This is a genomic window from Rhizobacter sp. Root404 (genome assembly GCF_001425865.1).
GTDB lineage: Bacteria > Pseudomonadota > Gammaproteobacteria > Burkholderiales > Burkholderiaceae_C > LMDS01.
Window position 1 is genome coordinate 895,584 of sequence record NZ_LMDS01000005.1, and the last position, 111,401, is coordinate 1,006,984.

A 111,401-nucleotide genomic window follows, 5' to 3' on the forward strand; every position below is an offset into this window, starting at 1 on the left:
GCCGGCAGATCGAACCAGAGCGTCAGGTCAGGTTGCAGGCCGCCCTGCACCCAGGTTTCGAGTTGCGCCAGCACCGCCAGCGGCGCCCCGCCCCCGCCACCCTGGTACGCGAAGGTCGCATCGGTGAAGCGGTCGCAAAGCACGGTTCGGCCGGCCGCGAGCGCTGGAGTGATGACGCTGCGAAGATGGTCGCGACGCGCCGCGAAGGCGAGCAGCGTCTCGGTCAGCACGTCCGCCGTCTCGTGCAGGAAGATCTCGCGCACCCGTTCCGCCAACGGCGTGCCGCCCGGCTCGCGGGTGCACACGACTGTGGCCTGACGCTCGCGCAGCCGCCGCGCGAGCGCGTCGAGGTGGGTCGACTTGCCGGCGCCGTCGATGCCCTCGAAGGTGATGAAGCGGCCGGTCTTCACTTCTTGCGCTGGTATTGGTTCACCGCGCGATTGTGATCGGCCAGCGTCTCGCTGAACTCGCTGCTGCCGTCGCCCCGGGCGACGAAATACAGCGCCTTGGTCGGGTCCGGCCGCACCGCGGCGAGCAGCGATGCATGGCCCGGCATCGCGATCGGCGTGGGCGGCAGTCCGGCGCGAAGGTAGGTGTTGTACGGCGTGTCGGCCAGCAGGTCGCGCTTGCGCAGGTTGCCGTCGAAGCCCGCGCCGAGCCCGTAGATCACGGTCGGGTCGGTCTGCAGCGGCATGCCGATGCGCAGCCGGTTGACGAACACGCCGGCGACCTTGCCGCGGTCGGCGCCGACGCCGGTCTCCTTCTCGACGATCGAGGCCAGCACCAGCGCGTCGTCGGGGCTGCGCAGCGGGGTGTCCGGGGCGCGCTCCTGCCAGGCGGCGTCGAGGCGCTTCTGCATCGCGCGGTAGGCGCGGCGCAGCACCGCGACGTCGCTGCTGCCCTTGCTGTAGGCATAGGTGTCGGGCTGGAAGCGGCCCTCGGCGGGCACTCCGGACGCCGCGCCGACGGCGGACATGATCTGCTCTTCGCTCATGCCCGCGGTGGTCGGCTTCAGCGCTTCCGCCTTCGCGAGTTCGGCGCGGAACTGCCGGAACGTCCAGCCTTCGATCAAGCGAACGACGGCCAGCGTCTCGTCGCCGCGCACCATCTTGTTCAGCAGCGCGACCGGGGTCGTGCCGGGACCGATCTCGTAGCTGCCGGCGCGGATCTTGCGCGCCTGCCCCGACCAGCGGAACCATTCGTACAGCAGCACCGGCGAAGCCTGAACGCCGGCCTGCACCCAGGCCTGGGCGATCTCGCGCGGTGGCGTGCCGAGCTCGATCGACAGCTCGACCGAATCGCTGTTCAGGGCCAGCGGCCGGTTCAGCCACCAGAACGCGAACCCGCCCACGCCGACCGCGGCGAGCAGCATCAGGATCACCAGCGCGCGCAGCCACTTCATCGAGTGAGGGAGCCGCCCGAAGCGCCGCGGCGCCGTACCCCTGATGAGACAAGAATCATGGGCGCTGATGATAATCGGGCATGACCATGCAACCGATTCCGGACGGACTTGTCGTCCTCACGCACTGGGGCTTGATGCGCGCCCGCGGCGCCGATGCCGTGAAGTTCCTCCAGGGCCAGCTCACCAACGATATCGCCACGCTTGGCGCGGACCGCGCACGCCTGGCCGGCTTCTGTTCCGCCAAGGGCCGACTGCAGGCCAGCTTCGTGGTCTGGCAGTTCGCGCCCGACGATCTGCTGCTGGCGTGCCACGCGAGCGTGCTGCCCGCAACGCTCAAGCGCCTGTCGATGTTCGTGCTGCGCGCGCAGTGCAAGCTCAGCGACGCCGGCAGCGAGTGGCGGCTGCTCGGCGCCGTGGGCGCCACCGCCCGGCATTGGACGGCCGACCTGCCCGTCTGGGGCCAGCGCGCCGCGGCGGGCGGCAGCACGGTGCGCCTGCCCGACGTGGACGGCCTGCCGCGCGCGCTGCTCGCGCAACCGCTGGCCGAGTCGCTTCCGTCGGCACCCGACTTCGCGCTGGACGCCTGGCGGCTGCTCGAAGTGCGCAGCGCGATCCCGGTCATCGAGGCCGCCACGGTCGACCAGTTCGTGCCGCAGATGCTGAACTACGAGGTCGTCGGCGGTGTCGATTTCCAGAAGGGCTGCTACCCGGGACAGGAAGTGGTCGCGCGCAGCCAGTACCGCGGGACGATCAAGCGCCGCATGTTCCTGTTCGCGGTCGACGAGGCCGGGCATGCCGGTCAGGAGGTCTTCCACAGCGCCGACCCGGCGCAGCCGGCGGGCATGGTCGTCAACGCCGCCCTTCAGGCGGGCGCCCCGGGCAGCAGCGTGGTGCTCGTCGAGGTCAAGCTGGCCGCGCTCGAGGGTGGCAGCTTGCACCTGGGCCACGCGGGCGGTCCGACGCTGCGTCAGCTCGAACTGCCCTACCCCTTGCCCGGCGAGGCCGCGCTGCTGGCCTGAGCGGCTGGCGATCGCTCGGTCGACAATCGTTAACAATTCAACGAGAGCGTCCCGGTCGGCTGGCGGCGTGCCCGCGATGCGCGAACTGTTCATCTACTATCACCTTCAATCGATCCACGCAGCGGCTGCCGAAGCGCTCGTGATCGGGTTTCAGGCGCAGTTGCGCCAACAGTATCCGCCACTGATTCCGCGCCTGCTGCGTCGCTCCGACATCGGTGTCGATGGCCGGCAGACCTGGATGGAAACGTATTCGACCGACCCCATGCGTGAGCCCCGCGGCGTGACCGCCGAACTCGAAGCCGCGATCGCCGCACAAGCCGCCGTGCTGGTGCCACTGCTCGACGGGCCACGCCACACCGAGGTGTTCTCCGCATGTGTCTCGTAGCCCTTGCGATCGACCAGAGCCGTCGCTTTCCCCTTGTCGTCGCCGCCAACCGCGACGAGTTCTTCAAGCGCGAGACGGCACGCCTGGGCTGGTGGTCGGCCCAACCCGGCGAACCGCCGATCCTGGGCGGCCGTGACCTCGACTCCGGTGGCACCTGGATGGGGTTGACGGCGCAGGGCCGCCTCGCGCTGCTGACCAACGTGCGCAGTCCCCGCGCGGCCGAGTACGGCGCCCCCTCGCGCGGCCGCGTCGTCACCGACTGGCTGGCAGGCGGCGAGGAAACCGGGGATTTCTGGATGCGCACCGCGCTGTCCGGCTACAACGGCTTCAACCTGATCGCGGCCGATTTCCTGCGTGGCGAGTGCTTCTGGGGCTCGAACACCGGCGCGCATCCGCGCCGCCTGGACCGGGGCATCTACGGCCTGTCCAACGGCGGGCTCGATGCACCGTGGCCGAAGGTGACCGCGTTGAAGGCGCAGATGCAGGCGTCGATGAGCGCCTCGATGACGGCCGACGAGCTTGCAGCCCGCCTGTTCGAGAGCCTGGCCGACCGCACCATCGCCGCCGACGACGCGCTGCCGCAGACCGGCGTCCCGCTCGAACTGGAACGTCAGCTGTCGCCGGCCTTCATCCGTACGGCGGACAACGCCTACGGCACCCGCAGCTCGACGCTGATCATCACCGAGAAGATCGGCCGCGCGCCGGTCACGCATGTCTACGAACGCAGCTTCGCGCCGAGCGGCGAGGCCGAGTTGATGCGGCGCGCGGTGTTGAAGAACTGGCCGCCGCGCTACCTGGCCGACGACGTCAATGCGCCGGTTGAGCCCGGCCTCGTCTCGGAGCACGGCGGGCACGAAGTCGAGGATGGCGATGCGCGACTGCCGCGCACGCGCGTGCGCAGCCTGCTGAAGCCGCCGCCGGATCGCCGGCGCCGCCGCAGCGCGGTCGTGATCGCCTGACGCTCAGACGAGCGGGCGCGCCATCTCGATGTGCGCGATGCCCGCTTCCTCGAACACCGCGCCGATCGGCGTGAACCCGGCACGCGCGTAGAACCCCTGCGCGCTCACCTGCGCGTGCAGCCGCACCTCGCGGTCGCCGCGTTTGCGCGCCGTCTGCATCAGCGCGTCGAGCACCGCGCGCCCCACCCCGCTGCCCCGCACCGACTGCACCGCCGCCATCCGTCCGACGCGCGCCACGCCGGGCGCTTCCTGGAGCAGCCGGCCGGTCGCCAGCGGCAGGCCGAAGCGGTTCAGCGCGACCGCGTGCGGACAGCTGGCATCGGCCGCGTCCCATTCCATCTCGACCGGGATGCGCTGCTCCTCGATGAACACGGCGGTGCGGATCGCGCGGGCATGCAGCCCGAGTGCGTCCCAGCCACCGACGCGCACGTCGACCATCGGCTCGCCCGCTTCGAACGCGTCGAGGATCGAGCGCAGCGCGTCGGGCACCGGCCTGGATTTCTGCGTCTGCGGATCGGCGAAGACGTAGACCAGTTCGCCGGTGACGAGCAGCTGGTCCTGCCGGAACACCGCACCGCTGAACCCGATCGACGAGGTGCCGATGCGGGCGCAGCGCATGCCGACATCGAGCACGTCGTCGTAGCGCGCCGACGCGAGGTACTCGACCGTCGCCTTGCGCACGTACAGGTCGCCGCCGAGCCGCTCCATCGTCTGCGCGTACGGCATCGCCAGCGCGCGCCAATACCCCGCGACCGCGGTGTCGAAATACATCAGGTAGTGACCGTTGAAGACGATCTGCTGCGAATCGATCTCGGCCCAGCGCACGCGCAGGCGCTCGAAGTGTCGGAAGTCGCGTCGGTTCATGAGGGGTCTTTCAGGATCAGGGTTCGAGAGCCGATCGCAGCGCCGCGCCGATCAGCGCCTGCGCCGTCCCGGCCTCGGGCAGCACGCGGCCGAGCTTGATGAAATCGTGCGTCACGCCGCGCGCCAGCTCCAGTTCGACCGCGACACCGGCCGCACGCAGGCGATCGGCATAGGCCAGGCCCTCGTCGACGAGCGGATCGCATTCGGCCAGCACCACGCAGGCCGGCGCGACGCCGTCGAGCGACTCGGCCTCGATCGGCGCGAACCGCCAGTCATGGCGCTGCGCGCGGTCGATGTACTGGTCGAAGAACCACGCGATGCTCTCGGCCTCGAGCAGGTAGCCGTGCGCGAAGCGCGCGTGCGAGGGTGTGTCGGCCAGGGCGGTCGTCCCCGGCGTGATCAGCAGTTGCAGGCGCAGCGGCAGACCGATGTCGCGGGCGTGGATCGCGCTGGCCGCGGCCAGCGTGCCGCCGGCGCTGTCGCCGCCGACGGCCAGGCGAGCACCGTCCAGACCCAGAGCGGCGCCGTGGGCGGCGAGCCAACGCATGGCGGCCCACGCGTCGTCGACGGCGGTCGGAAATCGATGGGCCGGTGCGAGCCGGTAATCGAGCGCGACGACCGCGGCGCCGCTGCGCAACGCGAGCTGCCGGCACAGGCTGTCGTGCGTCTCGAGGCTGCCGATCGTGAAGCCGCCCCCGTGCAGATAGAGCAGCACCGGCAACCCGGCGGCGCTCGAATCGGCATACAGGCGCGCCGGCAGCGGCGTGCCGTCGGCGGCCGGCAGCGCGAGCTCCTCGACCCGTGCGAGCGGCGCGCGCGGGGGCTCGAGGATCTCTGCCGCAGCGTCGTACGAACGGCGCGCCTCGTCCGGACTCATCGTGTGGAACGGCGGACGTTGGGCGCGGCGGATGTTCTCCAGCAATGCCGCCATGCGGCGCGTCAGCGTCGGTTCGGGCATCGGCAGCGGGTCAGAAGATCGAATCGCGGTCCACGCCCTGGCGCAGCATGCGCCGACGCAGCTTCAGCAATGCCTCTTGCTGGATCTGGCGGATGCGCTCGCGCGTCAGGCCGAGCCGGGCCGCGAGCACCTCGAGCGTCTCGGGTTCCCGATCGCCCAGGCCATAGCGACCGGCGACGACCTCGCGTTCGCGCTCGTTGAGTTCGTCGAGGCCGTGGTTCAGGAGCAGTTCGACCTCGTTGCTCAGCGTCAGGCTCATCGGGTCGGTCGCGCCATCGTCGGCGACGCCGTCGAGTACCGAGTCCCCGCTGCCATCGGTGCTGCCGCGGTCCATCGGCGCGTCGAGCGAGGTCGGCTGTTCGGCAAACTTCAGCAGCGCGTCGACTTCCCGCACCGGGCGATTGAGCGCGAGGGCGACGTCGTCGACCCGCACCGGCCGATCGCTGTGGCCGGCGCTCGCGGACTGTGCCTCGAGCGCGCGACGCATCTTCAGCACCTGGTTCAGGTCGCGCACCACATGCACCGGCAGCCGCACCAGACGGGCCTGGTGCATGATCGCGCGCTCGATGCTCTGGCGCACCCACCACGAGGCGTAGGTCGAGAACCGGAAACCGCGCTCGGGCTCGAACTTGCCGATCGAGTGCATCAGTCCGAGGTTGCCCTCCTCGATCAGATCGGTCATCGGCAGGCCGCGGCCGAGGTAGTTCTTCGCGATGCTGACGACCAGGCGCAGGTTGTGCTCGATCATCGCCTGGCGTGCCGCGAAGTCGCCCTGGCGCGCGCGCGTCGCGGTGTCGAACTCCTGCTGCGGCGTGAGCAGCGGCGCACGCCGGATCTCGCGCAGGTAGGTCTGCAGCGTGTTGCCGCTCTCGGCTTCGCCGGCCGCGATCTCGACCGGCTCGGCCACCAGGGCGACGGATTCGTCGACCGGCGCGTCCGGTTCGGGATCGGCTGGCGCATCGATCGTGGCGATCGGCAGCGCGGAGGCGCCGTTCAGGTGCGGTGTGGTCGGCGCAGGGTGGAATGCGCCGTCGATCTCCACGGCGGCGTCGAGCATGGGGCCAGCGAGCGGGGTGCGCTTCCTGGCCATTGCGTCATTCCTCGCTCACCAACCGGTCAGCGCGGCGGCAGCAGGCGCGCCGGATCGACCGGCTTGCCCTGGCGACGGATTTCGAAGTGCAGCTTGACGCCATCGGCGTCGGTCGAGCCCATCTCCGCGATCTTCTGGCCGCGGCGCACGCTCTGGTCTTCCTTCACCAGCAGCGTCTGGTTGTGCGCGTAGGCGGTCAGGTAGGTGTTGTTGTGCTTCAGGATCACGAGGTTGCCGTAGCCCCGCAGGCCCGAGCCGGCATACACCACGCGACCGTCGGCCGCGGCGAGCACCGGGTCGCCGGCCTTGCCCGCGAACACCAGTCCCTTGACCTTGCCTTCATCGAACGGCGCGATCACCGGGCCGGCCGCCGGCCAGGCCCAATTGACGTCGTCGTCACCCTCGCGGGCGACCGGCGGCGGCGCCGGCGCCGGTGTCGCAGCCGGAGCCGGCGTGGACGCCGCGCCGCTCGCCGCCGATGCGGCCGGCTTCGGTTCGAGCGGCTTCGTCTCGACCTTGGCGGTCGTGATGGGCTTGCTCGACGCCGCATTCGGATCGACGCCCGGCGGCACCACGCGCAGCACCTGGCCGACTTCGATGATGTTCGGGTTCTCGATCGCGTTCCACTTGACCAGGTCCTTCCAGTTCTGCCCGTTCTCTAGGCCGATCCGGATCAGGGTGTCGCCCGTCTTCACCGTGTAGTAGCCGGGCTTGCCGCTGTTCTCGGCGCCCGGGAGCGGCTTGGCCGCTTCGACGACCGCAGGCACCGGCGCCACCGCGACCGTGGGTGACTTCTGCGCCGCCACGCGGTCTTCGACCGGCGCGCGGTTCGGCGTGTTGGAGCAACCCGCCAGCAGCGCGCCGGCGAGCGCCAGCACGCTCATCCACCCCGTGTTCATCACCAACTCGTTCTTGTTCATCGTCATCCTGAAACCATGCCCGATTTTAGAGGGACGAAGTGCACCGCCTCATAGGCGTTTTGTTCGAAACCCCGCTCGGTTCGGTCGACCACCATCAGCACCTGCCGGTCGGAGCCGGCCTGGCGGACCGGCGACACCAGGCGCCCGCCGATCGCGAGCTGCTCGAGCCAGGCCGGCGGCAAGGCGTCACCGCCGGCGGCCGCGATGATGCTGTCGTACGGCGCGTTCGGCGGGTGCCCCCGCATGCCGTCACCATACACCAGCCGCAGGTTCGCGGGCCGCCACGGCGCGAGCAGATCGCGGGCCTTGTCGTGCAGCGGGCGCAGGCGCTCGATCGAGACCACCTGCCTGGCGAGTTGCGCGAGCACCGCGGCCTGGTAGCCGCAGCCTGTGCCGACCTCGAGCACGCGGCCCAGCGAGCCGGATGCGCGCGCATTGGCGCCGCCCATCATCAACTCGATCATGCGGGCGACGACCGACGGTTTGGAGATGGTCTGGCCATGCCCGATCGGCAGGCTGGTGTCCTCGTAGGCCTGCGTGACCAGCGCGGCATCGACGAACAGATGCCGCGGCACGGTGGCCATCGCTTCGAGCACCGCCTCGTGCGAGACGCCGGCGCCGCGCAGCCGCTGCGCCATGCGACGCCGTACGTCGGCCGAGTCGAGCCCGAGGCCGGAAGGCGCGACGCGTCGCGACGCATCGGCATGCGCGTGCTCGACCAGCCGCTGCGGCCGCAGCACCGCGCGCGCGGCCGCCGCGGTCGGCTGCAGCTTCGGTGCCGTGACCAACGCGGGCGCCGCGACCGGCACGAGCGGCGTGCGTGCGACCTTGATGCGCGAGCCGAGCTCGTTCAGGCGCAACGGGAATTTCGAGCTGCGCTTGTCCCCGCTGCTGCTCATGCGGGCGCCCGACCCAGCCACTGCGTCCAGTCCGGCAAGGCGGCGTGCTCGGTCAGGTCGACCTGCAGCGGCGTGATCGAGACCTGGCCGTTGGCGGTGGCGTGGAAGTCGGTACCGGGGCCGGCCTCGCGCGCGTCGCCGGCCGGACCGATCCAGTACATGATGTCGCCGCGCGGGCTGGTCTGTGCGATCAGCGGCTCGCTCGCGTGGCGACGCCCGAGGCGCGTGACGATCCGGGGCAGCGTGTCGGCATCCGGCCGATTCGGGATGTTGACGTTCAGCAGGAACGGCGAGCGCGCCGGCGGCTGCTGCAGCACCCGCTCGATCACGCTGCGCGCCACGCGCGCGGCGGCTTCCAGGTCGCCCCAGCCCTTCTGCACCTGAGAGAACGCGATCGCCGGGATGCCGAACAGGAAGCCTTCCATCGCGGCAGCGACAGTGCCCGAATACAGCGTGTCGTCGCCCATGTTGGCGCCGTTGTTGATGCCGGAGACGACCAGGTCCGGGCGGTTCGGCAGCACGCCGGTCAGCGCCAGATGGACGCAATCGGACGGCGTGCCGTTGATGTAGAGAAAGCCGTTGGTCGCGGTGTGCACGCTGAGCGGACGGCCCAGCGTGAGCGAGTTCGAGGTGCCGCTGGCATTCTGCTCGGGGGCCACGATGTCGAGGTCGCCCAGGCCTTCGCAGGCCTTGACGAGAGCCGCGAGGCCGGGAGCGAGATAACCGTCGTCGTTGGCGATGAGGATGCGCATGGCGACGATTGTATGGACACGTCACGTCGGCGACGCGGTGCGTGGGGCCTGCTGCGTATGATGCCGCGCAACATCAGAACTCCGAGGAGACACCCATGCATGCCTGGCTGTGCGAGAACCCCATCGGCGTCGACGCCCTGGTCTGGAAGGAACTGCCGACGCCCGAGCCGCAGGCCGGCGAAGTGCGCGTCGCGATCAAGGCCGCGAGCCTGAACTTTCCGGACATCCTGATCGTCCAGAACAAGTACCAGATGAAGCCGCCCTTGCCGTTCGTGCCGGGCTCCGAGTACGCCGGCGTGGTCGAGGCCGTCGGCGAAGGCGTCAAGCACCTCAAGGTCGGCGACCACGTCGCCGCGTTCGGTGGCACCGGCGGGTTCGGCACGCACGCGATCGTCAAGGCCGCGCTGGCGATGCCGCTGCCCCCCGATTTCGCATTCGACGACGCTTCCGCGTTCGTGCTGACCTACGCGACCACGCACCACGCGCTGCTCGACCGCGCGGCGTTGCAGGCCGGTGAGACGGTGCTGATCCTCGGCGCGGCGGGCGGCGTCGGCACCGCGGCGATCCAGATCGCCAAGGCGGTCGGCGCGCGCGTGATCGCGGCCGCGTCCAGCGACGCGAAGTGCGAGCTGTGCAAGACGCTCGGCGCCGACGCGACGATCAACTACAGCAGCGGCAACATCCGCGACCAGATCAAGGCACTCACCGACGGCAAAGGCCCCGACGTGGTGTACGACCCGGTCGGCGGGGACCTGGCCGAGCCGGTCTTCCGCTCGATCGCCTGGCGCGGCCGCTATCTCGTCGTCGGCTTCGCCCAGGGCGGCATCCCGGCGCTGCCGTGGAACCTGGCGCTGCTGAAGGGCGCTTCGATCGTCGGCGTGTTCTGGGGCGAATTCGCGCGCCGCGAACCGCAGGCCAACGCCAAGGCGCTGGCGGAGCTTGCCCAGTGGTATGCGCAGGGCAAGGTCAAGCCGGTCATCGACCAGCGCCTGCCGATGAACCGGCTGCTCGATGCCTTCGCGATCATGGCCAGCCGCCAGGTGCGCGGCAAGCTGGTCATGACCAACCCGTGATCCGTCGCATTCAAGGAACGGCGCGTCGGGTGGTTGCGCTACCATCGACCTCGATCACTTGTGAGGGATGGAGATGCCAGTCAAGGTACTGATCGTCGAGGACAACCCGGTCGCACGCAGTTTCCTGACCCGCGTCGTGCGCGAGAGCTTCAGCGACGCGCTGGTGATCACCGAGGCCGGCGACCTGGAGACGGCACGCCGCCAGATCGGCCCGGTGCGGGCCGACGTGGCCGCCGTCGACCCGTTCAAGCTGATCCTGGTCGACCTCGAACTGCCCGACGGCAACGGCATGGAGCTGCTCGCCGAGCTCGGCAGCTACCCCGCCACCAAGATCGTCACGACGCTCTACTCGGACGACGACCACCTGTTTCCGGCCCTGCAATGCGGTGCCGACGGCTACCTGCTGAAGGAGGACCGGTTCGAGGTCCTGGTCGAGGAGCTGCAGAAGATCGTGCGCGGCCAGCCGCCGCTGTCGCCGGCGATCGCGCGCCGCCTGCTGACGCACTTCCGCCACGGCCCGGCCGGTGGGCCGGCGCCGACCTCGGGCCCGATCCCGCTGGTTTCCGGCTTCCAGAGCAGCCGCCCGGTGCCGATGGGCCGCGGGGCCCCGCTCGACCACGAACGCCTGACGCCGCGCGAGAGCGAGGTGCTGACCTACCTGAGCAAGGGCTTCACGATCAAGGAAATCGCGAACCTGATGGGCATCAAGTGGTTCACGGTGAACGACCACATCAAGTCGATCTACAAGAAATTGAACGTGTCGAGCCGCGCCGAAGCGGCTGTACTGGCCAGCAAGCAAGGGCTGGTCTGAGTCCGATGCCGTGGCGCATGAAGGCACCGACCGGTCGCGCATCCCCGGGCTGAACAACACCTGGCCGGGGCTGACCTCGCCCACCTGGACGGGCCTGCCCAGCCCCGCTGCCGACTCGGCGCTCGATGCCAGCCTGAGCGATCGCCCTTCCGACAAGGTGCTCTCGCCGGCCCACTGGACCGGCTGGCGGCTGTGGCTGCTGATCCTGGCAGGTGGCGCCTGCATCGTCGGCGCCGCGCTGCTGACGCGCATGCTCGCCGCCGCGCCTCACGTCGACGCCAGTTGGCGCGTCGATGGATCGGGCCGGATCGCGCTGGCCTCGAGCAACGACCCGGCGCTTCGCGTCCACGTCGGTCAGGCGCTGAAGGGCGCGATCGCTGGCCCGACCACCCTCGCCCTGCCCGACGCGCTGGTGCTGCAGCGCGCGGCGCGCTGGGTCATCGACGACTCGCAGCGCGAGCGCCAGCAGCAGTTGCAGGCGGAGATGTCGACCCTGCTCGCGCAGCCCCAGCTGAAGCTGTTCTTCACCGACGGCGCCAAGGCGGAGGTGACGCCGCGGCCGCGCGGCTGGTCGCGGCTGCCGCTGCTGTCCGGCGCGCTGACGCTGTTCGCGGTCGGCCTGTTCATGACCGGCATGGCGGTGCTGCTGTCCAGCGTGTCGGCCCGCAACGCGGTGTACGCGGTGATGACCACCTGCCAGGCCGGCAACCTGCTGTTCATCGCGATGGAGGCCGCTTTCGACTTCGGCCTGCCCGCGCCGTTCGCCGCGTGGGACATGCCGGCGCGCACCGCGTTCGACCTGTGCACCGCGGCGGCGATGATCAATGCAGCCTGCCTGCATCCGCGCCGGCTGCCTGGCTCCGGCTGGATCGCGCTCGCGGGCTGGGCGCTCGCCCTCGCGCTGGCGTTCGGCGTCGGCTCCGGTGCGATCGGACACGCCTGGTGGTGGACGCAAGGCGCGGTCGTCGTGCTCGGGCTCGGCGCCATCGGCTTGCTGAGCTGGTCGTACCAGATCGAACCGCACCCTTTCGCGATCGTGCTGCGCCGGTTCGGCGTGGTGACGGTCGCGACCTGGGCGCTGCTGACGATCGCGCTGGCCGCGGCCGACAAGCAACCGGGGGTGACCCACAACATCGCCGATGTCGGCTCGCTCGTCTGGTATGTGTTCCTCGGCTCGCTGTTGCTGCTGGTGCCCTTCCTCGCGAAGTCGCAGAACTTCATGCGGGAGTTCTCGCTGCTCGCGGCGATCAGCACCGTCGCGACCTCGCTCGACCTGCTGTTCATCTCGGTGTTCGGGCTCGGGCAGTTCGCGTCGCTGACGCTCTCGCTGTTCATCTCGCTGGCGGTCTACACCGGCGTGCGCCACTGGATCCTGGCGCAGCTGATGGGCAACAGCATGCAGACCACCGAGCGCATGTTCGAGCAGCTCTACCGGATCGCCCGTGAGGTGGAGGTGCAACCCGAGCGCACGCCCGCCCTGCTCTCGCAACTGATCTCCGACCTGTTCGAGCCGCTCGAGGTGAACGCCGTCGAACGCCGCACCGACAAGACCCGCGTCGCCCGCGACGGCTCGAGCATGTTGGTGCCGGTGCCGCTGCTCGGCGGCGACACCACGCCGCGCGGCTCGGTGCTGATCCGCTTCGCGCAGCGCGGGCGCCGGCTGTTCACGTCCGAGGACGCGCGCCTGACCGATCGCGTCGTCGAGCAGCTGCGGCGCGCGGTGCACTTCGACAAGGCGGTCGAGCAAGGCCGCAGCGAGGAGCGGCTGCGGCTGGCGCAGGACCTGCACGACGACATCGGCGCGCGCCTGCTCACGCTGATGTACAAGGCCCAGTCGCCGGAGATGGAAGAGTACGTCCGCCACACGCTGCAGGACCTGAAGACGCTGACGCGCGGCCTCGCCGCCTCGAACCACCGGCTCTCGCACGCGGCCGCCGAATGGAAGTCCGACCTGACCCACCGCCTGACAGCGGCGCACATCGGGTTGAAATGGACCTTCGTGTTCGACGACGACATCCTGCTGACCGTGGTGCACTGGTCGGCGCTGACGCGCATCCTGCGCGAGCTGGTCAGCAACGCGATCACGCATGCCCAGGCGGAGCAGCTGGAGATCGATTTCCGCCTCGAGAACGACCGCATCGAACTGACGATCAGCGACAACGGCGTCGGCCGCAATCCGCGCGCCTGGTCGCACGGCCTGGGCCTGGGTGGCGTGCGCAAGCGGGTCAAGCAGCTGGGCGGCACGGTCGAGTGGCGCGAGGTGACGCCGCACGGCATCAGCTGCCGCGTCGTGATTCGCGATCTCTCGGCGCGCTGGTAGCCGCGCGCTCCGCTATAATCGTTGGCTCTACGGTGGCTGTAGCTCAGTTGGTAGAGTCCAGGATTGTGATTCCTGTTGTCGTGGGTTCGAGCCCCATCAGCCACCCCAGTTCTCGATGAAAAAAGCCGGGCCCAGCGCCCGGCTTTTTCATGCGTGCGCCGCTGGCGCTATTCGCTATTTCGCGGAAGCGGCCGCGGCCGGTGCTGACGCGGCGTCGCCGCTGCCGGCCGGCAGCGCGCTCGGCCGGATCTCGACCTTGAGGCGGCTCTTCAGCGCGGTGTAGTACGCCTGCGCCTCGGCCTCGCCCCAGGCCTGCGCATACTGCGCCTGGGCACGGGTCGCATCGGCGGTGGCCGGATCGCGACCGAGCACCTTGACGATCTTCGCGACCGCGTAACCCTGATCGCCCAGGTCGACACCGACAAATGCGGGCAGCGTCGCGACAGGCGCCTTCAGCACCGCATCCACCAGCGTGCCCGGCAGTTCACGCGTCTGCGCCCGCGAAACGATCACCGCGGCGTCCGGCAACGCGGTGGCGGGCGCGGCGCGCAATTCCGCGAGTCGCGCCTCGCCGAGCTTGCGCGCACGGGCCGCGGCCTGCACGACGATGAGGCGCTCGCGCAAGCCGGCCTTCACCTCTTCCAGCGGCAACTGGTGCGCCGCTTCGTACTTAACGACGCGGCCCGACGCGAGCGTGCTCGCCGCGACCTCGATGGCCTCGGTGTTGCGCTTGTTGCGCACCGCATCCGTGCCGAACAAGGCGTCGAGGAACTTGGGATTCGCCAGCACGCCGGTGGCGCCGGGCGCAGGCGTGCGCTTCACGTTCTGTGCGGTCCGCAGTTCGAGCTTGAGCTTGTCGATCACCGGCTTCAGGCTGTCGGGCTGCTCGTACACCGTGTTGGTGAACTCGACCGCGGCCTCGGAGAAGCGCTTCTGCGCGAGCTGCGTGCGGACCTCGTTCTCCAGCTCGGCCTTCACCGCATCGAACGGCTTCTTGTCGCCGCCGCGCACTGCCGTCAGCTTGACGACGTGGTAGCCGAACTCGCTCTCGACGAGATCGCCGATCTCGTCGGGCTTGAGCTTGAATGCGGCATCCTCGAGCGGCTTGGCGGCCAGGCCGTCGCGGGCGAAGAAGTCGAGATCCCCGCCCTTCTCGGCGGAACCCGGATCGTCCGAATTCTTGCGTGCCAGGTCCGCGAACGATGCCGGGTTCTTCCTGACCTCTGCGAGCAGCCCTTCGGCCTTCGCCTTGGCCTTCGCGCGATCGGCAGCCGACGCGCCGGCATCGACCTTCACGAGGATGTGGCTGGCGCGACGCTCTTCGGGCGTCGTGAAGCGGCGTTCGTTGGCTGCGTAGTACTCGCGCAGTTCCTTGTCGGAGACGGTGACGCCCTTCTTCAGCGAATCCAGATCGAGGACGACGTACTCGATCGATTCGGTCTCCGGCGCCATGAACTGCGCCGCGTTCGCGGGATCCTTGTAGTACTTCTCGATGTCGGCATCGGTCGGCGTGACCGAGGCGATCGAATCCTTGGTCGCGAAGCGTTGGACCTGCACCTCGCGCTGCTGGAACATCGCATCGAGCGCCGCGGCGGTCACGGCCAGCGGCGCGGACACGGTCCCGGTGATGCCCGCGGCGACCTGGCGCTGCGAGAAATCCTGGCGCAAGCGCTGCGCGAACATTTCCGACGACATCCCTTGCGCCGACAGCGCGTCCTTGTTGACGCTGCCATCGGGATTGCGCAGGAATGCGAACTGCGGATCGGTGGCGAACAGCCGTTGCAGGCGGTCGTCGGTGGTGGCCAGGTGCAGCTTGTCGGCCGCGGCGAGCATCACGCGGTCGCGCACCACCGCGTCGAGCGACTGGCGCTTCATGTCCGGCGTGTCGAACACCTTCGGGTCGACGTTGGGCATCTGGCGGCGCACACGCTCGATCTGCTCGCGCTGCGCGAGCTCCCATTCGTTGCGCGTGATCTTGCGGCCGTCCACCTTCGCGACCGTCGAGTTGTCGTCGCCCATGAAGCTGCCGTAGCCCTGATACACGCCGCCGCCGACGAACGCGAGGATCACGAACCCCAGGATCACCTGCAGCAGCCAGGTGTGCTTGCGGAAGAAGTCAAACATCGAATGCCTCTGTCAACGGCGACCCGATCGCAAGGGATCGGGCGCATGGAGTGCGACGCAATGCGCGTCGGTGCAAACCTGCGACCCAGATGCAACAAAGGCGAACCGAGGTTCGCCTTTGACTGGGTGGCGGCTGCAATTCTAGCCGAGCCTCCGGTGCTGCTTGACCGGCTTGCCTGGCCGAATCGGGTGGCCGTTCGGGTGGTGGGTGCTGAGGGGTTCGAACCCCCGACCTACGCCTTGTAAGGGCGCCGCTCTACCAACTGAGCTAAGCACCCGCGAGCCTGTTGCGCGGACCGGGAGTCGATCAGTTGACCGCGTCCTTGAGCGCCTTGCCGGGCCGGAACTTCGGCACCTTGGCGGCCTTGATCTTGATCGTCGCGCCGGTCCGCGGGTTGCGGCCGCTGCGTGCCGCACGCTTGCCCACACTGAAGGTGCCGAAGCCGACGAGCGAGACAGTGTTGTTCTTTTTCAGCGTGGTCTTCACACCGCCGATCACCGCTTCCAGGGCGCGCGATGCGGCCGCCTTGGAGATGTCGGCCTGCTTGGCGATGTGCTCGATCAACTCGGATTTGTTCACGGGCCATTCCCCCTCTAAAGGTATTTCACGAAGAATTCGGGTGGGTGTTCGGAGCGTGTGCGCTGACGCGGCAGCTCCGGACGATTACAGCCGCGCCCTCACTCAGTGTCAAGCGCGGAAGCGGATTCTATTCGTAATCCACGCCCGGTTTATCGAGGAGATGCGCGTGCTTTCTCGCTTGACATGGCGACGTGCGCGCCGCGGCATTGCGCGGCATCAAGCGGTGCGCGTGGGCGTTCGCACGACGAGCGCCACACCGCTTGCGGTCAGCACCATGCCGAGCGCCATGCTCCACGTGAACGCTTCGCCGAACAGCAGCCAGGCCAGCGCCGCGGTGCATGGCGGCACGAGATACATCAGGCTGGTGACGGACGTGGCCGCGCCGCGCTGGATCAGCAGATAGAGCAACGAACTGCCGCCGAGCGTCAACGCCAGGACCGACCACGCCATCGCCCCGATCATCTGCGGATGCCACACGACGGGCTCCGTCTCGAACAGCGCCAGCGGCGCGCTGACGGCGAGGGCCGCGAGCAACTGGATCGCGCTGGCACTGCGCACGTCGCACGGTGCGACGAAGCGCTTCTGGTAGAGCGTTCCGATCGTGATGCTGAACAGCGCGAAGATGGCCAGCGCCAGGTTCCAGTGCGTCACCTCGCCGCCGCCGAGCTTGTGCCACACGACCAGCGTCAGCCCGCCCAGGCCGAGCGCCAGGCCGAGCCACTGCTGCGGCAGCACGCGTCCGTGCGAATCGCCGTTGCCGCGGCTGGACCAGGACATCCACAGCGCGGTCAGCACCGGCTGCAACCCGACCAGCAACGCGACCGTCCCCGCGCCGATGCCGGCTTTCACTGCCGCCCAGACACCGCCGAGGTAGCCCGCGTGCAGCAGCATCCCGACGACCGCGAGATGGCCCCACTGCGCGCGCTCTCGCGGCCACGGCACCTCGGCCCACCAGACCCACCCGAGGAAGCACAGCAGCGACAGGCCATAGCGCATCGACAGGAACGTCAGCGGCGGCGAATGCGGCATGCCGAAGCGCGCGACGACGAAACCGGTGCTCCAGATCAGCACGAACACCCACGGCATGGCGCGGACGAGCGCACCGCGCGGGTCGGCCGCGGCCGTCACGGCTAGCGGGCCTTGGCGCGGATTTCCGGGAGCGCCTTCTGCAGGTAGTACACCATCGACCAGATCGTCAGCACCGCGGACGCGTAGATCAACCAGGTGCCCCAGACCTGCGTGTCGATCACGCCGAAAAGCCGGCCGTGGAACAACAGGAACGGGATCGCGACCATCTGCACGACGGTCTTGACCTTGCCGAGCATGTGCACCGCGACGCTGCGCGACGCGCCGATCTGCGCCATCCACTCGCGCAGCGCAGAAATGGCGATCTCGCGACCAATGATGATCAGTGCGATCAGACTTTGCACGCGATCGAGTTCGACCAGCACCAGCAACGCGGCGCAGACGAGAAATTTGTCGGCCACCGGATCGAGGAACGCGCCGAACGACGAGGTCATGTTGAGCCGCCGGGCGAGGTAGCCGTCGGCCCAGTCGGTCAGCGCGACGATCACGAACAGCACCGTCGCGACGAGGTTGCGGTCGGGCTCGGCCAGCGGCAGCTGGAACACGCCGACGATCAGCGGGATCGCGACGATCCGCGCCCAGGTCAGCAGGGTCGGCAGGTTGAAGAACATCTCGCCATTGTCGCCCCAGTTCGAGCGCTCACTGGTCGAGCGTGCGCGGCTTGAACTTGCGCTCGTGATTGAAGAGGAAGGTCTCGGTGAAGCGCCACGGCTTCGGCAGGCGCGAGACGTCGCCGAACGGGGCCGCACGGTACACCGCCGCTTCGGCGAGCTTGGACGTGTCCTTGGCTTCCTGCGGGTGCCGCAGGAAGACGATCCGGCGAACGCTGCCGTCGCCGTTCAGCTCGATCTCGAGCACCGGGATGCCGAGCAGGGGCTCGGGCGGGACACCCATGTAGGTGCCGTTCGGATTCGCCGCGACCAGGCGGTGCGCGGCCTGCAGCCGGACCTCGGTCCAGTTGCGCACCGGGCCGGGCGGCGGCAGTTTCACCGGCACGTCGGAGGCGGTGGCCGCTTTCGCTGCGGCAGCGACCGGCTGCGCCGGCGTTGCAGTCGGCGTCGGCTCGGCAGTGCGCGCGGCGGGCGACGGCGGCGGCGGCGCCGAGCACCCCGCCATCAGGCCCAGACTCGCCAGGCCCACCCGCAAGCGCGTCTCGAGGGCGCGGCGGCGATCAGTGAAGGACACGATAGATTTCCTCTGCCAGTTCTCTCGAGATGCCGTCGACGCTCTGCAGGTCTTCGACACTCGCATTGCCCACGCCGCGTACACCGCCGAAGCGCTGCAGCAGCTTCGCACGCTTTTTCGGCCCGATGCCGGCGATGTCCTCGAGCTTGCTGCCGCCGGTGCGCACGCTGGCGCGCCGCGCGCGCATGCCGGTGATCGCGAAGCGGTGCGCCTCGTCGCGGATCTGCGCGACCAGCATCAGCGCGGCCGAGTCGCGCCCCAGGTAGACCTTCGGGCGGCCGTCGGCGAACACGAGTTCCTCGAGGCCCACCTTGCGGCCCTCGCCTTTCTCGACGCCGACGATGCGCCCGAGGTCGATGCCCAGTTCCTCGAACACCTCGCGCGCCATGCTGACCTGCCCGCGTCCGCCATCCACCAGCACCAGGTCCGGCAGGCGCGCCTCGCCGCGGCTCGCGGCCTCGGCCAGCTTCGCGTAGCGGCGCGTCAGGACCTGTCGCATCGCGGCGTAGTCGTCGCCACCGGTGATGCCTTCGATGTTGTAGCGGCGGTACTGCGCGCTTTGCATCTTGTGGCCTTCGAAGACCACGCACGAGGCCTGGGTCGACTCGCCGGCGGTATGGCTGATGTCGAAGCACTCGATCCGGAACGCGTCCATGTTCTCGACCGCGAGATCGAGCGCCTCGACCAGCGCCCGCGTGCGCGCCTGCTGCGAGCCCTCTTCCGCCAGCAACTGCGCGAGCTTGAGCTGCGCGCCCTTGATGCACATGTCCAGCCACGCCCGGCGCGGCTCGCGCGGCTGGTGCTGGGCCGTGACCTTGATGCCGCTCTGCAGCGACAGCGCCTCGATCAGCGTCTTGTCGACCGCGTGGCTCAGCACCAGCAGCGGCGGCACGCCGCCATCGAGGTAGTGCTGGGCGATGAACGCCTCCAGCACCTGCACCTCGGGCGAGACCGATGCCGGCACGGCGGCCTCGTCGTCCTCCGGCCCGAAATCCATCACCTCGTCGACGTGCTTGGGGAAATACGGCCGATCGCCCAGGTGGCGGCCGCCGCGCACCATCGCCAGGTTGACGCAGGCGCGGCCGCCCTCAACCTTGACGGCCAGGATGTCGGCATCCTTGGTGGTCACACCGGTGTTGTCCTCCACCGATTGCTGGTGCAGCACGCGCGACAACGCACCGATCTGGTTGCGGATCTCCGCCGCCTGCTCGAACTTCAGCGCCTGCGCGTACGCCATCATCTGCGCCTGCAGGTCGTCCATCAATTCCTGCTGCTCGCCGACCAGGAAGCGCTCGGCGTGGTTCACGTCATGCGCGTAGTCGTCGGCCGAGACCAGGTTCACGCACGGCCCGGAGCAGCGCTTGATCTGGTAGAGCAGGCACGGCCGGGTGCGGTTGGCGAACACGGTGTCCTCGCAGGTGCGCAGGCGGAACACCTTCTGGATCATCTGGATCGATTCCTTCACCGCCCACGCGCTCGGGAACGGACCGAAATAGCGGTGCTTCTGGTCGACCGAGCCGCGGTAGTAGGCGACCCGCGGGAACAGACCCGAGACGATCTTCAGGTACGGGTAGCTCTTGTCGTCGCGGAACAGGATGTTGTAGCGCGGCGCGAGCGTCTTGATCAGGTTGTTCTCGAGCAGCAGCGCCTCGGCTTCCGAGCGCACCACCGTCGTCTGCAGCCGCGCGATCTTCGTGATCATGTGGCCGATGCGCGTGCCGCCGTGGTTCTTCTGGAAGTAGCTGGAAACGCGCTTCTTCAGGTCGCGCGCCTTGCCCACGTACAGCACCGCGTCCTGCGCGTCGAAGTAGCGGTAGACGCCGGGCAGGTTCGGCAGCGCGGCCACCTCGGCCAGCAGCTGCGCGCGGGCCGCGTCGTGCGGCACCTGCGCTGAAGTGGAAACGTCGTCGGTCATCGAGCGCGATTGTGCCGCCGCTCCGGATAATGACCCGATGCAATGGGATCTGTTCTGCCGCGTCGTCGACAACTTCGGCGACATCGGCGTCTGCTGGCGCCTCGCCGCCGACCTGGCCGGGCGCGGCGAGCAGGTGCGACTGTGGGTCGACGATCCGACGGCGCTGCAGTGGATGGCACCCGCTGGCGCGCGGGGCGTCGCGGTGCGCGACTGGGCTGCGAGCGAAGCGATCAACGCGCCGGGGGACGTCGTGATCGAGGCCTTCGGCTGCGAACTGCCCGAATCCTTCGTGCGCCGCATGGCCGGCCGCGGTCGACCGCCGACTTGGATCAACCTGGAGTACCTCAGCGCCGAGCCGTATGTCGAACGAACCCATCGCCTGGCATCCCCGCAGACCCAGGGCGCAGGCGCCGGGTTGCGCAAGTGGTTCTTCTATCCCGGCTTCACGCCGCGCACCGGCGGGTTGATCCGCGAACCCGAACTCGCGACGCGGCAGGCGGCGTTCGATGCGACCGCCTGGCTGGCGGCGCAGGGCGTCGCGCGACAAGCCGACGAACGCATCGTCAGCCTGTTCTGCTACGAGCCGCCGGCCATCGATGCGCTGTTCGACCAGCTGGCGCGCCAGCCGACGCTGCTGCTGGCGACCGCCGGACCAGCGTCTCGCCTCGCGCAGGAGCGCCTCGGCGGCGCGCTGCGGCGCGGTGCGCTGCGGGCCCATCTGCTGCCGCGGCTGACCCAGCGCGACTATGACCACCTGCTGTGGGCCAGCGACCTGAATTTCGTGCGTGGCGAGGACTCGTTCGTGCGCGCGCAATGGGCGGCCCGCCCGTTCGTGTGGCACATCTATCCGCAGCACGACGATGCGCACGTGGCCAAGCTCGAGGCGTTCCTCGATCGCTTCGGCGCGAATACCGACCTGCGCGCGCTCTGGCGGGCCTGGAATGGCGCGGCCGCCACACTGCCGCCGTTCCCGGACGCGACCGACTGGCTCCGAAACTGCCGACAGTGGCGCGATTCCCTGCTCGCCCAGGCGGACCTGACCTCCCAGCTGCTCGGTTTCGTCGCCGAAACACGCTAAAATCGAGGGCTTTTCGCGCACCAGAGTCTTTCGGCTCCGCGTGTGCGAGTTCAGGCGCAGCGTCGCGCCACCCCCACCGCATACGGAAACAGCTATGAAGACCGCAATGGAATTTCGCGCCGGCAACGTCATCATGCAGGGCAAGGACCCGATGGTCGTGCTGCGCACCGAGTACAGCCGCGGCGGCCGCAATTCGGCCACCGTGCGCATGAAGCTGAAGAGCCTGCTGTCGAACTCGGGCACCGAAGTCGTCTTCAAGGCCGACGACAAGCTCGACCAGGTCGTGCTCGACAAGAAGGAGTGCACCTACTCGTACTTCGCCGATCCGATGTACGCGTTCATGGACGCCGAGTACAACCAGTTCGAGGTCGAGTCCGAGAACATGGGTGACGCGATCCAGTACCTCGAAGACGGCATGCCGGTCGAAGTGGTGTTCTACGACGGCAAGGCGATCTCTGTCGAGCTGCCGACCAGCCTGGTCCGCGAGATCACCGACACCGAGCCGGCCGTCAAGGGCGACACCTCGGGCAAGGTGCTGAAGACCGCGAAGATCGCCACCGGCTTCGAGATCTCGGTGCCGCTGTTCGTGCAGACCGGCGACAAGGTCGAGATCGACACCCGCACCCACGAGTACCGCAAGCGCGTCTGACGCGTTGACGGAGGGCCGCATGGCCTTCGATTTCAGCGCCGTCGCCGCCCCGTTCCGGATGCAACCGGGCCTGCGGCGCATCGCACCCGGCACGGCGCCGCTGACCCCGAACCGTCCCGGTTCGGCGGCCCTGATCGAAAAGACGGCGGTGCTGCGCGACCGGCCGCTGACCGCCCTGCTCACGGCGCCCGGCTTCGACGCCGGCCCCGCGCTCCACGCGCTGCTCGACCGGGCGCTGCGCGATCACCCCGATGCCTTCGACTGGGATGGCGACCTGGCGTTCGACGCCGGGCTGCTCGGCTGGTCCGTGCGCGGCACAGAGGTGCAGGGCGACGGTGATCCGGCGATCGGCGCGGTGCTGCGCGCGCTGCCGGCCGCGTGGCGCCTGCCGGGCCTGCTCAGCCTCGCGCTCGCGGAAGACCTTGCCGTCATCGATGGGCGGACGGCGCACATCCCCTGGCTCGCCGTGTGCCTGCCGTCGCGCTGGGCGCCGGCGGACAAGGTCGGGCGCCACTTCGCCGAGGTCCACGCGCCCGTCGCGGACAACCAGCTCCTGATCACCGCCGCCGACCACCTCGCGCGGCTCGTCACCGGCAGCGAGCGCTGGGAACGCTTCGTCTGGAGCGTCGCCAGCGACGCGCGCCTGTCGCAGCATCCGGACCATGCGCCGCCGGTGCGTTGGCGGGTCGATGCGGACGCCGACACGCTTGCGGCGACCGCGACGTTGCGCACCGAGCACCAGACCTTCCTCCCCGTCCCGGGGGCGCAGCAGGCGGTGTTCACGATCCTGGTCGAGTGCCGGCCACTGGCGACGGCGATCGACGCCGCGCCGCGGGCACAGGCGCTGCACGCGGCGCTCGCGAGCATGAGCCCGGCGGTGCTGGACTACCGCGGGCTGGCGCCGGCGCGCGACCGCCTGCTCGCCTGGCTGGCCGCGCGCAGCACGTGACGACGATGCATCGCTGGCAGGGTCGCGAACGGTTCGTCATCCTCGCCACCGCGTTCGGCGCCGGGGACGCGTTCCTCGATGCCTGGCAAGCCTGGCGCGACGACCCGCAGCGCTGCGAGCGTCTCGTCTACATCGCCATCGAGCCCGAACCGCCGACGCGCGACGCACTGGGCGCCGCCCAGGACGCCGCGTCGCCGCTTGTCGAGGCATTGCGCGCTGCCTGGCCACCGCTGACGCCGAACCTGCATCGGCTGTCGTTCGATCACGGCGCGGTCGAGCTGCTGCTCGCCATCGGCGGGTTGCGCGCCTGGCTGCCTGAGTTGGTGGCCACCGTCGATGCGTTCGACCTGGCCACGCTCCCGTCGGATTCCGATGCGCGCCTGGCCAAGGCGTTCGCCCGGCTCGCCGCACCGGACGCGATGCTCGTCGCGATCGGCCACCCGCCGGCGTGGGGCGCGGCGTTGTCCGCCGCGGGCTTCAACGTCGACATCGAGCAGCAGGCCGGACGCGGGGCGATCCACGCGCGCTTCGCCCCGGCGTTCAGGCCGCGGCGCGCCCCCGCGCGCATGCCCGCGCAACGTGCCGAGGGCGAGCGCCACGCCGTGATCGTCGGCGCCGGCCTGGCCGGTTGTGCGGCCGCCTGGGCCCTCGCCGCGCAGGGCTGGCGCAGCACGCTGCTCGACCGACACGACGCGCCCGCCACCGAGGCCTCGGGCAACCCGGCCGGCCTGTTCCACGGCATCGTCAACGCGCAGGACGGCCTGCACGCGCGCTTCAATCGCGCCGCCGCGCTGGCCGCTCGCGGCGCGGTGCAGGCGGCGGTCGACGCCGGCGTGCCCGGCAGCGCGCGCGGCCTGCTCCGCCTGGAAACCACCCTGACCGTGATGCAGATGCGCGCGGTGCTGCACCGGCTCGCCCTGCCCTGCGCCTACGTGGAGGCGCTGGGCGCGGACGAGGCCGGCGCCCGGGCCGGCCTCGCGCTCGACCATCCGGCGTGGTTCTATCCGGGCGGCGGCTGGGTCCAGCCCGCCGGGCTGGCGCGCCACTTCGTTGCCCGCGCCGGCGACCGCGCGGCGTGGCGCGCGCACGCCGAGGTGCAGCGGCTCGAACGCATCGGTTCAGGTTGGCGCCTGCTCGACGCGAGCGACAACACGCTGGCCGAGGCGGCCACCGTGGTGCTCGCGAACGCCGCCGACGCGTTGCGCCTGATCGGCGCGGCCGACTGGCCGATCGACAGCGTGCGTGGCCAGATCAGTGTGGCCGATGCGTCCCGCTTGGCGACGCCGCGGGTGCCGATCGCCGGCCGCGGCTACCTGCTGCCGGCGATCGGCGGCGAAGCGATGTTCGGCGCGACCGCACAACCCGGCGACGCCGATCCGGCGGTGCGCGAGGCCGACCACGTCGCCAACCTCGCGCAACTCGCGCGCCTGACCGGCCAGCCGGTCGAGCTCACGCCGGCCGACCTGCGCGGTCGCACCGGGTGGCGCTGCAGCGCCCGGGACAAGCTGCCGCTGATCGGCGCCGTCCCCGAACTCGCGCCGCAGGGCGCGCGGCTCGAACAGCCGCGCCAGGTGCCGCGTCAACCCGGCCTGTTCCTGTTCGCCGCGCTCGGCTCGCGCGGCGTGACCTGGAGCGCGCTCGGCGCGCAGGTGCTGGCGTCGTGGGTCACCGGTGCGCCGGCGCCGGTGGAAGCCAGCCTGCTCGATGCGCTCGACCCGGCCCGTTTCGTCAGCCGCCGGGCGCGGCGCGGGCCGAATCGCCCGCCATCCAGCCGCGAATGACGCCGTAGACGCGCGGGTGGTTCAACAGGGCCATGTGGCCGAGACCCGCGAGTTCCACGCGCTGCACGTCGCCGCCGAGTTCGTCGGCCGACGCACTGCCGGCACGGACCAGCCCATCACCGAGCCAGCGGCCGACCAGCGTGCCGAGCCCGGTTTCGCCCGGGTCGGCGAGCGTGCCGAACACCAGCCGCAGTGCGGGTGCCGGCGCCGTCTGGCCTTGCAATCCCCGTCGCAGGTCCTTGATGCCGCGGCTGCGGGCATTCGCGACCCGCGCGAGCGGCCGGGTCACGTCGGACACGTCGAGCGCGGCCGCGGCGGCATGGCCCAGACCGGCCAGCGGCGCGCCCTGGTGCGGTGAGCCAAGGCAGACGATCGTGCTGACGCGCGTCGCCCAGTCGAGCCCGCCGTCGGTCGCGAGCGCATGCGCGCGCCGCGCGACCAGGCCGCCCATGCTGTGGCCGACCAGCACCCACTCACGCACCTGCGGCGCCGCGGCGGCCGCGCGTTGCATCAGCTCGGCCAGGTGTTGCGCGTTCTGATCGACCGCGAGGCCGGTGTTGTAGCGCAGCCAGAGTGCGCCGATGCCCAGTTCGCTTTCGAGGAGTTCGCCGTAGGTGACGCCCTCACCGGGCGGGTGGCGCGCGGCCCACGGCGAATCGGCCCACGCGTCCTGACGCAGGCGCCAGCTGTGCTCGTCGCAGGCCAGGCCGTGCAGGAAGATGCAGGCCCGTGACGGCAAACCCGAAAGCCGCTCCCGCGTCACCGGCCCGTCGCGCTCGCGCAGGCTCATCTGCACGGCCAGCGCGCTGCCCGCGGCTGCCAGCGTGTCGCCGACCGCGCCGTTGAGCGCGCTGCGAAAGAACTGTTCCTTGGGACCGGGCGTGCGCGCCGGATCGTCCACGCGCCGCTCGATGCCACCGGCCAGCGCGAAGGCGGCGCTGCCGCCATGCCGCACCGCGGCGTAGACGCCCTGCGTGATCGCGTCGTGGACGCCCTGCACGATGCGGGTCGGCATCGACAGGCCAGGAACGCGCAGGAGACTGTCGAAGGTCTTGCCGGCGATCGCCTGGTGCATCTCCTGCACCCGCGACGCGGTCGCCTGGAAACCGGCGTTGAGGGTGGGCGCGTACGCGGCCACCGGCGATGCGGCAGGTGGCGCTGGCGCCGCGGCGTCCGCTGCGGGTCGGCGGCGCCGCGTCACGTCATGGGGCCGGCGCCTGCCCGTCGACAGGTTGCGCCTCGGCGCTGGTGTCTTCGTCCGCGGGCGCGTCGTCGCTGCCCGGTTCGCCCGCCTTGCGACCGGCCTTCTCCTTCAGCTTCTCTTCTTTCTTCTTCTTCTTCGCCAACTCGCGCTGGCGCTTCTCGAACGAATAATTTGGTTTGGCCATGGGCCGTCCTTTGTGTCAGTGCCGGGTCCGGCGCCCGCGCGGGTGCCGAGGCCCGAGGTTACGCGCTTTTCGGTCGCACTCGGCCGCCGGCGCGCACCCGCGGCTCAGAAAGTCAGCGTCCGCACGCCCTGTGCAGTGCCCAGCAGACACAGATCGGCCTTGTTGCGCGCGAAGATGCCGACGCTGACAACACCCGGCCACTGATTGATCTCGCGCTCCATCGCCGCGGGATCCGTGATCGCGAGGCCGCGGACGTCGATGATCTGGCCGCCGTTGTCGGTCACCACGCCGGCACGCAGCGCCGGCTCGCCGCCGAGCGCGCGCACGCGGCGCGCGATCTGCGCCGCCGCCATCGGGATCACTTCGATCGGCAGCGGGAAGCGACCCAGCGTCGTCACCAGCTTGGATTCGTCGGCGATGCAGACGAATCGCGCCGCGATGTCGGCCACGATCTTCTCGCGCGTCAGCGCGGCACCGCCGCCCTTGATCATGTGGCCGGCGTGGTCGATCTCGTCGGCGCCGTCGATGTAGACGGCGAGCGACTCGACCTGGTTGGCATCGAGCACCTCGATGCCGAGCGCCCGCATCCGCTCGGTGCTGGCATGCGAGCTCGACACCGCGGCCTTGATCGGCACCGGCATTTTCGCGAGCGCGTCGATGAAGCAGTTCACCGTCGAGCCGGTGCCGACGCCGATGATGCTGCCGGGTTCCACGTAGGCCGTCGCGGCCTGGCCGACGAGGGCCTTGAGTTCGTCCTGGGTCATGGGCTGCGATTATCCGACCATCGCCTCGGGCCTCACCCAGAGGTCGAACTGCTCGGCCGTCACGAACCCCGAGGCCAGCGCCGCCTCCTTCAGGCTGAGGCCCTGCGCGTGCGCGGTCTTCGCGATCTTGGCGGCCTTGTCGTAGCCGATGTGCGGGTTCAGCGCCGTCACCAGCATCAGCGAGCGGCCGACCAGCTCGCCGATGCGGGCGCGGTCGGCCTCGATGCCGCGCGCGCAGTGCTCCTCGAAGCTGAGCGCACCATCGGCCAACAGCCGCATGCTCTGCAGCAGGTTATGGATGATCAGCGGCTTGAACACGTTGAGCTCGAAGTTCCCCGACGCGCCGCCGATGTTGACCGCCACGTCGTTGCCCATGACCTGCGCGGCCAGCATCGTCAGCGCCTCGCACTGGGTCGGGTTGACCTTGCCCGGCATGATCGAGCTGCCGGGCTCGTTCTCGGGGATGGTGATCTCGCCAAGGCCCGAGCGCGGGCCGGACGCGAGCCAGCGCACGTCGTTGGCGATCTTGGTCAGCGATGCGGCCACGGTCTTCAACGCGCCGTGCGCGAACACCATCGCATCGTGCGCGGCCAGCGCCTCGAACTTGTTCGGCGCCGATTCGAACGAATAGCCGGTCGTGCGCGCCAGTTCCGCCGCGACGCGAACGCCGAATTCCGGATGCGCGTTCAGCCCGGTCCCGACCGCCGTGCCGCCGAGCGCCAGTTCGCGCAGGTGTGGGCGGGTCGTGCGCAGATGCCGGATGCCATGGTCGATCTGCGCGACCCAGCCGGAGATCTCCTGCCCCAGTGTCAGCGGCGTCGCGTCCTGCAGGTGGGTGCGGCCGATCTTGACGACGTCGGCGAACCCGTGCGCCTTGGCGGCCAGCGTCGCGCGCAGCGTGTCGAGCGCGGGCAGCAGCCGGGCTTCCAGCGCGGTCAGCGCCGCGACGCTCATCGCCGTCGGGAACACGTCGTTCGACGACTGGCCGCGGTTGACGTCGTCGTTCGGGTGCACCAGCCGCGCCTCGCCGACCGGACCGCCGAGCAGCTGCGAGGCGCGGTTCGCCAGCACCTCGTTCATGTTCATGTTGGTCTGGGTGCCCGAGCCGGTCTGCCAGACCGAGAGCGGGAACTGCGCGTCGTGCCGACCCGCGAGCACTTCGTCGGCGGCCGCGACGATCGCGTCCGCCTTCGCGGCATCGAGCGCGCCGAGTTCGCGGTTGACGAGCGCGGCACTGCGCTTGACGAGCGCCAGCGCGCGGATCAGTTCGGGCGCCATGCGCTCGGACGAGATCGCGAAGTGATGCAGCGAGCGCTGCGTCTGTGCGCCCCACAGGGCGGTGTCGGCGACGGCGATCTCGCCGAAGGTGTCGCGCTCGAAGCGGTGCGGTTCCACGGGGTGGTGCGAGCTCATAAAGGTTCCCTGAAAAGCGGGTAGGACGTGTCCGACGACGCAGTATGACGCGACTTCCACTGCGACAATCTGCAACCATGTCGCTGCTTCCCTATGCCCTCGCCCGCCCTTTTCTGTTCGGTCTCGATCCCGAACGCGCCCATGATCTGACGCTCGATTCGATCGCGCGGATGCAGAACACCCCGCTGCAATGCGTGTGGTCGCAAAACCGCGTCGACGACCCGGTGGTGCTGGCCGGTCTGAAGTTCCCGAACCGCATCGGACTGGCGGCCGGCCTCGACAAGAACGGCCGCTGCATCGACGGCCTGGGTGCGATGGGCTTCGGCTTCATCGAGGTCGGCACCGTGACGCCCAAGGCCCAGCCCGGCAATCCGAAGCCGCGCATGTTCCGCCTGCCCGAGGCGAACGCGCTGATCAACCGGCTCGGCTTCAACAACGAGGGACTGGACGCCTTCATCGCCAACGTGAAGCGCGCGCGCTTCCGCGCCAACGGCGGCATCCTGGGCCTGAACATCGGCAAGAACGCGGCCACGCCGATCGACGACGCGGCGTCCGACTACCTGCTGTGCCTGGACGGCGTCTACCCGCACGCCGACTACGTGACGCTCAACATCTCGAGCCCGAACACCAAGAACCTGCGCGCGCTGCAGGGCGACGACGCGCTCGATTCGTTGCTCGGCGCGGTGCAGCAGCGCCGCGAGCAACTCGCGGCGAAGCACGGCCGCCGCGTGCCGGTGTTCCTGAAGATCGCGCCCGACCTGGACGAGGCGCAAGTCGACGCGATCGCCGCGACCTTGAAGCGCCACGCGATCGACGGCGTGATCGCAACCAACACCACGATTGCGCGCGACGCCGTCAAGCACCTGGCGCATGGCGACGAGGCCGGCGGCCTGTCGGGCGCGCCGGTGTTCGCGGCGTCGAACCGCGTGATCGCCCAGCTGCGTGCGGCACTCGGCAGCGCCTACCCGATCATCGGCGTCGGCGGCGTGATGAGCGCCGCCGATGCGCGAGCCAAGGTCGCGGCCGGCGCCAACCTGGTCCAGCTCTACACCGGCTTCATCTACCAAGGCCCGGCGCTGGTCGCCGCCGCCGCACGCGCGTTGGCGCAGAAAGTCCCCGCATGACCCGCTGGCTCCCCCGCTGGATGCTCGTCGCCTCGATCCTGCTGCTGGGCGGCTGCACCGCACTGCCGCGCGTCGTGCCGGACATGGCGCGCGGCAGCGGCGAGCCGCAGCTGCAGGGCGGGCGCGGCCCGCTGTCGGCGGCTCGCAGCAAGCAGATCCTCGAAGGCCTGCGCGCCGGCGGCAAGGAGACCGATGTCCTCGACCGCCATCTCGCGCTGGAAGCCGCCATCAGCGACAGCCCGTTGGTCGCCGGCAACCGCGTCGCGCTGCTGCTGGACGGGCCGGCCACGTATCAGGCGATGTTCGCGGCGATCGAGGGCGCGCGCGACCACATCAACATGGAGACCTACATCCTCGAGGCCGACGAGGTCGGCCAGCGCTTCGCCGCCGCACTGATCGCCAAGCAGCGCCAGGGCGTCACGGTCAACCTGATCCGCGACAGCGTCGGCACGCTGAGCACCCCGAAGGAGTTCTTCAAGACACTGACGGACGCCGGCATCAACGTGGTCGAGTTCAACCCGGTCAACCCGCTTACCGCCAAGGCCGGCTGGGAGGTGAACCAGCGCGACCACCGCAAGCTGCTCGTCGTCGACGGCCAGACCGCGTTCCTGGGCGGCATCAACATCAGCAGCGTCTATTCCGGCGGCTCGTTCAGCCAGGGCTCGAAGAACGACCGCCCCGGCAACAAGCAGCCCTGGCGCGACACCGACCTGCAGATCGACGGCCCGGTCGTCGCCGAGCTGCAGAAGATGTTCATCGCGACCTGGGAGAAGCAGAAGGGCAAGCCGCTAGCGCCGCGCAACTACTTCCCGAAGCTCACGCGGCAGGGCAGCGAGGTCGTGCACGCACTCGGCGGCTCGCCGGACGAGCCCTACAGCGTGATCTACGCGACGCTGATCTCGGCGATCGATTCGGCCGAGACCGAGATCCTGCTGACCAACGCGTACTTCGTGCCCGACCCGCAGCTGATCGCGTCGCTCAAGGGCGCGGTGGCGCGCGGCGTCGACGTGAAGATCGTGCTGCCCGGTGCGACCGACTCCGCGCTGGTGTTCCACGCCGGCCGCTCCTACTACGACGAACTGCTGGCCGGCGGCATCAAGATCTACGAGCGCCAGAACGCGCTGCTGCATGCGAAGACGGCGCTGATCGACGGCGTCTGGTCCACGGTCGGCTCGACCAACCTGGACTGGCGCAGCTTCCTGCACAACCAGGAGGTCAACGCGGTCGTGCTCGGCAAGGAGTTCGGCCAGCGCATGCGCGCGGCGTTCGACGACGACCTGGCCCAGTCGAAGCAGATCACGCTCGAGCAGTGGCAACGGCGCTCGCCGCTCGAGCGCGCCAAGGAGACGTTCGGGAGGATCTGGCAGTACTGGCTCTGACGAGACACCAAGGAGACAACGCGATGAACACCTCATGGAAGCACGCCGCCGGGCTGGCGCTCGCCCTCGCGCTGGCGCTGATCGCACCGGTCCACGCCCAGGACGCGGCGGGCCTGAAGGCTCGGCACGACAGCCTGAAAGAGAAGCTCGCGAACAACCCGTTCCAGCGGCCGCTGGTGCTGGAATCGGCCCAGTCGTCGGGCGATCTGAAGGGCGACGTCTACGCGGTGGTCGATCAGCCGTTCACGCTCGTCGGCCCGGCGCTGCAAGGCATGGAGCATTGGTGCGATCTGCTGATCCTGCACCTGAACGTGAAGGGCTGCACCTTCACCGGCAAGCCGCCGGCCGAGGTGCTGAGCCTGGTCGTCGGCCGCAAGTTCGACCAGCCGCTCGACGACGGCTACAAGGTCGCCTTCAACTACACGATGCCGGCCGCGAGCGCGGACTACCTGCGGGTCCAGATGAGCGCCGACGACGGGCCGATGGGCACGAAGAACTACCGGCTCGCGCTGGAGGCGATCCCGCTCGACGACAAGCGCAGCTTCGTGCACATGTCGTACGCCTACGGCTACGGCACCGCGGCGCGGCTGGCGATGCAGGCCTACCTGGCCACGGCCGGGCGCGACAAGGTCGGCTTCAGCGTCACCGGCAAGGGCGAGGACGGCAAGCCGACCTACATCGACGGCGTGCGCGGCGTGGTCGAGCGCAACACGATGCGCTATTACCTCGCGATCGAGGCCTACCTCGGGTCGATGGCCAGCCCGGCCGGTGACCGCCAGGAGAAGCGGCTGCGCGACTGGTTCGACGCGACCGAACGCCACGCGCGGCAACTCCACGAGGTGGAACGCGACGAGTACCTGAAGATGAAGCGCAACGAAGTGCAGCGGCAGCGGGCTGCGACGCCGCGCTGAATCAGAAGCTGTCGAGCGCCGGCAGATCCGGGTCGACGCGCAGGCAGGCCGACAGGTAGATCGCCAGACCGAGGTCGCCGGTCCACAACGACGGCACGCGGCAGCCGTACTGCGCGGCGAGCGCGTCGGACTGCCGGATCGCGTGCATCGCGAAGGCGCGCGCACGATCCAGCCAGACGCTCTCGCGCGTCACCGCGTGCAGCTTCAGGAACGCATAGCCGTTGCCGTCGGTGCCGTGGCACAGGCCCGGCCGCTTGACCAGCGGGCCGGCCTGCCAGACCAGCTCGCCGGCCTCGACCAGCATCGCGCGCAGCGGCGCCGACTGCGTCCCGGCCAGGCGGCAGATGATGCCAGGGCCGCCGTGGCAGTCCTGCACCATCGGGCGCGGCGGGTAGCCGAAGAACGCGCGGTCGAACATCGGCTCCCAGTGCACGAGGCCGGGCTCGCGCACGGCCGCCACGTCGAGCGTGTCGGCGGCCCGCGCCTCGAACGCGGCCACGACCGATGGATCGAGCCAGCGCGCGCCGCGGATCACCGGAAACAGGTTGCCGGCGAATCCGTGGCCGGCACCGAGGTAGTGACTGGTCTTGCCGTAGAGCTGCTGGATCCAGATCCAGACCTCGCGATCGGGGTGCGCGCTGTGGCGTACCGGACTCATCTGCGACCACAGGATGTCGATGCCGCGGCGGAACAGCGCGTGCCAACGCGCCTCGCCGGTCGCCTCGAGCATGTGCAGCGCCGCGACCAGCGTGCCGGGCGAGCCCCACAACGCTTCGAGCGCCTTGTTCTCGAGGTTGCTCTCGACCAGCGCGAACAGCTCATCCGCGACCGCGGGCGAGCGGTCCTGCGACCACTGCAGCAGCAGCACCGCCGAGTGGCCGAGGAAGTACGACGGCCATTCGGATTCGTTGGCATCGATCCAGCGCCGGCTGTGCTCGTGCAGACCCGTGACGATCGGTGCGAGGTCGAGCTCGACCCGCGCGACGCCGTGATCGCGCAGGCGCCGCAGCGCCCAGACCACGCCCGCTGCGCCGTTGTAGAGCATCGGCTGCGGCACTGCCGCGTCGCCCTCTTCGCGCTCGCGCGGGTGCGAGGGCCAGAGCGTGGCCGGATCGAAGCGCTCGCAGATGTCGTCGGCGATCGCCTGGATCGCCGCGCGCACCGGCGCCTCCTGCCACGGCGTCGCCATCAGGGTTTCGTGGCGCGCCGGGTCGTGCAGCATCGCGGTGGCCGGCGTCGGCGGTCAGAGCACCGGCACGCCCGTCTTCGATTGCAGCTCTTCGCGGGTCACGCCGTCGGCCAGTTCGACCAGCTGGAGCCCGGCGGGCGTGACGTCGAGCACCGCCAGGTCGGTGATGATGCGATTCACCACGCCCACGCCGGTCAGCGGCAGCGTGCACTCGGGCAGGATCTTCAGGTCGATCGTGCCGTCCTTCTTCTTCGCGACGTGCTCCATCAGCACCAGTACGCGCGCGACGCCGGCGACCAGGTCCATCGCGCCGCCCATGCCCTTGACCATCTTGCCCGGGATCATCCAGTTGGCCAGATCACCCTTGGCGCTGACCTGCATCGCGCCGAGGATCGACAGGTTGATCTTGCCGCCTCGGATCATCGCGAAGCTGTCGTGCGAGCCGAAGATCGACGAACCCGGCAGCGTCGTCACGGTCTGCTTGCCGGCGTTGATCAGGTCGGCGTCGACCTGGTCCTCGGTCGGGAACGGGCCGATGCCGAGCATGCCGTTCTCGCTCTGCAGCCAGACCTCGATCTCGGGCGAGACGAAGTTCGCGACCAGCGTCGGCAAGCCGATGCCGAGGTTCACGTAGAAGCCGTCTTGAAGCTCTTTGGCGGCGCGAGCAGCCATTTGGTCGTGTGTCCAGGCCATGTTCAGGCTCCCGCTTTCTCGGTGATGGTGCGCTTCTCGATGCGCTTCTCGGGGTTCGCGTTCAGCACGATGCGGTGAACGTAGATGCCGGGGAGGTGCACGGCATCGGGATCGAACGACCCCGTCTCGACGATCTCCTCGACCTCGACGATCGTCGTCTTGCCGGCCATCGCGCAGGCCGGGTTGAAGTTGCGCGCGGTGCGGCGGAAGATCAGGTTGCCGCTCTTGTCGGCCTTCCACGCCTTGACCAGCGCCACCTCGGGCACCAGCGCCCGCTCCATCACGTAGACGTGGCCGTCGAACTCGCGCGTCTCCTTGCCTTCGGCCACCAGCGTGCCCACGCCGGTCTTCGTGAAGAACGCCGGGATGCCGGCGCCGCCGGCGCGCAGCTTCTCGGCCAGCGTGCCCTGCGGCGTGAACTCGAGCTCGAGTTCGCCGGCCAGGTACTGGCGCTCGAACTCCTTGTTCTCGCCGACGTAGCTCGAGATCATCCGCTTGATCTGGCGCGTCTCGAGCAGCAGCCCGAGGCCGAAGCCGTCGACGCCGGCATTGTTCGAGATCACGGTCAGGCCCTTGACGCCCGAGTCGCGCAACGCCTCGATCAACGCCTCGGGAATGCCGCACAGGCCGAAGCCGCCGACGGCCATCAGCTGGCCGTCCTTCACGACACCCTGGAGCGCGGCGGCGGCGCTGGGGAAGATCTTGTTCATTCGGATGACTCCTGGAGAAACGCGTGCGAGATGCAGCGCGGGAGCGTACTACGTATGGCATTACGTAGTCGTTACGTAGAATTGCCTAAGCATACTTCCGCAGCCTGCCATGACCGACACGACCGCCGCGCCCGCATTCGACACCGCTTTCCTCGACGACGCCTTGGCGAACGTGTTCGCCGACTGGGTCAAGCTGCTCGAGCTGCGCGTGATCGCCGCGAGTCCGGGTGAAGTCGTGCTCGGCCTGCCGGTCACGCCGCGCCACGTGCACGCCGGCGGCGTGATGTGCGGGCAGACGCTGATGGCGGCCGCCGACACCGCGATGGTGCTCGCGGTGATGACCCGACTCGGCGCGTTCCGTCCGATGACGACGGTGCAGCTGCAGACCACGTTCCTGCGCCCGGTGCCCGGCAACGCCGGCGAGGCGCGTGTGACGGCGACCGTGTTGCGCCTGGGCAGGACGATGGCCTTCGGCGACATCCGCATCACGACCGGCGACGGTGTCCTCGCCGCCCACGCGACCACGAGCTACGCCCTGCTCTGACCGTGACGGCACTCGACTACCGCACCGCCTTCGACCTGGCGCCGATCGGCCTGGTGCTGTCGCGCAACCGCCTGATGGTCGACTGCAACCGCGAGCTGGTGGAGATGTTCGGCACCACCCGCGAGGCGCTCGTCGGCCAGAGCTTCGAGCTGCTGTACCCGTCGCAGGCCGAGTTCGAGAACACCGGCGCGCGCATCGTCGCCAGCCTGAACGCCCGCGGCGGCTACGCCGACGAGCGCGTGATGAAGCGCCTGGGCGGCGCGCAGCGCGATGCCCTGTTCTGGTGTCACGTCTCCGGCCGCGCGCTCGACCCAGCCCAACCGCACGCGGCCGGCATCTGGTCGTTCGAGGACTTGTCGGCCAAGCGCCGCGTCGGCGTCGAGCTGACGCCGCGCGAGCGCGAGATCGCCGCGCTGCTGATCGACGGGTTGACCAGCAAGCAGATCGGCAAGCGGCTCGGCATCAGCCCGCGCACCGTCGACGTCTACCGCGCGCGGCTGATGAAGAAGCACCTCGCCAGCACCACGGCGGAGCTGGTGCACAAGCTGCTGCGCGCCTGAACGGGACGATCAGGCGATCAGCGCCCGCACCGATTCCGGCAGCGGCACCGACTTCTCGGCCGCGTAGTTGACCCACACCGTCTTCGCGCCGCCGGAGGCGCAGATCACGCCCGGCGCATCGGTGCGTTCCAGCGTCAGGTAGGTGTCGAAGCTGGTGCGGCCCGGGTTCGCGACATAGTGCTTCGCGAGCAGGTCACCGGGGTATTTGAGCTGGCGGATGAAGTTGCAGAACGCATTGACGATGACCGGGCCGTTGCCCTGCGCATCGGTCGCGCCGCCGACCTTGAACAGCCACTCCAGCCGCACCGACTCCATGTAGCGGAAGTAGATCGTGTTGTTGATGTGGCCCATCGCGTCCATGTCGCCCCAGCGCATCGGGATGATCATCTCGTGGGTCAGCTTCTTCTCGTCGGGCAGGTCGAATCGCATCGCTCTCGGATCCTTCAGGTGCGGGTCACGCCAAGTTCGGCATACAGGCGCTCGACCAGACCGCGCAGTTCGGTCAGCTCGGCCTGCATCGCGCCCTGCTGCGCCTTCAGCGCCACCAGTTCGCTGGCGGCGACGAAATCGGCCGAGTCGGCGGCGACCGGCATCGACGAGATGTCGACCGCGCCGCTGAGCAGATGCGCCCAGCGCGGCTCGCGTGCGCCCGGGGCGCGCGGCAGCTTGACGACCAGCGCGCCGCCCTTCTCGTTCGCCCGCGCCGCGAGCTCGTCGAGAAAACCTTCGACCGACGACAGGTCGGCGAACTTGTGCAACCGCTCGGAGGCCGTGCGCAGCTCCGACACCGTCTGCGGCCCGCGCAGCACCAGCGTGGCCAGCAGCGCGATCGATTGCGACGGCAGCGCGAGCGCCCGCCCCGCGTTGTGCTCGTAGCGCGTCACGCGCGAGCCGCTGGCCTCGAACACGAGGTTCAACGCCTTCAATGCCAGCACCGCGTCCTGCACTTCGGCTTCCAGCGCGTTCAGCACCGGCTCGCGGGCGGTCTTCTGGTTGCAGCCCAGCGTCAGCGAGTTGAGCGACAGCGGGTAGCTGTCGGGCACCGTGTGGGCCTTCTCGATCAGCACGCCCAGCACGCGTGCTTCCAGCAGCGACAGGGGCCGAAGCTGCATGCCTAGACGCCGAAGCCGTCGTCGGCCTGGATCACCGCGCCGTTGACGAAGTGGCTCTCGTTCGCGACCAGCATCATCAGCACCGCGTCCAGATCGGACGGCTGGCCGACGCGCTTGCGCGGCAGCATCTCGATCAGCTTGCGTCCCTGCTCGGTGCTCCACTGGTGGTGGTTGATCTCGGTGTCGATGTAGCCCGGGCAGATCGCGTTGACGTTGATGCCGTAGCGGCCCCATTCCAGCGCCATCGCGCGCGTCATGTGCACGACCGCCGCCTTGCTCATCGCGTAGACGCCGATCCGGCTCAGCGGCTTGATGCCGGCCATCGACGCGATGTTGACGATGCGCCCGCCGGTGAAGGTGCCGGGGGCCGCGCCCTTGGAGCGCGCGATCATCCGCTTGCCGACCTCCTGCGCGACGAAGAACGCGCCGCGGGTGTTGGTGTTGAAGACGTAGTCGTAGTCGTCCTCGGTGACCTCGGTCAGCAGCTGGGTCGTGCCGACGCCGGAGTTGTTGACCAGGATGTCGATCGTGCCCATCTCGGTCTCGGCATGCGCGACCGCCGACTTGATGCTGTCGCGGTCGGTCACGTCCAGCGTCACGACGTGCGCATCGCCGCCGTCGCCTTCGATCTCGGCGCGCAGCGTCTTCAGGCGCTCGATGCGGCGCCCGGCGAGCACCACGCCGGCGCCGGCCTTCGCGAGCGTCTTGGCGAACTGCTCGCCCAGGCCGCTGGACGCGCCCGTCACCAGCGCGACGCGGCCCGACAGATCGATGTTGTAGCTCATGTGCTCGTCTCTCCCACGGATGCGTGAATGCGCAGGCACGATAGCACGCAGCCGGTGTTGGGGAGCCTCCTCCAACCCGCGCGGCAAGGGGCTGTTCGGGGCGCCTGCGCGCCTAGAATCCACCGCCAATGACAACCCGAAGGAAGCCGCATGACGCCCGCTGAAATCCTTGCCGCACATGGCCCGCGCGAAGCGATGGAATACGACGTGGTCGTCGTCGGCGGCGGCCCCGGCGGCCTCGCCACGGCGATCCGCCTGAAGCAGCTCGCCGCCGAGCAGGGCAAGGAGATCTCGGTCGTCGTGCTCGAGAAGGGCTCCGAGCCCGGCGCCCACATCCTGAGCGGCGCCGTGATGGACCCGAAGGCGCTGACCGAGCTGCTGCCGAACTGGAAGGAACTGGGCGCGCCGCTGAACCAGCCCGTCACCGCCGACCAGGTGCTGTTCCTGAGCGAGACCGGCGCGTTCGACACGCCGAGCTTCCTGATCCCCGACTGCTTCCACAACGAAGGCAACTACGTCATCAGCCTGGGCAACGTGGTGCGCTGGCTCGCGCGGCAGGCCGAGGGGCTGGGTGTCGAGATCTTCCCGGGCTTCGCCGCGACGGAAGTGCTCTACAACGACAACGGCAGCGTCAAGGGCATCGCCACCGGCAACATGGGCGTCGACAAGAACGGCGAGCTCACCGGCGAGTTCCAGCTCGGCATGGAGCTGCATGCCAAGTACACGGTGTTCGCCGAGGGCGCGCGCGGCCAGCTCGGCCGCCAGCTGATCGCCAACTTCAAGCTCGACGCCGGCAAGGACCCGCAGTCCTACGCGATCGGCGTCAAGGAGCTGTGGGAGATCGACCCGGCCAAGCACCAGCCCGGCCTCGTGGTGCACACCGCCGGTTGGCCGATGGACCCGATGACCTACGGCGGCGGCTTCCTGTACCACCTCGAGGGCAACCTGGTGACGCTCGGGCTGGTCGTCGGCCTGGACTACCAGAACCCGTGGCTGAGCCCGTTCGAGGAGATGCAGCGCTGGAAGACGCACCCGCGCATCAAGGCGTTTCTGGAGGGCGGCAAGCGCATCGGCTACGGCGCGCGCGCCATCACCGCCGGCGGGCTGCTGAGCCTGCCGAAGCTGGTGTTCCCGGGCGGCGCGCTGATCGGCTGCGAGGCCGGCACGCTGAACGCCGCGCGCATCAAAGGCAGCCACGCCGCGATCAAGACCGGCATGCTGGCGGCCGATGCGGCGTTCGCCGCCGTCACCGCCGGTCGCCAGCACGACGAGCTGAGCGCCTACCCGCAGTCGTTCGAGACCAGCTGGCTGAAGGCCGAGCTCGACCAGTCGCGCAACTTCAAGCAGTGGTTCAAGAAAGGCGTGTACGTCGGCTCGTTCATGACCGGCATCGAGCAGTGGCTGCTGCCGATGATGGGCGTGAAGTCGCCGCCGTGGACGATCCACCGCACCGAGGCCGACCACACCCGCCTGAAGCCGGCCGCCGACTGCCCGCAGATCACCTACCCCAAGCCCGACGGCAAGCTGACCTTCGACCGGCTGTCGAGCGTGTTCATCAGCAACACCAACCACAACGAGCACCAGCCGGCGCACCTGACGCTGAAGGACGCGAGCATCCCGGTCACGGTGAACCTGGCCAAGTACGCCGGCCCCGAGAGCCGCTACTGCCCGGCCGGCGTCTACGAGTTCGTCAAGAACGCCGACAACACGGACCGCCTGCAGATCAACGCGCAGAACTGCGTGCACTGCAAGACCTGCGACATCAAGGACCCGACGCAGAACATCGTCTGGGTCGCGCCCGAAGGCGGCGGCGGCCCGAACTACGCCGGCATGTAGGCCGCGCGCATGAACGACGCGGCACGCCGCTTCCGCGAGGCGTTCACGCTGCGGGGCGGCAGCGTGGCGGTGGTGCGCGCGATCCGCCCGGACGACCGCGACCGGCTGCAGGCGGCGTTCCACGCGCTCGAACCCGAGTCGGTCTACCTGCGCTACTTCTCGTTCAAGCACGAGTTGAGCGAGGCCGACCTGGACCGCCTGTGCGACCCCGACTTCCACGAGCGGGTGGTGCTGGTCGTGACGCTGCCGACGGAAGCCGGCGAGATCATCGTCGGCAGCGGCGGCTACGTGACCTTGCCGGCGGCGACCGGTGCCCGCGCCGCGGAAGTGGCGTTCGCGGTCGAGGAAGACGTCCAGGGCCAGGGCATCAGCGGCAAGTTGCTGGACGTGCTCACCGCACTGGCGCGAGACGACGGTATCGAGCGCTTCGACGCCGAGGTGCTGGCCCGCAATCTGCCGATGCTGCGGGTCTTTGCCCGCAGCGGCCTGCCGATGACCGTGTCGCCCGAGGAGGACGGCGTAGTGCACGTGCAGCTGGCGCTGGCACCGATCGCGCCGTCGGCACCGTAACGTTTGATTGCACGGCCGCCCTTCGTCGCGGGCATGGCGCGCCGATAGAGCCGGTAGGCCCGTGGGGCGTCCTGGAGACAGATGATGATTCCGATTCGATCGGCCGTGCGCGTTGCCACGCTGCTGGGTGTGCTGATTGCCTCCGCCCTGCCCGCCTGGTCGCAATCGGCCCCGGAGCCGAACGAGATCGTGCTCGGCATCAGCGAGGGCACGTCCGGCGGCACCGACCACGCGCGCGTGATCGCCAAGTACGGCGATCTGGCGCAGGCGATCGGCGCGGCGGCCAAGCAGCAGGTGCGCGTCGTCTTCGTCCGCGAGTTCGCCCAGCTCGAGGAAGGCATGCGCAGCGGCCGGCTGAACTACGTGATGGCGCGGCCGAGCGACTTCCCGGCGCGCGGCATCCAGGACTATGGCTACCGCTATGTCGCCACCGCCAAGCCCGACGGCCAGTGCATGCTGTTCACCCGCAAGGGGTCGCCGATCAAGACGCTCGACCAGGCCAAGGGCCAGCGCTGGGTGCTGCCGGAGCAGGTCTCCTACATGGCGCGTTTCTGCACCGCCGAGCTGCGTGACCGCGGCATCACGGCCACGAGCGAGAAGGTGCAGTTCGTGCGCGAGCAGGCCGCGGTGAAGTTCTTCCTGGACAACGGCTTCGGCGATGTCGGTGCGGTGGCCTCGTACTCGGGCGCCCGCAAGGACTTCGAGAAGGACGGCGCGACGCTGATCCACAAGAGCATCGCGCAGCCCTATTTCCCGCTGATCGCCAACGCCAAGGTCACACCGGCGCAGATCGTCGCGATCCAGAAGGCGCTCGGGCAGCTGAAGGACACCGAGGCCGGCCAGGCGACGCTGCAGCGCATCGGCATCAAGGAGTTCGACACCGGCACCGAGCCGCAGCTGCGCGCGCTGCTGGGCTGGCTGGCGAAGAAGTAGCCGGCGCGGCCGGCGCTCAGTGCCAGTCGGGCGCGCGCTTGTCGATGAAGGCCTGCACGCCCTCGAGCGCGCTGACATCCATCATGTTGCAGGCCATGGTCTGCGCGGCGTCTTCGTAAGCGGCTTCGATGCCGGTCTCGAGCTGGCGGTAGAACAGCTGCTTGCCCATCGCGATCGCGACCCGCGGCTTGGCGACGATGCTGGCGACCAGCGACTCGATCTCGGCGTCCAGCCGGTCCGGCGCCGCGACGCGGTTCACCAGGCCCTTGTCGAGCGCCTGCGCGGCGCTGATGAACTCACCGGTGACCAGCATCTCGAACGCGGCCTTGCGGGCCAGATTGCGCGACAGCGCGACGCTGGGCGTGGAACAGAACAGGCCGACATTGATGCCGCTGACCGCGAAGCGCGCGTCGCTCGCCGCCACCGCCAGGTCGCACATCGCGACCAGCTGGCAGCCCGCTGCCGTCGCGATGCCCTGCACCCGCGCGATCACCGGCACCGGCAGCTTCTGCACGCTCAGCATCATCGCGCCGCACTGGGCGAACAGGCGCTGGTAGTAGTCCAGCGACGGCGCGGCGCGCATCTCCTTGAGGTCGTGGCCGGCGCAAAACGCCTTGCCTGAGGCGGCGAGCACGACGACGCGCGCGCCGGCGTCCTCGGCGACGCCGTCGAGTTCCTGCTGCAACGCCGTCAGCAGTGCCTCGGACAGCGCGTTGAAGGCCTGCGGCCGGTTCAGCGTCAGCGTGACGACGCCGCGCGCGTCGCGCGTGCGCAGCACCAGCGGATCGGTGGGGGTCATGACGTGCCTTTCGTGCGTTCGCGCAGCGCGAACTTCTGGATCTTGCCAGTGGAGGTCTTCGGAATCTCCTCGAAGCGCACCTCGCGCGGCAGCTTGTAGCCGGCCAGCAGGCCCTTGCAATGGGCGATCAGGTCGCCGGCCGTCACGGCAGGCGCATCGGGCCGCAGCTCGACGAACGCGACCGGCGTCTCGCCCCACTTGTCGTCGGCCTTCGCGACCACTGCACAGGCGAGCACCGCCGGGTGCCGGTACAGCGCGTCCTCGACCTCGAGCGACGAGATGTTCTCGCCGCCGGAGATGATGATGTCCTTGCTGCGGTCCTTGATCTTGACGTAGCGGTCCGGCTCCATCACCGCCAGGTCGCCGGTGTGGAACCAGCCGCCCTCGAACGCCTTCTGCGTCGCCGCCGGGTTCTTCAGGTAGCCCTTCATCACGATGTTGCCGCGGAACATGATCTCGCCCATCGTGGTCGCGTCGGGCGGCGTCTCGACCAGGGTCTCGGGGTCCATCACCGTCATGCCCTCCTGCAAGCCGTAGCGCACGCCTTGCCGACCGTTCAGGCGGGCCTGCTCCGACAGGCCTTCGCCGCCCCAGCCCGCGCGCTTGACGGCCACCGAGGCCGGCCCGTAGACCTCGGTCAGCCCGTAGGTGTGGGTGATGTCGATGCCGAGCTTGGCCATGCCCTCGATCATCGCGGCCGACGGCGCTGCGCCGGCCACCATGCCGCGCACCTTCTGGCCGATGCCGGCGCGCAGTTCGGCCGGCGCCGAGATCAACAGGTTGTGCACGATCGGCGCGGCGCAGTAGTGGTCGACGCCGTGGTCGCGCATCGCCGCGAGGATGTTCGCCGCGTCGACCTTGCGAAGGCAGACGTGCGTGCCGCCGAGCAGCGCGATCGTCCACGGGAAGCACCAGCCATTGCAGTGGAACATCGGCAGCGTCCACAGATACGTCGGGAAATGCGGCATCGTCCAGGTCGCGGCATTGCAGACCGAATTCAGGTACGCGCCGCGGTGGTGGGTGACGACACCCTTCGGATCGCCGGTCGTGCCCGAGGTGTACGAAACCGCGATGGCGTCCCATTCGTCGCGCGGGCCGTCGAGGCGTTCCAGCGGCGGATGCGCGTCGAGCAGCGCTTCGTAGTCGTGTGCGCCGAGGCGCTCGCCGGCGCCGGTGAACTCGCTGTCGCTCACGTCGATCACGATCGGCGTGCGGCCGTGCTCTTCCCGCAGCACGCGCAGCGCGGCGCCGATCAGCGGGGCGAACTCGCGGTCGGTGATCAGCACCTTGGCTTCGCAGTGGTTCATCTGCCAGGCGAGCAGGCGTGCATCGAGCCGCGTGTTCAGCGTGTTGAGCACGGCGTTGAGAGCCGGAACTGCGTAGTGCACCTCCACCATCTCGGGCGTGTTCGGCAACATGACGCTGACCGTGTCGAGCCGACCGACGCCCAGGGCGCGCAGCGCCGCCGCGAGGCGCGCCGAGCGGTCGCGCAACTCGCGCCAGTTGTATCGGCGAGCGCCGTGGATCACCGCCGGCAGGTCGCCGAAGACCTCGGCACTGCGCTCGACGAAGCTGATCGGCGACAGCGCGACGAAGTTCGCGGCGTTCTTGGGCAAGCCCAGCTCGTACATGTGTTCGCTCATCGTTCGTCTCCGCTGGCCGCAAGGGCCTGATCAATGTCCCACAGGATGTCGTCGATGTGTTCGATGCCGACCGACATCCGCACCATGTCCGGCAGCACGCCCGCGGCGAGTTGCTGCGCATCGTCGAGCTGGCGATGCGTCGTCGAGGCCGGGTGGATGATCAGCGTGCGGGTGTCGCCGATGTTCGCCAGGTGGCTCATGAACTGCGCCGCCTCGATGAACTTCACGCCGGCGGGCAAGCCGCCCTTGACGCCGAAAGCCAGCAGCCCCGACGCGCCCGGCGCGCCGTCGACCGTCCGCATCTGCTTCGTGACCAGCGCATGCTGCGGGTGGTCGGCCAGGCCCGGATAGTTGACCCAGCTGACGCGCGGATGCGCGCGCAGGAAGTCGGCGACGCGACGCGCGTTCGCGCAATGCCGCTCCATCCGAACGTGCAGCGTCTCGACGCCTTGCAGGATCTGCCACGCGCTCATCGGCGACAGCGCGGCGCCATACACCCGCAGCGTCTCCATGCGCGCGCGCATCGTGAAGCCGAAGTCGCCAAAGGTCTCGTAGAACTTGACGCCGTGGTAGCCGGGCGACGGCTCGGTCATGCCCGGAAACTTGCCGTTGTCCCATGGAAATTTGCCACTCTCGACGATCACGCCCCCCAGCGTCGTGCCGTGGCCGGCCAGGTACTTGGTGGCCGAGTGCACGACGATGTCGGCGCCGAAGCGGATCGGGTTGCACAGGAATGGCGACGGCACCGTGTTGTCGACGATCAGCGGCACGCCGTGCGCGTGCGCGACCTCGGCGACCGCGGCGATGTCGAGCACCGTCAGGCTCGGGTTCCCCAGGCTCTCGGCAAATACGGCCCGGGTGTTGGGTCGCATCGCGGCGGCGAACGCATCGACCGAGCCGACATCGACGAAGGTGGTGTCGATCCCGAGCTTGCGCAGGTTCACCGCCAGCATGCTGACCGAGCCGCCGTACAGCGCGCCGGCCGCGACGACGTGGTCGCCCTGCTGCAGCAGCGTCATCAGCGCCATCGCTTCCGACGCCATGCCGCTGGCCGACGCCAGCGCCGCGCGGCCGCCTTCGAGCGCCGCGACCCGCTCCTCGAGCGCAGCGACGGTCGGGTTCGACAGCCGCGAGTAGACGTTGCCGAAGGTCTGCAGGTTGAACAGGCTGGCCGCGTGGTCGGCGCTGTCGAACACGAAGCTGGTGGTCTGGTAGATCGGCAACGCGCGCGCGCCGGTGGCGGCGTCCGGGATCTGCCCGGCGTGGATCGCGAGCGTCTCGGGCTGGAAGGAGTGATCGGCCATCCGCCCAATCTACCAGCAGCGGCTTGGCCTCAACTGACGGCGCAGCGGGCGGCGGCAAGGAACGCGGGGTCGGGGTCGTGCTTCGCGTGCTCCATGCAGGCGTGCACGAGCTTGATCACGTGGTCGTCGTCGGAGTCGATCGCCGCGGCGTTCACCTCCGCCCATCCCCACGCGCCAGCGGTGTCGGCGCCGCGGCGTTGCACCTGCGCCGCCATCAGCGCGGCCGCCACCGCTGGCCAGAGCGCCGGATCGGCCGGCGCCGCGAACGCGCTCAGCACGCGCACCGCGCGCGCCGCGGTGACGATGTGCAGCACGGTGAAGTTGCGCGACTGCGCGTAGAGCCGGGCGGCATGGCGCGCGAGCGTGCCGACCGCGTCGGCGGGCGGTATGAGTCGCGCAGCATCGGCGCGGAAGATGGGTGTCGCGCTCGCTTTCGCGATGCGCCCCGAGATCAGCGGCGCGTCTATCGCGGCGGCCACGCCGGCGTCGACGAACCGGTCGAACCAGGCGTCGAAATCGAGCGGCGGCTGCGGCGGCGGTACGGCCTCGACCGCCTGCCAGCGCGCCGCCCAATAGGCCAGCGCGGTGGCCAGTTCCCCGGCGTGCCCGGCCTCGACCGCGTGGGCGGCGCGGATCGGTCCGTGGAAAGCTGCCGCGGCGATGCCGGTCCACAGCGGCGGCAGCGCTTCCGCCAGGACCGCGGTGGCGCCCTCCTCCGCCAGCGCCGCGGCGAAATGCGCGCGCAGCACGCCGAAGGCTTCCCAGTCCCCGCGCGACGTCGTCCAGTCGGCCAGGCGCCGCGCCGTGGGCACGGGGTCGCGCCGCGCGCCGAAGCGTGCGCCGTAGCGCTCGAAGAACGACGCGAGGCGTGCGTCGGTGGCGCCGAGCCGCTGCAGCGCATGCAGGGCCATCGGCAGGTGGCTCGTCAGCCCGTCACCGTATTCGGCGGGCAGATCGGCGGCACGGTCGAGCAGCGTGTGGAGTGCGTTCATGAAGAGTCCCTGATCAACACGATGCGGATCCTAAAATCTCAAGTCCACTTGAAGTCAAGAGGCGGCCATGAACCCGAGCACCGACGGCCCGATGACGATCGGAGAACTCGCGCAGCGCAGCGGCGTGGCGACCAGCGCGCTGCGCCACTACGAATCGCTCGGGCTCATCCAGAGCCCGCGCAGCGACGGCAATCACCGCCGGTACGCGCGCAGCACGCTGCGCCGGGTCGCCTTCGTGCGGGCCGCGCAGGCGGTCGGGCTGACGCTGGATGCCATTGGCGCGGCACTGGCCACGCTGCCTGACGGGCGCACCCCGACTGCCGCCGACTGGAACCGGCTCGCCCGTGGGTGGGCGCCGCTCATCGACGCCCGCATCGACGCCCTGACCCGCCTGCGCGACAAGCTCACCGGCTGCATCGGCTGCGGATGCCTCTCGCTGCAGCGTTGCGCGCTCTACAACCCAGGCGACGTGGCCGGCGGTCGCGGACCGGGCCCGCGCTGGTTGATGGGCGACTCCCCGCCCGAGCCAGCCGTCAAACCGGCCGCTTTGCGGAAATGACGCGGGTGTTGACGCCGGCCCAGTGGAGCCCGCCGAACAGGCGCGCGTGCTCGATCTTGACGCAGCGGTCCATCACGGTGTCCAGGCCCGCGGCGCGGGCGAGTTCGGCGGCCTCGCGGTTGACGACGCCGATCTGCTGCCACAGGCAGCGGGCACCGATCGCGACGGCCTGCTGGGCGATCGGCAACACGTCCTCGGTGCGGCGGAACACGTCGACCATGTCGACGCGCTCGCCGATCGCGTCGAGGCTGGGGTAGCAGCGCACGCCGAGCACCTCGGCATAGCGCGGATTGACCGGGATGATCCGGTACCCGTGCTGCTGCATGTACTTGGCCGCGAAATAGCTGGGACGATGCCATTCACCGGACAGCCCGACGACGGCGATCGTGCGGCACTCCCGCAGGATGCGGCGCAAGGTGGAGATGTCGTCGGACATGCGCGGTTCGTCCTTCAGTGCGCGGAGGCGATCGAATCCTCGGCCTGCGCCGCGTCTTGGGCCGCGGGCGACACGGCACCCTGCGCCGCGACGGCCGCGACGCCCCAGTCCGGATGCGCGCCCGCGCGCAGCACCCGCGCGCGCAACGCCGCCAGCGCCTGCGCATCGCCCAGCAGACGCAGGCGGTCGGCGTTGCTCAGCGCTCCCGGGCCGTCCGCGGCGGCGCGCTCGACCAGGCGGGCCTGCGCCACGGCCTTGGCGCCCTGCGCGGCGGGCCGCGCCGGAATCGAGCGCAGCACGGCGGTGTGGACAGCGGCATCGGTCACCGCCTCGGTGAAGACCGGCAGCACTTCGAACGCCGCGGCATAGCGGTCGGCCTCGGCGAGCACCGCCGGTTGCGACAGCTCTTCGGGGATCAGGAAGATGCCGCGCCGGCGCAGCCAGCGCCCCGGCGCGGCACGGCTGGTCCAGGCCGACAGTGGGATTGCCAGCAGCAGCCCCGCCAGCACCGGCGACAACCACCACTGGAACACGGTGCTGCTGATGACGATCACGACGATCCAGGCCACCGCGAGCAGCGTGTGCACGACGTGGCGGCGGAACGCCTCGCCCCAGCCGGTCGCGGCGTCGTGGCGCGGCGGGGACTTCCACGCCAGCTTGATGCCGGCGAGCGCCGCCAGCACGAACTGGGTGTGGAACAGCATGCGCACCGGCGCGAGCAGCACCGAGTGCAGGAACTCCAGCAACGCGCTCAGCAGCAGCTTGCCGGCGCCGCCGTAGCGCCGCCCCTCGCCGCGCGACAGGATCGCGATCAGCGAGATCACCTTCGGCGCCAGCAGCAGCACCGCGGTCAGGCCGAACAGCGTCAGCATCAGCTTGAAGTTCGCGGTCGGCCAGCTCGGGAAGAGCTGGTACGGCTCGGTGAAATAGGTCGGCACGACGTGCGAGTGGGTCGCGAACAGCACCGTCGAGAGCAGCAGGAAGGCGAGCCAGAACGGCGACGACAGGTAGGCCAGCACGCCGGTCACAAACACCGTGCGGTGCACCGGGTGCAGGCCGGGCTCGAACGTCAGGCGCGAGTTCTGCAGGTTGCCCTGGGCCCAGCGCCGGTCGCGGCCGAGTTCGGCCAGCAGGTTCGGCGGCACCTGCTCGTAGCTGCCTTCGAGGTCGTGCGCGATCCAGACCTTCCAGCCGGCACGGCGCATCAACGCCGCCTCGACGAAATCGTGCGACATCACGCCGCCGGACAGCGAGGTCTTGCCCGGCAGCGGCGGCAGCGCGCACTGCGCCATGAACGGCTCGATGCGCAGGATCGCGTTGTGGCCCCAGTAGTGCGATTCGCCGAGCTGCCAGTAGTGCAGCCCGGTCGTGAACAGCGGGCCGTAGACGCGCGAGCAGAACTGCAGGATGCGTGCGTGCGTGGTCTCGTGGCCGGCAGCGCGCGGCGCCGTCTGGATGATGCCGGTGTCGGGGTGCGCCTCCATCATGCGCACCAGCGAGACCAGGCACTCGCCGCTCATCACGCTGTCGGCGTCGAGCACGATCATGTACTTGTAGTCGGCGCCGAAGCGGCGGCAGAAGTCCGCCACGTTGCCGGCCTTGCGATGGGTGCGGTGCTGACGCCAGCGGTAGTGGACCCGGGCGGCGTCACCGGCGGCGGCGAGCGCCTCGGTCAGGTGCGTCCAGGCGACCTGCTCGGCGACGCGCGCGTCCGGATCGTTGGTGTCGCTGAGCACGTAGAAATCGAAGCGCTCGGCCGAGCCGGTAGCGGCCAGCGACTCGTACGTCGCGCGCAGGCCGGCGAAGACGGTAGCCACGTCCTCGTTGCAGATCGGCATGATCACGGCGGTGCGCGCGTCGGGTGCGATCGGCATCGCGGCTCCCGCGCCGTGCAGCACGTTGGTGACCGAATGGCGGTCGTGCCCGCGCAGCATCACCCACGCGCCGAGCACGGCGGTCCAGAAGCCGGCCGAGACCCAACCGAACAGGATCGCGAACAGCACGAGCAGCCCGCGCTCGGCCCAGTCGCGACCATGCTCCGGCATGATGTCGACCATGTAGTCCGTGCCGATCACGGCGCCCAGGATCACCAGCAGCATCAGCCCGACGCGCCGCAGCATGAAGTGGCGGTCGTTCGGTGCGCCTTCCCAGCTCCGCGGCGCGCGCCCCTTCAACAGCCGGCGCACCGGCCGCCACAGCGGATGGCCAGCCCAGGACTGGGTTGCCATCGAGCGCCGATGGACCGGCGGCAGCGGCACCGGCAGACCGTTCGCCGACGGGTGCAGGTCGTCGCTCACGGCTTCTCCGATTCCGGCGGCACGATGTAGCTCCAGGTCTCGGTCAACACCTTGCCGGACTCGCGGATCTGCGCGCGCATCTCGATCGGCTTGGCCGCGTCCTCGCGCTTGACCCGCACCGTCAGGCGCCACATGCCGGTCACCGGATTCAGGAACAGGTTCTTCTCGCGCAACTGCGCGTTGCCGCCCAGTTCCACGAACGGCTCGGGCTTGGCCTCCGGCTTCAGCTCGCGCAGCGGCGGACCGTCGAAGTCGACGACGAAGTTCAGGTCCCCGTCGGGCTGCTTGACGTAGCCGCGTCCGCGCCGCGTCTGCACGACCCAGGCGCGCCCGGTCGGCAGCCGACCATCGAGCTGCCAGCGCATCGTGTAGGCCAGGTCGAAGGGCTTCTTCGGATCGGGCGCCTTGTCGGGCACCCAGTACGCGACGATGTTGTCGTTGGTCTCGTCGGGCGTCGGGATCTGCACCAGTTCCACCCGACCAGGCCCCCACTTGCCGCCGGGCTCGACCCAGGCGCTCGGCCGACGCTCGTACAGCGCCTCGGGGTCTTCATAGCTCGCGGTCGAACGGTCGCGCTGCATCAGGCCGAAGCCTTGCAGCTGCGTCGACGCGAACGAGGTCACCAGCAGGCGTTTCGGGTTGACCAGCGGCCGCCACACCCACTCGCCATTGCCGACCGAGACGGACAACCCATCGGAGTCGTGCACCTCGGGCCGGTAGTCGTCCCGATGCCCGGGCTGGTTGTCGCCGAAGAAATACATGCTGTTCAGCGGCGCGATCCCGAGCTTGGCCACCGCCTCGCGGAAGTAGAGCTTGGCGCTGACCTGGATGACGGTCTCGGTGCCCGGCGTGACGACGAACTTGTACGCGCCGGTCAGGTGCTTGGAATCGAGCAGCGCGTAGATCGTCAGCGCGGTGTCGGCTCGGCCGGGGCGGTCGATCCAGAACTCCGTGAAGCGCGCGAAGTCCTCGCCCGATGGCACCGCGGTGTTGATCGCGAGCCCCCGGGCCGACAACCCGTAGACCTGACCCTTGCCGACCGAACGGAAGTAGCTGGCGCCGAGGAACACCAGCACCTCGTCCTTGTAGTTGCGGGTGTTGACCGGGTAATGGACGCGAAACCCGGAGAAGCCGACGTTGCGCAGTTTCTTCGGGTCGATCTTGTTGCGGCCGTAGTCGAACAGCTCGGTGTCGAACTCCACGCGGCGCGGGCCGCGCGGCTCGACGACATTGATGCGCACCGCGTCCGGAAAATTCTTGCCCGGATGGAAATACATCAGCTCGAACGGCAGCTTCTCGGCGCGCCAGGTCGCGCGCTCGGGCTTGAAACGGATGTCGCGCAACGCGTCGTAATCGATCGCGGCGAGTTCGGCCGGCAGCTTGGTGGCCGGCGCGCGATAGCTGTCGGCGGCGAGCGTGCGCGCGCGCGCCTCGACGTCCTTGATGCCGAAGGCCTGGGCGACGCCGGGAACGGCGAACGCGAAGCACAGCATCAGCCGCGCAAGCCAGGCGGTCGGGTGGTCGACAGGGAGGTTCAGAGTGGGGCCCTCGGAGTAACGCGTGAAAGGCGCGTGGTGCAGACCGGGGCGACTCCCGGCCTGCATCGATCGCGCGTGCAAGGCACGAACTCTAAGGGTATTTACCGGCGCAATCGGGCCGGATGGCTTTGCTTACACCGGGACGCGGCGTCATCCGACGCCGCGTCCGGCCACACGGGGCGTGCGTTCGTTCAGCCGTGCTTGGCGTCGAAGAATTGCTCGTCTTCGGTCGAGCCCTTCAGCGCCGCCGTGGACGACAGCGCCTCGATCGTCGTGGTCACCGCGTCGAAGTAGCCGGTACCGACCTCGCGCTGGTGCTTGACGGCGGTGAAGCCCTTCTCCGCGGCCGCGAACTCGGCTTCCTGCAACTCGACGAACGCGCTCATGTTGTTGCGCGCGTAGCCGTGGGCCAGGTTGAACATCGAGTAGTTCAGGCTGTGGAAGCCGGCCAGCGTGATGAACTGGAACTTGTAGCCCATCGCGCCCAGTTCGCGCTGGAACTTGGCGATCGTCGCGTCGTCGAGGTTCTTCTTCCAGTTGAACGACGGCGAGCAGTTGTACGCCAGCAGCTTGCCCGGGAACTTGGCGTGGATCGCGTCGGCGAACTTCTTCGCGTAGGCCAGGTCGGGCTTGCCGGTCTCGCACCAGACCATGTCGGCGACTTCGGCGTAGGCCAGGCCGCGCGAGATCGCCTGCTCCAGGCCCGGCTTGCTGCGGTAGAAGCCTTCGACGGTGCGCTCGCCGGTCATGAACGGCTTGTCGTTGTCGTCCACGTCGCTGGTGACGAGGTCGGCAGCTTCGGCGTCGGTGCGGGCGATCACGAGCGTCGGCACGCCCATCACGTCCGCCGCCAGGCGCGCGGCCTGCAGCTTGGCGACGGCTTCACGCGTCGGGACCAGCACCTTGCCGCCCATGTGGCCGCACTTCTTGACCGAGGCCAGCTGGTCTTCGAAGTGGACGCCGGAAGCGCCCGCGTCGATCATCGACTTCATCAACTCGAAGGCGTTCAGCACGCCGCCGAAACCAGCTTCCGCGTCGGCCACGATCGGGGCGAAGAAATCGATGTCGTTCTTGCCTTCCGACCACTGGATCTGGTCGGCGCGGGTGAAGGTGTTGTTGATGCGTTTGACGACCATCGGCACCGAATTGGCCGGGTACAGCGACTGGTCCGGGTACATCTCGCCGGCGAGGTTGGCGTCACCCGCGACCTGCCAGCCGGACAGGTAGATCGCCTTCAGGCCGGCCTTGACCTGCTGCATCGCCTGGTTGCCGGTCAGCGCACCGAGCGTGTTGACGAACGGCTCGGTGTTGACGAGGTTCCAGAGCTTCTCGGCGCCGCGGCGGGCCAGCGTGTGCTCGGGCTGGATCGAGCCGCGCAGGCGCACGACGTCGGCCGCGGAATAGCCGCGCTTGATGCCTTTCCAGCGTGGGTTCTCGGCCCAATCCTTTTCGAGGGCGGCAATCTGTTGTTCGCGGGTGAGGTTCGTCATGGGGAGCTCCAGTCGATGAGGAAAGAAAAAGTGATTCGCTGGAGTCAAGGATATCGGGCATCGCGCCGATCGACCAGACTTGTATCTTATATAAGACTGTTTTCTTCTTTGAGCAAAATCAATGGCTTACTGCTGGTATTTCGTAATGCGGTGTCATTTTCTCAGTCGTGAAAGTCGATGCGGCAGTGCACCATCGCTAGATGTCACAATGTGAAATCAGTTCGCGCGATCGTGAAACCCGCGCGTCAGTCGGAGACGCCGAGCCAGCGGCGATAGAGCCGATCCGCCATGCGTTGCTGCGCGGGCAGCGCGGCGCGGGCCTGGGCGCGCATCGCGGCACCGCTCTGCACCGTGCCCGGATGCTCTTGCGTCTGACGCACGTACGCCGGATCGACGGACGCCGACCAGGCGGCCAGCTTGAACTCGTCGAGCTCGACGTGGAACTGGATTGCCAGGTGACGCCCGATGGCGAAGGCCTGGTTCGGGCATGCGTCGTTGCCGGCCAGGGGTTCGGCGCCAGGCGGCATTTCGAAACTCTCGCTGTGCCAGTGGTACACCGTGCGGACGCCTGGGCCGCCGAGCCAGGCGTGCGCCACGTCCGATTCCGCGACAGTGATCGACTGCCAGCCGATCTCCGGCTGTGGCGAGGTGCGCACCCGCGCGCCCAGCGCGCGCGCCATCAGCTGCCCGCCCAGGCAGTGGCCGATCACCGGGATGTCCGCAGCCATCGCCTGCAGGATCAGGCGTTCGGCCTGGCGCAGGTGCGGCAGGTCGTCATTCGCGCTCATTTCGCCGCCGAGCAGCGCGAGGCCGGCATAGCCGTCGATCGACTCCGGGTAGTGGTCCCCCCGCTCGGCGTTCAAGACGATCGCTCGAATCTGTCGCTCTGCGAGCCACGTTCCAAGGTATCCCGGGCCATCCCCGGAAAGGTTTTGAAGGATCAGGATCGGGCCGGTCATGGCGCCCCCTTTGAAAATCGGGCCAGGCCCCCAGACTGCAGTGCGCCGCGATTCTGCGGCACCGGCCGGATCGCCGCCGGCCGCGCGCCCGGCCGGGTTGTCCGTGTCACGCAGCGCCCGAACGGGCCGAGCGGTAGACTGTGCCGCCTGAGGCCGGTTGCCGCCATTCTTCGGAGAACGAACATGCACAAAGACGATCCCGCGACCCTTGCTGCGACGCCTGCCGCGCCGACTGCCGCCGCGCCCCAATCAATGGACGCGTTCTGGATGCCCTTCACCGCCAACCGCCAGTTCAAGGCCGCGCCGCGCCTGCTGGCCAAGGCCAAGGGCATGCATTACTGGACGCCGGAGGGCCGCCAGATCCTCGACGGGATCGCAGGCCTGTGGTGCGTGAACGCAGGCCATGCGCGACCGAAGATCGTCGAGGCGATCGCCGCGCAGGCGGCCGAGATGGACTTCGCGCCGCCATTCAACATGGCGCACCCGAAGGCTTTCGAACTGGCCGAGCGACTCGTGCAGCTGACACCGGCCGGGCTGAACAAGGTGTTCTTCGCCAACTCGGGCTCCGAGGCCGTCGAGACCGCGCTGAAGATGGCGATCGGCTACCACCGCGCCCGCGGCGACGGCGCGCGCACCCGGCTGATCGGCCGCGAGCGCGGTTACCACGGCGTCAATTTCGGCGGCATCACGGTCGGCGGGATCGTCGGCAACCGCAAGAGCTTCGGTCCGTTGCTGCCCGGTGCCGATCACCTGCGCCACACCCACGACCTGAGCAAGAACGCGTACGCGCGCGGCGTGCCCGAGCACGGCGCCGAGCTGGCGGACGACCTGGAGCGCCTGGTCGCCTTGCACGACGCCTCGACGATCGCCGCGGTGATCGTCGAGCCGGTCGCCGGCTCCACCGGCGTGCTGCTGCCGCCCAAGGGCTACCTGAAGCGCCTGCGCGAAATCTGCGACAAGCACGGCATCCTGCTGATCTTCGACGAGGTCATTACCGGTTTCGGTCGCCTCGGTTCGCCGTTCGCGGCCCATCACTTCGACGTGACGCCGGACCTGATGACGGTCGCCAAGGGCATCACCAACGGCTGCGTGCCGATGGGTGCGGTGTTCGCCAAGCAGGCGATCCACGACGCGTTCATGACCGGGCCGGAGCACCTGATCGAGTTCCCGCACGGTTACACCTACTCGTCGCATCCGCTGGCGTGCGCCGCCGCGCTCGGCACGCTCGACACCTACGCGGAAGACGGCCTGCTGACCCGCGCCGCCACGATGGCGCCGGTGTTCGAGAACGCGCTGCACTCTTTGCGCGGCGTGCCGCACGTGATCGACGTGCGCAACATCGGTCTGGTCGGCGGCATCGAACTGCAGCCGATCGCCGGGCAGCCCGGCAAGCGCGCGTTCGACGCCTTCCTCGAATGCTGGGAGCGTGGGGTGCTGATCCGCACGACCGGCGACACGATCGCGCTGTCGCCGCCGCTGATCGTCGAGAACTCGCACATCGACCAGATGGTCAGCACCATCGCCGACGTGCTGAAGCAGCAGGGCTGACCGCTCACGGGCGCGCGGTATGCTGTGAAGCATGCCCGCAGCGCCCTCCTCCCGATCGAAACCCGTGGTGCTCGTGCCGGCATGCAACCGCATGCTGGGCGACCACCCGTTCCATGTCGCCGGCAAGAAATACGTCGATGCGGTGCGCCTCGCGGGCTGCCAGCCGCTGATCGTGCCGAGCGCGGCGCCCGATGAACTCGATGCGCTGCTCGACCTGGCCGACGGCGTGCTGCTGACCGGATCCCAGTCGAACGTCCACCCGAGCCATTTCGCCGAGGACGTGCGCGACCCGTCGCTCCCGCTGGACGCCGACCGCGACGCCTGGACCCTGCCGCTGATCCCGCGCACGCTGGAACGCGGCATTCCGCTGTTCGCGATCTGCCGCGGCTTCCAGGAGGCCAACGTCGCGCTCGGCGGCTCGCTGCACCAGGCCGTGCAGGACGTGCCCGACCGGCACGATCACCGCGCGCCCAAGGACGCCCCGGCCGAGGTGCAGTACGGTCTCGCGCACGACGTGCTGGTGCAGCCCGGCGGCGTGCTCGCGCGCGTGCTCGAGGAGCCGCGCATCCGCGTCAACTCCGTCCACGGCCAGGGGGTGAATCGTCTGGCGAACGGCCTGCGTGTCGAGGCGCTCGCCCCGGATGGCCTGGTCGAGGCCTTCTCGGTCGCCACAGCGCCCGGCTTCAACCTGAGCGTGCAGTGGCACCCCGAATGGCAGGCGGCGCGCAACCCGGTGTCGGTCCGCCTGTTCAAGGCATTCGGCGCCGCGTGCGCGGCCTACCGCGACCGGCACCGCCCCCCCGCACCCGATCGATAGGTGCGCGTCTTGCGTGGCCCGGATGGCGCCACGCCCGATGTCCTCTCCGATCCCCGGCGCCACGTCAACGAGACGGCCGCGCCCATGCAACAGGTGCCCCATGGTGGACAAACGAAACTTCTCCTTCGCCGATCTCGAGAACTGGTTCAACGAACGCCGCGTCACCGAGATCGAGTGCCTCGTGCCCGACCTGACGGGCGTGGCGCGCGGCAAGATCCTGCCGCGCGAAAAATTCACCGAGGACCGCGGCATGCGGCTGCCCGAGGCGATCGTCGGCATCGGCGTGACCGGCAACTTTCCGACCGACGGGCCGTACTACGACGTGATCCACCCGACCGATCGCGACATGCACCTGCGGCCCGATCCGAGCACCGTGCGCATCGTGCCCTGGGCCGTCGACCCGACCGCGCAGGTGATCCACGACTGCTTCGACCGCGACGGCAACATGATTCCGTACGCGCCGCGCTCGGTCCTGCGGCGCATCTGCGACCTGTACGCCGCCGAGGGCTGGAACCCGGTGGTCGCGCCCGAACTCGAGTTCTACCTGATCGAGCGCAACTCCGACCCGAACACGCCGCTGCGCCCGCCCAAGGGCCGCAGCGGCCGCGCCGAAACCTCGCGCCAGGCGTACTCGATCGACGCCGTCAACGAATTCGACCCGCTGTTCGAGGACATCTACGACTACTGCGGGAAGATGGAGCTGAACGTCGACACGCTGATCCACGAGGTCGGCGCGGGGCAGATGGAGATCAACTTCTTCCACGACCACCCGCTGGGCCTGGCCGACGAGGTGTTCTTCTTCAAGCGCACGATCCGCGAGGCCGCGCTGCGCCACGAGATGTACGCCACCTTCATGGCCAAGCCGATGGCCGGCGAGCCGGGCAGCGCGATGCACGTGCACCAGAGCATCCTGAACGCGGTCACCGGCAAGAACATCTTCAGCAATGAGGACGGCTCGCCCTCGAAGGAGTTCTACTGGTACATCGGCGGGCTGCAGAAGTACACGCCGGCGGCGATGGCGCTGTTCGCGCCGTACGTCAATTCGTACCGCCGCCTCGCGCGCTCGACCGCCGCGCCGATTAACATCCAGTGGGGCAGCGACAACCGCACCGTCGGCATCCGCTCGCCGGTGGCGACCGCGGCGGCGCGCCGCATCGAGAATCGCGTGATCGGCGCCGACGCGAACCCGTATGTCGCGCTCGCCGCGACGCTGGCGTGCGGCTACCTCGGCATGAAGAACAGGATCGAGCCCGCGCCGGAATGCAAGGGCGATGCGTACCTCTCCGAGTACCAGCTGCCGCGGTCGCTCAGCGAGGCGCTCGGCTGGCTGGCCGACGAGAAGGACCTGCACGACGTGCTAGGCAAGGAGTTCATCACCGTCTACTCCGAGGTCAAGGAGATCGAGCACGACGAGTTCATGAAGGTGATCTCGCCGTGGGAGCGGGAACACCTCTTGCTGCACGTCTGACCGGGGAACGACGATGACCGAAAGAACCACCGCCCAGCGCAGCACCCAGGAGTGGCAGGCCGCCGATGCCGCCCACTACCTGCACCCGTTCACCGATTTCAAGTCGCTCGCCGCCAAGGGCTCGCGCGTGATCGTCTCGGCCGACGACATCTACCTGCGCGACAGCGACGGCGCGAAGATCCTCGACGCGATGTCCGGCCTGTGGTGCGTCAATGTCGGTTACGGCCGCACCGAACTGATCGAGGCGGCGACGCGGCAGATGACCACGCTGCCGTTCTACAACAGCTTCTTCCAGACCGCGACGCCCCCCGCGATCGAGCTGGCCGAGCTGCTCGCGCAGGTGACCCCGCCGCAGTTCAACCACGTGTTCTTCTCGGGCTCGGGCTCGGAGGGCAACGACACGATCGTGCGCATGGTGCGCCGCTACTGGGACGTGCTCGGCCAGCCCGAGCGCAGCGTGATCATCAGCCGCAACAACGCGTACCACGGCTCGACGATGGCCGGCGCCTCGCTCGGCGGCATGAGCGGGATGCACGAACAGGGCGGGCTGCCGATTCCCGGCATCGTCCACATCGAGCAGCCGTTCTGGTTCGAGCTCGGGCAAGACATGAGCCGCGACGCGTTCGGGCTGAAGGCCGCGGGCTGGCTGGAGGAGAAGATCCTCGAACTCGGCGCCGACAAGGTCGCCGCGTTCATCGGCGAGCCGGTGCAGGGCGCCGGTGGCGTGATCGTGCCGCCCGACAGCTACTGGCCCGAGATCCAGCGCATCTGCGACCGATACGGCGTGCTGCTGGTCTCCGACGAGGTGATCTGCGGCTTCGGCCGCACCGGGCACTGGTTCGGCTGCGAGACCTTCGGCTTCAAGCCCGACCTGATGACCTTCGCGAAAGGCGTGACCTCGGGCTACGTGCCGCTCGGCGGCGTGATGGTCGGCGATCGCATCGCGAACGTGCTGATCGAGCAAGGCGGCGAGTTCAACCACGGCTACACCTACAGCGGTCACCCGGTCGCCTGCGCGGTGGCGCTCGCGAACATCCGCGTGCTGCAGCGAGAGCGCATCGTCGAGCGCGTGCACGACGACACGGGGCCCTACCTGGCCGAGCAGTTCGCGACCTTGATGGACCACTCGCTGGTCGGCGAGGTGCAGACCTGTGGCCTGATGGGCGCGGTGCAGCTCGTGAAGGACAAGGCCACGCTGGCCACCTTCGATCCCGCGCTCAGCATCGGCATGGTCTGCCGAGGCCACTGCTTCGGCAACGGCCTGATCATGCGCGCGGTGGGCGACCGGATGATCGTCGCGCCGCCGCTGGTCATCACCCGCGCGCAGATCGACGAGATGATGGCGCTGATCCGGCGCTGCCTCGACCTGACGCTGGCCGACGTCAGAACCCACGGCTGGGCATGAAAAAATAGTGGGATGAGCACTGAACCCGCATTCCTGCAGATTCGCGACATCGTCAAGGACTTCGGCGGCCACAAGGCCGTCAACCACGTCAGCATCGACATCGCCAAAGGCGAGATCTTCGCGCTGCTGGGCTCCAGCGGCTGCGGCAAGACGACGCTGCTGCGCATGCTCGCCGGCTTCGAGACGCCGACCTCCGGCAGCATCGTGCTCGACGGGCGCGATCTCGCCGGGCTGCCGCCGTACGAGCGGCCGCTGAACATGATGTTCCAGAGCTACGCGCTGTTCCCGCACCTGACGGTGGCCGACAACATCGCGTTCGGCCTGAGGCGCGACGGACTGCCCGCCGCCGAGGTGGCCGCCCGGGTGCAGGCGATGCTCAAGCTCGTGCAGCTCGAGAAGTTCGGCCAGCGCAAGCCGCACCAGCTGTCGGGCGGCCAGCAGCAGCGCGTCGCGCTCGCGCGCAGCCTCGCGAAGAAGCCGCAGCTGCTGCTGCTCGACGAGCCGCTGGGCGCACTCGACAAGAAGCTGCGCGAAGAGACGCAGATCGAGCTCGTCAACATCATCCACGAGGTCGGCGTGACCTGCGTGATGGTCACCCACGACCAGGAGGAGGCGATGACGATGGCCTCGCGGATCGCGGTGATGAGCGAAGGCCGCTTCCTGCAGGTCGGCGCGCCGGCGGAGATCTACGAGACCCCGGCCAACCGCTTCGTCGCCGATTTCATCGGCAACGTCAACCTGATGGACGGCACGCTGGTCAAGGACGAGACCGACCATGTGCTGGTGCGCTGTGCCGACTGCACGCACTACGTCGGCCACGGCATCACCGGCACCGAGGGCATGCCGGTGTCGGTGGCGCTGCGGCCGGAGAAGATCCGCATCGCGCGCGAGGCGCCCTCGCCCACGCCCGACGATCCGCAAGGCGAGTACAACCGCGCCCGCGGCACCGTCAAGGACATGGCCTACTTCGGCAGCTTCACCGTCTACCACCTCGCGCTGGAAAGCGGCGCGGTGCTGAAGATCAGCGCCGGCAACACCGAGCGGCACCGCGACCATGCGATCGCGGTCGGCGATACCGCATGGGCGCATTGGTCGCCGACCGCACAGGTGGTGTTGACCTCATGAGCGGCGCCGCCGACCGCCGCGGCTGGCGCGTGATCGCGCCGCCCTACCTGTGGCTGCTGCTGTTCTTCCTGCTGCCGTTCCTGATCGTGCTGAAGATCAGCGTCTCGGAGATGGACGTCGCCAGCGTCAAGGACGTGCTGACGATGCAGGACGGCCGGCTCGACCTGAACCTGCGCTTCGGCAACTACCTGACGCTGGTCACCGACGACCTGTACTTCTCGACCTACCTGTCGAGCCTGAAGTACGCGGCCGTGACGACCGTGCTGTGCCTGCTGATCGGCTACCCGTTCGCCTACTTCATGGCGCGCGCCCGCGCCACGGTCCAGCCCGCGCTGCTGATGCTGGTGATGCTGCCGTTCTGGACCTCGTTCCTGCTGCGCGTGTACGCGTGGAAGGGGCTGCTGACCGAGCACGGCTGGGCGCACGCGGTCATCACCTCGACCGGCCTGGACCAGGTGCTGCTGCGCACCGGCCTGATCCCCGGCGAAGGCCAGCTGATGAACACGCCGTTCTCGCTCGTGCTGGGCATGACCTACACCTACCTGCCCTTCATGATCCTGCCGCTGTACTCCAACCTCGCGAAGATGGACCTGCGCCTGCTCGAGGCGGCGAGCGATCTCGGCGCCACCGCATGGGTCGCATTCTGGAAGATCACGGTGCCGCTGTCGAAGGCCGGCATCGTCGCCGGCGCGATGCTGGTGTTCATTCCCTGCGTCGGCGAATACGTGATCCCCGAACTGCTCGGCGGCCCGCAGACTCAGATGATCGGCCGCACGCTGTGGGACGAATTCTTCAGCAACAACGACTGGCCGATGGCCTCGGCCGTCGCCGCCGCGATGGTGCTGCTGGTGATCGTGCCGCTGGCGCTGTTCAACAAGTTCCAGGCCGAGTCCACGGAGCGCCGGCCGTGAGCGCGGCCCGCTTCAACAAGTGGTTCGGGCGCGGCTGGCTGTCGCTCGGGTACGCCTTCCTGTACCTGCCGATCCTGGCGCTGGTGATCTTCTCGTTCAACGACTCGCCGGTGCCCAACGTCTGGGGTCGCTTCACGCTGAAGTGGTACGCCGCGCTCGGCACCGACACCGAAATCCTCAGCGGGCTGTGGCTGTCGCTGCGGATCGCGTTCTTCACGGCATGCGCGTCGGTCGTGCTGGGCACGCTCGCTGCGCTGGCATTGGTCAAGCACCGGCGTTTCATCGGCCGCACCCTGTTCTCGGGCATGCTGAGCGCGCCGCTGGTGATGCCCGAAGTCATCATCGGCCTGTCGCTGCTGCTCATGCTGGTGGCGCTGCAGAAGGCGCTCGGCTTCCCCGAGCGCGGGCTGATGACCATCTGGCTCGGCCACCTGCTGCTCGGCATGGCCTACGCCGCGGTCGTCGTGCAGGCGCGGCTCAAGGACCTGAACCCGCAGCTGGAAGAGGCCGCGATGGACCTCGGCGCTCGGCCGGGACAGGTGTTCTGGCTGGTCACGCTGCCGATGATCTCGCAGGCGCTGATGTCGGCCTGGCTGCTGACCTTCACGCTGTCGCTGGATGACGTGGTGCTGTCGGCCTTCCTGTCCGGGCCGGGCGCCACGACGATGCCGCTGGTGATCTTCTCGCGCGCGCGCCTCGGCCTGAACCCGAGCGTGAACGCGGTCGCGACGCTGACGGTGCTGCTGGTCTCCGTCGGCGTGGTCTGCGCGAGCCTGCTGATCGCCCGCCGCGAGCGCCTGCGCGCGGCCGAGATCGCAGCCGCCGCGCGCGCGTGATGAGCGCGGTGCTTCAGCGGCCGCACGCGCCGTGGCTGTCGTTCCTGTGCCTGGCCGGCAGCATGGCGCTGGTCGGCAGCTATGTCGGGCTGTCGAAGGTGCTGGTGCTGGTGTTTCCGGTCTTCCTGCTCGCTTTCCTGCGCTTCGGCATCGCCGCGATCGCGATGGCCGGCTGGGTGCGGCGCGGCGCGGCGGAGCCGGCCCTGAACGCGCACGACCGGCGGCTGCTGTTCCTGGAATCGTTCTTCGGCAACTTCCTGTTCTCGATCTGCATGCTGTTCGGCGTCTCGATGACCTCGGCGCTGGCGGCGGGCGTGATCATGGCGGGCATCCCGGCGGCCGTGGCGCTGCTGTCGCGGGTGTTCCTGCGCGAGCGGATCGCGCTGCGCACGATGCTGGGTATCGCCTGCGCGGTCGGCGGCATCGCACTGGTGTCGGTGACCAAGAACACCGACCCGGCGGTGCACAGCTCGCTGCTCGGCAACCTGCTGCTGGTGGCCGCGGTGCTGTGCGAGGCCAGCTATGTCGTTATCGGCAAGAAGCTCACCGGCAAGGTCAGCCCGAAGCGCATCAGCGCGCTGATCAACCTGTGGGGATTGGCACTGGTCGCGCCGTTCGGCGTCTGGCAGGCGCTGCGCTTCGACTTCGGTGCGGTCGGGGCGGCGTCGTGGTGGCTGCTGGCCTTCTATTCGATCGCGGCCAGCATGATCACGGTGTGGCTGTGGATGACCGGGCTGAAGCACGTGCCGGCGTCGAAGGCCGGGATCTTCACGGTGCTGCTGCCGGTGAGCGCGGCCGCGGTCGGCGTGCTGTTCCTCGGCGAGCGCTTCAGCGCCGCCCAGGCGGCGGCGTTCGCACTCGCGCTGGCCGGCGTCGTGCTGGCGACCTGGCCGTCGCGCGCCGTGCCGTGATCAGGCGAAGGCGTCGGCGCCCTCGCGCGCGAGGCGACTGACTTCGGCCGGGTCGGCCTGCTTCAGCCGATGGTCGGACCACACCTGGCGCCAACGCCGTGCCCCTGGCAGGCCGTTGCGCAGGCCGAGCATATGGCGCGACACGTGCGACCACGGCTCCCCGCCGGCCACCACGCGCTGCATGTAGGCGACCATCCGGTCCTCGATCGCGTCGCGGTCGTGCTCGACCGGCGGATCACCGAAGAAGCGCGCATCCCAGTCGGCCATCAGCCACGGGTGGTGATAAGGCTCGCGGCCGAGCATCACGCCATCGAGCGGTTCGAGTTGCTCGGCGATCTGTGCGTTGGTCTTGATGCCGCCGTTCAGCACGATGGTCAGCGCCGGGAATTCGCGCTTCAGCTGGTGGACCAACTCGTAGCGCAGCGGCGGCAGCTCGCGGTTCTCCTTCGGGCTGAGACCCTTCAGCCACGCGTTGCGGGCATGCACGATGAACACCTCGCACCCTGCCTCGGCGACCGTGCCGACAAAGTCGCGCACGAAGGAATAACTCTCGGTCCGGTCGATGCCGATCCGGTGCTTGACCGTCACCGGCAGCGAGACCGCGTCGCGCATGGCCTTCACGCAGTCGGCCACCAGCTGCGGCTCGGCCATCAGGCAGGCGCCGAACGCGCCGCGCTGCACGCGCTCGCTCGGGCAGCCGCAGTTCAGGTTGATCTCGTCGTAGCCCCGCTGCGCGGCGAGCTTCGCGCAGTGCGCCAGGTCGGCCGGTTCGCTGCCACCCAGCTGCAGCGCGAGGGGGTGCTCTGCCGCATCGAAATCGAGGTGGCGCGGCACGTCACCGTGCAGCAGCGCGCCGGTCGTCACCATCTCGGTGTACAGGTGGGTGCGCTTCGTCAGCAGGCGATGGAAGTAGCGGCAATGCCGGTCGGTCCAGTCCATCATCGGGGCAACCGACAATTTCCACGGCAAACTTCTAGAACGGACGGAGGCTGTGTCGAAAGTAGTCACTGACAAAAAAGGCACTGGGCGCAAGGATTGGTGCACACGCGGTGCAAGCAAGCGAGTCATCGAGCGCACCTGCCAGGCACGCGATGGGTGCATCCGGCTCGAACTCGATGCCCACATTCTCCCAGCTACCAGCCGCCATTGGCGCGGGACGGCCTGGGGAATCCGGATGCGTTTAGCGGGTTCGCCGATCCTCGTCGATCCACGGATCCCGAACGAGGCGGGCCCAGCGAAAGACCAGGAACAAGGCGAACCCGCTGAAGGCCAGGCTGGCGGCCCATGCGTTCGCCGGAGGTGTCGCGCAGATCGCGGCGGCGCCGACGCACACGCCCAACGCGAAGCGCTCGACGAACACCGGCATGCCGGCGATGGCCCGCACGCCGGCCAACAGGCGGGAGGGCGCGAAGCGGGGTGGCTCGGGCCTGTCCAGGGGTGCCCTCAGCGAAGTTCCGCCAGCGCCGTCGACATCGGCGGCGAGTCCGTCTCACGCTGTGCCACCACGAGCATGAAGTCGCGCATCGCGCGTTCCATGTTGACCAGCAGCCCATCCAGCCGCTGCAGATCGGCGGGGTCGGCGCGTTCCCACCTGGACTTCTCGAACAAGTACGCTGCGCGCCACCGCGCCCAGTCCTGGAATGCCAGGTCGAGCAGGTAGGCGTACAGGTCGGGAGCCATGGAGCCACTATGGGGCCTGCGCCATGGGCGTCTGTGCGGCAGCGCACACCGCCGCATGTAACTGCTCAGGCGCGCCTGGCGGCCCCGGCGATCCCTGCGACGAAGCGCGGCCACAGCGGCGTCGGCAGGTCGTGGCCCATGCCGGGGATCAGGTCGATCTCGGCACCGGCGATCTTCGCGCCCAGATCGATGCCCGCCTCGACCGGCACCAGCGGATCGGCCTTGCCGTGGATGATCTGCGTCGGCTGCCTGATCTGTCCGAGCAACGGCGAGCGGTTGCCGTCGGCCGCGATCGCGACCATCTGGCGCGCGGTGCCGGCGGGCCGGTACGAACGGCGCACCGACTGGCCCAGTCGCTCCTGCAGGTAGGCCTCGGGCGCGGGATAGTCGGGGCTGCCGATCAGGCGGTAGAGCTTCACGTAGTGCTCGATCACGCTCTGCACGTTCTTCGGATCGGCCGGACGCGAGATCAGCGCGCTGCGCACCTTGAGCGACGGTCCGGGCAGCGAGCGCGCGCCGCTGCTGGTCATGATCAGCGTCAGGCTCTTGACGCGCTGCGGGTGCCGTACCGCCAGCTGCTGCGCGATCATGCCGCCCATCGAGGCGCCGCAGATGTGTGCCGACGGAATGCCCATCGCGGCCAGCAGCGCGGCGGTGTCGTCGGCCATGTCGGCCACGGTGTACGGCGCCTTGATCTTCATGCCGACGGCGAAGCGCAGCGAGTCGAGCGCGAGGTTGGGCACGCCGAGGTGATCGAAACGCTGGCTCAGGCCGATGTCGCGGTTGTCGAAGCGGATCACGCGGAAACCGCGCGCCACCAGCATCGCGACGAAGTCGGGGTGCCAGGCGACGAGTTGCATGCCCAGCCCCATGATCAGGACCAGCGGCTCGCCAGCGGGCGAACCATGGTCCTCGACTTCGAGGGAAATGCCGTTGGCGGAAATCTGCATGGTCGGGGTCGCGGGAATCAGGTCGTGGTGGTGGATGGCGCTGCGCCGCCGAAGAACCAGCGCCGCGCGCCGCTCGCAGCGAAGGGCTGCCACTGGCCGCTGGGCTGCACCAGCCGGTCGGCGATCGCATACAGCGCCAGCGGGTTCATGCCCATGCCGGTGTGGCTGGCCTGGACCTCGATGTTCTCGACGATCGGCCCCGGCTCGTTCAGGCTGCACTGCCACGAGACGATGCCGTCGGTGCGCGAGTAGATCGAGGTGGTCGGCACCGGCGGGGGCGTTCGTAGGCGCGCGATCATCGCCGGGTCGTGCGCCTTCTGGCCGCTCAGCATCTCGAAGATGCGCCAGGCGTTGGTCGCGCGCGGGTGGCCGCTGAATGGCGTGCCCAGGGTGATCACGCAGCGCGTGTGGTCGGGCAGTTCCTTGGCCATCTCGCGGGCGTACAGACCGCCCAGGCTCCAGCCGATCAGGCTGACCGGCTGGCCGTGCTTCTCGGCGAGCGCGCGCACGTCGGCGGCGCACTGCTTCAGCACGCCGTCGCGCGGACCGAAATTGAAGCCCTGCCCCCAGGCCTGCGTGACGTACCCGAGCCCGTCGAGAAAGTTGCGCAGCGGCACGGTGGTGAAGTCGTTGGCGCCCATGCCGGGAAACACGAGCACCGGGTGCCCATCGCCTCGCGGCAGCCGCCGCAGCCAGGGCGTGGCGGCAACCATCGCACCGAACTCCCAGAAGGCCCGCGCTTCGAGCATCAGCAGGAACGCATTCGGCGGGCGCAGGTCGTCGTCGGGAAACGGTGGCGGCGTCGGCACGCGGGTTCGTGGAAGTCGGGGCATGCCGCTGGGAGGCAGTGGGGACCGGCGCATGTTACCGGGCGCTGCGCGCCGCCTTGGGGGCACCGGCAGCGGAACGGGCCCCGGATCGGGGGGTGGCCTTCGGCACGACCTTCCTGGCCGCGACCTTTTTCACGGCCGCCCGCGCGACCGGTGCCACGGGGGCGACCGGCTCTGCCGCCACGCTGGGCGGCAGCGCCTGGAACTCGTCGAACGCAGCCTGCACATGGCCCGCGAGTTCGGCGACCTCGGGCATCGCCTCGCCGCAGGCGATCAACCCGAACTCGAGCGACTGGTCGTAGGTCTGCACCGTGATGTTCAGGGCCACGCCGTGCACGACGATCGAGGTCGGGTAGTTGGTCAACATGCGCGCGCCGGCCATGTAGAGCGGCACGGTCGGGCCGGGCACGTTCGAGATCGTGACGTTCGCGACCGCCGGGATGCGATCGGCGACGCGCGCCTTCTCGTACAGCGAGCTCAGCCCGGCCATCAGCCAGGGCACGCCCACCGACGGGAAGTCGGTCGGCATCAGGCTCTTCATCGCGCCCATGTTGGCCTTCATCGCCGCCGTGGCGGCCAGCACGTGGGCGAGGCGCTTGGCCGGGTCGGCGATGTGGGTGCCGAGGCTGACGATCGTCATCGTCGCCTGGTTGTTGGACGAGGTGTCGCCCTTGGCGCGGGTGGAGATCGGCACGCCCGCGACCATCGACTTGCGCGGCAACGGTCCGTGCTTCAGGAAGTTGCGGCGCAGCGCGCCGCTGCAGATCATCAGGACCGCGTCGTTCAGGCTGGCCTTGTGCTTGCGGCGGGTTGCGTTGATCGCGGCGAGCGGCAGGCTGATCGACGCGAACGCACGCGTGTCCGAGACCGTGGTGTTGAGCCGCGTGCGCGGCGCCAGCGCAAGGTTGCTAACGCTCTTTCCCTTGGCGGCGGCGCCCTGCCCCTTCAGCCGCGAGGCGACCGCGGCGACGGTGCCGCCGGCCGTGTCGCCGACCTTCTGACCCGCCATCTGCGACAGCACGCCGACGGTGCCGGGGATGGCCTTCACGGCATCCATCACGAGGCCAAGCTGGTTGCCGAGCGCGCCGCGCAGCATGTCGAGCGCGCTGCGTTCGCGGCGGACGCGGCCGTGGCGCTGCTGATCGACCTCGCGGCCGGCGGGGCTCAGATCGAGGATCGCCTGGCCGAGCGCAACCGCGGCCTGGCCGTCGACCGCGGCGTGGTGCAGCTGCGTGTACATCGCAAAGCGCTTGGAGCCGCCCGGGCCGTCCTTCAGGCCGGTGAAGACGTGGAACTTCCACAACGGGCGGCTGCGGTCCAGCAGCACCGGATGCAACTTGCCGACCTGCGCCTCGAGCTCGGCCTGCCCGCTGCCCTTCTTCAGCTTGATGCCGACGATGTGCTGCTCGAGATCGGGCTCGTCATCGACCCAGACCGGGTTGCTCAGGTTCAGCGGCATCTTGACGAGCCTCTGGCGCAGTGCCGGCGCCAGCACCAGGCGCTCGGCCATGTGCGCCCGCATGTCGGCGAGGAAGTCGCCCCGGTAGTCGGCCGGCAACTCGAAGTTGTGCAGCGCGCCGACGTGCATCGGCATCTGCGGCGTCTCGAGGTGGAGGAAGCTGGCGTCGAGGCCGGGGAGCTGTTTCATGGGCGACGCCTTTCATGCGGGGGAATGGCGCCGATGCTAGTGCCGCGCCGGCTCGGCGGCGTTGAGGGGAAGCCCTCGACCGCGGCCTCAGCGGGCCGTGCGCCGCAACGCCGCCAGCTCGTTGGCGGCCAGCGCGGTCAGCACCATGGCGCCGCCGCCGAGCACGTGGAAGGCCGGCGCCTCACCGGCACCGAGCCAGGCCCAGGCGACGCCGAAGATGACTTCGAGCAGCGCGAGCAGCGAGGCCTCGGGCGCGCTCAGGTGGCGGGCCACCGACACCGCCATCAGGCATGGGATCGACAGCTGCACCACACCGAGCAGCGCGAGCAGGCCCAGGTCGTGTGCCGAGGCCGCGAACGGCAGCGACAGCGGCAGCGTCAGCAGAGCGGAGAGCGCAGCGCCGATCAATACCGCGGGCAGGAGGTCCACATCCGAGTTGCCCCGGGTGTGCTGGATCACGACCCAGTTGACCGCCGCGGCGATGGGCACACCCAGTGCGACCAGGGTACCGATCAGGTGCTGCGGATCCGCCGCGCTGAACTCGCGCGCGTACATCCAGGCGATGCCGATCCCGGCGACGACGATCGCGGCCCAGGTCCGCACCGCGAGCCGGTGACCGAGCGCCACGCGTGAGATCAGCGCCGTCATTAGCGGCGCGCTGGCCATCGTGATCAGCACGTTCGCCACGCTGGTCAGCGTGATCGCGACCATGAACGCGGTGAACATCACGCACCAGCACGCGCCCGACAGCCACAGCGTGCGGCCGCCGTCGCGCAGCGAGCGCACCAGCGTCGCGCGGCCGCGGATGGCCGGCAGCAGGATCAACAGCGCGAGCACGGTGAACGCGCTGCGCCAGAACGTGACTTCGAAGCTGCGTGCCGCCTCGAGGTGGCGCGTGACGACGCCGGCGATGCTCCACATCAGCGTGACGACGATCATCGTCGCCACGGCCCTTCCATGCGTCATCAGTAGTCCGAGCTGCCCGCGCTGCCCGGTGCCAGGTTGTCGAACTTGGTCAGCGGCTTGTTGAAGAACAGCTTGACCGTGCCGGTCGGCCCGTTGCGCTGCTTGCCGATGATGATCTCGGCGATGCCGGGCTCCTTGCTGGCTTCTTTGTTGTAGTAGTCGTCGCGGTAGATGAACATGATGACGTCGGCGTCCTGTTCGATCGCGCCGGACTCGCGCAGGTCGCTCATCATCGGGCGCTTGTCGGTGCGGGTCTCGACGCTGCGGTTCAGCTGCGACAGCGCGATCACCGGGCACTTCAGTTCCTTGGCCAGGGACTTCAGGCCGCGCGAGATCTCGCCGATAACGGTCGCGCGGTTCTCGTCGCTGGTGCCGCCGCTGCCGCTCATCAGCTGCAGATAGTCGACCACGATCATGCCGAGCTGGCCGCACTGGCGCGCTTGGCGGCGGGCGCGGGCGCGGACCTCGGTCGGCGTCAGCGCCGAGCTCTCGTCGATGAACATGCTCACGGTGCCGAGCTTCTCCACCGCCTCGGACAGGCGGCTCCACTCGTCGTCCTTCAGCCGCCCGGTGCGCAGGTTGCTCTGGTCGATGCGGCCGAGCGACCCGACCAGACGCAACGCCAGCTGCGCCGCGCCCATTTCCATCGAGAACACGACGACCGGCAGGCCTTCGCTGACGGCGACGTGCTCGGCGATGTTCAGCGCGAACGCGGTCTTGCCCATCGACGGCCGCGCCGCCAGCACGATCAGGTCGCCGGGCTGGAAGCCCGAGGTCATGCGGTCGAGGTCGAAGTAGCCGGTGCGCACGCCGGTCACGTCCTCGGCGCCGTTCTCGTGCAGCTCGGTGACGCGGTCGAGCAGCTGCACGACCAGCGTGTCCATGCTCTGGAAGCCCTGCTGCGACTGCGAGCCCTCCTCGCCGATGCGGAAGATCTTGCCCTCGGCTTCGTCGAGGATCTCGGAGACGTTGCGGCCCTGCGGGTTGAACGCGCTGGTCGCGATCTCGTCGCTCGCCGCGACCAGCTTGCGCAGCACCGCGCGCTCGCGCACGATCTCGGCGTAGCGGCGCATGTTGGCCGCGCTGGGCACGCTCTGCGCGAGCGCGTTGAGGTAGACCAGCCCGCCGCATTCCTCGGCCTTGCCCAGTCCCTGGAGTTGCTCGAACACCGTGATCACGTCGGCCGGTTTGGTCGCGCCGATCAGCGCGCCGATCGCGGCGTAGATGTGGCGGTGCTCGAAGCGGTAGAAGTCGCTGTCGGTCAGCAGGTCGCCGGCGCGGTCCCATGCGCTGTTGTCGAGCAACAGGCCGCCGAGCACGCTCTGCTCGGCCTCGACCGAGTGCGGCGGAATGCGCAGCTTGGAGACTTCGTCGTCAGGGCGGGTCGAACTGGAATCGCGCGGTGGAAAGACGGCCGACATCGTGGGGTGGTCCTGCAAACCGGCAGCGGCGCGGGCCTGTTGACAAGCCTGTGCACATCCGGTGGGTGAGCGGGTGAAACTTGGTGAAAAGCGTGCCCCAAAGAGAAAGGCCGGCAATGCCGGCCCTTCGAATCGAGCAGGGTGAAACCTTAATCGGTTTCGCCGAGCACGACAACCTTGACTTCCACGACCACATCGGTGTGCGGTGCGACGGTCACGGTGTGCTCGCCGACGGTCTTCAGCGGACCGTTGGGCATGCGCACCTGCGCCTTCGCGACCTTGAAGTCGATGCGGGTCAGCGCATCGGCGATGTCGGCGTTGGTGACCGAGCCGAACAGGCGACCATCGACGCCGGCCTTCTGCGTGATGTGCACGGTGCGGCCGCTCATCTTCTCGCCCAGCGCGGTGGCTGCAGCGAGCTTTTCGGCAGCGGCCTTCTCGAGCTCGGCGCGCTTGGCTTCGAATTCCTTGATCGCCGATTCGGTCGCGCGGCGGGCCGCACGGGTCGGGATCAGGAAGTTGCGGGCGTAACCGTCCTTGACCTTGACGACATCGCCGAGGTTGCCGAGGTTGGCGACTTTTTCCAGCAGGATGATTTGCATGTGGGTGCTCCTCAGACCTTGTGCTGGTCGCTGTACGGCAGCATCGCCAGGAAACGGGCGCGCTTGATGCACGTCGTCAGCTGGCGCTGGAAGAACGCGCGCGTGCCGGTCAGGCGGGCGGGCGTGATCTTGCCGTTCTCACCGATGAAATCGCGCAGCGTGTCGATGTCTTTGTAATCGATCTGCTTGACGCCGGTGACCGTGAAGCGGCAGAAGCGCTTGCGACGGAACAGCAGCGATTGGGTATTGCGCTTGGGCTTGCGGTCCTTGGAGAACCGACCTTTACCACGTGGCGGGGGCATATTGACACCTCATTGATGCGCTCGTTGATTCGAGCAGTGAGCCGATCGAGTTCAAATCCTCAATCGAGCTCCGTTACATGGAACACGACACCTCGGCCGTTGCGCTGCGATCCCAGGAAGCCGGCAAAGCCGTGCTCGCTTCCCAGCTCGAGCTTCTCGACGCGCGTCGTGATCTCACCGATCGCCCGGGCCCGGATGTCGAACCAGACCTTGCGGGGTTTGCCGTCCTGGGTGACCTCCGATTCGTGCTTCAAGCTCAAATCGAGGGCCGGCAGGCCGGCGGGGGTGTATCGCAACGCGCCTCGCTCCACCAGCTGCGCCGTCAGAACCAGCCGGTTCATCGGGCCTCACCGGGCAACGACTGGCGTGTCTTCAGGCCGAAGCCTCCTGTTGCTGGCGCTCCGGGCGGTCGCCGCGGTCACCACGCTCGGGCGGCGGAGACGACTTGCGCGAATCTTCGCGCTCGACCATCTTCATCATCACCGACGGCGCAGTCACGGCTTCGTCCTGCAGCACCGTCAGGTGGCGCAGCACGGCGTCGTTGAAGCGGAAGCCGGTTTCGAGTTCGACCAGCACGTCCTTGCTGCACTCGATGTTGATGCACAGGTAGTGCGCCTTCGCGAGCTTCTGGATCATGTAGGCCATCTGGCGACGACCCCAGTCTTCCACGCGGTGGACCTTGCCCCCGCCGGCGGTGACGACACCCTTGTAACGTTCCAGCATGGCCGGAACCTGTTCGCTTTGATCCGGGTGGATCAGCAGAACGATTTCATAATGACGCATTGAGACTCCTTGTGGATTCCGCGGCCCGCGGTGCGAAGAGCGCCGGCCGAGGCGGTGAAGCCACCCCGAAGCGTCAAGACCCGGGTGTGGCAAGGTGAGTCGATGATTATAGCCCGGGTGGCGCCGGGTCGCGCAATCCGCGCACGAAGGCGCGCGATTCGGCCGCCGGGGCCGGCGTCATCAGACTCACCAGCACGCAGGTCGCGAAGCCGACCGGCACCCCGAACACCCCGGCCGACACCGGCAGGATGCCGCCCCACAGCTCGACCGGCGCCGTCACGCCGAACAGGCCGCGCAGCCAGGCCTCGTTGCGGATCAGGTAGTACAGCGTCAGACCGAGGCCGCTGGCCATGCCGCACAGCGCGCCCCACTGATTGGCGCGGCTCCAGAAGATGCCCAGCACCAGCGCCGGAAAGAAGGCGGAAGCGGCGATCGAGAACGCCGCCGTGACCAGGAACAGGATGTCCGCCGGCCGCTGCGCCGCCACCGCCGCCGCGGCCAGCGCGGCCGCCAGCAGCAGCACCTTGGACACCGTCACCCGGCGCGCCGCGGAGGCCTGCGGCCCGAGCAGCTTGAAATAGAGATCGTGCGACAGTGCGTTGCCGATCGTCAGCAGCAGCCCGTCGGCGGTCGACAGCGCCGCCGCCAGTCCGCCGGCGGCGACCATGCCGGACACGACGTACGGCAGCCCGGCGATCTCGGGCGTCGCCAGCACGATCAGGTCGCCGCCGATGCGGATCTCGCCGAGCTGCAGGATGCCGTCGCGGTTGATGTCGACGACCGAGATCAGCGACGGATCGACCCGTGCCCAGCTGGCGATCCAGGTCGGCAGCCGGTCGAACGGCAGGCCGACCAGCCCGTTGAAGACCTCGTACTTCACCAGCACCGCCAGCGCCGGCGCCGTGAGGTACAGCAGCAGGATGAAGAACAGCGACCACGCCACCGATTCGCGCGCCGCGCGCACCGACGGCGTGGTGTAGCTGCGCATCAGGATGTGCGGCAGCGCCGCGGTGCCGACCATCAGGCAGAACACCAGCGCGATGAAGTTGCGGCGCGACTCGTCGAAGACCCGGCGCTGCGTCGCATCGCCCTGCGGGTCGCCGTTGAAGGCCTGGGCGTGCCGCGGCATGCCGGCCAGCGGCTGCGCCCGCGTCTCGTTGACGGCCTGCGCGCGCGTCCAGACCTCGCGTGCCTGCGCCTCGCTCTTGGGTTGCGTCGCCAGCGCCTTGTCGGCCGACTGGATCTCGCGCAGCGGCGCGTTGTGGGCCTTCAGGTCACGGCTGAGCTGCTGTGCCTGCGCGCGGTCGGCGACGAGTGCCGCCGGCACGTCCTTCAGCTTCGCGGCATACGCCTCGGCGCGCGCCTTGAACAGCGCGCGCACCTCGAGCTCCTTCGGGTCGCGCAGGAGCTGCTCCTCGCGCTCGCTGACCTTGGCGAGCTGTTGCCCGACGGCCAGCTGCGGCACCGGCACGCCGGTCTGCTTGACCGACAGCCAGACGACCGGGATCAGGTACGCGATCACCAGGATGATGTACTGCGCCACCTGCGTCCAGGTCACCGCGCGCATGCCGCCGAGGAACGAACACACCAGCACGCCGCCCAGCCCGAGGAAAATCCCGAGCACGAAGTCGACCCCGGTCAGCTGCGTGGTGATCAGGCCGACGCCGTAGATCTGCGCGACCAGGTAGACGAACGAGCACAGGATCGCGGCGCTCAGGCCGATCAGCCGCGGCGCGCGGCCACCGTAGCGCGCCGCGAGGAAATCGGGAATCGTGTACTCGCCGAAGCGTCGCAGGTACGGCGCCAGCAGCACGGCGACCAGCACGAAGCCGCCGGTCCAGCCCATCACGTAGGCCAGCCCGCCGTAGCCCTGCAGGTACAGCGTGCCGGCCAGCCCGATGAACGAGGCGGCGGACATCCAGTCCGCCGCGGTCGCCATGCCGTTGTACATCGCAGGCACGCGGCGCCCGGCCACGTAATACTCGGCCGCGTCGGTCGTGCGCGCGACGATGCCGATCGCGGCGTACAGGCCCACCGTGGCGAGCAGGAAGACCACGCCGATCCAGCGCCGCGGCAGGCCCGTCTGCTCCAGGATCGCCAGCAACGCGACGAACGCGACGAAGCCGACGGTATAGCGCAGGTAGATTCGGTCCAGCCGGCGGCGGAACGCGTGCGATTCGGTGCTCGACGCGGTCGCCACTCAGTCTTCTTCCGCGAGGCCGTCGACCGCGTCGATGCGGCGCATCACGCGCGCATAGACGACCACCAGCACCAGATACACGATCGACGCGCCCTGCGATGCCACCCAGAAGCTGAACGGCCAGCCCAGTACGCGGGCATCGAGCTCGCGCGCGAAGTACGCGACGCCGAATGTGACCACGAACCAGACCGCCAGCAGCGCCGCCGTGATCCGCTGGCGCCGCCGCCAGCGCGCGCCGGAAAACGAGGGCGATGGCGCGGGCGGAAGCATGGGGGCGATTGTGCAATCTTCGCCACGCGGTGCGCGGCTCGGGCCGAGCCATCGCGCTCGGGGATTGCCATTAGGGGTCGCCCGCCGGGCGGACCCAGGCCTACACTGACCGACCGCAGCGCCATCGGCCGCGTCACGCCAGCGAAGCCATGAACCGCACCTACCCGCCAAGGACGACGTCATCGCCCGATGCCTGGCAGTCGACGCGCGCCCAGACCTCGCTCGCGACCCAGATCATGGGCGAAGACGATGTCGCCGAACAGCACGACATCGGCCGACCGACCGGCAACGACCAGCGCGAGCTGTTCGTCTCGTGCCCGCCCGAGCAGGCGATGCAGCAGCAGTTCGAGCACCTGAGGCCGGAGTTCATTGCCGTCCACGACATCGCGACCGCCTCGTCGCAGAAGCTGCTGGCGGGCATGGCGGCCGCCAGCGGACGCGCGCTGCAGCACCTGATGATCCGCCGCCAGGGCAACGGCACGACCCTGGCCAACCTGGTCTTCGTCGAGCTGCCGACGGCGGACGGCCGCGTGCTGCGCATGTACTCGACCGAAGTCGATGCCGACATGGCCTCGCGCCACGCCCTCGCGCGCATGCTGCTGGCGTACAGCCGGCTCGGCGTGCTGATGGTCGGCAGCCTGCCGGGCCACGCGGTCACGACGGCGCTGAAGCCGTTCCACGAGCACATGCTGAGCGGCCCGTGGCCGAACCGGCAGTTGCTGCTGCTGCCCCTCGCGTCCGGGTGCACATTGATCTCGCAGGGCATGGAACTGGCGCGCGACACCGGCGTCGGCGTGCGCGCGACCCCGCAGGTCGGCCGTCCGGCCGACGCATGGGGATTCATCAGCGCCGCCTGGAGCCGCATGATGGAGACGCCGCCGCGGGCCGGCGAACGCCCGATGCCGGCCCTGGCGGTCGCGATGCCGAGCATGACCGCCGAAGCGCCCGCCACGATGCCGGCAACCCCGGTCCCCGTCGTCGAGCGCCGCGGGCCGGACCGGCTACAGATGCGCCCGATGCCGCCGGTGCCCACCGCCGCCACGCGCGCCATCACGCCACAGAACCCGATCGAACGCTACGTTCGACAGGTCAGCGAACTGCCCGGGATGGCGAGTTGCTGCGTGTTCGACGTGGCCACCGGTGCCGACATCGCGCACGCCGGCGCCAGTCCCGGCGCGGCGGACCTGGCCCTGCACGGCAAGACCCTGCTCGCCGGCATGAGCGCCAGCAGCCGCAGCATGGGCCTCGGCCACGTGCTTCCCGAGGCCGCCATCACGCTCGGCTCGCACCACCTGCTGCTGCGCGGCCTGCCCGGCCACCCGGGGCTGGCGCTGCATGCGGCGCTCGACAAGATGCAGGCGAACCTGACGCTGGTCCGCCTGCAGGTGCAGCGCCTGGACGCGCTGCTGGTGCCACCGCCGGGCGCCTGAGCGGCGTCGTCAGTGGACGACGCGCTCGAAGCCGAACGCGCCGTCCTCGAAGTCGACCGGGATCACGTCCTTCGGGCCGAAGCGCCCTTCCAGGATCAGCTTGGCGACCGGGTTCTCGATCCGGCGCTGGATCTCGCGCTTCAGGGGCCGCGCGCCGAACACCGGGTCGAAGCCGGCCTTGGCGAGCTCGGCCAGCGCGCGCGGCGAGACGTCGAGCTTCATGTCCATCTTCTCGAGACGCGTCTCCAGCACCTTGAGCTGGATCTTCGCGATCGCCTCGATGTTCTTGATGTCGAGCGCGTGGAACACCACCGCCTCGTCGATCCGGTTCAGGAACTCCGGGCGGAAATGCTGCTTGACCTCGACCCAGACCGCGTCGCGGATCTCTTCGCTCGGCTGGCCGGCCATCTGCATGATCTGGTGCGAACCGAGGTTGCTGGTCATCACGATCACGGTGTTCTTGAAGTCGACCGTGCGGCCCTGGCCGTCGGTCAGGCGGCCATCGTCGAGCACCTGCAGCAGCACGTTGAACACGTCCGGGTGCGCCTTCTCGACCTCGTCGAGCAGCAGCACGCTGTAGGGCTTGCGGCGTACCGCCTCGGTCAGGTAGCCGCCCTCGTCGTAGCCCACGTAGCCGGGCGGCGCGCCGATCAGCCGGCTGACCGAATGCTTCTCCATGAACTCGCTCATGTCGAGGCGGATCAGGTGGTCCTCGCTGTCGAACAGGAAGCCGGCGAGCGCCTTGCACAGCTCGGTCTTGCCGACGCCGGTCGGCCCGAGGAACAGGAACGAGCCGGTCGGGCGGTTCGGGTCGGACAGGCCCGAACGCGAGCGGCGGATCGCGTTGGCGACCGCGGTGATCGCTTCGTCCTGGCCGATCACGCGCTCGTGCAGCTTGCCTTCCATCTGCAACAGCTTTTCGCGGTCACCCTGCATCAGCTTGCTGACCGGGATGCCGGTGGCACGCGCGACGACCTCGGCGATCTCCTCGGCGCCGACGGTGGTGCGCAGCAGTTGCGGCTTGGCGCCACCGCCCTTTCCTTTCCCTTCGGCGCCCTTCCTCGCCTCCTTGGCCTGCGCTTCCTTCAGCGTCTTCTCCAGGTCCGGCAGCTTGCCGTACTGGAGCTCGGCGACCTTGTTGAAGTCGCCCTTGCGCTTCCACTCCTCGATCTGGAACTTGATCCGGTCGATCTCTTCCATCAGGTGCGCGGAGCCCTGCGCAGCGGCCTTCTCGGCCTTCCAGATTTCCTCCAGGTCGGCAGCCTCGCGCTGGACGCGCGCGATCTCTTCCTCGATCAGGCCGAGGCGGCGCTGCGAGGCTTCGTCCTTCTCGCGCGTCACGGCGGCGCGTTCGATCTGCAGCTGGATCAGCCGGCGGTCGAGCTTGTCCATCGCCTCGGGCTTGGAGTCGATCTCGATCCGCACCTTCGAAGCGGCCTCGTCGATCAGGTCGATCGCCTTGTCGGGCAGGAAGCGGTCGGTGATGTAGCGGTGGCTCAGCTCCGCTGCGGCGACGATCGCCGGGTCGGTGATCTCCACGCCGTGGTGGACCTCGTACTTCTGCTGCAGGCCGCGCAGGATCGCGATCGTCGCCTCCACGGTCGGCTCGCCGACCAGGATCTTCTGGAACCGCCGCTCCAGCGCCGCGTCCTTCTCGATGTACTTGCGGTACTCGTCGAGCGTGGTCGCGCCGATGCAGTGCAGTTCGCCGCGCGCCAGCGCGGGCTTGAGCATGTTGCCGGCGTCGATCGCGCCCTCGGCCTTGCCGGCGCCGACCATCGTGTGGATCTCGTCGATGAAGACGATGGTCTGGCCTTCGTCGGCTGCCACTTCCTTCAGCACGCCCTTCAGCCGCTCCTCGAACTCGCCGCGGAACTTGGCCCCGGCCAGCAACAGCGCCATGTCGAGCACCAGCACGCGCTTGTTCTTCAGCGAATCGGGCACCTCGCCGGCGACGATGCGCTGCGCCAGGCCTTCGACGATCGCCGTCTTGCCGACGCCCGGCTCGCCGATCAGCACCGGGTTGTTCTTGGTGCGGCGTTGCAGCACCTGGATCGCGCGGCGGATCTCGTCGTCGCGGCCGATCACCGGGTCGAGCTTGCCCTTGCGGGCCCGCTCGGTCAGGTCGAGCGTGTACTTCTTGAGCGCCTCGCGCTGCCCCTCGGCCTCGGCGTTGTCGACGGTCTGGCCGCCGCGCACCGCCTCGATCGCGGTCTCGAGCGCCTTGCGGGTGAGGCCGTGGCCGCGCGCGATGCCGGCGAGGTCGGTCTTCGCGTCGGCGAGCGCGAGCAGGAACATCTCGCTGGCGATGAACTGATCGCCGCGCTTGCCGGCTTCCTTCTCCGCCGACTGCAGCAGCGACGCGAGGTCGCGGCTCGGCTGCACGACCTGGCCGGAGCCCTGCACCTGCGGCAGGCCCTTGATCGCGACGTCGAGCGCGGTCTTCAGCGCGGCGCTGTTCGCGCCGGCACGGTCGAGCAGCGCCTTCGGGCCGTCGGCCTGCGTGAGCATCGCGGCGAGCACGTGGGCCGGCTCGATGTACGGGTTGTCGTTGGTGACGGCCAGGCTCTGGGCGTCGGCCAGCGCTTCCTGGAACTTGCTGGTGAGTTTGTCGATTCGCATGGGGAAAGTCCTCCGATTGCGTCGGAAATGAGGCAGTCGGATCGATTTTCAAGCGCGGCCCGGCCCGCGCCTTGCGCCCGGTCAATCAGCGGGCGACGATCCAGTAGCCGAGCGCGGCGCAGGCCAGCGAACCCAGCAGATGGGCGGCGCTGTGGCCGAACGCCAGCGCGAACTGGCCGCGGTGCAGCAGCACCAGCGACTCGCCCGAGAACGACGAGAAGGTCGTCAGGCCACCCAGAAACCCGGTGACCAGCAGCAGCCGCAGCAACTCGTTCGGCGTGCGTTCGAACCAGGCGAGCGCCATGCCGATCAACAGACCGCCGACGCAATTGACCAGCAGCGTGCCCAGCGGGAAGCCGGACCACTGTGCATTGAGCCACAGGCCGGCGAGCCAACGTGCCAGGGCGCCGATCGCGGCGCCGACCGAGACGGCCAGGATCTGCAGCCAGGGCAGCGCCGTCGTCACGGCGCGTCCGGCGCGGCGTTGTTGGCCTGGATGCCCCAGCGCGCGATGGCCGCGTCGTCGCTGCTGCGCGCATCGACCCAGCGGGCGCCTTCGGGCGTCTGCTCCTTCTTCCAGAACGGGGCCTGGGTCTTCAGGTAGTCCATCAGGAACTCGCAGGCCTGGAACGCCTGGCCGCGGTGCGCGGACGTGACCGCGACCATCATGATCTGGTCCTGCGGCTGCAGCAGGCCGACGCGGTGGATGACCCGCGCGCCGCGGATCTCGAAGCGGCGCAGGGCCTCGTCGATCATCGCCTCGATCGCACGCTCGGTCATGCCGGGGTAGTGCTCGAGTTCCATCGCGCTGACGCCCTGCCCGTCGTTGCGGTCGCGCACGGTGCCGATGAACGACGCGACCGCGCCGACGGCCGGATCGTCGGCGCGCAGCGCGGCGACCTCGGCACCGAGGTCGAAATCGGCGGTCTGGACGACGACGCGCGCGGCGCTCACCGGCTCAGCCCCCGGTCACCGGCGGGAAGAACGCCAGTTCGGCGCCCTCTTCCACCACCGCCGCCTCGTCGCACAGCACCTGGTTCAAGGCCGTGCGCAACGCCTTGCCGCGCGCGAGTGCGCTCGCGTGCGCACCGCCGCGGCCGATCAGCGCATCGCGCACCGAACCCACGGTGCTGGCGACCGGCGCCTCGATCGTCTCGACCGGCCCCAATGCCTCGCGGATCGACGCGAAGTAGCGCACCGTGAGCTTCATGCCGACCACTCCGCGAAAGACAGGAAATCCACCAGGTCGCCGCGCGCGATCGGCTGGCCGCTCGGCGTGTCGACGACCCCATCGCCCCAGACCGCCGAGGTCAGCACGCCGGAGCTCTGGTTCGGGAACAGGTCGAGCCCGCCGGCCGCGTTGCGGCGCACGCGCAGGAACTCGCGGCGCTTGTCGGGCTTCGGCCAGTCGAAGTCCGCTCGCAGCTTCACCCGCGTCGGTGTCAGCGCCGTCGCGCCCTGCAGCCGCAGCAGCACCGGCCGCACCATCAGCAGGAACGTGATGAAGCTGGACACCGGGTTACCCGGCAGGCCGATGATGTGGGCCGCGCTGCCATCCGGCCGGTTCACCGCGCCGAAGGCCAAAGGCTTGCCGGGCTTGATCGCGATCTGCCACAGCTCGATCCGGCCTTCGGCCTGTACGGCCGGGCGCAGGTGGTCCTCCTCGCCGACCGAGACGCCGCCCGAGGTCACGATCAGGTCGTGACCCTGCGCGGCGCGGCGCAGCGCATCGCGGGTCGCATCGAGCCGGTCGGGCACGATGCCGAGATCGGTGCAGTCGCAACCCAGTGCCTGGATCGCGGCGCGCAAGGTAAAGCGGTTGGAGTTGTAGATCGCGCCGGGCTTGAGCGGTTCGCCGGGCATCGCCAGTTCGTCGCCGGTCGAGAACAGCGCGACGCGCGGACGGCGCGCGACCACCAGCGTGGCGGCACCGACCGTGGCCGCCAGGCCCAAGGCCTGCGGCGTGAGGCGCGCACCGGTGGGCAGCACGGTGGCGCCGGCCTGCACGTCTTCACCGCGGCGGCGGATCCACTGACCGCTGGCGGGCACGGTGTTGATGCGGACCGACTGCTCGACCGCCTCGCACTGCTCCTGCATCACGACCGCGTCCGCGCCGGGCGGCACCTGCGCGCCGGTGAAGATGCGGGCGGCTGTGCCCGGCTGCAGCGGCTCACCGACGACGCCGGCCGGGATGCGCTGGCTCACCGGCAGCAGCGTGCCGGCGGCCGGCACGTCGGCGGCACGCATCGCATAGCCGTCCATCGAGGTGTTGTCCTGCGGCGGCACGTCGAGCGCGGAGCGCACGTCCTGCTGCAGCACGCGGCCGAGCGCGTCGAAGGTGGAGACCGTCTCGTGCGTGGCGGGCGGCAGCGGCGTCACGGCGCCCAGCAGGCGGGCCAGCGCGTCGTCGAGGGTCAGCAGCGGAGCCGGGCCGGGTTTCATGGCTCAGGTGTTCGCGGCGATGAAGGCCTTGACCCGGGCGGCGTCGGCCGGCATCACCTCGAAGCGCTTGGGCAGCTGCTCGATGCCGCGCATCGCGGCGGGCCGGTCCGGTTCGCGGCCGATCGCCGCGACGATGGTCTCGGCGAACTTGGCCGGCAGCGCGGTTTCGAGCACGAGCGTCGGCACGCCCGCCGTCAGGTGCTCGCGCGCGACCTTCAGGCCGTCGGCGGTGTGGGTGTCGATCACCACGCCGAAGCGGCGGTCGGTGTCGCGGATCGTCGCGAGCCGGTCGGCATGGGTGCTGGTGCCCGAGACGAAGCCGTAGCCTTTGATGCGCGCGAATTCGTCCGGCGTGATCGTGAACGCGCCGCGGCGGTCGATCTCGATCTTGAACAGCTCGCGGGTGCGCGCGGCGTCGCGGCCGAGCAGGTCGAACACGAAACGCTCGAAGTTCGACGCCTTCGAGATGTCCATCGACGGGCTCGAGGTCTCGTGCGTCTCGGCGCTGCTGCGCACGCGGTAGGTGCCGGTGCGGAAGAACTCGTCGAGCACGTTGTTCTCGTTGGTCGCGAGCACGAGCTGCCGGATCGGCAGGCCCATCATCCGCGCGACGTGACCGGCGCAGATGTTGCCGAAGTTGCCCGACGGCACCGCGAAAGTCACCTGCTCGGCGTCGTTCTTCGTCGCCTGGAAATAGCCGGCGAAGTAGTAGACGACCTGCGCCAGCAGCCGCGCCCAGTTGATCGAGTTGACCGTGCCGATGCGGTGCTCGCGCTTGAACGCGAGGTCGTTCGAGACCGCCTTGACGATGTCCTGGCAGTCGTCGAACACGCCTTCGACTGCGATGTTGTGGATGTTCGCGTCCTGCAGGCTGAACATCTGCGCCTGCTGGAACGGGCTCATCCGGCCCTTCGGCGACAGCATGAAGACGTTGACACCCTTCTTGCCGCGCATCGCATATTCGGCGGCGCTGCCGGTGTCGCCGGAGGTCGCACCGAGGATGTTGAGCACCTGGTCGCGGCGCGCGAGTTCGTACTCGAACAGGTGGCCGAGCAGCTGCATCGCCATGTCCTTGAACGCCAGCGTCGGGCCGTTGGACAGGGCTTCGAGATAGACGCCGGGCTCGAGCGCGCGCAGCGGCACGATCTCGCGGGTGCCGAACACCTCGGCGGTGTAGGTCTTCGCGACCAGGGCGCGCAGGTCAGCCGGCGGGATGTCGTCGATGTAGAGCGACAGGATCTCGAACGCGAGCTCGTGGTAGGCCAAGCCGCGCCACTTCGCGAGCGTGGCCGCGTCGATCTTCGGGTAGACGACCGGCAGGTACAGCCCGCCGTCCGGCGCCAGGCCTTCGAGCAGGATCTCGCAGAAGTGGCGCTCCGTCTTGTCGCCCCGGGTGCTGATGTACTTCACGACAGTTCTTCCTTGCGGATGCGCACGATCGGCGCGAGCACGGTCGGCAGCGCCTGCATCTGCGCAATCGCCTTGTTCATGCGGCCTTCGACCGTGTCGTGGGTCAGGATGATCACGTCGGTCTGGGCCTCGCCTTCGGCGGATTCACGTTGCAGCAGCGCATCGATCGAGATGTCGCTCTCGGCCAGGATCGCGGTGATGCGGGCCAGCACGCCGGCCTGGTCCTTGACCTGCAGGCGCAGGTAGAAGGCGGTCACGACCTCGTCGATCGACAGGATGCGCGTGTCCTGCAGCGCGCCGGGCTGGAACGCCAGGTGCGGTACGCGGTGGTCGGGGTCGGCGGTGTGCAGACGGGTGATGTCGACCAGATCGGCAATCACGCTCGACGCCGTCGGCTCGGCGCCGGCGCCCTTGCCGTAGTACAGCGTGCTGCCCACCGCATCGCCCTGCACCACCACCGCGTTCATCGCGCCCTCGACGTTCGCGATCAGGCGCTTGGCCGGCACCAGCGTCGGATGAACGCGCAGCTCGATGCCCTCGACGGCGCCGCTGCGGCGCTTGGTGATGCCGAGCAGCTTGATCCGGTAGCCGAGCTGCTCGGCATAGCGGATGTCGGCGGCGTTCAGCTTCGTGATGCCCTCGACATAGGCCTTGTCGAACTGCACCGGCACGCCGAACGCGATCGCGCTCATGATCGTCGCCTTGTGCGCGGCGTCGACGCCTTCGATGTCGAAGGTCGGGTCGGCCTCGGCGTAGCCCAGGCGCTGTGCTTCCTTCAGTACGACGTCAAAGTCCAGGCCCTTGGCACGCATCTCCGACAGGATGAAGTTGGTCGTGCCGTTGATGATGCCGACGACCCACTCGATGCGGTTCGCGGTCAGCCCTTCGCGCAGCGCCTTGATGATCGGGATGCCGCCGGCCACCGCGGCCTCGAACGCGACCATCACGCCGCGCGCCCGTGCCGCCGCGAAGATTTCGGTGCCGTGCACGGCCAGCAACGCCTTGTTGGCGGTGACGACGTGCTTGCCAGCGGCGATCGCCTCGAGCACCAGCTCGCGGGCGATGCCGGTGCCGCCGATCAGCTCGACGACGATGTCGATCGCCGGGTTCGCGATGATCTCGCGGGCATCGGCAACGACGGTCGCGTGCTCGCCGACCAGCGCCTGCGCCTTGGCCACGTCGCGCCGCGACACCATCGTGAGCTGGATGCCGCGGCCGGCGCGGCGGGTGATCTCTTCCTGGTTGCGCCGCAGCACCTCGAACACACCACCGCCGACGGTGCCCAGGCCCATCAGGCCGACTTGGATTGCTTTCATGTCTGTCTCAGGTCAAGCCGAGTGACGCTTGCGGTAGTGCTCGAGGAACTTTGCGATGCGCCCGATCGCCTCGGTCAGGTCGTCGGAATTCGGCAGGAACACGATCCGGAAATGGTCCGGCGTGGCCCAGTTGAAGCCGGTGCCCTGCACGATCAGGACCTTCTGCTCCGACAGCAGGTCGTACGCGAATTGCTGATCGTCATGGATCGGATAGATCTTCGGGTCGAGCTTCGGGAACATGTAGAGCGCCGCCTTCGGCTTGACCACGCTGACGCCCGGGATCGCACTCAGCAGCTCGTACGCCAGGTCGCGCTGGCGGCACAGGCGGCCGGTCGGCGCGACCAGGTCGTTGATGCTCTGGTAGCCGCCGAGCGCGGTCTGGATCGCGAGCTGGCCTGGCGTATTCGCGCACAGCCGCAGCGAGGCCAGCATGTTCAGGCCCTCGATGTAGTCCTTCGCGTGGCGCTTCTCGCCCGAGACCACCATCCACCCGGAGCGGTAGCCGCAGGAGCGGTAGTTCTTCGACAGGCCGTTGACGGTCACGAACAGCACGTCGTCGGCCAGCGACGAGATGCTGGTGTGGGTCTCGCCGTCGTAGAGCGTCTTGTCGTAGATCTCGTCGGCGAACACGATCAGCTGGTGGGTGCGAGCGACCTCGACGATCTCGCGCAGCACGCTCTCGGGGTACAGCGCGCCGGTCGGATTGTTCGGGTTGATCACGACCAGCGCCTTGGTGCGCGGCGTGATCTTCGACTTCATGTGCTCGATGTCGGGCATCCAGCCGGTCGATTCGTCGCACAGGTAATGCACCGGTGTGCCGCCCGACAATCCGACCACGGCGGTGTACAGCGGGTAGTCGGGCGACGGGATCAGCACCTCGTCGCCGTCGTTGAGCAGCGCGTTCATGCCCATCGCGATCAGCTCGGAGGCGCCGTTGCCGAGGTAGACATCGTCGATCGTCACGCCGGCCACGTTCTTCTGCTGCGTGTAATGCACCACCGCCTTGCGCGGCGCGAACAGGCCCTTGCTGTCCGTGTAGCCCGCCGTGTGCGGCATGTTGCGGATCATGTCCTGCACGATCTCGTCGGGCGGCTCCAGGCCGAACGCGGCGACGTTGCCGATGTTCAGCTTGATGATCTTCTGGCCCTCTTCCTCCATCTGGCGGGCCTTGTCGAGCACCGGGCCGCGGATGTCGTAGGCGACGTTGGCGAGCTTGCTCGACTTGACGATGGGTTTCAAAAAGGCCTCCGGGAACGTTTGCTGCACTGCAGAACCTACAATTTTGGCACACGGGTTCCCCACGTCTTCGCCATGAAACTCCAAGCCGATCGCATCGAAGGTCAGAACGCCATCGCCCGCCACGGCCCGGGCGGCGTGCTGGTGAACGGCGTCGAGCACCGCCACAGCGTCGTGGTGCCGTGGTCGGGCGACGTGGTGCGCTGGCCGGTCGACGGGTTCGACGCGCTGACCGACCTGCATTTCGAGGCGCTGGCCGCGCTGGCGCCGGAACTGGTGATCTTCGGGAGCGGCTCGAGAATTCGATTTCCCAAGCCGGCACTGCTGAAGCCGCTGATCGGCCGCCGCATCGGCATCGAGACGATGGACACCGCCGCAGCGTGTCGCACCTACAACGTCCTGCTCGCAGAAGGCCGCTCGGTCGTGGCCGCGCTGCTGTTCGAGCTGCCAAGCGGCGCGGCTCCGGCGTGACTGGGGGGATCGGCGCGGCGTCCGCACCGCTTATAATCTGCGGCTACGCCTGCCCCGGCGCAACCAATCAGAATACTCCATGACGCCAGCCCTCAACAAACCCCTCCCGGAATTTGAAGCGCTCGCAACCGGCGGCATCAAGTTCACGCCCCAGGCGTACGCCGGCAAGATCGTCGTTCTGTATTTTTACCCGAAGGACAATACCCCTGGTTGCACCACCGAGGCGATGCAGTTCCGCGACCACCACAAGGAGTTCGTGAAGAACGGTGCGGTCGTGTTCGGGGTCTCGCGCGACAACATGGCCTCGCATGACAAGTTCAAGCAGAGCCTCGAACTGCCCTTCGAGCTGATCGCCGACACCGAAGAGAAGCTGTGCCACATGTTCGGCGTGGTCAAGAACAAGATCATGTACGGCAAGAAGGTCAAGGGCATCGAGCGCAGCACCTTCCTGATCGACGGCCATGGCGTGCTCAAGGGCGAGTGGCGCGGCCTCAAGGTGGCGGGCCATGTCGAGGAGGTGCTGAAGGAAGTCAAGGCGCTGAAGAAGGCCGGCTGAGGCGTCTCGCCCCCGGAAAAAGCCGGCCGCGCGCCGGCTTTTTCCGGGGGCGTTCGCGGCGCGGTACGGCAAGCGAACTTGTGCATAATGGTCCGCATGGCCGACAGTCTCGAACTGCGCAACCCCACCAAGCCGCACAGCCGACTGTGCGGCTTTTTTGTTTTCTGACAGCCACCCATCACCACCGATGCCACTGCCCAAGCCGCCTGCCCAACGAGCCTCCCTCCTCAGTGCCGCCGACTTCGACTCCCAGTCGGCCCCCCAGCGCGGCAAACGCCCCCAGAAGACCCGCGCAGCAGTCGAGCCCCATGCCCCCGCCGTCGTCGAGCTGTACGACGCGGCCCCACCGACCGGCGCAGCGATCGCCAAGTCGGTGCCGGTCATTCCTGCCAAGCCGGTGGTCGCACCGCGCAAGCCGCAGCCCGAGACGCGGGCCCGCAAGCCGCGCGGCAACGGCCCGGCGACGCTGTTCGTGCTCGACACCAACGTGCTGATGCACGACCCGACCTCGTTGTTCCGCTTCGAGGAACACGACATCTACCTGCCGATGATCACGCTCGAAGAGCTGGACGGCCACAAGCGCGGCATGACCGAGGTCTCGCGCAACGCGCGCCAGGTCAGCCGCGAGCTCGACGCGCTGGCGGCGAGCATGCCGACGCGCGATTCGTCGGGCATGTCCGAAGGCCTGCCGTTGAACCGCACCGGGCACCGCGAGGCCGGCGGCAAGCTGTTCTTCCAGACCAATCTGATCAACGTCACGCTGCCCGCCGGGCTGCCCCAGGGCAAGGCCGACAACCAGATCCTGGGCGTCGTGCAGGCGCTGCGCGAGCAGCAGCCGGGCCGCGACGTGGTGCTGGTGTCCAAAGACATCAACATGCGCATCAAGGCGCGTGCCCTGGCCCTGCCGGCCGAGGACTACCTGAACGACATGACGCTGGAGGACGGCGACCTGCTCTATACCGGCGTGCTGCCGCTGCCGGCCGATTTTTGGGACAAGCACGGCAAGACGATGGAGAGCTGGCAGCAGGGCGGCCTCACCTACTACCGCATCAGCGGGCCGATGGTGCCGGTGCTGCTGATCAACCAGTTCGTCTACCTCGAGGCGCCGGGCGCCGCATCGCTGTACGCCAAGGTCACCGAGATCACCGGCAAGACCGCGGTGCTGCGCACGCTGAAGGAATACACCCACCAGAAGAACGCCGTCTGGGGCGTGACCGCGCGCAACCGCGAGCAGAACTTCGCGCTGAACCTGCTGATGGACCCGGACTGCGACTTCATCACCCTCACCGGCACGGCCGGCACCGGCAAGACGCTGATGACGCTGGCCGCCGGCCTGAGCCAGGTGATGGACGACCGCCGCTACACCGAGATCATCGTGACGCGCGTGACCGTGCCGGTCGGCGAGGACATCGGCTTCCTGCCCGGCACCGAGGAAGAGAAAATGAGCCCGTGGATGGGCGCGCTCGACGACAACCTCGAGGTGCTGTCCAAGACCGACGGTGGCGCCGGCGAATGGGGCCGCGCGGCCACCAACGACCTGGTGCGCTCGAAGATCAAGATCAAGTCGCTGAACTTCATGCGTGGCCGCACCTTCCTGAACAAGTTCGTGATCATCGACGAGGCGCAGAACCTGACGCCCAAGCAGATGAAGACGCTGATCACCCGCGCCGGCCCCGGCACGAAGATCGTCTGCCTCGGCAACCTCGCGCAGATCGACACGCCCTACCTCACCGAAGGCAGCTCGGGCCTGACCTTCGCAGTCGACCGCTTCAAGGGCTGGCCGCATTCGGGCCACGTCACGCTGGCGCGCGGCGAGCGTTCGCGCCTGGCCGACTTCGCCTCCGAGGTGCTCTGATGCTCGCGAGCGCGCCGCATCCGGCCGCGGTCACGGCGACGCTGGTCACCTGGCACCGCATGGTCGTGTCCGGCGACCTGGCCGACCTGCCGTCGCTGCTGCACGCCGATGCCACCTTCCGCTCGCCGATGGCGTTCAAGCCCTATGAGAGCGCGAAGGCGGTGAACCTGATCCTGACGACCGTGCTGGGCGTGTTCGAGGACTTCGCGTACCACCGCGAACTGGCGACCGACGACGGGCTGAACGCGGTGCTCGAGTTCAGTGCTCGCGTCGGCGACAAGCAGCTCAAGGGCATCGACCTGATCCGGTTCGACAGCGAGGGCAAGATCGTCGACTTCGAGGTGATGATCCGTCCGCTCAGCGGCCTGCAGGCTTTGGGCGAGCAGATGGGTCAGCGCATCGGCCCGCTGCTCGCGGCGTTCAAGAATCCGTCGCCATGAGGTGCTTGGCCAGGGCGTGATACGCCGGCAGCGTGGTCGGATCGATCCCCAGGTTGCCGGCGATGTGGTGCGACGCGAAACGCGCGATCACCATGCCGGCGGTCGGATCGATGTAGACGCCTTGCCCGTGAATGCCGCGCGCGCAGTAGGCGCCGTGCTCGTTGTGCGTGACCCACCACATGTTGCGGTAGCTGGCGCCCGGTAGCGTGACGTAACCGGCCTGCACGAAGTGCTGCGGATCGGCGCCGCGGCGGATGTCCTCGATCGCCGCGACCGGCACGACCTGGCGGCCGTTCCAGAAACCGTCGTTGCGCAGCATCTGGCCGAAGCGGGCCAGGTCGCGCAGGCAGCAGTTGAAGCCGCCGCCGGCGAATTCGGTGCCGGTGCTGTCGACCATCAGGTAGCCGTCCTGCTCGACGCCGAGCTGCGACCAGATCCGCTGCTGCAGCAGATCGCCGAGCGGCAGGCCGGTGACGCGCCGCAAGACCCAGCCGAGCACGTCGGTGTTGACGGTCTTGTACGAGAACGCGTGGCCGTGCGGCCCGTCCTGCTTCAGCGTGCCGAGGAACTCGTAGAAGCTGCCCGGGCCGACCTGCTCCGGCACGCGGGGCAAGATGCCGCCGGCGCGGCCATGCAGCCAGATGCCGGCGTCCGGATCGGTGTAGTCCTCGGAGTAGTGGATCGAGGTCGTCATGTCGAGCACCTGGCGCAGCGTCGCGTTGCCCAGGCCGCTTCCTTCCAGCTCCGGCACGTAGGCGCTGACAGGGGCCTGCGGATCGATCCGCCCTTCCTCGATCAGCGAGGCGGCGATCAGCCCGAAGAACGACTTGGTCACCGACCACGCGATGTGCGGCCGCTGCGCGTCGAGCGCGCCGAAGTACCGCTCGTAGACGATCCGACCGCGGTGCAGCACGACGATGCCGTCGGTGTAGTTCGCGTCGAGCGACTGCGCCCAGGTCATCGTGTCGCTGCGGCCGATCGGCGTGAACGTGACGGCGTCGAGGTCGTCGCGGTCGGCGCGCGGCAGCACGCAGACCGGCTCGGTGCCGCGCCAGACATTGGTCGTCGGCACCAGGCGGCGAATGTTCGACTGGGCCCAGCGCAGCTTCGGGAAGGTGTACATGCTGCCGTCGTCGAAGCGCACCTGCTTCTCGGGCGGCGGCGGCGAGCCCTGCATCCAGCCCAGCACATTCGGGTCGCTGGCGGCAGCGTTCAGCGGCTCGGTCGGGAGGATGGGCGTGCTCGCCTTGGCGTCGGTCATCGATCGGTCCGGTCAGGTGGGTGGGTCGACGAGCAGCTTGATCTGCTGCAACGCGCCCGGATCGTCCATTGTCGTCAGATCGCCCGGGTCGCGCTTCTCGCAGACCGCCTGGATCGCGCGGCGCAGCATCTTGCCCGAGCGGGTCTTCGGCAGCAGCGCGACGAGGAAGACGCGCGCCGGCCGCGCCAGCGCCCCGAGTTGGCCGTCGACGGTCTTCATGATGTCGCCTTCGAGTTTCAGGCGGGCCGCCTTGTCGTCGAGACCGGTCGCGTCCTTGGCGATCACGAACGCCATCGCGACCTGGCCCTTCAGCGCGTCGGCGACGCCGACGACGGCGACTTCGGCCACGTTCGGGTGGCTGGAGATGCTTTCCTCGATCTCGCGCGTGCCCAGACGGTGCCCGGCGACGTTGATCACGTCGTCGGTGCGGCCAAGAATGAAGAAGTAGCCGTCCGAGTCACGGATGCCCCAGTCGAAGGTGCTGTACAGCTGGCGGCCCGGAATGTCGCTCCAGTAGGTCTTGACGAATCGCTCGTCGTCGCGCCACACCGTCTGCATGCAGCCCGGCGGCAACGGGCCGGCGATCGCGAGCACGCCCTTGCGGCCGGGCTCGGTGATCTCGGCGCCGGTCGATTCGTCGATCACCTTGACGTCGTAGCCGTACATTGCGAAACCGGGGCTGCCGAACTTGCTAGGCAGCGGCTCGACCCCGTTGGCGATCGTCAGGATCGGCCAGCCGGATTCGGTCTGCCAGTAGTTGTCGATGATCGGCTTGCGCAGCGCCTGCGAGATCCAGGTCGCCGTCGGTTCGTCGAGCGGCTCGCCGGCGAGGAACAGCGCGCGCAGCGAGCTCAAGTCGCACGACGCCATCAGCGCCGGATCCTGCTTCTTCAGCACCCGGATCGCGGTCGGCGAACTGAACATCACGTTGACGCGGTACTTCTCGACGAGCTGCCACCAGATGCCGGCATCGGGTCGGGTCGGCAACCCCTCGTACAGGACGGTCGCCATGCCGGCGATCAGCGGTCCGTAGACGATGTAGCTGTGGCCGACGACCCAACCGATGTCGCTGGTGCAGAAGTAGGTCTCGCCCGGTGCGCCCCGGAAGATGTGCTTCATGCTCGCGGCCAGCGCGACCGCGTAGCCGCCGGTGTCGCGCTGCACGCCCTTGGGCTTGCCGGTCGTGCCGCTGGTGTAGAGCGTGTAGCTCGGCGCGGTCGCGTCCAGCCACACGCACGGCACCACCGTGTCGAGGTGCTGTTCGCGCAACGCGGCGTAGTCGACATCGCGCCCGGCGACGCGCGCCATCGGCGCGAGGCCGCGGTCGACCAGCAGCACTTTCGCGGGCTGGTAAGTCGCCAGAAGGATCGCCTCGTCCAGCAGCGGCTTGTACGGGATGACCTTGCCGGAGCGGCTGCCGGCATCGGCGCTGACGATGACGGTCGGCTGCGCATCGTCGATCCGGCTCGCCAGGCTGCCGCTGGCGAAGCCGCCGAACACCACCGAGTGGATCGCGCCAATGCGCGCGCAGGCGAGCATCGCGAACGCGGCGGGCGCGACCATCGGCATGTAGATCAGCACGCGGTCGCCCTGCTTCACGCCCAGCGCGAGCAGGCAGGCGGCCATGCGCTGCACCTCGGCATGCAGTTCGCAATAGCTGTAGACGCGTTCCTCGTCGGTCTCGGTCGAGACGGCAATCAGCGCGTTCTGTTCGGCGCGCTCGGCGAGGTGCCGGTCGACGGCGTTGTGACACAGGTTGGTCTGCCCACCGACGAACCACCTGGCGAACGGCGGGCGGCTGTAGTCGCACACCTGGTCGAACGGGCGATGCCAGTCGATCAGTTGCGCCTGTTCAGTCCAGAAGCCGTCGCGGTCATCGAGAGAGCGGCGATGGAAGTCGGCGTAGCGGGTCATCGTTCGAGGCCTTGCTGATGCGGAACTCAGATCTTGACGACGATCCGCCCGCGCACCTTGCCTTGCATCAAGCCTTGCGCCTTGGCGATCGTCTGGTCGAGCGGCACGACCTCGGTGATCGCGGCGAGGCGGGCCGGGTCGAGGTCCGTCGCAAGGCGCGCCCAGGCCTCGCGGCGCGCCCCGATCGGCGCCATCACGCTGTCGACGCCGGCCAGCGTGACGCCGCGCAGGATGAACGGCATCACCGTGCCGGGCAGGTCGAAGCCCTGCGCGAGCCCGCAGGCCGCGACCACGCCGCCGTAGCGCGTCTGCGCCAGTGCGTTGACCAGCGTGTGGCTGCCGACCGCGTCGACCACGGCACGCCAGCGCTCCTTCTGCAGGGGCTTGCCGGGCGCAGCCAGTTCGGCGCGATCGATCACCTCCGCGGCACCGAGCGCGCGCAGGTAGTCGGCCTCGCTCGCCTTGCCGGTGGCGGCGGTCACGCGGTGGCCGAGCCGGCTCAACAAGGCAACCGCCACGCTGCCGACGCCGCCGGTGGCGCCCGTCACCAGCACGTCGCCGTCACCGGGCGCCAGCCCGTGCCTTTCGAGGGCGAGCACGCACAGCATCGCGGTGTAGCCCGCCGTGCCGATCGCCATCGCCTGCTCGGTCGAGAACGCGGTGGGTAGTGCGACCAGCCCGTCGCCCAGCAGCCGGGCCCGCTCGCCCAGGCAACCCCACCGCGTCTCGCCGACGCCCCAGCCGTTGTGGACCACCCGGTCGCCGGGCTTCCACGCCGGGTGGCTGCTTTCGAGCACGACGCCCGCCCCGTCGATCCCCGCGACCATCGGCCACTGCCTGACGACCGGGCTCTTGTTGGTGATGGCCAGCGCGTCCTTGTAGTTGAGCGTCGAATGCTCGACCTGGATCAGCACGTCGCCAGGCGGCAGTCCCGCCTCGTCGACCGACCGGAGCGACGCCTGGAACCCCGCATCCGACTTTTCGAGCAGCACAGCCTTGAACATTGGTGACTCCCCCACAGAAGACGGCACGATAGCGCATGCAGACGACACTTGCCGACAGCCGGTCCGGCGCGCGACGCGATCTCCGTTTCGCATCACAAAACTCGCGCAAGTGCTTGTCTTACAAGACGTTTCTTCGGTTGACTACACGGAGTTGCGTCCGTATCCTGCGCGCAATGCTGAAAACCCGGCCCCGATTCGCGCGTCTTGCGCGACGCTCCCTTCTCTGCTTGGTCGTGGCCGGCTCGGTGAGCGCCGCGCGGGCGGCCCCGGCGGATTCGGCGCCGCAACCGCCAGCCGCTGCGGCATCAGCCACCGCCGCCGCCGATGCGGTCAGCCGCTTTCTCGCAGACAAGGGGTTGATCAACGCCTCGGCGATCGGCGTCAGCGGGCCCGGCCTGGTCAGCCAGGTGCGCGACAAGGCCGCGGACATGGTGCTGACGGCGATGAACTTCCTTGGCGTGCGCTACAAGCGCGGCGGCAACGACGCCGACGTCGGCTTCGACTGCAGCGGCTTCACCCGCCAGGTGTTCGAATCCAGCCTCGGCCTGGTGCTGCCCCGCCGTGCCGACGAGCAGGCCAAGGCCGCTGGTCTCGTGACCGTCAAGAAGGACGAACTTCAGCCGGGCGATCTGGTGTTCTTCAACACGCTGCGCCGCACCTTCTCGCACGTCGGGATCTATGTCGGCGACGGCAAGTTCATCCATTCACCCAAGCCGGGCGGCGAGGTTCGGGTCGAGAGCATGAACTTCGCCTACTGGGCCAAGCGTTTCACCGGTGCCCGCCGCGCCGAACCCCTCTCGGAGCCGGCGGCCACGGAGCCGCGCCAGCGCTGAGCCGCCCCACCGGCCGCACGGCCCGGGCGGCGCAGGCACAATCGCGGCATGACCGAGAGAAACGTCATCCCGCTCGCCGACCACCGCTACGCCGCGCGCGTTCCCCGCGTACCGCTCGGTGCGCCCGAGCCGAACGGCCTGCTCGGCGACACGCTCGGGCGCCCGTTGCGCGACCTGCGCATCTCCGTGACCGACCGCTGCAACTTCCGCTGCAGCTACTGCATGCCGAAGGAGGTGTTCGACAAGCAGTACGCCTTCCTGCCGCACTCGTCGCTGCTGAGCTTCGAGGAGATCACCCGCACGGCACGGCTGTTCGTCGCTCACGGCGTGCGCAAGATCAGGCTGACCGGCGGCGAACCGCTGTTGCGCAAGAACCTCGAGGTGCTGGTCGGCATGCTGGCCGCGCTGCGCACGCCTGACGGGGCGCCGCTCGACCTGACGCTGACGACCAACGGCTCGGTGCTGGCGCGCAAGGCGCAGGCACTGAAGGACGCCGGGTTGCAGCGCGTCACCGTCAGCCTCGATGCGCTCGACGATGCGATCTTCCGTCGCATGAACGACGCCGACTTCCCGGTCCACGAGGTGCTCGAGGGCCTGGAAGCCGCGCAGCGCGTCGGGCTCGGCCCGATCAAGGTCAACATGGTCGTCAAGCGCGGCACCAACGACGACCAGATCCTGCCGATGGCGCGCCATTTCAAAGGCACCGGCGTCGTGCTCAGGTTCATCGAGTACATGGATGTCGGCGCGACCAACGGCTGGCGAATGGACGAGGTGCTGCCGTCGGCCCAGGTCGTCGAACGCATCCATGCGAAGCTGCCGCTGGAGGCGGCGCAGGCCACCGTGCTCGGCGAGACGGCCGAGCGCTGGCGCTACGCGGACGGTGGCGGCGAGATCGGCGTGATCTCGAGCGTCACGCAGGCGTTCTGTGCCGATTGCAACCGGGCCCGGCTGTCGACCGAAGGCAAGCTGTTCCTGTGCCTGTTCGCCAGCCAGGGCCACGACCTGCGCGCGTTGCTGCGCGGCGATTACACCGACGCGCAGATCGCTGCCGCGATCGGGTTGATCTGGCAGCAGCGCGACGACCGCTACTCCGAACTGCGCAGCGCGGGCGGCGCGCCGACCGGCGACGGCGGCGAGCGCCGCGTCGAGATGCACTACATCGGCGGCTGACCGGTGCGGCGATGACCGGCGAGCCGATCACGATCCGCCCGCTGCTGGTCGAGGAACTGGGCGCCTACAAGGCCCTGCGCGACACGATACTGGCCGAGCATCCGAGCGCGTTCACCTCGGACGCGGCCGAGTCGGTCGGGCGCGCGGCCGACAGCTACCGCGACCGCCTCGGGCTCGATCGACCTCGCGGCGGTCACTTCACCCTCGGCGCCTGGGACGGCGACACGCTGGTCGGCGCGATCAGCTGCGAGCGCGAGAACCGCATCAAGGTCCGCCATGTGGGGCACCTGATCGGCATGATGGTGCGCAGCGATGCGCAGGGGCGTGGCGTCGGCCGCGCGTTGCTGAACGAGTGCATCGCGGCGGCGCGGCGCGCCGGCGGTCTGGAGATGCTGACGCTGACCGTCACCGCGGGCAACGCCCCGGCGATCGCGCTGTACGAAAGCGTCGGCTTCGAGCGCTACGGCAGCCTGCCGCGCGCGATCCGCGTCGGCGACACCTACTACACCAAGGACCAGATGGTGCTGGTGCTGTAGGTGCCGGGCCGCCCCGGCCTCAGCGCGTGGCGAGCCGGCGCCAGGTCTCGACGACCGAGTCGGGGTTCAGCGAGATCGATGCGATGCCTTCGTCGGTCAGCCAGTCGGCGAAGTCCGGGTGATCACTGGGCCCCTGGCCGCAGATGCCGACGTACTTGCCGGCCGCCCGGCAGGCCGCGATCGCCTTCGAGATCAGCGCCTTGACGGCCGGATCCCGCTCGTCGAAGTCCTTCGCGAGCAGTTCCATGCCCGAATCGCGGTCCAGCCCGAGCGTCAGCTGGGTCAGGTCGTTCGAGCCGATCGACATGCCGTCGAAGTGCTCGAGGAAGCGCTCGGCCAGGATCGCGTTGCTGGGGATTTCGCACATCATGATCACGCGGAGGCCATCGGTGCCGCCTTGCGACGCACGCTTCAGCCCGCGCGCGGCGAGCATGCCCACCACGGCTTCCGCCTGCGCCAGCGTGCGCACGAACGGCACCATGATCTCGACATTGGTCAGCCCCATCTCGACGCGCACGCGCTTCAGCGCCTCGCATTCCATCGCGAAGGCCTCGCCGAACTCCTCGCTGACGTAGCGCGACGCGCCGCGGAAGCCGAGCATCGGGTTCTCTTCCTCGGGCTCGTAGCGCGAGCCGCCGATCAGCTTGCGGTACTCGTTGCTCTTGAAGTCGGACAGGCGAACGATCACCGGCTTCGGCCAGAAGGCCGCGGCGATCGTCGCGACGCCTTCGGTCAGCTTGTCGACATAGAACGCGCGCGGCGACGCGTGGCCGCGCGCGACGCTCTCGACCGCCTTCTTGAGGTCGCTGTCGATGTTCGGGTAGTCCAGGATCGCCTTCGGGTGGACGCCGATGTTGTTGTTGATGATGAACTCGAGCCGCGCCAGGCCGACGCCGCTGTTGGGCATCTGCGCGAAGTCGAACGCCAGCTGCGGGTTGCCGACGTTCATCATGATCTTGACCGGGCTTTCCGGCAGCGCGCCGCGCTGCACGTCGGTCACCTCGGTCTCGAGCAGGCCATCGTAGATGTAGCCGGTGTCGCCTTCCGAACAGGCCACGGTCACGAGGGCGCCTTCCTTCAGCGTCTCGGTGGCGTCACCGCAGCCGACGACCGCCGGGATGCCGAGTTCGCGCGCGATGATCGCCGCGTGGCAGGTGCGGCCGCCGCGGTTCGTGACGATCGCGCTGGCGCGTTTCATCACCGGCTCCCAGTTCGGGTCGGTCATGTCGGTCACGAGCACGTCACCGGCCTGGACCTGGTCCATGTCGGCGATGCTGTGGACGATGCGCACCGGGCCGGTGCCGATCTTCTGGCCGATCGCGCGGCCCTCGGCCAGCACCGTGCCGGTGCTCTTGAGCTTGAACCGCTGCTCGACCTTGTCGCCCTGCTGGCTCTTCACGGTCTCGGGCCGCGCCTGCAGGATGTAGAGCTTGCCGTCGGCGCCGTCCTTGCCCCATTCGATGTCCATCGCCCGGCCGTAGTGCTGCTCGATGGTCAGCGCATAACCGGCCAGTTCAGACACGTCTTCGTCGGTGAGCGAATAGCGGTTGCGGTGCTCGTGCAGCGTGTCGACGGTCTTGACCAGGTGCCCGCTCTTCGCCTTTTCTTCAGGCGTCGCGAACTCCATCTTGATCAGCTTGGAGCCCAGGTTGCGGCGGATGATCGCGCGCTTGCCGGCGCGCAGCGCGGGCTTGTGGACGTAGAACTCGTCGGGGTTCACGGCGCCCTGCACCACCGTCTCGCCCAGGCCGTAGCTCGAGGTGATGAACACCACGTCGTCGAAGCCGCTCTCGGTGTCGATCGTGAACATCACGCCGGCCGCGCCGAGGTCGGAGCGCACCATGCGCTGCACGCCGGCCGACAGGGCCACGTCGCTGTGCGCGAAGCCCTTGTGGACGCGATAGCTGATCGCGCGGTCGTTGTAGAGGCTGGCGAACACCTCCTTCATCTTCGCGAGCACGGCGTCGATGCCGACGACGTTCAGGAAGGTCTCCTGCTGGCCCGCAAACGACGCGTCCGGCAGGTCCTCGGCGGTCGCCGACGAGCGCACCGCGAACGAGGCGTCCGGGTTGCCCGCGGTGAGCTTTGCGAACGCCTCGGTGATCGCGGCATCGAGCTCTGGCGGGAACGGCGTCGACTCGATCCAGTGGCGGATCTCGGCGCCGGCCTCGGCCAGCGCGCGCACGTCGTCGGTGTTCAGCGAGGCGAGGCGGTCCTCGATCCGCTTCGCGAGGCCGTCGTGCTGCAGGAACTGCCGAAAGGCATGCGCCGTGGTCGCAAAGCCGCCGGGGACGCGCACACCGGAGGCGGCCAGTTGGCTGATCATTTCGCCGAGCGAGGCGTTCTTGCCGCCGACCGACTCGACGTCGGTCATTCTCAGTTGTTCAAACGGGGCGACCAGGGCGGTCGCCAGGGGGTTGCTTGACATGGGAAGACTCCGGGAGGTTGAAAGATTCGGTCACCACGTCGAGCCTGCGGCGCAAGATCGGCCAGGCGCGCGCTCGCGAACCCCTCGACGGGTCGGGCGCAGCAGGCGTGGCGGTTCATGGGCGGCAGGGGCGGAAAGGTTTCGGCCGAGTTTACCGGCGAACTGCCTATCATCGTGTGCATTCGCAACCCCGCCTCGCAGCCTGCGCACCATGGCCCATCGCACCGTGTTTTTCGTCTCGGACGGCACCGGCATCACTGCCGAGACGTTCGGCAATTCGATCATGTCGCAGTTCGCGATCAAATCGCGCCATGTGCGCCGCCCGTTCATCGACACGCCGGACAAGGCGCACCAGGTGCTGCGCGAGATCAACCACACCGCCGATGCCGAAGGCCGCAAGCCGATCGTCTTCATCACGCTGGTCAATCCCGAAATCCTCGCGATCCTGAAGGGCAGCCATGTCGGCGCCGAACAGAAGGGCCTGGTGCTCGACATGTTCAACACCTTCATCGAGCCGCTGGAGGCCGAGTTCGGCATGACCTCCAACCACCGCGTCGGCCGCTTCGCCGATGTCTCGAAGAGCCAGGAATACACCGACCGGATCGAGGCGATCAATTTCTCGCTCGCGCACGACGACGGTCAGTCGTCGAAGAACCTCGCCAGCGCCGACGTGATCCTGGTCGGCGTCAGCCGCAGCGGCAAGACGCCGACTTCGCTGTACCTGGCGATGCAGCACGGCATCAAGGCCGCGAACTACCCGCTGATCCCGGAGGACTTCGACCGCGGCGCGATTCCGTCCAATCTGGCGCCGTTCAAGAAGAAGTGCTTCGGCCTGACGATCGATCCGGAACGGCTGAGCCACATCCGCAACGAACGCCGCCCGAACAGCAAGTACGCGGCGATCGAGAACTGCCGCTTCGAGGTCAAGGAGGCCGAGACGATGATGCGGCGCGAGGGCATCGCGTGGCTGTCGTCCACCCACAAGTCGATCGAGGAGATCGCGACGACGATCCTGCGCGACCTGCGGCCGGACCGCCTGATGTACTAACCTGCGCGGGCGCGCTGGCGCGCCGATTCATACAGGCACACCGCGGCGGCGGCGGCGACGTTCAGCGACTCCTCGCCGCCCGGCTGCGGGATGCGCAGCGCGTCGCTGCAGCGCAACATCAATGGGGCGGACACGCCCTGCCCTTCATGGCCCATCACCCACGCGCAGGGCCAGGGCAACGCCACCTCGTTCAAGGTGCGTTCGGCATGCGAACTGGTCGCGAGCAGCGGCACGCGCAGCGCCGAGAGAGCCCCGTCGCCGGCCACTTCGACCAGCCGCAGCGCGAAGTGCGCGCCCATTCCTGCACGCAGCACCTTGGGCGACCACAGCGCCGCGGTGCCCTTGATCGCGATGACCTGCGTGAATCCGAACGCCGACGCGCTGCGAAGGATGTTGCCGACGTTGCCGGCGTCCTGCAGCCCATCCAGCACGACGCTGGACACGTGCGGCTCGACCTCGCGCGGACCCGCCCAGGGCAGCGCGAACGCCAGTGGCGGCGGCGATTCGAGCGAGCTCAGCCCGGTCATCAGCGCCGCCGGAATCACCGCGATGGCCGCCGCGGTGCCGGCCAGCGAGCGCAGCGCCGGCGTCTGCCAGCCCTCTTCCGTGATGACCGCCTGCGCCGCCTGGCCGCCACGCTGCACCAGGGCCGAGCACAGATGTTCGCCCTCGATCCAGACTTCGCCGAGCTTACGGTACGCCGCCGGGTCGGCCGCGAGCTTGCGCAGCCGCACCAGCAGCGGGTTGTCGCGCGAGGCGATCGCGCGGACGACCGCGCCGCTCATCCGAGGACCACGCGCACCGCTTCGCGCACCGGTGCGAAGCTGCGGCGGTGCTGCGGGCAGGCGCCATGCTCCTTCAGTGCGGCCAGGTGCGCGGGCGTCGCGTATCCCTTGTGCTCGCCGAAACCGTACTGCGGGTGCTGCAGATGCAGTTCCTGGCACAGGCGATCGCGGTGCACCTTCGCGAGGATCGACGCGGCCGAGATCGCCTTCACCTTCGCGTCGCCACCGATGATCGCCTCGGCCGAGATGCGCAGCGTCGGCAACCGGTTGCCGTCGACCAGCACCTTGTTCGGACGCAGCCGCAGGCCCTCCACCGCGCGCCGCATCGCCAGCATCGTCGCCTGCAGGATGTTGAGTTCGTCGATCTCCTCGACGCTGGCCTGCGCGATGCAGAAGCACAGCGCCTTGGCGTGGATCTCCATGTACAGCCGCTCGCGTGTCGGCGCGCTCAGCAACTTGGAATCGTTCAGGCCGCGGATCGGCTTGAGCTCATCGAGAATCACCGCGGCCGCGACCACCGGCCCGGCCAGCGGGCCGCGGCCGGCCTCGTCGACGCCCGCCATCAGGCCGGGCGCGTCGAACACGAGGCCGAGCTGCTCAGCCCGCAAGAACCGTTTCGATCGCATCGGTGGCTTTCTGGCCGGTGTTGCAGCGCAGCTCGCGGTGCAGCGCCTCGAAGCGGGCCTTCAGCGCCGCGCAGCGCGCGGGATCGTCGAGCCAGGACAGGGTCGCGTGCGCGAGGCGCTCGGGCGTGGCGTCGCCCTGCAGGAACTCGGGCACCGCGAAGTCCTGCAGCAGGATGTTGGGCAGGCCGACCCACGGCTGGTAGCTCATGCGCTTCATCATCTGCCAGTTCAGCGCGTGCATCACGTAGGTGATCACCATCGGCCGCTTGAACAGCGCGGCCTCGAGCGTCGCGGTGCCGCTGGCGATCAGCGTCACGTCGCAGGCGGCGAGCGCGTCGTGCGAGTGGCCATCCAGCAGATCGATCTTCACGTCGGCGGCGAACTGGCGGCGCAGCGGCTCCACCACATGGCGCAGGCCCGGCACGACAGGCAGCACGAAGCGCAGGCCCGGACGCTGCCGGTGCATCTCGGCGGCGGCCTGCAACAGGCGCGGCGCGATGTACTGGACCTCGGCACGGCGGCTGCCGGGCAGCAGCGCGACGACGACCTCGTCCGCGCCGATGCCGAGCGCGGCGCGCGCCGACGCGCGCGGCACCTCGAACGGGATCACGTCGGCCAGCGGATGCCCGACATAAGCCGCAGGAACCCCTTGCTTCGCGTAGATCGCCGGTTCGAAAGGGAACAGGCACAGCACCAGGTCGGTCGCCTTGCGGATCTTGTCGATGCGCTTGCCGCGCCAGGCCCAGATCGACGGGCTGACGAAGTGGATCGCCTTCATGCCGCCGGCCTTCAGCCTGGCCTCGAGATCGAGGTTGAAGTCGGGCGCGTCGATGCCGACGAAAACGTCGGCACGTTCGGCCGGCCCGGCCTTCAGCAGCCGCTCGGTCAGCTGGTTGCGAATGCCCGAGATTTCGCGGTAGTGGCTCAGCACCTCGACATAGCCGCTGACGGAGAGCTTGTCGTGCGGCCACCAGGCCTCGAAGCCCTGCGCCACCATCTTCGGGCCGCCGATGCCGCCCGCCTGAAGCGCCGGCCAGCGCGCCCTCAGACCGGCCAGCAGCAGCCCGCCGAGCAGATCGCCCGACGCTTCGCCCGCCACCATCGCGAAGCGAGGGGCCTGAGGTTCCATCGACGACATGCCTAGCGCGCGATGCCGCGGGTGACTTGGGCGAGGAACTCGCTCATCACCGCGATGTCGGCGGCGGCCTCGGGCCGCTCGGCGGCCAGGGCGGTGATCGCCTGGCGCGCCACCTCGAAGTTCAGGCCGTCGCGGTACAACAGGCGGTGCATCTGCTTGACAGCCGCAAGGCGCTCGGGACCGAAGCCACGCCGGCGCAGCCCCTCGACGTTGAAGCCGCGCACCGCCAGCGGGTTGCCGTCGACCATCATGTAGGGCGGCACGTCCTGCGTCACGGCGCTGGCAAAGCCGGCCATCGCATGCGCACCGATCTTGACGAACTGGTGGATGCCGGTCAGTCCGCCGATGGTGACCCAGTCGCCGAGCTGCACGTGTCCGCCGAGCGTCGTGTTGTTGGCCAGCGTGGTGTGGTTGCCGACCTCGCAATCGTGCGCGATGTGCGTGTAGGCCATGATCCAGTTGTCGCTGCCGACGCGCGTGATGCCGCCGGCCTGCGGCACCCCGAGGTTGAAGGTGCAGAACTCGCGGATCAGGTTGCGGTCGCCGATCACGAGCTCGGTGTCTTCGCCCGCGTACTTCTTGTCCTGCGGCACCGCGCCGATCGAGTTGAACTGGAAGATGCGGTTGTCCCGCCCGATCGTCGTGCGGCCCTCGATCACGCAGTGCGGGCCGATCGTCGTGCCCGCGCCGATGCGCACCTGCGCGCGCACGATGCTGAAGGCACCGACGCTGACGCCGTCATCCAGCTGCGCGCCGGGCTCGACGATCGCGGTGGGATGGATCGTCGTCATCGGTTCAGTCGATCCGGCGCATCGTGCACATCAGGTCGGCCGACACGGCCACGGTATCGCCGACCTTCGCGAATGCGCTGAACTTGACGATGCCGGCACGGCTGCGCTCAAGCGACGCATGCAGCATCAGCTGGTCGCCGGGCTCGACCGGGCGCTTGAAGCGCGCGTTGTCGATGCCGACGAAATAGAAGACGGTCTTGTCGTCGGGCATCACGCCGACGTCGTCGAACGCCAGGATCGCCGCCGCCTGCGCGAGCGCCTCCAGCATCATCACGCCCGGCATCACGGGCCGGTTCGGGAAGTGGCCGGTGAAGAACGGCTCGTTCATCGTCACGTTCTTGACGGCGAGGATGCGCTTGCCCTTGTCGAGCTCGAGCACGCGGTCGACCAGCAGAAAGGGGTAGCGGTGCGGCAACCGCTTCAGGATTTCGTGGATGTCCATGGTCATGGTGTGCCCGTCGTCTCGTTCTTCTCGGCAGCCGCTCTTTCGAGGAGCCGCACCCGCTCGCGCAGGCGGTGCAGGTTGCGCAGGGTCGCGGCGTTCTTCTCCCAGGCCGCATTGTCGTCGATGGGAAACACGCCGGTGTAGTGACCCGCCTTCTTGATCGAGTGACTGACGAGCGTGCCGCCGGAGATGAACACGTGGTCGGCGATCTCGAGGTGGCCCGCGATCATCGCGGCGCCGCCCATCATCACGTGCTTGCCGATCACCGCGCTGCCCGCCACGCCGACGCAGCCGGCCAGCGCGGAATGGTCGCCGATGCGCACGTTGTGGCCGATCTGGATCAGGTTGTCGAGCTTGACGCCGTTGCCGATCACCGTGTCGCCGAGCGCGCCGCGGTCGACGCAGGTGTTGGCGCCGATGTCGACGTCGTCGCCGATCTGCACCGCGCCGAGCTGCTCGATCTTCTCCCACCGCCCCTCGGTCGGCGCGAAGCCGAAACCGTCCGCGCCGATCACCACGCCGCTGTGCAGCACGCCACGCGCGCCGATCCTGCAGCGTTCGTTGACGGTCACGCGCGCGGCGAAGCGGCAGTCGTCCCCGATCCGCGTGTCGCGCCCGATGAAACCGTGCGCGCCGATCACCGTGCGCTCGCCGACGATCGCGCCCGCCTCGACCACGGTCAGCGCGCCGATGGTGGCGCTGGGCGCGATCTGCGCGCTCGGGTCGACGAGGGCGCTCGGGTGCACGCCCGCGGCCGCCGGCACGCGCGTGCGCTTCGCCCACCATTGGGTGAGCTTCGCGAAGTACAGGTAAGGATCGGGCGTGACGATTGCCGCGCCACGCAAGGCCGCAGCGTCGCGCTGCGCCGGGCCGACGATGACGCAGCCGGCGCGGCAGTCGACCAGTTGCGGCGCGAGCCGCGGATTCGACAGGAAGGTGATGGTGTCCGGCGTCGCGCCGTCGAACGGGCCGATCCGCGTGATGCGGACCGCCCCTGCGTCGCCGGTCAGCTCGCCGCCGAGGGCGGCGACGAGGTCAGGCAGCCCGACATCGACCACACCGGGTCACTTCTGCGCGTTGAGGGCCTTGATCACCTTGTCGGTGATGTCGACGCGCGGGCCGGCGAAGATCACCTGTTCGCCCTGCAGGATCAGGTCGTACTTCTCGGTCTCGTAGATCGTCTTGACGACCTTGTTCGCACGCTCGACGACCGAGGCCAGTTCTTCGTTGCGGCGCTGGTTCAGGTCTTCCTGGAATTCGCGGCGCTTGCGCTGCAGCTCGCGGTCCTGATCGACCAGTTCGCGCTGGCGGCGATTGCGCTCGGCTTCGCTGAGCGTGGGCGCGTCCTTGTCGAGCTTGTCGGCGGCCGTCTTCAAGCGATTGGCCGCGTCCTCGCCTTCCTTCTGCCGCTTCGAGAATTCGTTCTCGAGGCGGCTCTGCGCGGCCTTGGCCAGCGTGGCCTCGCGCAACACGCGATCGCTGTTGACGAAGCCGATCTTCACTTCCTGCGCTTGTGCGCTGCCGATGACCGCCAGCGACAACGCTGCAACCGCAACGAGCTTCATGGCACCGACCTTGAGAGAAGAGCTTTTCATTAGAACGCTGTCCCGATCTGGAATTGGAGTCGCTGGATTCTATCTTCTGGCTTCTTGCGGATCGGCGTGCCGTAGCTGATCTTCAGCGGGCCCACGGGCGACACCCAGGTCAGCCCGAGGCCGGCCGAGGCGCGAATGCTGTCGGCCGTGACCTTATCGTTCTCGCCCCAGACATTGCCGGCGTCGAAGTAGGTGAACCAGCGCAGCGTGCGGTCGTTGCCGGTGCCGGGGATCGGCAGGTACAGCTCGGCATTCATGTTGAAGCGGCGGTTGCCGCCGATGTACGCGCCGGTCACGTCGACCGGGCCGAGCGAGTTCTGATCGAAGCCGCGCACGCTGCCCAGGCCGCCGCCGTAGAAGTTCTTGAAGATCGGGTACGGGTGGCCACCCAGGCCCTTGCCCCAGGACAGGTCGGCGTTGAAGCCGAACGTGAATCGCTTCGACAGCGGGATGTACTGCTGGAACTTCGCGTTCGTGCGCAGGTACTTGGCCTCGCCGGTGATGCCCCAGTCGAAGTTCAGGCTGGTCAGGCGGCCGGCGGTCGGCACCAGTGCGCTGTCGCGGCTGTCGCGCGACCAGCCGATGGTCAGCGGAACCGAGTTGCTGGTCGGACCGAATTCGGTCACGTAGTTGCGGTAGTTGACCGGCAGGTTCGTGCCCTTGATCTCGGTGCGCTCGAAGCCGATGCCGAAGAACACGGTGTCGTATTCGCTGAACGGCACGCCGAAGCGGATCGACGCACCCGGCGTCACCAGTTTGTATTCCTCGCCCTGGCTGTTGATCGGGCGCTGGGTGCGGTAGAAGACATCGATGTAGCGCGAGATGCCGTCAACCGTGAAGTACGGGTCGATCGTGCTGACCACCAGCGTGCGGCTGTACTTGCTGGTGTTCAGTTCGAGGCCGAGGTAGTTGCCCGAGCCGAACACGTTCTCCTGCTTGATCGAGCCCGACAGCGAGAGCTTGTCGGCCGACGAGAAACCGGCGCCGATCTGCAGGTTGCCGGTCGCCTTCTCCTTGATCGTGATCACCAGGTCGACCTGGTCGGCGGAGCCGGGCACCTCGTTGGTGTCGATGTTGACCTCGCTGAAGTAGCCGAGGCGGTCGACGCGGTCGCGCGAGAGCTTGATCTTGCGGCCGTCGTACCAGCTCGACTCGAACTGGCGGAACTCGCGGCGCACGACTTCGTCACGCGTCTTGGTGTTGCCGGCGACGTTGATGCGCCGCACGTAGACGCGGCGCGCCGGATCGGCGGTGATCGCGAGCGCCACGGTGCCGTTGACCCGGTCGATCTCGGGGCGCGCCTCGACCTTGGCGAACGCGTAGCCGAAGGTGCCGAAGCGGTCGCTCATCGCGCGGGTGGTCTGCGTGACGGTCTCGGCGCGGTACGGTTCGCCCGGCTTGATCTGCACCAGCGTCTTGAAGTCGTCTTCCTTGCCGAGGTAGTCGCCCTCGAGCTTGACGCTGCTGACGGTGTAGGGCTGGCCTTCCTTGACGTTGATCGTGACCGTGATGTCCTGCTTGTCGGGCGAGATCGCGACCTGGGTCGACTCGACGTTGAACTCGAGGTAGCCCCGGTTCAGGTAGTAGGCCCGCAGGGTTTCAAGGTCGGCATCGAGCTTGGCGCGGGAGTAACGGTCGGCCTTGGTGTAGAAATTCAGCCAGCTGCCGGCGTTCAGGTCGAACAGGCCGGTCAGCGTGCTCTCGGAGAAGGCCTTGTTGCCGTTGATCCGGATCTCGCTGATCTTCGCGGCCGAGCCTTCGGTGATCGTGAAGCTCAGGTTGACGCGGTTGCGCTCCTGCGGTGTCACGGTGGTGACGACCTCCGCGCCGTACAGGCTGCGGGTGAGGTACTGCCGCTTGAGCTCTTGCTCGGCGCGGTCGGCCAGCGCGCGGTCGAACGGCTGGCCGTCGCTGATGCCGAAGTCGCGCAGCGACTTGACAAGCTGGTCCTTGTCGAATTCCTTCAGGCCGACGAAGTCGATGTTGGCGATGACCGGACGCTCTTCGACGATCACGACGACGACATTGCCGTCGATATCGATCCGCACATCCTTGTAAAGACCGGTCGCGAACAGCGCGCGCAGTGCGGCAGCGCCCTTCTCGTCGCTGTAGGTCTCGCCGATGCGGAATGGCAGCGACGCGAACACCGTGCCCGCATCGCTGCGCTGCAAGCCCTCGACACGGATGTCCTTCACCGGGAACGGTTCGACCGCCCATGCCGAACCGGCCTGCAGGGCAGCGGCCAGCGCGAGACAGATGAGGGACGGGCGAAACGGGGTCGAGCGGGAGGAGGAGCGCATGCGGTCGGTCATTGCAGGCCCAGGAGGCGGGCCACGTCGTTGTAGAGAGCCAGGGACATCATCATGAGCATGATGGCCACCCCTCCACGCTGCAGCCGGTCAAGCCACAACTCGGAGACCGGCTTGCCCGTCACACCCTCGAAAAGATAATACATCAGGTGTCCTCCATCGAGGACCGGCAGCGGCAGCAGGTTCAGCACGCCGAGCCCCACGCTGACGACGGCGAGGAAGCCGAGGTAGTACGGCAGGCCCAGGCGCACCGACTGGCCTGCGTAATCGGCGATCGTCAGCGGCCCGCTGAGGTTCTTCAGCGAGGCCTGGCCGATCACCATCTTGCCCAGCATCTTCACGGTCATCACCGACATCTGCCAAGTCTGCGACGCGCCCTGGGCGATGCCCTCGAACACGCCGTAGCGCACCGTGACGGTCTCAAACGGCTGGCCCGGCACGAGCTCGATCCGGCCGACCGTCTTGCCGTTGTCGGCCACGACGTTCGGCGTGACCGTCAGTTCGACGGTGCGGCCGGCGCGGTCGACCTTCCAGTGCATCGGCCGTGCCGTCCCGTCGCGGCCACTGGCCATGATGGTCGAGCGCAGCGAGCCGCCATCGATCACCGGCGCATCGTCGATGCTGAGCACGCGGTCGCCGGCCATCAAGCCCGCCTTGTCGGCCGGGCCGCCCGCAACCACCTTGCCCAGCACCGGCTCGCTGAACGCTGACCCGAGGCCGATGCGCTGCATCGTCTTGGCATCGACATCCTGGGTATTGATCGAATCCAGCGGCAGCGCCACCGTGCGGCGGCCGTGCCCGGCGCGGTCGGTCACCATCAGCTGCAGCGGCTCGGCGCGCAGCGCGGCCTGCGTCACCGCCCAACGCAGGTCGATCATCGAGCGCACGTCGTGCCATTCGACGCCGTCGCGCGACGTCGCGCGCGCCCAGTCGCCGGCGCGCAGACCGGCGCGATCGGCCAGGCTGCCGGCGACCGGTGCACCCATCACGGCCTTCGGTTCGTCGGTGCCGATCCAGTAGGACGCGGTGAACAGGAACACCGCCAACAGCAGATTCGCGATGGGGCCGGCCGCGACGATCGCGGTCCGCTGCCAGAGCGGCTTGCGATTGAACGCACCATCGAGCTGGTCGGGCGCGACCGGCGCCTCGCGCTCGTCGAGCATCTTCACGTAGCCGCCGAGCGGCAGCGCGCACAGCACGAACTCGGTGCTTTGCGGCGTGGCCTGGCGCCGCCACAGCACGCGACCGAACCCGACCGAGAAACGCAGCACCTTGACGCCGCACGCCACCGCCACCCGGTAGTGCCCGTACTCGTGGATCACGATCAGGATGCCGAGCGTGAGGATGAAACCGAAGACGTAGATCATGGCGCGAGGCCTTTCACGAACTGCGCCGCCTGGCGGCGCGCGCGATGGTCGATCTCGAGCAACGCGTCGAGCGAATCGCTGCCGGAGGCGCGCAGGTCGATCGCATCGAGCGCCTGCGCGATGACGCTGTGAATCTGGTCGAAGCGGATGGTTCCGGCGAGGAAGGCCGCCACCGCCGTCTCGTTGGCCGCGTTCAGCACCGTGGTGCTCCCTTCGGGGCTGCGCAGCGTCTCCCACGCGAGCGCCAGGCCCGGGTAGCGCTGGAAGTCCGGCGCCTCGAAGGTCAGCGCCGACAGCGTCGCGAAGTCGAGCTGGCTCGCACCCGATTCGATCCGCTCGGGAAACGACAGGCCGTACGCGATCGGCACGCGCATGTCGGGCGTGCCGAGTTGTGCCAGCACCGAGTTGTCGCGGCACACGACCATCGAGTGCACGATCTGCTGGGGGTGAATCACGACCTTGATCTGCTCGGGCAACAGCTCGAACAGCCAGCGCGCCTCGATCACCTCCAGCGCCTTGTTCATCATGGTCGCCGAATCGACCGAGATCTTGCGGCCCATCGCGAAGTTGGGATGCGCGCAGGCCTCGTCCGGCGTGATGCTGGCCATTGTCGCCGGATCGCGGCGGCGGAACGGACCACCCGAGGACGTGAGCAGGATGTGGTCGATGCGGCTCGGCCAGCCCGTGCGGTCTTCCGGCAGACATTGGAAGATCGCGGAATGCTCGCTGTCGATCGGCAACAGGCTGGCGCCACCTTCGTGTACCGCGCGCATGAACAGCGCGCCGCCGACGACCAGCGCCTCCTTGTTGGCCAGCAGCAGCCGCTTGCCGGCACGGGCCGCCGCCAGGCACGGTGCGAGACCGGCGGCGCCGACGATCGCGGCCATCACCGAATCGACCTCGGGGTGCGACGCCATGTCGCACAGCGCCTGCGCACCGGAGAGCACCTCGGTGCGGACCCCCTCCTTCTTCAAGCGCGTGCGCAGTTCAGCCGCGGTCGCTTCGTCCGGCAGCACGGCGAAGCGCGGACGCCACTTCACGCACTGCGCGAAGAGTTCGTCGACCCGGCTGTGCGCCGTCAGCGCAAACACCTCGAAGCGACCCGGGTGGCGCGAGATCACGTCGAGCGTGTTCATGCCGACCGACCCGGTCGCGCCGAGCACGCACACGCGTTGCAGTGCAGCCGTCATACGCTGACCAGCGCCATCGCGATCGGGAACACCGGCAGCAGCGCATCGACGCGGTCGAGCACGCCGCCGTGGCCGGGCAGCAGGTTGCTGCTGTCCTTGGCGCCGGCTGCGCGCTTGACCAAAGACTCGAATAGGTCACCGACCACGCTCATCGCCGCCAGGAACACGACGACGCCCACCACGCCGATCACGCCGAAACGGCCGAACAGGCGGGTGTACAGGCTGGCGGAATCCATCGTGAACGCGCCGTCCAGCCACAGCCAGAACGCCGCGAGCACCAGCGCGCCGAGCATGCCGCTCCAGACCCCGGCCCAGCTCTTGCCGGGACTGATGCCCGGCGCGAGCTTGCGCTTGCCGAAGGCCTTGCCGCCGAAGTACGCGGCGATGTCGGCGGCCCAGACGAGGCAGAACACCGACAGGATGAAGTTGACGCCCACCGTCTTGGCAGCGGCGAGTGCCAGCCACGCGGTCCAGAGCAACGCGAGGCCGATCGCGCAGCGCAGCGGCATCGGCACGCGCGGCCAGCCGGCAACGCCGCCACGCAGCACGAACGTGCCGCCCAGCACCCAGACGAGCATGCCAACCCACCACACCATCTGCGGCGGCGCCGCGCCCCAGCCGGCCCAAAGTGCCGCGGCGCACAGGGCCGCGAGCAGCACGCCCATCGCGATCGAGGCACCGCCGGCGCCGTTCAACCGGCCCCATTCCCAACCGGCCGCAGCGATCAGCACCAGCGACAGCACTGCGAACGGCCACGCCATCGGCGCGAACAACGCCGGCAACAGGATGGCGACGAGCACCAGCGCGGTGATGACCCGCTGCTTCAGCATGTCAGGTCTGGACCGCGACGCTGCGGGCGGTGTCCACGCCGCCGAAGCGCCGGTCGCGTCGGGCGTATTCGGCCAGTGCCGCATCGAGCTCGGCATCACCGAACTCGGGCCACAGGCAGTCGCTGAAGAACAGCTCGGAGTACGCGGCCTGCCAGAGCAGGAAGTTGCTGATGCGCACCTCGCCGCCCGTGCGGATGAACAGGTCGGGATCGGGGGCGTGGCTGAGCGCCATGTACTTGTTCAGCGCGGCTTCGTCGAGTTGCTCGGGCGGCACGCCGTCGGCGATCGCGTGGCGGCAGGCCTGGACGATGTCCCAGCGGCCGCCGTAGTTGAAGGCGACGGACAGCGTGATGCGCGTGTTGTGCGCGGTGCTCGATTCGGCCTGTTCCCAGGCTTGGCGCAGCTTGTCGGACACCTGCCCGCGATCGCCGATGATCTTGATCTTGACGCCCTTGTCGGCAAGCTTGCCCAGGTACTTGGCCACGGCCACCAGCACCAGGCCCATCAGGCCGGACACTTCCTCGGTCGGGCGCTTCCAGTTCTCGGACGAGAACGCGAACACGGTCACGTACTCCACGCCGCGGTCGGCGCAGCTCAGCACCGTGCGCACCAGCGCATCGACGCCGGCCTTGTGGCCGAAGAACCGCGGCATGAACCGCTTCTTGGCCCATCGGCCGTTGCCATCCATCACGATGGCGACATGACGCGGTATGGCGCCGCGCGAGTCGATTGCCGCAGGCAAGGCGCTCATGGAAATCAGACCGCCATGATCTCGGCTTCCTTGCCAGAAACCAGCCGGTCGATTTCGGCGATGGTGCGGTCGGTGAGCTTCTGCAGGTCGTCGAGCGAGCGGCGCTCGTCGTCCTCGCCGATTTCCTTGTCCTTCAGCAGCTTCTTGGCGTGCTCGTTCGCGTCGCGACGCAGGTTGCGCACGGCGATCTTCGCGTCCTCGCCTTCGTTGCGCACGACCTTGGTCAGCTCGCGGCGGCGCTCTTCGGTGAGCGCGGGCATCGGCACGCGCAGCAGGTCGCCTTGCGTCGCCGGGTTCAGGCCCAGGTCGGACTCGCGAATCGCCTTCTCGATCTTCGCGCCCATGCCCTTTTCCCAGGGCTGCACGCTGATCGTGCGGGCGTCGAGCAGGCTCACGTTGGCGACCTGGCTGATCGGCACCATCGAGCCGTAGTAGTCGACCTGCACCTGGTCGAGGATGCCGGGGTGGGCGCGGCCGGTGCGGATCTTGTGCAACTCGCCCTTCAGCGCTTCGATGGACTTGGCCATCTTCGCCTCGGCGGTCTTCTTGATGTCGGCAATGCTCATGACAACGCTCTCTTCAACAGTCAAACACTCGCCGGCTCAGACGCGAACCAGCGTGCCTTCGTCCTCACCCATCACCACGCGCTTCAGGGCGCCCGGCTTGAAGATGCTGAACACGCGGATCGGCAGCTTCTGGTCGCGGCACAGCGCGAACGCCGTGGCGTCGAGCACCTGCAGGTTCTTCGTGATGGCCTCGTCGAACGTCAGTTCGGAATAGCGGGTGGCGGTCGGGTCCTTCTTCGGGTCGGCGGTGTAGACGCCGTCGACCTTGGTCGCCTTCAGCACGATCTGCGCGCCGATCTCGGCGCCGCGCAGCGCGGCAGCGGTGTCGGTCGTGAAGAACGGGTTGCCGGTGCCGGCCGCGAAGACCACGACCTTGCCCTCTTCGAGGTACTGCAGCGCCTTCGGCCGCACATAGGGCTCGACGACCTGCTCGATGCCGATCGCCGACATCACGCGCGCCGTCATGCCCTCCTGGCGCATCGTGTCGGCCAGCGCCAGCGCGTTCATCACGGTGGCAAGCATGCCCATGTAGTCGGCGGTCGCGCGGTCCATGCCCACCGAGCCGCCGGCCACGCCGCGGAAGATGTTGCCGCCGCCGATGACGACTGCCACCTCGACCCCCAGCTGAGTCACTTCCTGCACCTCGCGCACCATGCGCACGATGGTGGCCCGGTTGATGCCGTAGGCATCGTCGCCCATCAGGGCCTCGCCGGACAGTTTCAGCAGGATGCGCTTGTACGCGGCCATGGTTCGGACTCCGGATATTGTGGTTGCGCTCGTGGCGCAGGTTTGGCGCGAAGTCTAAGTCTTAAAACCTCGAAATCAGCGCCCCGGAGAGTCCGCCAGGGCGCCCGCAAGCGCACTCGCGAATCAGCCGCCCTTGGCGGCCGCCACCTGGGCCGCGACTTCGGCCGCGAAGTCGTCGACCTTCTTCTCGATGCCTTCGCCGACGACGTACAGAGTAAAGCCCTTCACGGTCGTGGCCTTCTCCTTGAGCATCTGCTCGACGGTCTGCTTGTCGTTCTTGACGAAGGCCTGGTTGAACAGGCTCACTTCCTTCAGGAACTTGGCGACCGAGCCTTCGATGCGCTTGGTGACGATTTCGGCCGACTGCGGCGTCTTGCCCTCGGCCTTCGCCTTCTCGGCGTCCTCGGCGGCCTTGGCGGTCGCGACCGAACGCTCGGTCTCGATCAGCTTGGCGGGCACGTCGCTCGATTGCAGCGCGACCGGCTTCATCGCCGCCACGTGCATCGCCACGTCCTTCGCGGCGATTTCGTCGCCCTCGAACTCGACCATCACGCCGATGCGCGTGCCGTGCAGGTAGCTCGCGAGCTTGCTGCCCTCGTAGCGCTTGAAGCGGCGGATCGACATGTTCTCGCCGATCGTGCCGATCAGGCCCTTGCGCACGTCTTCCAGCGTTGGGCCGTAGCCGTCCTGCGAGTACGGCAGCGCCGACAGCGCGGCCACGTCGGCCGGGTTGTTCTCGGCGACCAGCTTCGCGCAGGCGTTGGCCATCGCGAGGAACATGTCGTTCTTGGAGGTGAAGTCGGTCTCGCAGTTGACCTCGACCAGCGCGCCGGCGTTGCCAGCGACCGCGGCCACGATCACGCCTTCGGCGGTGATGCGCGACGCCGCC

The 111,401-nt window shown here is 68.9% G+C and carries 110 protein-coding genes and 2 tRNA genes (2 of these 112 cut by a window edge); 37 read left to right on the forward strand and 75 right to left on the reverse strand.

Annotation, left to right across the window (positions count from 1 at the left end; genetic code table 11):
* Both tmk and mltG read right to left on the reverse strand, forming a co-directional pair.
* On the reverse strand, positions 1-410 hold the 5' portion of the coding sequence (gene tmk, locus ASC76_RS25925; protein WP_056469596.1) for a dTMP kinase. It extends 205 nt beyond the left edge of the window; only the first 410 of its 615 coding nucleotides appear in the window; its start codon is at positions 408-410; the stop codon falls past the left edge of the window.
* Positions 407-1,402 carry an endolytic transglycosylase MltG gene (mltG, locus tag ASC76_RS25930; RefSeq protein ID WP_235580511.1) on the reverse strand — a complete coding sequence of 332 codons (996 nt, stop codon included), beginning with the start codon at positions 1,400-1,402 and terminating at the stop codon, positions 407-409. The genes tmk and mltG overlap by 4 nt, the downstream gene beginning before the upstream one ends.
* An 80-nt stretch (positions 1,403-1,482) precedes the next feature.
* Between mltG and ASC76_RS18255 the strand changes: the two genes are divergently transcribed.
* The 3 genes from ASC76_RS18255 (at position 1,483) to ASC76_RS18265 (ending at position 3,765) form a co-directional block, all read left to right on the forward strand.
* Positions 1,483-2,421 carry a folate-binding protein YgfZ gene (locus ASC76_RS18255; protein WP_056469599.1) on the forward strand — a complete coding sequence of 313 codons (939 nt, stop codon included), beginning with the start codon at positions 1,483-1,485 and terminating at the stop codon, positions 2,419-2,421.
* A gap of 76 nt (positions 2,422-2,497) precedes the next feature.
* Complete coding sequence (locus tag ASC76_RS18260; protein WP_056469603.1) at positions 2,498-2,806, forward strand: DUF4936 family protein; 309 nt, start codon at positions 2,498-2,500, stop codon at positions 2,804-2,806.
* A complete protein-coding gene (locus ASC76_RS18265) occupies positions 2,794-3,765 on the forward strand; it encodes an NRDE family protein (RefSeq protein ID WP_056469606.1) in 972 nt (323 codons plus the stop codon). Before ASC76_RS18260 ends, ASC76_RS18265 begins: the two co-directional genes overlap by 13 nt.
* Positions 3,766-3,768: 3 nt before the next feature.
* On the opposite strand, the gene ASC76_RS18270 is transcribed toward ASC76_RS18265, so the two are convergent.
* Genes ASC76_RS18270 through surE form a run of 6 tightly spaced genes read right to left on the reverse strand, consistent with a single transcriptional unit; the run spans position 3,769 to position 9,248 of the window.
* Positions 3,769-4,629: a YbgC/FadM family acyl-CoA thioesterase gene (locus ASC76_RS18270; protein WP_056469609.1), complete on the reverse strand. Its 861-nt coding sequence runs from the start codon at positions 4,627-4,629 to the stop codon at positions 3,769-3,771.
* A gap of 16 nt (positions 4,630-4,645) precedes the next feature.
* On the reverse strand, positions 4,646-5,560 hold the full coding sequence (locus tag ASC76_RS18275; RefSeq protein ID WP_056471094.1) for an alpha/beta hydrolase: 915 nt from the start codon (positions 5,558-5,560) through the stop codon (positions 4,646-4,648).
* Between the two features lie 37 nt (positions 5,561-5,597).
* On the reverse strand, positions 5,598-6,644 hold the full coding sequence (gene rpoS, locus ASC76_RS18280) for an RNA polymerase sigma factor RpoS (protein ID WP_157615823.1): 1,047 nt from the start codon (positions 6,642-6,644) through the stop codon (positions 5,598-5,600).
* Between the two features lie 59 nt (positions 6,645-6,703).
* A complete protein-coding gene (locus tag ASC76_RS18285) occupies positions 6,704-7,603 on the reverse strand; it encodes a peptidoglycan DD-metalloendopeptidase family protein (RefSeq protein ID WP_056469615.1) in 900 nt (299 codons plus the stop codon).
* Complete coding sequence (locus ASC76_RS18290; RefSeq protein WP_082549276.1) at positions 7,600-8,496, reverse strand: protein-L-isoaspartate(D-aspartate) O-methyltransferase; 897 nt, start codon at positions 8,494-8,496, stop codon at positions 7,600-7,602. Before ASC76_RS18290 ends, ASC76_RS18285 begins: the two co-directional genes overlap by 4 nt.
* Complete coding sequence (gene surE / locus ASC76_RS18295; RefSeq protein ID WP_056469617.1) at positions 8,493-9,248, reverse strand: 5'/3'-nucleotidase SurE; 756 nt, start codon at positions 9,246-9,248, stop codon at positions 8,493-8,495. The genes ASC76_RS18290 and surE overlap by 4 nt, the downstream gene beginning before the upstream one ends.
* Positions 9,249-9,343: 95 nt before the next feature.
* Here surE and ASC76_RS18300 point away from each other — a divergent pair, with 95 nt between their 5' ends.
* From ASC76_RS18300 to ASC76_RS18315, 4 genes are all read left to right on the forward strand, one after another.
* A complete protein-coding gene (locus ASC76_RS18300; protein WP_056469625.1) occupies positions 9,344-10,321 on the forward strand; it encodes an NADPH:quinone oxidoreductase family protein in 978 nt (325 codons plus the stop codon).
* Positions 10,322-10,388: 67 nt separating this feature from the next.
* A complete protein-coding gene (locus tag ASC76_RS18305; protein ID WP_235580512.1) occupies positions 10,389-11,132 on the forward strand; it encodes a response regulator transcription factor in 744 nt (247 codons plus the stop codon).
* 10 nt (positions 11,133-11,142) lie between these two features.
* Complete coding sequence (locus tag ASC76_RS18310) at positions 11,143-13,452, forward strand: sensor histidine kinase (protein WP_056469627.1); 2,310 nt, start codon at positions 11,143-11,145, stop codon at positions 13,450-13,452.
* A 32-nt stretch (positions 13,453-13,484) separates the two neighbouring features.
* Positions 13,485-13,560, forward strand: a tRNA-His gene (locus ASC76_RS18315).
* Positions 13,561-13,626: 66 nt separating this feature from the next.
* Here the strand turns inward: ASC76_RS18315 and ASC76_RS18320 are convergent.
* The 7 genes from ASC76_RS18320 to uvrC all read right to left on the reverse strand — a co-directional run bounded on the left by ASC76_RS18320 (position 13,627) and on the right by uvrC (position 20,342).
* Positions 13,627-15,576 carry a SurA N-terminal domain-containing protein gene (locus ASC76_RS18320; RefSeq protein WP_056469629.1) on the reverse strand — a complete coding sequence of 650 codons (1,950 nt, stop codon included), beginning with the start codon at positions 15,574-15,576 and terminating at the stop codon, positions 13,627-13,629.
* Positions 15,577-15,778: 202 nt separating this feature from the next.
* A tRNA-Val gene (locus tag ASC76_RS18325) sits at positions 15,779-15,854 on the reverse strand.
* Between the two features lie 29 nt (positions 15,855-15,883).
* Positions 15,884-16,156, reverse strand: coding sequence for an HU family DNA-binding protein (locus ASC76_RS18330; protein ID WP_056469630.1), 273 nt, complete (start codon positions 16,154-16,156; stop codon positions 15,884-15,886).
* A 216-nt stretch (positions 16,157-16,372) separates the two neighbouring features.
* Entirely contained in the window at positions 16,373-17,242 is an 870-nt protein-coding gene (locus ASC76_RS18335) for a DMT family transporter (RefSeq protein WP_056471104.1), read from the reverse strand.
* Between the two features lie 44 nt (positions 17,243-17,286).
* A complete protein-coding gene (gene pgsA, locus ASC76_RS18340; protein ID WP_056469632.1) occupies positions 17,287-17,853 on the reverse strand; it encodes a CDP-diacylglycerol--glycerol-3-phosphate 3-phosphatidyltransferase in 567 nt (188 codons plus the stop codon).
* A 28-nt stretch (positions 17,854-17,881) separates the two neighbouring features.
* Positions 17,882-18,427: a hypothetical protein gene (locus ASC76_RS18345; RefSeq protein ID WP_056469634.1), complete on the reverse strand. Its 546-nt coding sequence runs from the start codon at positions 18,425-18,427 to the stop codon at positions 17,882-17,884.
* A complete protein-coding gene (uvrC, locus tag ASC76_RS18350) occupies positions 18,414-20,342 on the reverse strand; it encodes an excinuclease ABC subunit UvrC (RefSeq protein ID WP_056469637.1) in 1,929 nt (642 codons plus the stop codon). Before uvrC ends, ASC76_RS18345 begins: the two co-directional genes overlap by 14 nt.
* A 37-nt stretch (positions 20,343-20,379) precedes the next feature.
* Between uvrC and earP the strand changes: the two genes are divergently transcribed.
* From earP to mnmC, 4 genes are all read left to right on the forward strand, one after another.
* Complete coding sequence (gene earP / locus ASC76_RS18355; protein ID WP_056469639.1) at positions 20,380-21,420, forward strand: elongation factor P maturation arginine rhamnosyltransferase EarP; 1,041 nt, start codon at positions 20,380-20,382, stop codon at positions 21,418-21,420.
* Positions 21,421-21,514: 94 nt separating this feature from the next.
* Positions 21,515-22,069, forward strand: a complete 555-nt coding sequence (efp, locus tag ASC76_RS18360) for an elongation factor P (protein WP_056469642.1) — start codon at positions 21,515-21,517, stop codon at positions 22,067-22,069.
* 19 nt (positions 22,070-22,088) lie between these two features.
* Positions 22,089-23,018 carry a heme-dependent oxidative N-demethylase subunit alpha family protein gene (locus ASC76_RS18365; protein WP_056469644.1) on the forward strand — a complete coding sequence of 310 codons (930 nt, stop codon included), beginning with the start codon at positions 22,089-22,091 and terminating at the stop codon, positions 23,016-23,018.
* A 5-nt stretch (positions 23,019-23,023) separates the two neighbouring features.
* Positions 23,024-24,799 (forward strand): FAD-dependent 5-carboxymethylaminomethyl-2-thiouridine(34) oxidoreductase MnmC, encoded by a 1,776-nt coding sequence (mnmC, locus tag ASC76_RS18370; protein ID WP_157615825.1) that lies wholly within the window; start codon positions 23,024-23,026, stop codon positions 24,797-24,799.
* Here mnmC and ASC76_RS18375 read toward each other — a convergent pair.
* The 4 genes from ASC76_RS18375 to fumC all read right to left on the reverse strand — a co-directional run bounded on the left by ASC76_RS18375 (position 24,747) and on the right by fumC (position 28,364).
* On the reverse strand, positions 24,747-25,937 hold the full coding sequence (locus ASC76_RS18375) for a hypothetical protein (RefSeq protein WP_056469648.1): 1,191 nt from the start codon (positions 25,935-25,937) through the stop codon (positions 24,747-24,749). The genes mnmC and ASC76_RS18375 overlap by 53 nt on opposite strands.
* A 64-nt stretch (positions 25,938-26,001) precedes the next feature.
* Complete coding sequence (locus ASC76_RS18380; protein ID WP_056469654.1) at positions 26,002-26,187, reverse strand: hypothetical protein; 186 nt, start codon at positions 26,185-26,187, stop codon at positions 26,002-26,004.
* Between the two features lie 104 nt (positions 26,188-26,291).
* Positions 26,292-26,951 (reverse strand): ribose-5-phosphate isomerase RpiA, encoded by a 660-nt coding sequence (gene rpiA, locus ASC76_RS25935; RefSeq protein WP_056469659.1) that lies wholly within the window; start codon positions 26,949-26,951, stop codon positions 26,292-26,294.
* A 9-nt stretch (positions 26,952-26,960) separates the two neighbouring features.
* A complete protein-coding gene (fumC, locus tag ASC76_RS18390; protein ID WP_056469662.1) occupies positions 26,961-28,364 on the reverse strand; it encodes a class II fumarate hydratase in 1,404 nt (467 codons plus the stop codon).
* Positions 28,365-28,441: 77 nt separating this feature from the next.
* Between fumC and ASC76_RS18395 the strand changes: the two genes are divergently transcribed.
* From ASC76_RS18395 to ASC76_RS18405, 3 genes are read left to right on the forward strand one after another with little or no spacing between them, the layout of a single operon-like run.
* Positions 28,442-29,488, forward strand: a complete 1,047-nt coding sequence (locus ASC76_RS18395; protein ID WP_056469664.1) for a quinone-dependent dihydroorotate dehydrogenase — start codon at positions 28,442-28,444, stop codon at positions 29,486-29,488.
* Positions 29,485-30,867, forward strand: a complete 1,383-nt coding sequence (cls, locus tag ASC76_RS18400) for a cardiolipin synthase (RefSeq protein ID WP_056469667.1) — start codon at positions 29,485-29,487, stop codon at positions 30,865-30,867. Before ASC76_RS18395 ends, cls begins: the two co-directional genes overlap by 4 nt.
* A gap of 23 nt (positions 30,868-30,890) precedes the next feature.
* Positions 30,891-31,778 carry a hypothetical protein gene (locus ASC76_RS18405; RefSeq protein WP_056469674.1) on the forward strand — a complete coding sequence of 296 codons (888 nt, stop codon included), beginning with the start codon at positions 30,891-30,893 and terminating at the stop codon, positions 31,776-31,778.
* 1 nt (position 31,779) lies between these two features.
* Here the strand turns inward: ASC76_RS18405 and ASC76_RS18410 are convergent, their stop codons facing one another.
* The 3 genes from ASC76_RS18410 to ASC76_RS18420 are packed head-to-tail and all read right to left on the reverse strand — an operon-like array spanning position 31,780 to position 34,370.
* A complete protein-coding gene (locus tag ASC76_RS18410) occupies positions 31,780-33,000 on the reverse strand; it encodes a LanC-like protein (protein ID WP_056469676.1) in 1,221 nt (406 codons plus the stop codon).
* A 21-nt stretch (positions 33,001-33,021) separates the two neighbouring features.
* Positions 33,022-33,660 carry a 3-oxoacid CoA-transferase subunit B gene (locus tag ASC76_RS18415; RefSeq protein WP_056469680.1) on the reverse strand — a complete coding sequence of 213 codons (639 nt, stop codon included), beginning with the start codon at positions 33,658-33,660 and terminating at the stop codon, positions 33,022-33,024.
* A 2-nt stretch (positions 33,661-33,662) separates the two neighbouring features.
* Positions 33,663-34,370 carry a CoA transferase subunit A gene (locus ASC76_RS18420; protein WP_056469683.1) on the reverse strand — a complete coding sequence of 236 codons (708 nt, stop codon included), beginning with the start codon at positions 34,368-34,370 and terminating at the stop codon, positions 33,663-33,665.
* A gap of 109 nt (positions 34,371-34,479) precedes the next feature.
* Between ASC76_RS18420 and ASC76_RS18425 the strand changes: the two genes are divergently transcribed.
* Positions 34,480-34,914 carry a PaaI family thioesterase gene (locus ASC76_RS18425; RefSeq protein ID WP_056469686.1) on the forward strand — a complete coding sequence of 145 codons (435 nt, stop codon included), beginning with the start codon at positions 34,480-34,482 and terminating at the stop codon, positions 34,912-34,914.
* Positions 34,915-34,916: 2 nt separating this feature from the next.
* The gene (locus ASC76_RS18430) at positions 34,917-35,474 is read left to right on the forward strand and encodes a LuxR C-terminal-related transcriptional regulator (RefSeq protein ID WP_056469688.1); all 558 of its coding nucleotides are present in this window, start codon (positions 34,917-34,919) and stop codon (positions 35,472-35,474) included.
* 9 nt (positions 35,475-35,483) lie between these two features.
* Here the strand turns inward: ASC76_RS18430 and ASC76_RS18435 are convergent, their stop codons facing one another.
* The 3 genes from ASC76_RS18435 to ASC76_RS18445 are packed head-to-tail and all read right to left on the reverse strand — an operon-like array spanning position 35,484 to position 37,371.
* Positions 35,484-35,903 (reverse strand): thioesterase family protein, encoded by a 420-nt coding sequence (locus tag ASC76_RS18435; protein WP_056469698.1) that lies wholly within the window; start codon positions 35,901-35,903, stop codon positions 35,484-35,486.
* 14 nt (positions 35,904-35,917) lie between these two features.
* Complete coding sequence (locus tag ASC76_RS18440) at positions 35,918-36,586, reverse strand: YceH family protein (RefSeq protein ID WP_056469700.1); 669 nt, start codon at positions 36,584-36,586, stop codon at positions 35,918-35,920.
* A 2-nt stretch (positions 36,587-36,588) separates the two neighbouring features.
* Positions 36,589-37,371: an SDR family oxidoreductase gene (locus ASC76_RS18445; RefSeq protein WP_056469706.1), complete on the reverse strand. Its 783-nt coding sequence runs from the start codon at positions 37,369-37,371 to the stop codon at positions 36,589-36,591.
* A gap of 150 nt (positions 37,372-37,521) precedes the next feature.
* Here ASC76_RS18445 and ASC76_RS18450 point away from each other — a divergent pair, with 150 nt between their 5' ends.
* From ASC76_RS18450 to ASC76_RS18460, 3 genes are all read left to right on the forward strand, one after another.
* Positions 37,522-39,207, forward strand: coding sequence for an electron transfer flavoprotein-ubiquinone oxidoreductase (locus ASC76_RS18450; RefSeq protein WP_056469709.1), 1,686 nt, complete (start codon positions 37,522-37,524; stop codon positions 39,205-39,207).
* Between the two features lie 9 nt (positions 39,208-39,216).
* Entirely contained in the window at positions 39,217-39,777 is a 561-nt protein-coding gene (locus ASC76_RS18455) for a GNAT family N-acetyltransferase (RefSeq protein ID WP_056469712.1), read from the forward strand.
* 84 nt (positions 39,778-39,861) lie between these two features.
* Positions 39,862-40,710, forward strand: a complete 849-nt coding sequence (locus ASC76_RS18460; protein WP_056471106.1) for a phosphate/phosphite/phosphonate ABC transporter substrate-binding protein — start codon at positions 39,862-39,864, stop codon at positions 40,708-40,710.
* Positions 40,711-40,726: 16 nt separating this feature from the next.
* On the opposite strand, the gene ASC76_RS18465 is transcribed toward ASC76_RS18460, so the two are convergent.
* The 4 genes from ASC76_RS18465 to ASC76_RS18480 are packed head-to-tail and all read right to left on the reverse strand — an operon-like array spanning position 40,727 to position 45,448.
* Positions 40,727-41,509: an enoyl-CoA hydratase gene (locus ASC76_RS18465; protein WP_056469715.1), complete on the reverse strand. Its 783-nt coding sequence runs from the start codon at positions 41,507-41,509 to the stop codon at positions 40,727-40,729.
* Positions 41,506-43,152, reverse strand: a complete 1,647-nt coding sequence (locus ASC76_RS18470; RefSeq protein ID WP_056469718.1) for an acyl-CoA synthetase — start codon at positions 43,150-43,152, stop codon at positions 41,506-41,508. Before ASC76_RS18470 ends, ASC76_RS18465 begins: the two co-directional genes overlap by 4 nt.
* Positions 43,149-44,456 (reverse strand): O-acetylhomoserine aminocarboxypropyltransferase/cysteine synthase family protein, encoded by a 1,308-nt coding sequence (locus ASC76_RS18475; RefSeq protein WP_056469720.1) that lies wholly within the window; start codon positions 44,454-44,456, stop codon positions 43,149-43,151. The genes ASC76_RS18470 and ASC76_RS18475 overlap by 4 nt, the downstream gene beginning before the upstream one ends.
* Before the next feature lie 29 nt (positions 44,457-44,485).
* Positions 44,486-45,448 carry a questin oxidase family protein gene (locus ASC76_RS18480; protein ID WP_056469723.1) on the reverse strand — a complete coding sequence of 321 codons (963 nt, stop codon included), beginning with the start codon at positions 45,446-45,448 and terminating at the stop codon, positions 44,486-44,488.
* A gap of 67 nt (positions 45,449-45,515) precedes the next feature.
* Here ASC76_RS18480 and soxR point away from each other — a divergent pair, with 67 nt between their 5' ends.
* Positions 45,516-46,007 carry a redox-sensitive transcriptional activator SoxR gene (soxR, locus tag ASC76_RS18485; protein WP_056469726.1) on the forward strand — a complete coding sequence of 164 codons (492 nt, stop codon included), beginning with the start codon at positions 45,516-45,518 and terminating at the stop codon, positions 46,005-46,007.
* On the opposite strand, the gene ASC76_RS18490 is transcribed toward soxR, so the two are convergent.
* The 5 genes from ASC76_RS18490 to ASC76_RS18510 all read right to left on the reverse strand — a co-directional run bounded on the left by ASC76_RS18490 (position 45,982) and on the right by ASC76_RS18510 (position 52,727).
* A complete protein-coding gene (locus ASC76_RS18490) occupies positions 45,982-46,443 on the reverse strand; it encodes a CoA-binding protein (RefSeq protein ID WP_056469728.1) in 462 nt (153 codons plus the stop codon). The two genes, soxR and ASC76_RS18490, sit on opposite strands and share 26 nt — an antisense overlap.
* A gap of 14 nt (positions 46,444-46,457) precedes the next feature.
* Complete coding sequence (mdoH, locus tag ASC76_RS18495) at positions 46,458-48,740, reverse strand: glucans biosynthesis glucosyltransferase MdoH (RefSeq protein ID WP_056469731.1); 2,283 nt, start codon at positions 48,738-48,740, stop codon at positions 46,458-46,460.
* On the reverse strand, positions 48,737-50,233 hold the full coding sequence (locus tag ASC76_RS18500; protein ID WP_056469732.1) for a glucan biosynthesis protein G: 1,497 nt from the start codon (positions 50,231-50,233) through the stop codon (positions 48,737-48,739). Before ASC76_RS18500 ends, mdoH begins: the two co-directional genes overlap by 4 nt.
* A 236-nt stretch (positions 50,234-50,469) precedes the next feature.
* The gene (aceA, locus tag ASC76_RS18505) at positions 50,470-51,768 is read right to left on the reverse strand and encodes an isocitrate lyase (RefSeq protein ID WP_056469735.1); all 1,299 of its coding nucleotides are present in this window, start codon (positions 51,766-51,768) and stop codon (positions 50,470-50,472) included.
* A 245-nt stretch (positions 51,769-52,013) separates the two neighbouring features.
* On the reverse strand, positions 52,014-52,727 hold the full coding sequence (locus ASC76_RS18510; protein WP_056469738.1) for a type 1 glutamine amidotransferase: 714 nt from the start codon (positions 52,725-52,727) through the stop codon (positions 52,014-52,016).
* 252 nt (positions 52,728-52,979) lie between these two features.
* Here ASC76_RS18510 and ASC76_RS18515 point away from each other — a divergent pair, with 252 nt between their 5' ends.
* The 8 genes from ASC76_RS18515 (at position 52,980) to ASC76_RS18550 (ending at position 61,748) form a co-directional block, all read left to right on the forward strand.
* The gene (locus ASC76_RS18515) at positions 52,980-54,275 is read left to right on the forward strand and encodes an aspartate aminotransferase family protein (RefSeq protein ID WP_056469741.1); all 1,296 of its coding nucleotides are present in this window, start codon (positions 52,980-52,982) and stop codon (positions 54,273-54,275) included.
* Between the two features lie 31 nt (positions 54,276-54,306).
* On the forward strand, positions 54,307-55,092 hold the full coding sequence (locus tag ASC76_RS18520) for a gamma-glutamyl-gamma-aminobutyrate hydrolase family protein (protein WP_056469744.1): 786 nt from the start codon (positions 54,307-54,309) through the stop codon (positions 55,090-55,092).
* A 100-nt stretch (positions 55,093-55,192) separates the two neighbouring features.
* Positions 55,193-56,560 carry a glutamine synthetase family protein gene (locus ASC76_RS18525; RefSeq protein ID WP_056469747.1) on the forward strand — a complete coding sequence of 456 codons (1,368 nt, stop codon included), beginning with the start codon at positions 55,193-55,195 and terminating at the stop codon, positions 56,558-56,560.
* A 13-nt stretch (positions 56,561-56,573) separates the two neighbouring features.
* Positions 56,574-57,965 carry an aspartate aminotransferase family protein gene (locus tag ASC76_RS18530; RefSeq protein WP_056469750.1) on the forward strand — a complete coding sequence of 464 codons (1,392 nt, stop codon included), beginning with the start codon at positions 56,574-56,576 and terminating at the stop codon, positions 57,963-57,965.
* Positions 57,966-57,977: 12 nt separating this feature from the next.
* Positions 57,978-59,090: an ABC transporter ATP-binding protein gene (locus tag ASC76_RS18535; RefSeq protein ID WP_056469753.1), complete on the forward strand. Its 1,113-nt coding sequence runs from the start codon at positions 57,978-57,980 to the stop codon at positions 59,088-59,090.
* Positions 59,087-60,001 carry an ABC transporter permease gene (locus tag ASC76_RS26275; protein WP_056469755.1) on the forward strand — a complete coding sequence of 305 codons (915 nt, stop codon included), beginning with the start codon at positions 59,087-59,089 and terminating at the stop codon, positions 59,999-60,001. The genes ASC76_RS18535 and ASC76_RS26275 overlap by 4 nt, the downstream gene beginning before the upstream one ends.
* Entirely contained in the window at positions 59,998-60,837 is an 840-nt protein-coding gene (locus ASC76_RS18545; protein WP_056469758.1) for an ABC transporter permease, read from the forward strand. Before ASC76_RS26275 ends, ASC76_RS18545 begins: the two co-directional genes overlap by 4 nt.
* Positions 60,837-61,748: a DMT family transporter gene (locus tag ASC76_RS18550; RefSeq protein WP_056469761.1), complete on the forward strand. Its 912-nt coding sequence runs from the start codon at positions 60,837-60,839 to the stop codon at positions 61,746-61,748. Before ASC76_RS18545 ends, ASC76_RS18550 begins: the two co-directional genes overlap by 1 nt.
* On the opposite strand, the gene dusA is transcribed toward ASC76_RS18550, so the two are convergent.
* The 14 genes from dusA to ASC76_RS18620 all read right to left on the reverse strand — a co-directional run bounded on the left by dusA (position 61,749) and on the right by ASC76_RS18620 (position 73,400).
* On the reverse strand, positions 61,749-62,816 hold the full coding sequence (gene dusA / locus ASC76_RS18555; protein WP_082549345.1) for a tRNA dihydrouridine(20/20a) synthase DusA: 1,068 nt from the start codon (positions 62,814-62,816) through the stop codon (positions 61,749-61,751).
* Between the two features lie 112 nt (positions 62,817-62,928).
* On the reverse strand, positions 62,929-63,114 hold the full coding sequence (locus ASC76_RS18560) for a hypothetical protein (protein ID WP_162247145.1): 186 nt from the start codon (positions 63,112-63,114) through the stop codon (positions 62,929-62,931).
* A 77-nt stretch (positions 63,115-63,191) separates the two neighbouring features.
* Complete coding sequence (locus tag ASC76_RS18565) at positions 63,192-63,428, reverse strand: hypothetical protein (protein WP_056469768.1); 237 nt, start codon at positions 63,426-63,428, stop codon at positions 63,192-63,194.
* Between the two features lie 65 nt (positions 63,429-63,493).
* Positions 63,494-64,378: an alpha/beta hydrolase gene (locus tag ASC76_RS18570; protein ID WP_056469770.1), complete on the reverse strand. Its 885-nt coding sequence runs from the start codon at positions 64,376-64,378 to the stop codon at positions 63,494-63,496.
* A gap of 17 nt (positions 64,379-64,395) precedes the next feature.
* On the reverse strand, positions 64,396-65,211 hold the full coding sequence (locus ASC76_RS18575; protein WP_082549278.1) for a triacylglycerol lipase: 816 nt from the start codon (positions 65,209-65,211) through the stop codon (positions 64,396-64,398).
* Positions 65,212-65,242: 31 nt separating this feature from the next.
* A complete protein-coding gene (locus ASC76_RS18580) occupies positions 65,243-66,856 on the reverse strand; it encodes a wax ester/triacylglycerol synthase family O-acyltransferase (RefSeq protein WP_056469774.1) in 1,614 nt (537 codons plus the stop codon).
* 87 nt (positions 66,857-66,943) lie between these two features.
* On the reverse strand, positions 66,944-67,822 hold the full coding sequence (locus ASC76_RS18585) for a DMT family transporter (RefSeq protein WP_056469777.1): 879 nt from the start codon (positions 67,820-67,822) through the stop codon (positions 66,944-66,946).
* Positions 67,822-69,243 (reverse strand): replicative DNA helicase, encoded by a 1,422-nt coding sequence (gene dnaB / locus ASC76_RS18590; protein ID WP_056469779.1) that lies wholly within the window; start codon positions 69,241-69,243, stop codon positions 67,822-67,824. The genes ASC76_RS18585 and dnaB overlap by 1 nt, the downstream gene beginning before the upstream one ends.
* Positions 69,244-69,392: 149 nt before the next feature.
* Positions 69,393-69,845 (reverse strand): 50S ribosomal protein L9, encoded by a 453-nt coding sequence (gene rplI, locus ASC76_RS18595; protein WP_056469782.1) that lies wholly within the window; start codon positions 69,843-69,845, stop codon positions 69,393-69,395.
* Between the two features lie 11 nt (positions 69,846-69,856).
* On the reverse strand, positions 69,857-70,147 hold the full coding sequence (gene rpsR, locus ASC76_RS18600) for a 30S ribosomal protein S18 (protein WP_056469785.1): 291 nt from the start codon (positions 70,145-70,147) through the stop codon (positions 69,857-69,859).
* Positions 70,148-70,206: 59 nt separating this feature from the next.
* Positions 70,207-70,488: a primosomal replication protein N gene (priB, locus tag ASC76_RS18605; RefSeq protein WP_056469787.1), complete on the reverse strand. Its 282-nt coding sequence runs from the start codon at positions 70,486-70,488 to the stop codon at positions 70,207-70,209.
* 31 nt (positions 70,489-70,519) lie between these two features.
* Positions 70,520-70,930: a 30S ribosomal protein S6 gene (rpsF, locus tag ASC76_RS18610; RefSeq protein ID WP_056469791.1), complete on the reverse strand. Its 411-nt coding sequence runs from the start codon at positions 70,928-70,930 to the stop codon at positions 70,520-70,522.
* A 106-nt stretch (positions 70,931-71,036) separates the two neighbouring features.
* Positions 71,037-73,130, reverse strand: a complete 2,094-nt coding sequence (locus tag ASC76_RS18615; protein ID WP_056469795.1) for a sodium:solute symporter family protein — start codon at positions 73,128-73,130, stop codon at positions 71,037-71,039.
* On the reverse strand, positions 73,131-73,400 hold the full coding sequence (locus tag ASC76_RS18620; protein WP_056469798.1) for a DUF4212 domain-containing protein: 270 nt from the start codon (positions 73,398-73,400) through the stop codon (positions 73,131-73,133).
* Positions 73,401-73,549: 149 nt separating this feature from the next.
* Here ASC76_RS18620 and ASC76_RS18625 point away from each other — a divergent pair, with 149 nt between their 5' ends.
* A complete protein-coding gene (locus ASC76_RS18625; RefSeq protein WP_056469799.1) occupies positions 73,550-74,830 on the forward strand; it encodes a hypothetical protein in 1,281 nt (426 codons plus the stop codon).
* Between the two features lie 9 nt (positions 74,831-74,839).
* Here the strand turns inward: ASC76_RS18625 and clpB are convergent, their stop codons facing one another.
* From clpB to ASC76_RS18665, 8 genes are all read right to left on the reverse strand, one after another.
* Positions 74,840-77,452, reverse strand: coding sequence for an ATP-dependent chaperone ClpB (gene clpB / locus ASC76_RS18630; RefSeq protein ID WP_056469803.1), 2,613 nt, complete (start codon positions 77,450-77,452; stop codon positions 74,840-74,842).
* Between the two features lie 85 nt (positions 77,453-77,537).
* Positions 77,538-77,918, reverse strand: a complete 381-nt coding sequence (gene crcB / locus ASC76_RS18635; RefSeq protein ID WP_082549279.1) for a fluoride efflux transporter CrcB — start codon at positions 77,916-77,918, stop codon at positions 77,538-77,540.
* Positions 77,915-78,406 carry a molybdopterin synthase catalytic subunit MoaE gene (gene moaE / locus ASC76_RS18640; protein WP_056469806.1) on the reverse strand — a complete coding sequence of 164 codons (492 nt, stop codon included), beginning with the start codon at positions 78,404-78,406 and terminating at the stop codon, positions 77,915-77,917. Before moaE ends, crcB begins: the two co-directional genes overlap by 4 nt.
* 4 nt (positions 78,407-78,410) lie before the next feature.
* Positions 78,411-78,662 carry a MoaD/ThiS family protein gene (locus tag ASC76_RS18645; RefSeq protein ID WP_056471114.1) on the reverse strand — a complete coding sequence of 84 codons (252 nt, stop codon included), beginning with the start codon at positions 78,660-78,662 and terminating at the stop codon, positions 78,411-78,413.
* A complete protein-coding gene (glp, locus tag ASC76_RS18650) occupies positions 78,659-79,894 on the reverse strand; it encodes a gephyrin-like molybdotransferase Glp (protein WP_056469809.1) in 1,236 nt (411 codons plus the stop codon). The genes ASC76_RS18645 and glp overlap by 4 nt, the downstream gene beginning before the upstream one ends.
* A gap of 3 nt (positions 79,895-79,897) precedes the next feature.
* The gene (thrC, locus tag ASC76_RS18655) at positions 79,898-81,304 is read right to left on the reverse strand and encodes a threonine synthase (RefSeq protein ID WP_056469816.1); all 1,407 of its coding nucleotides are present in this window, start codon (positions 81,302-81,304) and stop codon (positions 79,898-79,900) included.
* Positions 81,301-82,620, reverse strand: coding sequence for a homoserine dehydrogenase (locus ASC76_RS18660; protein ID WP_056469820.1), 1,320 nt, complete (start codon positions 82,618-82,620; stop codon positions 81,301-81,303). Before ASC76_RS18660 ends, thrC begins: the two co-directional genes overlap by 4 nt.
* Positions 82,621-82,632: 12 nt before the next feature.
* Complete coding sequence (locus ASC76_RS18665) at positions 82,633-83,859, reverse strand: pyridoxal phosphate-dependent aminotransferase (RefSeq protein WP_056469822.1); 1,227 nt, start codon at positions 83,857-83,859, stop codon at positions 82,633-82,635.
* 72 nt (positions 83,860-83,931) lie between these two features.
* On the opposite strand from ASC76_RS18665, the gene ASC76_RS18670 reads away from it, so the two are divergent.
* The 4 genes from ASC76_RS18670 to ASC76_RS18685 all read left to right on the forward strand — a co-directional run bounded on the left by ASC76_RS18670 (position 83,932) and on the right by ASC76_RS18685 (position 87,178).
* The gene (locus ASC76_RS18670; protein ID WP_056469825.1) at positions 83,932-84,327 is read left to right on the forward strand and encodes an Mth938-like domain-containing protein; all 396 of its coding nucleotides are present in this window, start codon (positions 83,932-83,934) and stop codon (positions 84,325-84,327) included.
* Between the two features lie 79 nt (positions 84,328-84,406).
* Entirely contained in the window at positions 84,407-84,883 is a 477-nt protein-coding gene (locus ASC76_RS18675) for a peroxiredoxin (RefSeq protein ID WP_056469829.1), read from the forward strand.
* 187 nt (positions 84,884-85,070) lie between these two features.
* The gene (locus tag ASC76_RS18680) at positions 85,071-86,738 is read left to right on the forward strand and encodes a PhoH family protein (protein ID WP_056469832.1); all 1,668 of its coding nucleotides are present in this window, start codon (positions 85,071-85,073) and stop codon (positions 86,736-86,738) included.
* The gene (locus ASC76_RS18685) at positions 86,738-87,178 is read left to right on the forward strand and encodes a nuclear transport factor 2 family protein (RefSeq protein ID WP_056469834.1); all 441 of its coding nucleotides are present in this window, start codon (positions 86,738-86,740) and stop codon (positions 87,176-87,178) included. The genes ASC76_RS18680 and ASC76_RS18685 overlap by 1 nt, the downstream gene beginning before the upstream one ends.
* On the opposite strand, the gene ASC76_RS18690 is transcribed toward ASC76_RS18685, so the two are convergent.
* The 3 genes from ASC76_RS18690 to ASC76_RS18700 are packed head-to-tail and all read right to left on the reverse strand — an operon-like array spanning position 87,159 to position 91,357.
* The gene (locus ASC76_RS18690) at positions 87,159-88,439 is read right to left on the reverse strand and encodes a serine hydrolase (protein ID WP_056469837.1); all 1,281 of its coding nucleotides are present in this window, start codon (positions 88,437-88,439) and stop codon (positions 87,159-87,161) included. The genes ASC76_RS18685 and ASC76_RS18690 overlap by 20 nt on opposite strands.
* A gap of 12 nt (positions 88,440-88,451) precedes the next feature.
* Positions 88,452-90,353 (reverse strand): propionate--CoA ligase, encoded by a 1,902-nt coding sequence (locus tag ASC76_RS18695; RefSeq protein WP_056469839.1) that lies wholly within the window; start codon positions 90,351-90,353, stop codon positions 88,452-88,454.
* Between the two features lie 26 nt (positions 90,354-90,379).
* Entirely contained in the window at positions 90,380-91,357 is a 978-nt protein-coding gene (locus tag ASC76_RS18700; RefSeq protein WP_056469841.1) for an MDR family oxidoreductase, read from the reverse strand.
* Positions 91,358-91,392: 35 nt separating this feature from the next.
* Between ASC76_RS18700 and ASC76_RS18705 the strand changes: the two genes are divergently transcribed.
* Genes ASC76_RS18705 through ASC76_RS18715 form a run of 3 tightly spaced genes read left to right on the forward strand, consistent with a single transcriptional unit; the run spans position 91,393 to position 93,896 of the window.
* Positions 91,393-92,190 carry a C40 family peptidase gene (locus tag ASC76_RS18705; protein ID WP_371262151.1) on the forward strand — a complete coding sequence of 266 codons (798 nt, stop codon included), beginning with the start codon at positions 91,393-91,395 and terminating at the stop codon, positions 92,188-92,190.
* A gap of 48 nt (positions 92,191-92,238) precedes the next feature.
* Positions 92,239-93,360, forward strand: coding sequence for a GTP 3',8-cyclase MoaA (moaA, locus tag ASC76_RS18710; RefSeq protein WP_056469846.1), 1,122 nt, complete (start codon positions 92,239-92,241; stop codon positions 93,358-93,360).
* An 11-nt stretch (positions 93,361-93,371) separates the two neighbouring features.
* Positions 93,372-93,896: a GNAT family N-acetyltransferase gene (locus ASC76_RS18715; RefSeq protein WP_056469849.1), complete on the forward strand. Its 525-nt coding sequence runs from the start codon at positions 93,372-93,374 to the stop codon at positions 93,894-93,896.
* 19 nt (positions 93,897-93,915) lie between these two features.
* On the opposite strand, the gene ppsA is transcribed toward ASC76_RS18715, so the two are convergent.
* The gene (gene ppsA, locus ASC76_RS18720; RefSeq protein WP_056469853.1) at positions 93,916-96,324 is read right to left on the reverse strand and encodes a phosphoenolpyruvate synthase; all 2,409 of its coding nucleotides are present in this window, start codon (positions 96,322-96,324) and stop codon (positions 93,916-93,918) included.
* 211 nt (positions 96,325-96,535) lie between these two features.
* Here ppsA and ASC76_RS18725 point away from each other — a divergent pair, with 211 nt between their 5' ends.
* The gene (locus ASC76_RS18725; protein ID WP_056469856.1) at positions 96,536-97,372 is read left to right on the forward strand and encodes a pyruvate, water dikinase regulatory protein; all 837 of its coding nucleotides are present in this window, start codon (positions 96,536-96,538) and stop codon (positions 97,370-97,372) included.
* On the opposite strand, the gene ASC76_RS18730 is transcribed toward ASC76_RS18725, so the two are convergent.
* The 15 genes from ASC76_RS18730 to tsf form a co-directional block, all read right to left on the reverse strand.
* Positions 97,369-98,157, reverse strand: coding sequence for an RNA methyltransferase (locus ASC76_RS18730; protein ID WP_056469859.1), 789 nt, complete (start codon positions 98,155-98,157; stop codon positions 97,369-97,371). The genes ASC76_RS18725 and ASC76_RS18730 overlap by 4 nt on opposite strands.
* Positions 98,154-98,783 carry a ribonuclease HII gene (gene rnhB, locus ASC76_RS18735; protein ID WP_056469862.1) on the reverse strand — a complete coding sequence of 210 codons (630 nt, stop codon included), beginning with the start codon at positions 98,781-98,783 and terminating at the stop codon, positions 98,154-98,156. Before rnhB ends, ASC76_RS18730 begins: the two co-directional genes overlap by 4 nt.
* Positions 98,755-99,912, reverse strand: a complete 1,158-nt coding sequence (gene lpxB, locus ASC76_RS18740; RefSeq protein ID WP_056471118.1) for a lipid-A-disaccharide synthase — start codon at positions 99,910-99,912, stop codon at positions 98,755-98,757. Before lpxB ends, rnhB begins: the two co-directional genes overlap by 29 nt.
* An 11-nt stretch (positions 99,913-99,923) precedes the next feature.
* Entirely contained in the window at positions 99,924-100,712 is a 789-nt protein-coding gene (gene lpxA / locus ASC76_RS18745; RefSeq protein ID WP_056469864.1) for an acyl-ACP--UDP-N-acetylglucosamine O-acyltransferase, read from the reverse strand.
* Positions 100,713-100,716: 4 nt separating this feature from the next.
* Complete coding sequence (gene fabZ, locus ASC76_RS18750; RefSeq protein WP_056469867.1) at positions 100,717-101,154, reverse strand: 3-hydroxyacyl-ACP dehydratase FabZ; 438 nt, start codon at positions 101,152-101,154, stop codon at positions 100,717-100,719.
* 2 nt (positions 101,155-101,156) lie between these two features.
* The gene (gene lpxD, locus ASC76_RS18755) at positions 101,157-102,215 is read right to left on the reverse strand and encodes a UDP-3-O-(3-hydroxymyristoyl)glucosamine N-acyltransferase (protein ID WP_056469869.1); all 1,059 of its coding nucleotides are present in this window, start codon (positions 102,213-102,215) and stop codon (positions 101,157-101,159) included.
* A gap of 6 nt (positions 102,216-102,221) precedes the next feature.
* Positions 102,222-102,722 (reverse strand): OmpH family outer membrane protein, encoded by a 501-nt coding sequence (locus ASC76_RS18760; protein ID WP_157615919.1) that lies wholly within the window; start codon positions 102,720-102,722, stop codon positions 102,222-102,224.
* Between the two features lie 29 nt (positions 102,723-102,751).
* Complete coding sequence (gene bamA, locus ASC76_RS18765) at positions 102,752-105,052, reverse strand: outer membrane protein assembly factor BamA (RefSeq protein ID WP_056471121.1); 2,301 nt, start codon at positions 105,050-105,052, stop codon at positions 102,752-102,754.
* Positions 105,053-105,060: 8 nt separating this feature from the next.
* Positions 105,061-106,428 (reverse strand): RIP metalloprotease RseP, encoded by a 1,368-nt coding sequence (gene rseP / locus ASC76_RS18770; protein ID WP_056469876.1) that lies wholly within the window; start codon positions 106,426-106,428, stop codon positions 105,061-105,063.
* Positions 106,425-107,618 (reverse strand): 1-deoxy-D-xylulose-5-phosphate reductoisomerase, encoded by a 1,194-nt coding sequence (gene ispC / locus ASC76_RS18775; RefSeq protein ID WP_056469885.1) that lies wholly within the window; start codon positions 107,616-107,618, stop codon positions 106,425-106,427. Before ispC ends, rseP begins: the two co-directional genes overlap by 4 nt.
* On the reverse strand, positions 107,615-108,448 hold the full coding sequence (locus ASC76_RS18780; protein ID WP_056469888.1) for a phosphatidate cytidylyltransferase: 834 nt from the start codon (positions 108,446-108,448) through the stop codon (positions 107,615-107,617). Before ASC76_RS18780 ends, ispC begins: the two co-directional genes overlap by 4 nt.
* A gap of 1 nt (position 108,449) precedes the next feature.
* Positions 108,450-109,199, reverse strand: a complete 750-nt coding sequence (gene uppS / locus ASC76_RS18785) for a polyprenyl diphosphate synthase (protein ID WP_056469893.1) — start codon at positions 109,197-109,199, stop codon at positions 108,450-108,452.
* A 5-nt stretch (positions 109,200-109,204) separates the two neighbouring features.
* Complete coding sequence (gene frr, locus ASC76_RS18790) at positions 109,205-109,765, reverse strand: ribosome recycling factor (RefSeq protein ID WP_056469895.1); 561 nt, start codon at positions 109,763-109,765, stop codon at positions 109,205-109,207.
* Positions 109,766-109,801: 36 nt separating this feature from the next.
* Positions 109,802-110,512 carry a UMP kinase gene (gene pyrH / locus ASC76_RS18795; protein WP_056469898.1) on the reverse strand — a complete coding sequence of 237 codons (711 nt, stop codon included), beginning with the start codon at positions 110,510-110,512 and terminating at the stop codon, positions 109,802-109,804.
* Between the two features lie 123 nt (positions 110,513-110,635).
* Positions 110,636-111,401, reverse strand: the 3' portion of a protein-coding gene (gene tsf / locus ASC76_RS18800; RefSeq protein ID WP_056469901.1) for a translation elongation factor Ts. Its footprint extends 152 nt past the window's final position; the window shows 766 of its 918 coding nt (coding positions 153-918); its start codon lies beyond the right edge, outside the window; it ends in the stop codon at positions 110,636-110,638.

Bases quoted from the DNA above. Each gene is read 5' to 3' on its own strand.
- rnhB (WP_056469862.1), bottom strand. From the start codon at position 98,783: ATGCGATCGAAACGGTTCTTGCGGGCTGAGCAGCTCGGCCTCGTGTTC.
- aceA (WP_056469735.1), bottom strand. From the start codon at position 51,768: ATGACGAACCTCACCCGCGAACAACAGATTGCCGCCCTCGAAAAGGAT.
- ASC76_RS18550 (WP_056469761.1), top strand. From the start codon at position 60,837: ATGAGCGCGGTGCTTCAGCGGCCGCACGCGCCGTGGCTGTCGTTCCTG.
- lpxA (WP_056469864.1), bottom strand. From the start codon at position 100,712: ATGACGACGATCCATCCCACCGCGATCGTCGAGCCCGGCGCGCAGCTG.
- ASC76_RS18580 (WP_056469774.1), bottom strand. From the start codon at position 66,856: ATGAAACAGCTCCCCGGCCTCGACGCCAGCTTCCTCCACCTCGAGACG.
- ASC76_RS18290 (WP_082549276.1), bottom strand. From the start codon at position 8,496: ATGAGCAGCAGCGGGGACAAGCGCAGCTCGAAATTCCCGTTGCGCCTG.
- ASC76_RS18660 (WP_056469820.1), bottom strand. From the start codon at position 82,620: ATGAAAGCAATCCAAGTCGGCCTGATGGGCCTGGGCACCGTCGGCGGT.
- ASC76_RS18275 (WP_056471094.1), bottom strand. From the start codon at position 5,560: ATGGCGGCATTGCTGGAGAACATCCGCCGCGCCCAACGTCCGCCGTTC.
- ASC76_RS18440 (WP_056469700.1), bottom strand. From the start codon at position 36,586: ATGCAGCTTCGGCCCCTGTCGCTGCTGGAAGCACGCGTGCTGGGCGTG.
- ASC76_RS18320 (WP_056469629.1), bottom strand. From the start codon at position 15,576: ATGTTTGACTTCTTCCGCAAGCACACCTGGCTGCTGCAGGTGATCCTG.
- ASC76_RS18395 (WP_056469664.1), top strand. From the start codon at position 28,442: ATGTCGCTGCTTCCCTATGCCCTCGCCCGCCCTTTTCTGTTCGGTCTC.
- fumC (WP_056469662.1), bottom strand. From the start codon at position 28,364: ATGAGCTCGCACCACCCCGTGGAACCGCACCGCTTCGAGCGCGACACC.
- ASC76_RS18435 (WP_056469698.1), bottom strand. From the start codon at position 35,903: ATGCGATTCGACCTGCCCGACGAGAAGAAGCTGACCCACGAGATGATC.
- fabZ (WP_056469867.1), bottom strand. From the start codon at position 101,154: ATGGACATCCACGAAATCCTGAAGCGGTTGCCGCACCGCTACCCCTTT.
- clpB (WP_056469803.1), bottom strand. From the start codon at position 77,452: ATGCGAATCGACAAACTCACCAGCAAGTTCCAGGAAGCGCTGGCCGAC.
- ASC76_RS18500 (WP_056469732.1), bottom strand. From the start codon at position 50,233: ATGCTGTGCTTCGCGTTCGCCGTTCCCGGCGTCGCCCAGGCCTTCGGC.
- ASC76_RS18415 (WP_056469680.1), bottom strand. From the start codon at position 33,660: ATGGCCTGGACACACGACCAAATGGCTGCTCGCGCCGCCAAAGAGCTT.
- ASC76_RS18675 (WP_056469829.1), top strand. From the start codon at position 84,407: ATGACGCCAGCCCTCAACAAACCCCTCCCGGAATTTGAAGCGCTCGCA.
- ASC76_RS18585 (WP_056469777.1), bottom strand. From the start codon at position 67,822: ATGACGCATGGAAGGGCCGTGGCGACGATGATCGTCGTCACGCTGATG.
- ASC76_RS18780 (WP_056469888.1), bottom strand. From the start codon at position 108,448: ATGCTGAAGCAGCGGGTCATCACCGCGCTGGTGCTCGTCGCCATCCTG.
- earP (WP_056469639.1), top strand. From the start codon at position 20,380: ATGCAATGGGATCTGTTCTGCCGCGTCGTCGACAACTTCGGCGACATC.
- ASC76_RS18620 (WP_056469798.1), bottom strand. From the start codon at position 73,400: ATGCTTCCGCCCGCGCCATCGCCCTCGTTTTCCGGCGCGCGCTGGCGG.
- ASC76_RS18560 (WP_162247145.1), bottom strand. From the start codon at position 63,114: ATGCCGGTGTTCGTCGAGCGCTTCGCGTTGGGCGTGTGCGTCGGCGCC.
- ASC76_RS18270 (WP_056469609.1), bottom strand. From the start codon at position 4,629: ATGAACCGACGCGACTTCCGACACTTCGAGCGCCTGCGCGTGCGCTGG.
- ASC76_RS18475 (WP_056469720.1), bottom strand. From the start codon at position 44,456: ATGGCCGATCACTCCTTCCAGCCCGAGACGCTCGCGATCCACGCCGGG.
- ASC76_RS18705 (WP_371262151.1), top strand. From the start codon at position 91,393: ATGCAGACGACACTTGCCGACAGCCGGTCCGGCGCGCGACGCGATCTC.
- ASC76_RS18480 (WP_056469723.1), bottom strand. From the start codon at position 45,448: ATGAACGCACTCCACACGCTGCTCGACCGTGCCGCCGATCTGCCCGCC.
- ASC76_RS18490 (WP_056469728.1), bottom strand. From the start codon at position 46,443: ATGTCCGACGACATCTCCACCTTGCGCCGCATCCTGCGGGAGTGCCGC.
- ASC76_RS18285 (WP_056469615.1), bottom strand. From the start codon at position 7,603: ATGACGATGAACAAGAACGAGTTGGTGATGAACACGGGGTGGATGAGC.
- ASC76_RS18425 (WP_056469686.1), top strand. From the start codon at position 34,480: ATGACCGACACGACCGCCGCGCCCGCATTCGACACCGCTTTCCTCGAC.
- ASC76_RS18455 (WP_056469712.1), top strand. From the start codon at position 39,217: ATGAACGACGCGGCACGCCGCTTCCGCGAGGCGTTCACGCTGCGGGGC.
- ASC76_RS18260 (WP_056469603.1), top strand. From the start codon at position 2,498: ATGCGCGAACTGTTCATCTACTATCACCTTCAATCGATCCACGCAGCG.
- soxR (WP_056469726.1), top strand. From the start codon at position 45,516: ATGAACCCGAGCACCGACGGCCCGATGACGATCGGAGAACTCGCGCAG.
- ASC76_RS18525 (WP_056469747.1), top strand. From the start codon at position 55,193: ATGGTGGACAAACGAAACTTCTCCTTCGCCGATCTCGAGAACTGGTTC.
- ASC76_RS18380 (WP_056469654.1), bottom strand. From the start codon at position 26,187: ATGGCCAAACCAAATTATTCGTTCGAGAAGCGCCAGCGCGAGTTGGCG.
- rplI (WP_056469782.1), bottom strand. From the start codon at position 69,845: ATGCAAATCATCCTGCTGGAAAAAGTCGCCAACCTCGGCAACCTCGGC.
- frr (WP_056469895.1), bottom strand. From the start codon at position 109,765: ATGAGCATTGCCGACATCAAGAAGACCGCCGAGGCGAAGATGGCCAAG.
- ASC76_RS18265 (WP_056469606.1), top strand. From the start codon at position 2,794: ATGTGTCTCGTAGCCCTTGCGATCGACCAGAGCCGTCGCTTTCCCCTT.
- ASC76_RS18470 (WP_056469718.1), bottom strand. From the start codon at position 43,152: ATGAGCGAACACATGTACGAGCTGGGCTTGCCCAAGAACGCCGCGAAC.
- ASC76_RS18645 (WP_056471114.1), bottom strand. From the start codon at position 78,662: ATGAAGCTCACGGTGCGCTACTTCGCGTCGATCCGCGAGGCATTGGGG.
- ASC76_RS26275 (WP_056469755.1), top strand. From the start codon at position 59,087: ATGAGCGGCGCCGCCGACCGCCGCGGCTGGCGCGTGATCGCGCCGCCC.
- ASC76_RS18255 (WP_056469599.1), top strand. From the start codon at position 1,483: ATGACCATGCAACCGATTCCGGACGGACTTGTCGTCCTCACGCACTGG.
- pyrH (WP_056469898.1), bottom strand. From the start codon at position 110,512: ATGGCCGCGTACAAGCGCATCCTGCTGAAACTGTCCGGCGAGGCCCTG.
- ASC76_RS18730 (WP_056469859.1), bottom strand. From the start codon at position 98,157: ATGAGCGGCGCGGTCGTCCGCGCGATCGCCTCGCGCGACAACCCGCTG.
- ASC76_RS18365 (WP_056469644.1), top strand. From the start codon at position 22,089: ATGGCCTTCGATTTCAGCGCCGTCGCCGCCCCGTTCCGGATGCAACCG.
- ASC76_RS18725 (WP_056469856.1), top strand. From the start codon at position 96,536: ATGGCCCATCGCACCGTGTTTTTCGTCTCGGACGGCACCGGCATCACT.
- uppS (WP_056469893.1), bottom strand. From the start codon at position 109,199: ATGAGCGCCTTGCCTGCGGCAATCGACTCGCGCGGCGCCATACCGCGT.
- dnaB (WP_056469779.1), bottom strand. From the start codon at position 69,243: ATGTCGGCCGTCTTTCCACCGCGCGATTCCAGTTCGACCCGCCCTGAC.
- ppsA (WP_056469853.1), bottom strand. From the start codon at position 96,324: ATGTCAAGCAACCCCCTGGCGACCGCCCTGGTCGCCCCGTTTGAACAA.
- bamA (WP_056471121.1), bottom strand. From the start codon at position 105,052: ATGCGCTCCTCCTCCCGCTCGACCCCGTTTCGCCCGTCCCTCATCTGT.
- ASC76_RS18405 (WP_056469674.1), top strand. From the start codon at position 30,891: ATGAACACCTCATGGAAGCACGCCGCCGGGCTGGCGCTCGCCCTCGCG.
- ASC76_RS18760 (WP_157615919.1), bottom strand. From the start codon at position 102,722: ATGAAGCTCGTTGCGGTTGCAGCGTTGTCGCTGGCGGTCATCGGCAGC.
- ASC76_RS18460 (WP_056471106.1), top strand. From the start codon at position 39,862: ATGATTCCGATTCGATCGGCCGTGCGCGTTGCCACGCTGCTGGGTGTG.
- ASC76_RS18670 (WP_056469825.1), top strand. From the start codon at position 83,932: ATGAAACTCCAAGCCGATCGCATCGAAGGTCAGAACGCCATCGCCCGC.
- ASC76_RS18420 (WP_056469683.1), bottom strand. From the start codon at position 34,370: ATGAACAAGATCTTCCCCAGCGCCGCCGCCGCGCTCCAGGGTGTCGTG.
- glp (WP_056469809.1), bottom strand. From the start codon at position 79,894: ATGAAACCCGGCCCGGCTCCGCTGCTGACCCTCGACGACGCGCTGGCC.
- ASC76_RS18465 (WP_056469715.1), bottom strand. From the start codon at position 41,509: ATGACCCCCACCGATCCGCTGGTGCTGCGCACGCGCGACGCGCGCGGC.
- ASC76_RS18680 (WP_056469832.1), top strand. From the start codon at position 85,071: ATGCCACTGCCCAAGCCGCCTGCCCAACGAGCCTCCCTCCTCAGTGCC.
- ASC76_RS18625 (WP_056469799.1), top strand. From the start codon at position 73,550: ATGAACCGCACCTACCCGCCAAGGACGACGTCATCGCCCGATGCCTGG.
- rpsF (WP_056469791.1), bottom strand. From the start codon at position 70,930: ATGCGTCATTATGAAATCGTTCTGCTGATCCACCCGGATCAAAGCGAA.
- rpiA (WP_056469659.1), bottom strand. From the start codon at position 26,951: ATGACCCAGGACGAACTCAAGGCCCTCGTCGGCCAGGCCGCGACGGCC.
- ASC76_RS18445 (WP_056469706.1), bottom strand. From the start codon at position 37,371: ATGAGCTACAACATCGATCTGTCGGGCCGCGTCGCGCTGGTGACGGGC.
- ASC76_RS18335 (WP_056471104.1), bottom strand. From the start codon at position 17,242: ATGCCGTGGGTGTTCGTGCTGATCTGGAGCACCGGTTTCGTCGTCGCG.
- ASC76_RS18700 (WP_056469841.1), bottom strand. From the start codon at position 91,357: ATGTTCAAGGCTGTGCTGCTCGAAAAGTCGGATGCGGGGTTCCAGGCG.
- efp (WP_056469642.1), top strand. From the start codon at position 21,515: ATGAAGACCGCAATGGAATTTCGCGCCGGCAACGTCATCATGCAGGGC.
- rpoS (WP_157615823.1), bottom strand. From the start codon at position 6,644: ATGCTCGACGCCGCCGTGGAGATCGACGGCGCATTCCACCCTGCGCCG.
- mltG (WP_235580511.1), bottom strand. From the start codon at position 1,402: ATGAAGTGGCTGCGCGCGCTGGTGATCCTGATGCTGCTCGCCGCGGTC.
- rpsR (WP_056469785.1), bottom strand. From the start codon at position 70,147: ATGCCCCCGCCACGTGGTAAAGGTCGGTTCTCCAAGGACCGCAAGCCC.
- rseP (WP_056469876.1), bottom strand. From the start codon at position 106,428: ATGATCTACGTCTTCGGTTTCATCCTCACGCTCGGCATCCTGATCGTG.
- ASC76_RS18530 (WP_056469750.1), top strand. From the start codon at position 56,574: ATGACCGAAAGAACCACCGCCCAGCGCAGCACCCAGGAGTGGCAGGCC.
- priB (WP_056469787.1), bottom strand. From the start codon at position 70,488: ATGAACCGGCTGGTTCTGACGGCGCAGCTGGTGGAGCGAGGCGCGTTG.
- uvrC (WP_056469637.1), bottom strand. From the start codon at position 20,342: ATGACCGACGACGTTTCCACTTCAGCGCAGGTGCCGCACGACGCGGCC.
- ASC76_RS18450 (WP_056469709.1), top strand. From the start codon at position 37,522: ATGACGCCCGCTGAAATCCTTGCCGCACATGGCCCGCGCGAAGCGATG.
- ASC76_RS18695 (WP_056469839.1), bottom strand. From the start codon at position 90,353: ATGACCCGCTACGCCGACTTCCATCGCCGCTCTCTCGATGACCGCGAC.
- ASC76_RS18305 (WP_235580512.1), top strand. From the start codon at position 10,389: ATGGAGATGCCAGTCAAGGTACTGATCGTCGAGGACAACCCGGTCGCA.
- ASC76_RS18690 (WP_056469837.1), bottom strand. From the start codon at position 88,439: ATGACCGACGCCAAGGCGAGCACGCCCATCCTCCCGACCGAGCCGCTG.
- moaA (WP_056469846.1), top strand. From the start codon at position 92,239: ATGACCGAGAGAAACGTCATCCCGCTCGCCGACCACCGCTACGCCGCG.
- ASC76_RS18715 (WP_056469849.1), top strand. From the start codon at position 93,372: ATGACCGGCGAGCCGATCACGATCCGCCCGCTGCTGGTCGAGGAACTG.
- ASC76_RS18520 (WP_056469744.1), top strand. From the start codon at position 54,307: ATGCCCGCAGCGCCCTCCTCCCGATCGAAACCCGTGGTGCTCGTGCCG.
- dusA (WP_082549345.1), bottom strand. From the start codon at position 62,816: ATGACTCGCTTGCTTGCACCGCGTGTGCACCAATCCTTGCGCCCAGTG.
- cls (WP_056469667.1), top strand. From the start codon at position 29,485: ATGACCCGCTGGCTCCCCCGCTGGATGCTCGTCGCCTCGATCCTGCTG.
- ASC76_RS18515 (WP_056469741.1), top strand. From the start codon at position 52,980: ATGGACGCGTTCTGGATGCCCTTCACCGCCAACCGCCAGTTCAAGGCC.
- ASC76_RS18300 (WP_056469625.1), top strand. From the start codon at position 9,344: ATGCATGCCTGGCTGTGCGAGAACCCCATCGGCGTCGACGCCCTGGTC.
- ASC76_RS18410 (WP_056469676.1), bottom strand. From the start codon at position 33,000: ATGCTGCACGACCCGGCGCGCCACGAAACCCTGATGGCGACGCCGTGG.
- ASC76_RS18575 (WP_082549278.1), bottom strand. From the start codon at position 65,211: ATGCCCCGACTTCCACGAACCCGCGTGCCGACGCCGCCACCGTTTCCC.
- pgsA (WP_056469632.1), bottom strand. From the start codon at position 17,853: ATGTTCTTCAACCTGCCGACCCTGCTGACCTGGGCGCGGATCGTCGCG.
- ASC76_RS18570 (WP_056469770.1), bottom strand. From the start codon at position 64,378: ATGCAGATTTCCGCCAACGGCATTTCCCTCGAAGTCGAGGACCATGGT.
- ASC76_RS18565 (WP_056469768.1), bottom strand. From the start codon at position 63,428: ATGGCTCCCGACCTGTACGCCTACCTGCTCGACCTGGCATTCCAGGAC.
- ASC76_RS18510 (WP_056469738.1), bottom strand. From the start codon at position 52,727: ATGACCGGCCCGATCCTGATCCTTCAAAACCTTTCCGGGGATGGCCCG.
- ispC (WP_056469885.1), bottom strand. From the start codon at position 107,618: ATGACGGCTGCACTGCAACGCGTGTGCGTGCTCGGCGCGACCGGGTCG.
- surE (WP_056469617.1), bottom strand. From the start codon at position 9,248: ATGCGCATCCTCATCGCCAACGACGACGGTTATCTCGCTCCCGGCCTC.
- ASC76_RS18685 (WP_056469834.1), top strand. From the start codon at position 86,738: ATGCTCGCGAGCGCGCCGCATCCGGCCGCGGTCACGGCGACGCTGGTC.
- lpxB (WP_056471118.1), bottom strand. From the start codon at position 99,912: ATGGAACCTCAGGCCCCTCGCTTCGCGATGGTGGCGGGCGAAGCGTCG.
- ASC76_RS18535 (WP_056469753.1), top strand. From the start codon at position 57,978: ATGAGCACTGAACCCGCATTCCTGCAGATTCGCGACATCGTCAAGGAC.
- mnmC (WP_157615825.1), top strand. From the start codon at position 23,024: ATGCATCGCTGGCAGGGTCGCGAACGGTTCGTCATCCTCGCCACCGCG.